Annotated in this window: 108 protein-coding genes and 1 riboswitch (1 of these 109 running past the window's edge); of the genes, 72 read left to right on the top strand and 36 right to left on the bottom strand. The window is 35.1% G+C overall.

Annotated features, from left to right (window positions below):
- The 3 genes from ACFPM4_RS09765 to ACFPM4_RS09755 form a co-directional block, all read left to right on the top strand.
- Nucleotides 1-340, top strand: the 3' portion of a protein-coding gene (locus tag ACFPM4_RS09765; RefSeq protein WP_144921888.1) for an AAA family ATPase. Its footprint begins 206 nt before the window's first position; 340 of the gene's 546 nt are visible here — the last part of the coding sequence; the start codon falls outside the window, past its left edge; the stop codon is at nt 338-340.
- 257 nt (nt 341-597) lie between these two features.
- The gene (locus ACFPM4_RS09760) at nt 598-975 is read left to right on the top strand and encodes a DoxX family protein (RefSeq protein WP_144921890.1); all 378 of its coding nucleotides are present in this window, start codon (nt 598-600) and stop codon (nt 973-975) included.
- Nucleotides 976-1,023: 48 nt separating this feature from the next.
- A complete protein-coding gene (locus tag ACFPM4_RS09755; protein ID WP_382350797.1) occupies nt 1,024-2,112 on the top strand; it encodes an LLM class flavin-dependent oxidoreductase in 1,089 nt (362 codons plus the stop codon).
- 191 nt (nt 2,113-2,303) lie between these two features.
- On the opposite strand, the gene ACFPM4_RS09750 is transcribed toward ACFPM4_RS09755, so the two are convergent.
- Nucleotides 2,304-2,618, bottom strand: coding sequence for a winged helix-turn-helix transcriptional regulator (locus ACFPM4_RS09750; RefSeq protein ID WP_144921894.1), 315 nt, complete (start codon nt 2,616-2,618; stop codon nt 2,304-2,306).
- A gap of 145 nt (nt 2,619-2,763) precedes the next feature.
- Here ACFPM4_RS09750 and ACFPM4_RS09745 point away from each other — a divergent pair, with 145 nt between their 5' ends.
- The 4 genes from ACFPM4_RS09745 (at nt 2,764) to ACFPM4_RS09730 (ending at nt 5,568) form a co-directional block, all read left to right on the top strand.
- The gene (locus tag ACFPM4_RS09745) at nt 2,764-3,363 is read left to right on the top strand and encodes an NADPH-dependent FMN reductase (protein ID WP_382350792.1); all 600 of its coding nucleotides are present in this window, start codon (nt 2,764-2,766) and stop codon (nt 3,361-3,363) included.
- A gap of 144 nt (nt 3,364-3,507) precedes the next feature.
- A complete protein-coding gene (locus ACFPM4_RS09740) occupies nt 3,508-3,855 on the top strand; it encodes a hypothetical protein (protein WP_382350789.1) in 348 nt (115 codons plus the stop codon).
- A 102-nt stretch (nt 3,856-3,957) separates the two neighbouring features.
- Nucleotides 3,958-4,833: an ABC transporter ATP-binding protein gene (locus ACFPM4_RS09735; RefSeq protein WP_382350786.1), complete on the top strand. Its 876-nt coding sequence runs from the start codon at nt 3,958-3,960 to the stop codon at nt 4,831-4,833.
- A gap of 27 nt (nt 4,834-4,860) precedes the next feature.
- Nucleotides 4,861-5,568, top strand: coding sequence for a hypothetical protein (locus ACFPM4_RS09730; RefSeq protein WP_382350783.1), 708 nt, complete (start codon nt 4,861-4,863; stop codon nt 5,566-5,568).
- 61 nt (nt 5,569-5,629) lie between these two features.
- Here ACFPM4_RS09730 and ACFPM4_RS09725 read toward each other — a convergent pair whose 3' ends face one another.
- Nucleotides 5,630-7,060 carry a hypothetical protein gene (locus ACFPM4_RS09725; RefSeq protein WP_382350780.1) on the bottom strand — a complete coding sequence of 477 codons (1,431 nt, stop codon included), beginning with the start codon at nt 7,058-7,060 and terminating at the stop codon, nt 5,630-5,632.
- Nucleotides 7,061-7,497: 437 nt separating this feature from the next.
- Between ACFPM4_RS09725 and ACFPM4_RS09720 the strand changes: the two genes are divergently transcribed.
- Entirely contained in the window at nt 7,498-7,770 is a 273-nt protein-coding gene (locus ACFPM4_RS09720; RefSeq protein WP_144921912.1) for a CD3324 family protein, read from the top strand.
- A 173-nt stretch (nt 7,771-7,943) separates the two neighbouring features.
- Here the strand turns inward: ACFPM4_RS09720 and ACFPM4_RS09715 are convergent, their stop codons facing one another.
- The 3 genes from ACFPM4_RS09715 to ACFPM4_RS09705 all read right to left on the bottom strand — a co-directional run bounded on the left by ACFPM4_RS09715 (nt 7,944) and on the right by ACFPM4_RS09705 (nt 11,536).
- Nucleotides 7,944-9,269, bottom strand: a complete 1,326-nt coding sequence (locus tag ACFPM4_RS09715) for a hemolysin family protein (protein WP_382350777.1) — start codon at nt 9,267-9,269, stop codon at nt 7,944-7,946.
- 99 nt (nt 9,270-9,368) lie between these two features.
- Nucleotides 9,369-10,133, bottom strand: coding sequence for a TerC family protein (locus tag ACFPM4_RS09710; RefSeq protein ID WP_382350774.1), 765 nt, complete (start codon nt 10,131-10,133; stop codon nt 9,369-9,371).
- A gap of 329 nt (nt 10,134-10,462) precedes the next feature.
- Nucleotides 10,463-11,536, bottom strand: a complete 1,074-nt coding sequence (locus ACFPM4_RS09705; protein ID WP_382350771.1) for an alpha/beta hydrolase family protein — start codon at nt 11,534-11,536, stop codon at nt 10,463-10,465.
- A gap of 222 nt (nt 11,537-11,758) precedes the next feature.
- On the opposite strand from ACFPM4_RS09705, the gene ACFPM4_RS09700 reads away from it, so the two are divergent.
- The 10 genes from ACFPM4_RS09700 (at nt 11,759) to ACFPM4_RS09655 (ending at nt 22,653) form a co-directional block, all read left to right on the top strand.
- Nucleotides 11,759-12,247 (top strand): small multi-drug export protein, encoded by a 489-nt coding sequence (locus ACFPM4_RS09700; RefSeq protein WP_382350768.1) that lies wholly within the window; start codon nt 11,759-11,761, stop codon nt 12,245-12,247.
- A 17-nt stretch (nt 12,248-12,264) separates the two neighbouring features.
- The gene (locus ACFPM4_RS09695; protein ID WP_382350765.1) at nt 12,265-13,011 is read left to right on the top strand and encodes a hypothetical protein; all 747 of its coding nucleotides are present in this window, start codon (nt 12,265-12,267) and stop codon (nt 13,009-13,011) included.
- A gap of 17 nt (nt 13,012-13,028) precedes the next feature.
- Complete coding sequence (locus ACFPM4_RS09690; protein WP_382350762.1) at nt 13,029-13,424, top strand: GntR family transcriptional regulator; 396 nt, start codon at nt 13,029-13,031, stop codon at nt 13,422-13,424.
- 2 nt (nt 13,425-13,426) lie between these two features.
- Nucleotides 13,427-14,293, top strand: coding sequence for an ABC transporter ATP-binding protein (locus ACFPM4_RS09685; protein WP_382350759.1), 867 nt, complete (start codon nt 13,427-13,429; stop codon nt 14,291-14,293).
- Between the two features lie 547 nt (nt 14,294-14,840).
- On the top strand, nt 14,841-15,710 hold the full coding sequence (locus tag ACFPM4_RS09680; protein ID WP_382350991.1) for an ABC transporter permease: 870 nt from the start codon (nt 14,841-14,843) through the stop codon (nt 15,708-15,710).
- Nucleotides 15,711-15,725: 15 nt separating this feature from the next.
- A complete protein-coding gene (locus ACFPM4_RS09675; RefSeq protein ID WP_382350756.1) occupies nt 15,726-16,628 on the top strand; it encodes a carbohydrate ABC transporter permease in 903 nt (300 codons plus the stop codon).
- 69 nt (nt 16,629-16,697) lie between these two features.
- Complete coding sequence (locus ACFPM4_RS09670) at nt 16,698-18,263, top strand: extracellular solute-binding protein (protein WP_382350753.1); 1,566 nt, start codon at nt 16,698-16,700, stop codon at nt 18,261-18,263.
- 1,006 nt (nt 18,264-19,269) lie between these two features.
- Nucleotides 19,270-20,760, top strand: a complete 1,491-nt coding sequence (locus ACFPM4_RS09665) for a DUF1538 domain-containing protein (RefSeq protein ID WP_382350750.1) — start codon at nt 19,270-19,272, stop codon at nt 20,758-20,760.
- Complete coding sequence (locus ACFPM4_RS09660; RefSeq protein ID WP_382350747.1) at nt 20,750-21,418, top strand: P-II family nitrogen regulator; 669 nt, start codon at nt 20,750-20,752, stop codon at nt 21,416-21,418. The genes ACFPM4_RS09665 and ACFPM4_RS09660 overlap by 11 nt, the downstream gene beginning before the upstream one ends.
- Nucleotides 21,419-21,909: 491 nt before the next feature.
- The gene (locus ACFPM4_RS09655) at nt 21,910-22,653 is read left to right on the top strand and encodes a hypothetical protein (RefSeq protein WP_382350744.1); all 744 of its coding nucleotides are present in this window, start codon (nt 21,910-21,912) and stop codon (nt 22,651-22,653) included.
- Between the two features lie 100 nt (nt 22,654-22,753).
- On the opposite strand, the gene ACFPM4_RS09650 is transcribed toward ACFPM4_RS09655, so the two are convergent.
- Entirely contained in the window at nt 22,754-23,146 is a 393-nt protein-coding gene (locus ACFPM4_RS09650) for a YuzC family spore coat inner layer protein (RefSeq protein ID WP_382350741.1), read from the bottom strand.
- Nucleotides 23,147-23,366: 220 nt separating this feature from the next.
- On the opposite strand from ACFPM4_RS09650, the gene ACFPM4_RS09645 reads away from it, so the two are divergent.
- Nucleotides 23,367-24,872 carry a glycoside hydrolase family 43 protein gene (locus ACFPM4_RS09645; protein ID WP_382350738.1) on the top strand — a complete coding sequence of 502 codons (1,506 nt, stop codon included), beginning with the start codon at nt 23,367-23,369 and terminating at the stop codon, nt 24,870-24,872.
- 71 nt (nt 24,873-24,943) lie between these two features.
- Here the strand turns inward: ACFPM4_RS09645 and ACFPM4_RS09640 are convergent, their stop codons facing one another.
- Complete coding sequence (locus tag ACFPM4_RS09640; RefSeq protein ID WP_382350735.1) at nt 24,944-25,159, bottom strand: hypothetical protein; 216 nt, start codon at nt 25,157-25,159, stop codon at nt 24,944-24,946.
- A 288-nt stretch (nt 25,160-25,447) separates the two neighbouring features.
- On the opposite strand from ACFPM4_RS09640, the gene ACFPM4_RS09635 reads away from it, so the two are divergent.
- Nucleotides 25,448-27,793, top strand: a complete 2,346-nt coding sequence (locus ACFPM4_RS09635; protein ID WP_382350732.1) for a polyprenyl synthetase family protein — start codon at nt 25,448-25,450, stop codon at nt 27,791-27,793.
- A 382-nt stretch (nt 27,794-28,175) separates the two neighbouring features.
- Here the strand turns inward: ACFPM4_RS09635 and ACFPM4_RS09630 are convergent, their stop codons facing one another.
- Complete coding sequence (locus ACFPM4_RS09630; RefSeq protein WP_382350729.1) at nt 28,176-28,829, bottom strand: VanZ family protein; 654 nt, start codon at nt 28,827-28,829, stop codon at nt 28,176-28,178.
- A 172-nt stretch (nt 28,830-29,001) separates the two neighbouring features.
- Here ACFPM4_RS09630 and ACFPM4_RS09625 point away from each other — a divergent pair, with 172 nt between their 5' ends.
- Nucleotides 29,002-29,409 carry a DUF3888 domain-containing protein gene (locus tag ACFPM4_RS09625; protein ID WP_382350726.1) on the top strand — a complete coding sequence of 136 codons (408 nt, stop codon included), beginning with the start codon at nt 29,002-29,004 and terminating at the stop codon, nt 29,407-29,409.
- Nucleotides 29,410-29,496: 87 nt separating this feature from the next.
- On the opposite strand, the gene ACFPM4_RS09620 is transcribed toward ACFPM4_RS09625, so the two are convergent.
- The 3 genes from ACFPM4_RS09620 to ACFPM4_RS09610 form a co-directional block, all read right to left on the bottom strand.
- Complete coding sequence (locus ACFPM4_RS09620; RefSeq protein WP_382350723.1) at nt 29,497-29,763, bottom strand: hypothetical protein; 267 nt, start codon at nt 29,761-29,763, stop codon at nt 29,497-29,499.
- A 75-nt stretch (nt 29,764-29,838) separates the two neighbouring features.
- Nucleotides 29,839-30,072 (bottom strand): hypothetical protein, encoded by a 234-nt coding sequence (locus tag ACFPM4_RS09615; RefSeq protein WP_382350720.1) that lies wholly within the window; start codon nt 30,070-30,072, stop codon nt 29,839-29,841.
- Nucleotides 30,073-30,193: 121 nt separating this feature from the next.
- Nucleotides 30,194-30,754 (bottom strand): tyrosine-type recombinase/integrase, encoded by a 561-nt coding sequence (locus ACFPM4_RS09610; protein ID WP_382350717.1) that lies wholly within the window; start codon nt 30,752-30,754, stop codon nt 30,194-30,196.
- A gap of 349 nt (nt 30,755-31,103) precedes the next feature.
- Between ACFPM4_RS09610 and ACFPM4_RS09605 the strand changes: the two genes are divergently transcribed.
- The gene (locus ACFPM4_RS09605; protein ID WP_382350714.1) at nt 31,104-31,982 is read left to right on the top strand and encodes a hypothetical protein; all 879 of its coding nucleotides are present in this window, start codon (nt 31,104-31,106) and stop codon (nt 31,980-31,982) included.
- A gap of 157 nt (nt 31,983-32,139) precedes the next feature.
- Nucleotides 32,140-32,565 (top strand): hypothetical protein, encoded by a 426-nt coding sequence (locus ACFPM4_RS09600; RefSeq protein WP_382350711.1) that lies wholly within the window; start codon nt 32,140-32,142, stop codon nt 32,563-32,565.
- Nucleotides 32,566-32,661: 96 nt separating this feature from the next.
- Here the strand turns inward: ACFPM4_RS09600 and ACFPM4_RS09595 are convergent, their stop codons facing one another.
- Complete coding sequence (locus tag ACFPM4_RS09595; RefSeq protein ID WP_382350708.1) at nt 32,662-33,180, bottom strand: hypothetical protein; 519 nt, start codon at nt 33,178-33,180, stop codon at nt 32,662-32,664.
- A gap of 592 nt (nt 33,181-33,772) precedes the next feature.
- Entirely contained in the window at nt 33,773-34,201 is a 429-nt protein-coding gene (locus ACFPM4_RS09590; protein ID WP_382350705.1) for a GNAT family N-acetyltransferase, read from the bottom strand.
- Nucleotides 34,202-34,527: 326 nt separating this feature from the next.
- Here ACFPM4_RS09590 and ACFPM4_RS09585 point away from each other — a divergent pair, with 326 nt between their 5' ends.
- From ACFPM4_RS09585 to ACFPM4_RS09575, 3 genes are all read left to right on the top strand, one after another.
- On the top strand, nt 34,528-35,040 hold the full coding sequence (locus tag ACFPM4_RS09585; protein ID WP_382350701.1) for an RNA polymerase sigma factor: 513 nt from the start codon (nt 34,528-34,530) through the stop codon (nt 35,038-35,040).
- Entirely contained in the window at nt 35,037-35,678 is a 642-nt protein-coding gene (locus ACFPM4_RS09580; protein ID WP_382350698.1) for a hypothetical protein, read from the top strand. The genes ACFPM4_RS09585 and ACFPM4_RS09580 overlap by 4 nt, the downstream gene beginning before the upstream one ends.
- Nucleotides 35,679-35,824: 146 nt before the next feature.
- Nucleotides 35,825-37,024, top strand: coding sequence for a S1 family peptidase (locus ACFPM4_RS09575; RefSeq protein WP_382350695.1), 1,200 nt, complete (start codon nt 35,825-35,827; stop codon nt 37,022-37,024).
- Nucleotides 37,025-37,057: 33 nt separating this feature from the next.
- Here ACFPM4_RS09575 and ACFPM4_RS09570 read toward each other — a convergent pair whose 3' ends face one another.
- The gene (locus ACFPM4_RS09570) at nt 37,058-38,002 is read right to left on the bottom strand and encodes a DUF3231 family protein (RefSeq protein WP_382350988.1); all 945 of its coding nucleotides are present in this window, start codon (nt 38,000-38,002) and stop codon (nt 37,058-37,060) included.
- Between the two features lie 231 nt (nt 38,003-38,233).
- Complete coding sequence (locus tag ACFPM4_RS09565; RefSeq protein WP_382350692.1) at nt 38,234-38,428, bottom strand: hypothetical protein; 195 nt, start codon at nt 38,426-38,428, stop codon at nt 38,234-38,236.
- A 137-nt stretch (nt 38,429-38,565) separates the two neighbouring features.
- Here ACFPM4_RS09565 and ACFPM4_RS09560 point away from each other — a divergent pair, with 137 nt between their 5' ends.
- From ACFPM4_RS09560 to ACFPM4_RS09525, 8 genes are all read left to right on the top strand, one after another.
- Nucleotides 38,566-39,270, top strand: a complete 705-nt coding sequence (locus tag ACFPM4_RS09560; RefSeq protein ID WP_382350689.1) for an MOSC domain-containing protein — start codon at nt 38,566-38,568, stop codon at nt 39,268-39,270.
- A 46-nt stretch (nt 39,271-39,316) separates the two neighbouring features.
- A complete protein-coding gene (locus ACFPM4_RS09555) occupies nt 39,317-40,531 on the top strand; it encodes an ABC transporter permease subunit (RefSeq protein WP_382350686.1) in 1,215 nt (404 codons plus the stop codon).
- Nucleotides 40,532-40,548: 17 nt separating this feature from the next.
- The gene (locus ACFPM4_RS09550) at nt 40,549-41,709 is read left to right on the top strand and encodes a hypothetical protein (RefSeq protein WP_382350683.1); all 1,161 of its coding nucleotides are present in this window, start codon (nt 40,549-40,551) and stop codon (nt 41,707-41,709) included.
- Between the two features lie 13 nt (nt 41,710-41,722).
- Nucleotides 41,723-42,613: an ABC transporter ATP-binding protein gene (locus tag ACFPM4_RS09545; protein WP_382350680.1), complete on the top strand. Its 891-nt coding sequence runs from the start codon at nt 41,723-41,725 to the stop codon at nt 42,611-42,613.
- Nucleotides 42,588-43,259, top strand: a complete 672-nt coding sequence (locus ACFPM4_RS09540) for a hypothetical protein (RefSeq protein ID WP_382350677.1) — start codon at nt 42,588-42,590, stop codon at nt 43,257-43,259. The genes ACFPM4_RS09545 and ACFPM4_RS09540 overlap by 26 nt, the downstream gene beginning before the upstream one ends.
- 216 nt (nt 43,260-43,475) lie before the next feature.
- On the top strand, nt 43,476-44,219 hold the full coding sequence (locus ACFPM4_RS09535) for a metal ABC transporter ATP-binding protein (protein WP_382350675.1): 744 nt from the start codon (nt 43,476-43,478) through the stop codon (nt 44,217-44,219).
- Nucleotides 44,219-45,082, top strand: a complete 864-nt coding sequence (locus ACFPM4_RS09530) for a metal ABC transporter permease (protein ID WP_382350672.1) — start codon at nt 44,219-44,221, stop codon at nt 45,080-45,082. Before ACFPM4_RS09535 ends, ACFPM4_RS09530 begins: the two co-directional genes overlap by 1 nt.
- Nucleotides 45,083-45,096: 14 nt before the next feature.
- A complete protein-coding gene (locus ACFPM4_RS09525; RefSeq protein WP_382350669.1) occupies nt 45,097-46,026 on the top strand; it encodes a metal ABC transporter solute-binding protein, Zn/Mn family in 930 nt (309 codons plus the stop codon).
- 298 nt (nt 46,027-46,324) lie between these two features.
- On the opposite strand, the gene ACFPM4_RS09520 is transcribed toward ACFPM4_RS09525, so the two are convergent.
- Both ACFPM4_RS09520 and ACFPM4_RS09515 read right to left on the bottom strand, forming a co-directional pair.
- The gene (locus ACFPM4_RS09520; RefSeq protein ID WP_144921982.1) at nt 46,325-46,516 is read right to left on the bottom strand and encodes a YbxH family protein; all 192 of its coding nucleotides are present in this window, start codon (nt 46,514-46,516) and stop codon (nt 46,325-46,327) included.
- Between the two features lie 122 nt (nt 46,517-46,638).
- Nucleotides 46,639-48,552, bottom strand: coding sequence for a putative nucleotide-diphospho-sugar transferase (locus ACFPM4_RS09515; protein WP_382350665.1), 1,914 nt, complete (start codon nt 48,550-48,552; stop codon nt 46,639-46,641).
- Between the two features lie 216 nt (nt 48,553-48,768).
- Between ACFPM4_RS09515 and rfbF the strand changes: the two genes are divergently transcribed.
- Genes rfbF through ACFPM4_RS09495 form a run of 4 tightly spaced genes read left to right on the top strand, consistent with a single transcriptional unit; the run spans nt 48,769 to nt 52,116 of the window.
- The gene (gene rfbF, locus ACFPM4_RS09510) at nt 48,769-49,548 is read left to right on the top strand and encodes a glucose-1-phosphate cytidylyltransferase (RefSeq protein ID WP_382350662.1); all 780 of its coding nucleotides are present in this window, start codon (nt 48,769-48,771) and stop codon (nt 49,546-49,548) included.
- A 1-nt stretch (nt 49,549) separates the two neighbouring features.
- The gene (rfbG, locus tag ACFPM4_RS09505) at nt 49,550-50,659 is read left to right on the top strand and encodes a CDP-glucose 4,6-dehydratase (RefSeq protein WP_382350659.1); all 1,110 of its coding nucleotides are present in this window, start codon (nt 49,550-49,552) and stop codon (nt 50,657-50,659) included.
- Nucleotides 50,652-51,566, top strand: a complete 915-nt coding sequence (locus ACFPM4_RS09500; RefSeq protein WP_382350655.1) for an NAD-dependent epimerase/dehydratase family protein — start codon at nt 50,652-50,654, stop codon at nt 51,564-51,566. Before rfbG ends, ACFPM4_RS09500 begins: the two co-directional genes overlap by 8 nt.
- 19 nt (nt 51,567-51,585) lie before the next feature.
- Nucleotides 51,586-52,116 (top strand): AAA family ATPase, encoded by a 531-nt coding sequence (locus ACFPM4_RS09495; RefSeq protein WP_382350652.1) that lies wholly within the window; start codon nt 51,586-51,588, stop codon nt 52,114-52,116.
- 120 nt (nt 52,117-52,236) lie between these two features.
- On the opposite strand, the gene ACFPM4_RS09490 is transcribed toward ACFPM4_RS09495, so the two are convergent.
- From ACFPM4_RS09490 to ACFPM4_RS09480, 3 genes are read right to left on the bottom strand one after another with little or no spacing between them, the layout of a single operon-like run.
- Nucleotides 52,237-53,874 (bottom strand): YndJ family protein, encoded by a 1,638-nt coding sequence (locus ACFPM4_RS09490; protein ID WP_382350649.1) that lies wholly within the window; start codon nt 53,872-53,874, stop codon nt 52,237-52,239.
- On the bottom strand, nt 53,858-54,463 hold the full coding sequence (locus tag ACFPM4_RS09485; protein WP_144921997.1) for a DUF4166 domain-containing protein: 606 nt from the start codon (nt 54,461-54,463) through the stop codon (nt 53,858-53,860). Before ACFPM4_RS09485 ends, ACFPM4_RS09490 begins: the two co-directional genes overlap by 17 nt.
- A 6-nt stretch (nt 54,464-54,469) precedes the next feature.
- Complete coding sequence (locus ACFPM4_RS09480) at nt 54,470-55,372, bottom strand: DoxX-like family protein (protein ID WP_382350647.1); 903 nt, start codon at nt 55,370-55,372, stop codon at nt 54,470-54,472.
- A gap of 216 nt (nt 55,373-55,588) precedes the next feature.
- On the opposite strand from ACFPM4_RS09480, the gene ACFPM4_RS09475 reads away from it, so the two are divergent.
- Nucleotides 55,589-58,084 (top strand): glycosyl hydrolase 115 family protein, encoded by a 2,496-nt coding sequence (locus tag ACFPM4_RS09475; RefSeq protein WP_382350645.1) that lies wholly within the window; start codon nt 55,589-55,591, stop codon nt 58,082-58,084.
- Nucleotides 58,085-58,676: 592 nt separating this feature from the next.
- On the opposite strand, the gene ACFPM4_RS09470 is transcribed toward ACFPM4_RS09475, so the two are convergent.
- Nucleotides 58,677-59,147: an SRPBCC family protein gene (locus ACFPM4_RS09470; RefSeq protein WP_382350643.1), complete on the bottom strand. Its 471-nt coding sequence runs from the start codon at nt 59,145-59,147 to the stop codon at nt 58,677-58,679.
- 325 nt (nt 59,148-59,472) lie between these two features.
- Between ACFPM4_RS09470 and ACFPM4_RS09465 the strand changes: the two genes are divergently transcribed.
- Complete coding sequence (locus ACFPM4_RS09465) at nt 59,473-60,108, top strand: hypothetical protein (protein ID WP_382350641.1); 636 nt, start codon at nt 59,473-59,475, stop codon at nt 60,106-60,108.
- A 17-nt stretch (nt 60,109-60,125) separates the two neighbouring features.
- On the opposite strand, the gene ACFPM4_RS09460 is transcribed toward ACFPM4_RS09465, so the two are convergent.
- Entirely contained in the window at nt 60,126-60,635 is a 510-nt protein-coding gene (locus ACFPM4_RS09460; RefSeq protein ID WP_382350638.1) for a phosphatase PAP2 family protein, read from the bottom strand.
- 51 nt (nt 60,636-60,686) lie between these two features.
- Nucleotides 60,687-62,027, bottom strand: a complete 1,341-nt coding sequence (locus ACFPM4_RS09455; RefSeq protein ID WP_382350985.1) for an MATE family efflux transporter — start codon at nt 62,025-62,027, stop codon at nt 60,687-60,689.
- Nucleotides 62,028-62,274: 247 nt separating this feature from the next.
- Between ACFPM4_RS09455 and glsA the strand changes: the two genes are divergently transcribed.
- From glsA to ACFPM4_RS09435, 4 genes are all read left to right on the top strand, one after another.
- The gene (glsA, locus tag ACFPM4_RS09450; RefSeq protein ID WP_144922009.1) at nt 62,275-63,204 is read left to right on the top strand and encodes a glutaminase A; all 930 of its coding nucleotides are present in this window, start codon (nt 62,275-62,277) and stop codon (nt 63,202-63,204) included.
- 121 nt (nt 63,205-63,325) lie between these two features.
- On the top strand, nt 63,326-64,327 hold the full coding sequence (locus ACFPM4_RS09445; protein WP_382350634.1) for an N-acetylmuramoyl-L-alanine amidase: 1,002 nt from the start codon (nt 63,326-63,328) through the stop codon (nt 64,325-64,327).
- Between the two features lie 151 nt (nt 64,328-64,478).
- Nucleotides 64,479-66,773, top strand: a complete 2,295-nt coding sequence (locus ACFPM4_RS09440; protein WP_382350631.1) for a bifunctional diguanylate cyclase/phosphodiesterase — start codon at nt 64,479-64,481, stop codon at nt 66,771-66,773.
- Between the two features lie 55 nt (nt 66,774-66,828).
- Nucleotides 66,829-66,990, top strand: coding sequence for a hypothetical protein (locus ACFPM4_RS09435; RefSeq protein WP_382350628.1), 162 nt, complete (start codon nt 66,829-66,831; stop codon nt 66,988-66,990).
- 452 nt (nt 66,991-67,442) lie between these two features.
- Here ACFPM4_RS09435 and nspC read toward each other — a convergent pair whose 3' ends face one another.
- Genes nspC through speD form a run of 6 tightly spaced genes read right to left on the bottom strand, consistent with a single transcriptional unit; the run spans nt 67,443 to nt 73,804 of the window.
- Nucleotides 67,443-68,576: a carboxynorspermidine decarboxylase gene (nspC, locus tag ACFPM4_RS09430; RefSeq protein ID WP_382350625.1), complete on the bottom strand. Its 1,134-nt coding sequence runs from the start codon at nt 68,574-68,576 to the stop codon at nt 67,443-67,445.
- 12 nt (nt 68,577-68,588) lie between these two features.
- Nucleotides 68,589-69,788, bottom strand: a complete 1,200-nt coding sequence (locus ACFPM4_RS09425) for a saccharopine dehydrogenase family protein (protein ID WP_382350623.1) — start codon at nt 69,786-69,788, stop codon at nt 68,589-68,591.
- Nucleotides 69,789-69,807: 19 nt separating this feature from the next.
- Nucleotides 69,808-70,659, bottom strand: a complete 852-nt coding sequence (gene speB / locus ACFPM4_RS09420) for an agmatinase (RefSeq protein WP_222125497.1) — start codon at nt 70,657-70,659, stop codon at nt 69,808-69,810.
- Nucleotides 70,649-71,500 carry a polyamine aminopropyltransferase gene (speE, locus tag ACFPM4_RS09415; RefSeq protein ID WP_382350619.1) on the bottom strand — a complete coding sequence of 284 codons (852 nt, stop codon included), beginning with the start codon at nt 71,498-71,500 and terminating at the stop codon, nt 70,649-70,651. Before speE ends, speB begins: the two co-directional genes overlap by 11 nt.
- Nucleotides 71,501-71,503: 3 nt before the next feature.
- The gene (locus ACFPM4_RS09410) at nt 71,504-72,958 is read right to left on the bottom strand and encodes an aminotransferase class I/II-fold pyridoxal phosphate-dependent enzyme (protein WP_144922021.1); all 1,455 of its coding nucleotides are present in this window, start codon (nt 72,956-72,958) and stop codon (nt 71,504-71,506) included.
- Between the two features lie 12 nt (nt 72,959-72,970).
- Nucleotides 72,971-73,804: an adenosylmethionine decarboxylase gene (gene speD, locus ACFPM4_RS09405; protein WP_382350615.1), complete on the bottom strand. Its 834-nt coding sequence runs from the start codon at nt 73,802-73,804 to the stop codon at nt 72,971-72,973.
- Nucleotides 73,805-74,127: 323 nt separating this feature from the next.
- Here speD and ACFPM4_RS09400 point away from each other — a divergent pair, with 323 nt between their 5' ends.
- Entirely contained in the window at nt 74,128-74,490 is a 363-nt protein-coding gene (locus ACFPM4_RS09400) for a hypothetical protein (protein WP_382350612.1), read from the top strand.
- A 211-nt stretch (nt 74,491-74,701) separates the two neighbouring features.
- Nucleotides 74,702-76,675 (top strand): LTA synthase family protein, encoded by a 1,974-nt coding sequence (locus ACFPM4_RS09395; RefSeq protein WP_382350609.1) that lies wholly within the window; start codon nt 74,702-74,704, stop codon nt 76,673-76,675.
- Nucleotides 76,676-76,698: 23 nt separating this feature from the next.
- Here ACFPM4_RS09395 and ACFPM4_RS09390 read toward each other — a convergent pair whose 3' ends face one another.
- Nucleotides 76,699-77,106 (bottom strand): hypothetical protein, encoded by a 408-nt coding sequence (locus tag ACFPM4_RS09390; RefSeq protein ID WP_382350606.1) that lies wholly within the window; start codon nt 77,104-77,106, stop codon nt 76,699-76,701.
- Between the two features lie 601 nt (nt 77,107-77,707).
- On the opposite strand from ACFPM4_RS09390, the gene ACFPM4_RS09385 reads away from it, so the two are divergent.
- The 13 genes from ACFPM4_RS09385 (at nt 77,708) to brnQ (ending at nt 93,107) form a co-directional block, all read left to right on the top strand.
- Nucleotides 77,708-78,472 carry a MerR family transcriptional regulator gene (locus ACFPM4_RS09385; protein ID WP_382350603.1) on the top strand — a complete coding sequence of 255 codons (765 nt, stop codon included), beginning with the start codon at nt 77,708-77,710 and terminating at the stop codon, nt 78,470-78,472.
- A 524-nt stretch (nt 78,473-78,996) separates the two neighbouring features.
- Nucleotides 78,997-80,157 (top strand): acyl-CoA dehydrogenase family protein, encoded by a 1,161-nt coding sequence (locus ACFPM4_RS09380; protein ID WP_382350600.1) that lies wholly within the window; start codon nt 78,997-78,999, stop codon nt 80,155-80,157.
- Between the two features lie 38 nt (nt 80,158-80,195).
- Complete coding sequence (locus ACFPM4_RS09375; RefSeq protein WP_382350597.1) at nt 80,196-81,038, top strand: transporter substrate-binding domain-containing protein; 843 nt, start codon at nt 80,196-80,198, stop codon at nt 81,036-81,038.
- A gap of 112 nt (nt 81,039-81,150) precedes the next feature.
- Nucleotides 81,151-81,858: an amino acid ABC transporter permease gene (locus tag ACFPM4_RS09370; RefSeq protein WP_144922039.1), complete on the top strand. Its 708-nt coding sequence runs from the start codon at nt 81,151-81,153 to the stop codon at nt 81,856-81,858.
- Nucleotides 81,859-81,870: 12 nt separating this feature from the next.
- Nucleotides 81,871-82,584 (top strand): amino acid ABC transporter permease, encoded by a 714-nt coding sequence (locus ACFPM4_RS09365; RefSeq protein WP_144922043.1) that lies wholly within the window; start codon nt 81,871-81,873, stop codon nt 82,582-82,584.
- 20 nt (nt 82,585-82,604) lie between these two features.
- Nucleotides 82,605-83,342: an amino acid ABC transporter ATP-binding protein gene (locus tag ACFPM4_RS09360; protein WP_382350592.1), complete on the top strand. Its 738-nt coding sequence runs from the start codon at nt 82,605-82,607 to the stop codon at nt 83,340-83,342.
- A 309-nt stretch (nt 83,343-83,651) separates the two neighbouring features.
- Complete coding sequence (locus ACFPM4_RS09355) at nt 83,652-84,686, top strand: acyl-CoA dehydrogenase family protein (RefSeq protein WP_382350589.1); 1,035 nt, start codon at nt 83,652-83,654, stop codon at nt 84,684-84,686.
- A gap of 63 nt (nt 84,687-84,749) precedes the next feature.
- Nucleotides 84,750-85,466, top strand: a complete 717-nt coding sequence (locus tag ACFPM4_RS09350) for a metallophosphoesterase family protein (RefSeq protein ID WP_382350586.1) — start codon at nt 84,750-84,752, stop codon at nt 85,464-85,466.
- An 11-nt stretch (nt 85,467-85,477) separates the two neighbouring features.
- On the top strand, nt 85,478-86,281 hold the full coding sequence (locus ACFPM4_RS09345) for an ABC transporter ATP-binding protein (protein ID WP_382350583.1): 804 nt from the start codon (nt 85,478-85,480) through the stop codon (nt 86,279-86,281).
- Nucleotides 86,282-86,403: 122 nt separating this feature from the next.
- Nucleotides 86,404-87,861 carry an N-acetylglucosamine-specific PTS transporter subunit IIBC gene (gene nagE, locus ACFPM4_RS09340; protein WP_382350982.1) on the top strand — a complete coding sequence of 486 codons (1,458 nt, stop codon included), beginning with the start codon at nt 86,404-86,406 and terminating at the stop codon, nt 87,859-87,861.
- A 124-nt stretch (nt 87,862-87,985) separates the two neighbouring features.
- Nucleotides 87,986-89,476 (top strand): glycoside hydrolase family 32 protein, encoded by a 1,491-nt coding sequence (locus tag ACFPM4_RS09335; protein ID WP_382350580.1) that lies wholly within the window; start codon nt 87,986-87,988, stop codon nt 89,474-89,476.
- Nucleotides 89,477-90,197: 721 nt separating this feature from the next.
- Complete coding sequence (locus tag ACFPM4_RS09330; RefSeq protein WP_382350577.1) at nt 90,198-91,703, top strand: amidase; 1,506 nt, start codon at nt 90,198-90,200, stop codon at nt 91,701-91,703.
- A 75-nt stretch (nt 91,704-91,778) separates the two neighbouring features.
- The gene (brnQ, locus tag ACFPM4_RS09325) at nt 91,779-93,107 is read left to right on the top strand and encodes a branched-chain amino acid transport system II carrier protein (protein WP_382350574.1); all 1,329 of its coding nucleotides are present in this window, start codon (nt 91,779-91,781) and stop codon (nt 93,105-93,107) included.
- A 12-nt stretch (nt 93,108-93,119) separates the two neighbouring features.
- Here the strand turns inward: brnQ and ACFPM4_RS09320 are convergent, their stop codons facing one another.
- Complete coding sequence (locus tag ACFPM4_RS09320) at nt 93,120-93,977, bottom strand: AraC family transcriptional regulator (RefSeq protein WP_382350571.1); 858 nt, start codon at nt 93,975-93,977, stop codon at nt 93,120-93,122.
- A 201-nt stretch (nt 93,978-94,178) separates the two neighbouring features.
- Between ACFPM4_RS09320 and ACFPM4_RS09315 the strand changes: the two genes are divergently transcribed.
- Nucleotides 94,179-95,354, top strand: coding sequence for a family 43 glycosylhydrolase (locus ACFPM4_RS09315; protein WP_382350568.1), 1,176 nt, complete (start codon nt 94,179-94,181; stop codon nt 95,352-95,354).
- A 27-nt stretch (nt 95,355-95,381) separates the two neighbouring features.
- The gene (locus ACFPM4_RS09310; protein ID WP_382350565.1) at nt 95,382-97,466 is read left to right on the top strand and encodes a glycoside hydrolase family 172 protein; all 2,085 of its coding nucleotides are present in this window, start codon (nt 95,382-95,384) and stop codon (nt 97,464-97,466) included.
- 44 nt (nt 97,467-97,510) lie between these two features.
- Here ACFPM4_RS09310 and ACFPM4_RS09305 read toward each other — a convergent pair whose 3' ends face one another.
- Complete coding sequence (locus ACFPM4_RS09305; RefSeq protein ID WP_144928970.1) at nt 97,511-98,128, bottom strand: YktB family protein; 618 nt, start codon at nt 98,126-98,128, stop codon at nt 97,511-97,513.
- A gap of 1,019 nt (nt 98,129-99,147) precedes the next feature.
- Here ACFPM4_RS09305 and ACFPM4_RS09300 point away from each other — a divergent pair.
- From ACFPM4_RS09300 to ACFPM4_RS09280, 5 genes are all read left to right on the top strand, one after another.
- Complete coding sequence (locus ACFPM4_RS09300) at nt 99,148-100,110, top strand: 2-hydroxyacid dehydrogenase (protein ID WP_382350561.1); 963 nt, start codon at nt 99,148-99,150, stop codon at nt 100,108-100,110.
- 20 nt (nt 100,111-100,130) lie between these two features.
- Entirely contained in the window at nt 100,131-101,102 is a 972-nt protein-coding gene (locus tag ACFPM4_RS09295; protein ID WP_382350979.1) for a Gfo/Idh/MocA family protein, read from the top strand.
- 1 nt (nt 101,103) lies between these two features.
- Entirely contained in the window at nt 101,104-102,096 is a 993-nt protein-coding gene (locus ACFPM4_RS09290; RefSeq protein ID WP_382350558.1) for a Gfo/Idh/MocA family protein, read from the top strand.
- Between the two features lie 13 nt (nt 102,097-102,109).
- Nucleotides 102,110-102,970, top strand: coding sequence for a sugar phosphate isomerase/epimerase family protein (locus ACFPM4_RS09285; protein WP_382350555.1), 861 nt, complete (start codon nt 102,110-102,112; stop codon nt 102,968-102,970).
- A 110-nt stretch (nt 102,971-103,080) separates the two neighbouring features.
- A complete protein-coding gene (locus ACFPM4_RS09280; RefSeq protein WP_144928262.1) occupies nt 103,081-103,461 on the top strand; it encodes a hypothetical protein in 381 nt (126 codons plus the stop codon).
- A 56-nt stretch (nt 103,462-103,517) separates the two neighbouring features.
- Here the strand turns inward: ACFPM4_RS09280 and ACFPM4_RS09275 are convergent, their stop codons facing one another.
- On the bottom strand, nt 103,518-104,003 hold the full coding sequence (locus tag ACFPM4_RS09275) for a QueT transporter family protein (protein ID WP_382350551.1): 486 nt from the start codon (nt 104,001-104,003) through the stop codon (nt 103,518-103,520).
- A gap of 6 nt (nt 104,004-104,009) precedes the next feature.
- A riboswitch (PreQ1 riboswitch) is annotated at nt 104,010-104,054 on the bottom strand.
- Between the two features lie 67 nt (nt 104,055-104,121).
- Here ACFPM4_RS09275 and ACFPM4_RS09270 point away from each other — a divergent pair.
- On the top strand, nt 104,122-104,352 hold the full coding sequence (locus ACFPM4_RS09270; protein WP_144928265.1) for an excisionase family DNA-binding protein: 231 nt from the start codon (nt 104,122-104,124) through the stop codon (nt 104,350-104,352).
- Between the two features lie 629 nt (nt 104,353-104,981).
- On the opposite strand, the gene ACFPM4_RS09265 is transcribed toward ACFPM4_RS09270, so the two are convergent.
- Both ACFPM4_RS09265 and ACFPM4_RS09260 read right to left on the bottom strand, forming a co-directional pair.
- A complete protein-coding gene (locus ACFPM4_RS09265) occupies nt 104,982-106,442 on the bottom strand; it encodes an IS1182 family transposase (protein ID WP_382350547.1) in 1,461 nt (486 codons plus the stop codon).
- A 437-nt stretch (nt 106,443-106,879) separates the two neighbouring features.
- Nucleotides 106,880-107,074: a hypothetical protein gene (locus ACFPM4_RS09260; protein ID WP_382350544.1), complete on the bottom strand. Its 195-nt coding sequence runs from the start codon at nt 107,072-107,074 to the stop codon at nt 106,880-106,882.
- A gap of 166 nt (nt 107,075-107,240) precedes the next feature.
- On the opposite strand from ACFPM4_RS09260, the gene ACFPM4_RS09255 reads away from it, so the two are divergent.
- Nucleotides 107,241-108,380, top strand: a complete 1,140-nt coding sequence (locus tag ACFPM4_RS09255; protein WP_382350541.1) for an HAD family hydrolase — start codon at nt 107,241-107,243, stop codon at nt 108,378-108,380.
- Between the two features lie 252 nt (nt 108,381-108,632).
- Nucleotides 108,633-108,956 carry a hypothetical protein gene (locus tag ACFPM4_RS09250; RefSeq protein WP_382350538.1) on the top strand — a complete coding sequence of 108 codons (324 nt, stop codon included), beginning with the start codon at nt 108,633-108,635 and terminating at the stop codon, nt 108,954-108,956.
- A gap of 42 nt (nt 108,957-108,998) precedes the next feature.
- Here the strand turns inward: ACFPM4_RS09250 and serA are convergent, their stop codons facing one another.
- A complete protein-coding gene (serA, locus tag ACFPM4_RS09245) occupies nt 108,999-110,609 on the bottom strand; it encodes a phosphoglycerate dehydrogenase (protein WP_144928273.1) in 1,611 nt (536 codons plus the stop codon).
- Between the two features lie 677 nt (nt 110,610-111,286).
- Between serA and ACFPM4_RS09240 the strand changes: the two genes are divergently transcribed.
- The 3 genes from ACFPM4_RS09240 to mgsA are packed head-to-tail and all read left to right on the top strand — an operon-like array spanning nt 111,287 to nt 114,749.
- A complete protein-coding gene (locus ACFPM4_RS09240; RefSeq protein WP_382350534.1) occupies nt 111,287-112,273 on the top strand; it encodes a Gfo/Idh/MocA family protein in 987 nt (328 codons plus the stop codon).
- A gap of 25 nt (nt 112,274-112,298) precedes the next feature.
- Nucleotides 112,299-114,344: a tetratricopeptide repeat protein gene (locus ACFPM4_RS09235; RefSeq protein WP_382350531.1), complete on the top strand. Its 2,046-nt coding sequence runs from the start codon at nt 112,299-112,301 to the stop codon at nt 114,342-114,344.
- A 12-nt stretch (nt 114,345-114,356) separates the two neighbouring features.
- Nucleotides 114,357-114,749 carry a methylglyoxal synthase gene (mgsA, locus tag ACFPM4_RS09230; protein WP_382350528.1) on the top strand — a complete coding sequence of 131 codons (393 nt, stop codon included), beginning with the start codon at nt 114,357-114,359 and terminating at the stop codon, nt 114,747-114,749.
- Nucleotides 114,750-115,343: the final 594 nt, after the last annotated feature.

Raw genomic sequence — 115,343 nt, 5'->3', positions numbered from 1 at the left:
AAATGTAGCAAAGCAATATTACGATAATGGGTTTACCGTTGTTGTGCAAGATAATTATCTAGGGGAAAAACTATTATATTTTATCGAGCTCTTAAAGGACTATTCTGTTTATGTAATTGTGTTGAACCCTAATATAAGAACGATTGAACAACGCGAAAAAAATAGGAATAAGAAAGGATATGTTGGCTTTACTGTTGAAAACCTGTATCGAGAATTTATGAGTAATACCCCTAAAATAGGTCTATGGATTGATTCGTCTACATTAACACCAGATGAAACAGTGGATGAAATAATAAAAAGAGTAGATAAAGAAGCGAAAATAAAGGTTGTTGGTAAATGAATAAAGAGGTATTAAATTAATGGTTTGTTCATGCGTATAATGAACAGACCTTTTTTAATGATTAATCATTAAAGAAAATGTTTTTTAAAAGATTTACTTCATTCATAACACCAAGTATTTCATAAGTAAATTGTAGCTTAATATTTGAATATGTGACTAGTTGTTGAATTGAATTCATAAAGGTTACTTGACAAAATAAAATAACGATTATAAACTAAGTTACATAAAGTAACTAACTGATAAAAGGAGAGTTAAAGATGAATAAAAATGAAATTGCAAAAGTTATTTTAAGGGTAGTAATAGGTTTTACATTCTTCCTTCATGGATTAGATAAATTCCAAAGTGGGATTTCCAATATAGCTGATTATTTTGCTAGTCTAGGTCTTCCTGGCTTTTTTGCTTATGGAGTTGCTACAATTGAATTAGTTGGTGGTATTGGTCTTATTCTTGGTCTAGGAACAAGAATTTTAGGCTTATTATTTACAGCCATTATGTTAGGTGCTATTTTTACAGCAAAGCTTTCACTAGGTTTTCTGAATGGATATGAACTCGATGTAGCATTACTAGCAATATCTGTATACTTTATTTTGGCTGACAAATCAGTTTTATCATTAGATCATAAACTATTTAATTAATCTATCAACTAATAACAAAGAAAATAATATAGATGAGGAGAAATAGGGATGTCTAAACAACAAGAATTCGAAGTTGGAATTTATACACTTGCCGATATAGGACCAGACCCCCTTACTGGGAAAACAATAAGTGCTAAACAGAGAATGGATGAGATACTGAAGGCCGCGAAGTTAGCGGACGAAGCAGGTCTTAATCTATTTGGGGTAGGGGAGCATCATCGTTTAGATTATGCCGTTTCTTCTCCTGCAGTAGTATTGTCAGCAATTGCACAAGCAACAGAACAAATAAGATTAACAAGTACTACAAGTGTAGTAAGTACACTTGACCCGGTTAGATTATTTGAAGATTTTGCTACATTAGATTTAATTTCAGGTGGCCGTGCAGAAATATTCGCAGGTCGCGGTGCTTTTATTGAATCCTTCCCACTTTTCGGATACAGTACTGATGATTATAATGAACTTTTTAATGAACATATGGAATTATTATTAAAACTGAATGAAAATGAAGTTGTTACTTGGAATGGAAAGTTTCGTTCTCCGTTAAGAAATGCAGAAATCGCTCCAAGACCAGTACAAAAACAACTCCCAATTTGGATTGGCGTTGGAGGGACTCCTTCGAGTGCAGAACGTGCAGGTAAATTAGGGGTTGGGATGGCTTTAGCAATATTGGGTGGTGATCCAAAGAGATTTAAACCACTCGTTGATATTTATCGTCAGGCTGGATTGGATGCTGGGCATAATCCAGAAATGTTAAAGGTTGGGGTAACGGGCCATACGTATATTGCAAGAACAACCGAAGCGGCGAAAGATGAATACTATCCTTATTACTCTAATTATTGGAATTATGTTAATAGTCAACGTGGAATGGGGACAAGAATGTCAAGAGCAGAGTTTGAGCGCTTAGCTAGTCCTGAAACAGCATTATTTGTAGGTAGTCCAGAACAAATTGTGGAGAAGATTTTAAAACAACATGAATTATTTGGACATACACGATTCTTAGCACAAATTGATATTGGTGGTCTTCCATATCATATGGTAGAAAAAAATATAGAATTACTAGCAACAGAGGTTGTACCAATGCTGAAAAAGGCATTAAAACAGAAGAAAAAGGAAGCAAAGACACCTGAGTTTGTTTGACTTCTTCAATTTCAAAGAAGTTAGGAAGGCACTAAATATTCCATATTTAAGTTAATGATTATAGCGAAATAACTTTTTTATATTGCAAAAAGACATTAACAAACGCTACTTAAAGATGCGATGTTAATGTCTTTTTATTTTTAATAGTTTCATTTATATTCTGCATTCCTTCTCATGTTTTAAGATACATCTTATTCGTCAGTAACCCATGTTTGTGACCAGTTTTCAATTGTTTTTAAAATGGGCTCCATGGAACGGCCTTTTTCAGTTAATGAGTATTCAATAATGACTGGCGTATTTGGTATTACTTCTCGTTTTACAAGACCTTGCTGCTCCAATTCCTTTAATCGTTCGGATAATACTTTTCCACTGATACCAATGGAAGATTGGATTTCGTTAAACCTCTGTGTTCCTTTTAATAATTGATAGATCACTAATGCGGTCCATCTTTGACTAAGTAGTGTGATAGCCCTTTCAAATTTTGGGCAAATTGCAGGCTGTTTCATCATAATTCCCCCTTATTCATAATTGTACCACAAAATATAAAACAAATAACAAATATTAATTTAATTACTTGACATAATCTGATGGTTTTATTATACTTACTTACGTAAAGTAACTTACTGATAAAAAGAATAGGTGGTGTCCCAATTGGGTTTCATAGATAAATTATTTGGAAGACAATCTAAGGAGGAAGAAACGATGACAACAGAAAAATTAAACATAGGGATTATTTTAGGAAGCACTCGTCAAGGTCGCGTAAGTCCACAAGTTGGAGAATGGGTAAAATCAATCGCGGATCAACGTGGAGATGCAAATTATGAAATCGTAGATATTGCTGAATTCGACCTTCCGTTTTTAGGAACTACAGAAGGAACTGAACCTGGAATTGCTGCTTGGAATGAAAAATTAGCAAGTCTAGATGGTTTTGTTTTCATTGTTCAAGAATATAATCACAGTATTTCTGGTGCGTTAAAGAATGCTATCGACTTTGCTCGTGAAGTTTGGTATGACAAAGCAGCTGGTATCGTAAGTTATGGTTCAACTGGTGGAGCACGTGCTGCAGAACATTTACGTGGTATTCTTGCAGAGCAAAAAGTAGCAGATGTTCGTACACATCCAACTTTGAGCTTGTTCACTGATTTTGTTAATGGATCAGAATTTAACCCTCAAGAGCTACACAACGAAAATGTAAATACTATGCTTAATGAAGTAGTTGCTTGGAGTGGAGCACTTAAAACATTACGCTAAACTAAATAAATTATTTATCTCTAAAAATATCAGACATCATCTATGTGTCTGATATTTTTTTGTGGATTGGCATCCTAATAGAAAAGGTTCAAAAGATTTGCTAAAGTATTTATAGAGATATATTAGGAACATTTGGAGGTCATCATGAATACTGTCATAAAACAAACTGAGCATCAAAATACCTTAAAAAGAAGAGAGAGAAAGGTATTTTGTAAGAAGTGTAAATCATCTCAAATTGTAGCGAACAAAAGAGGGTACAGTTTCAGTAATATGTTTATTACAATACTAATCACGTTTGCAATTTGTATCTTTTTAGCTATTCTATTTCCCTCACTTGATAATGTAGCTGTATCAGCAAATTTAAATATAATTGGATTAATTCTGTTTTATATAGGAATCCCAGTCTCAATAATTCGTGGTTTTTATGGACGAAATGATATTGTAAATGGATGTATGAATTGTGGAAATAAGTGGATCGCAGGAAAACGGTAAAATAGTAATGACAAGCTATACATAAGAGGAAAAATACTCAAATAAAAGCATCTGCAATCATCAAAAGCAGATGCTTTTTAAAAAAGGATAATGGGGAGTTTTATGAACAAACTTGTAGAACTTAAAAATATTAAAAAAGTATATGCAAGTAATTATGTATTACGTGACGTTTCTCTTTCGATTGAAAAAAATAAAAATATTGCAATTCTAGGCGGAAATGGAACCGGGAAGAGTACATTATTACGGATAATTGCAGGTATCGAAAGACCAAGTTCAGGAGAAATTTATCATCCTAGCAAAGAAATTAACATTGGTTATGTGCCTGAAAGGTTTCCGAAGAATATCCGTTTTACTCCAGGTGAATATTTACACTACATTGGAAAAATAAACGGTATCTCTACAGTGAATCTCCAAAAAAATATTCCTGATTACATTCAACGTTTTCAATTAGAGGAAGTAAGTAACAAATGGATAATGAACTTGTCAAAAGGAAATATCCAAAAAGTAGGTATCATCCAAGCAATTTTAGATAAACCAGATTTATTAATTTTAGATGAGCCAATTTCTGGACTAGATGCTCATGCACAGCAAGAATTACTAAAGTTATTAAAAGAAATGAACGAGGAAGGTACAACCGTTTTATTAACATATCATGAATCTAATATATTGGAAGGAATTGTAGATACTGCTTACCATTTATCTAATGGGAGTATTACGAAGATGAAACAAAAGAAGCTGCAAGAAATGAAATTAATAGAATTAGAGAAACTAGACGATGGTATAGTGATGAGTTGGGATGAGGTACTTTTTATGAAAAAAGTGGAGAGTAAATTAATTCTATATGTGCATGTAAGAGACAGTGATATGATTCTAACTAGAATTCTACAATTAAAAGGAAGTATCCGTCGTGTAGATAATGTAGTGGATTTTTACTTACATGATGAAAAGGGGCAGGGGGGAAATAACCTGTCAGAATAGAAAATCTTACTATTAGGGGAGATTCCTTTGTTAGAATTAATCAAATATAGTTTACATGACTATGTACGTTCCCATAAGTATTTTGCACCAATTTCAACATATATTATCTTAATTATTGTTTTCTATACTTATAAACCTAATCCTATTCTGGATAGCTATGCCGTTACTGCATCGATGCTATATGTTGTGTCGGCTTGGTTATGTATTAGTGTTCTCGCACTTGATACCCCTGTCCAGAGACAATTATTCATAAAACACATCGGGAGTATGAATCGATATTATGTTTCAAAACTTATATCAGTATTTTTCATTGCGATCATACTCACTATTTTTACCTTTATCTATCCAATTATTTTTCAAATGTTTAATGATACTGTAACGCCAATGATTGGTACAGTTGCAATTATAAATCATATTGTTTTATCGATATTAGGAATAAGTATTGCTAGCTTATTTAGTAATGCCATTACAGATAGTGCCGTCAATTCTTACGGAGGCTTAGCACTAGTTATTGTTATTTCTATCGCATCGCTTGGTATTTATAATATTTTACCAGCCTATGTTAAGTACATTGTTTGGATTATTCCACCGGCAATTCATACTCATAAAACATTAATCGATTGGAATGGTATCAGTATTTCGGAACTGTCATTGTTTCCGTTTATTTGGATCATTTTATACGCGCTATTACTCATATATTTATTTTTAACATTAGCGAAAAGATTAAATAAATAATTGATACGTTCGTAAAAAATGTAGGAGCCCGAAATCGTATAGAAATCGGGCTTTTGCATTTCTAGAAGATTAATAGTCCAATAAAGGTGGATATGATGAGTCCAACTGTGACAGGGATAAACGACTTTCTTACAATTTCCATTACTGGAACCTTTGCAAAACCAGCAACAGCTACGAGAGAAGACCAAGCGATTAGTGTTCCACCGCCTACCCAGATAGAACCCATTTGACCAATAGCAGATAAAGTTTCTGCATCAATGCCTACATTTTGACCAAGTGCTCCTGATAAAGAACCGACTAAAGGTAATCCGGAAAAACCAGAACCATCTAAGCCAGTAATTGCCCCAATTATTAAGATAGCAAACCCAACTATAAATGGATTTTCCGGTATCAATTGTTGTCCGGATACAACTAGATCAAATAAGAGAGAAGGTGCTTCTTCTGGATTAATACCGAATATTTTACTAGATAATTCACCACTTCCTAGAAAGAAAAAGCCTGCTATAGGAATGACAGGACCCATTGCCTTAAAAGCAAATACGAATCCCTTCACAAGGTTATCACTCACTATATTTAAGGATGAGCGAATATTAATAAATAATGATGCAGCGATAAGCAGAATGGCGGAGGTACCACCGATTAATGCTGCTCCAGTTCCACCTTCAACGGCAGGAATCACATCAGAAAATTTAGCGAGAAACATATAAATAATAATGATTAAAAATGTGACAGGTACAATAATAGCAAATAGTAGGCTGAATTTATTTTTAGTGGAGTCTTCTTGATTAGTGGCTTCATTTAATTGTGTTGAATGCAAATTAACTTTTTCCCAAGAAAGTAAATGTTGATTGGACGGAGATGAAATTTGTTTTCTAATGATGATATAGGCAATTACAATAGCGATCATTCCGGTTATTACGGACAATACAAATGCACGGTCTGCGACAATATTTACATCTGCTCCTGCAGCTGTAGCTGTTAAGGTTGGGGCAATTTGAATAATATAATCTGATGACAAGGCCATTCCTTGGCCAGCTAGTGATACAGCAATTGCGGTGCCTATGGGTGGAAGTCCAGAGCGGATTGCGACAGGAATAAGTAAGGCGCCAACGAGTGGTACAGCAGGTGTCGGCCAAAAGAAGAGTGAGATAATATATGTGACAAAAATGAGAATCCAAAAGGAGATGTGGCCATTCTTCATTACACCTTGAAATGGCTTAATCATTAGCTCATCTGTACCTAATGATTTCATTGAGTGCAATAATGCTGTCATAATTGCGATAATCAGGAAAATATTGAATAGTTCCCCAGCAGCGACTATGCTCGCATTGAATATAGTTTGTAACCCTGTTGTAAAGGAGTCAGTATAAATCCACCCCACCAAAAAAGTTAAAATAATGGAGGGGACCACAATATTTTGACGAAATAGCATCGTTAAAATAATGATACAAGTTCCTAGAAAATAAACCCAATGTGCAGCGACTAAATCCATCTATGAAAACCCCCTTTATAAGCATTAAAAGTCTAATATAATGTATGCTTTCATTTGGGCTTCGGTGATGGTTGGTGATAAAGTTGAACGACTATAAGGAAAGATTAATTATAACTATTTTATCCCTTGAGGATGGCCACTAAAATATGAGTTAATAAGGTTGTCGGGCCGATAGTTTTTTTGAAAGGAGGCTGATTATTTTGATCACGAACAACGAGGTGATTTCCGCTTAGGTGGAAATCACAAAATGAGAGGTCGCATGGATTGCGACCTCTTTTACTATTAATTTTCTAAGATTCAAGTATACTATTAATAACAAGGTGAGCTATATAATCTTTTGTAAAGGCTTTCCTAAAATATAGAACGAAAGGGGTTTTTCAAATGATTAAAGGAACGGACTGTTTATTTATACAAATAAATAAGGAGGATAAGAATTTTTGCAATATAAAAATGGAAAAGAGGTGCTTCCCCCTCATTTGCTAAAGGAGCTACAGAAGTATATTCAGGGAGAGTTAATTTATATCCCAAAGAAGAATAATGAGCGAGCGGGATGGGGAGAAGTGAATGGTTCACGTCGATTAATTGCTCAAAGAAACGCAGAAATTTTCCAATTGTATCGGGAAGGACGTTCTTTTGAAGAGTTGGAGCGACTGTACAATTTGTCCATCGATAGTATTCGTAAAATTATTTATAAAACCCGTAGATTGTAAAATTAAGTAAAAAGAAATTGTCTTAATAAGTAAATTTAATTACCTAATGCGGTTGACAATAATATTTTATAATGTCCTCGCAGCGGGAAATCAATATACATTGTATAAAGCTACTACAAAGAAAGAGGTCCATCAACATGTCTATTTTTGACAAGTTGTGGACCTGTTCGTTTTTACTCTTCGTTTTCTTCATTGTTTTTTTCTACTGTTACTAACACGTTTTCGATTCGATTATCTAGTACTTTTTTTACCTCAAAGGTTAAATTTTTGTAGGTAATGACAGGTTTCTCTTCAACAGATGGAATATAGCCAATTTTATTGATTAGAAACCCGTTAATGGTATCGAATTTATCAGTTGGAAGATCGATGTGTACTATATCTTCAAGCTCCCAAAGTCTGTATGTGCCTTTAACTAAGTATTGATTTTTCGCGATTTCTTTTATTTCCACATCAGATAATTCAGGATCATCACTTTCACTAGAAATATCACCAACAATCTCTTCAATCACATCTTCAATAGTAATAATTCCCTCTGTACCACCGAATTCATCCAGTACAATTGCAATATGGACATTATCCTTTCGCATTTTTGAAAATAAAACATCGATGGTTAGTGTCTCCAATACAAAGTATGGTTTTCTTATCACTTCTTTTAAATGAAAGTTCGTTTTGTCTCGACTTATATATTGAAATAAGTCCTTCACATGTAGAACACCAACAATATTATCAATATCTCCTTCATAGACAGGGAACCTTGTATACTTATACTTATTAATTTGCTCCAGTATTTCATCAAGGCTAGAATTAATTTCTATGACAGACATATCCGTGCGATGAGTGATAATATCTGAAGCTAGCTTATCATTAAATTCAAAAATATTATCAATCATTAACTTTTCCGATTGGTTGATTGTTCCTCTCTCTCTGCCAAGGTCTACCATCATACGGATATCTTCTTCTGTGGCTTCTTCATTCTGAGCATTGGGATCTACGCCAAATAAGCGAATGACAGTGTTAACAGAAAAAGTTAAGATCTTTACAATAGGTAAACAGATTTTTGCTAATATTGAAATAGGACCAACAGCAAAAGAGGAAATGGATTCAGCTTTTTGTAATGCTAGCTGTTTTGGAACAAGTTCTCCAAATACTAAAGTAAAATATGATAATACTATTGTTATCACGACGACTGAAATAGTCTTCAAGATATCCAATGAAATTGGAACACCTACATCATATAACAAGTTTGCTAATGGTTCTGCAAAGAAATCTGCTGCAAATGCACTGGATAAAAAACCAGCTAATGTAATACCTATTTGTATAGTACTTAGAAAGAGACTAGGTTTTGATATAAGACTATACAGTTTTCTAGCCTTTTTATCGCCATTGTCAGCTGCTCGCTTTACCTTTTTATCATTTAAGTTTACAAATGCAAGCTCTGAAGCTGCAAAAAAGGCATTTACAAAAATCAACACAATAAGTGTTATGAGTGCTATCGCCAAAATAGATTACCCTCCGTAATTGCTAATATATCATAGTGTACTCATTTTAATCATATCTATGAGCTGGAATTTTAAAGGCGCACAATTCATGTATGATCCCTATGCTTCTTGTACCTTTTTATCTTTTGTCATAAACCACCCTGTTACAGCAATTCCTACTAATACGACATAGAAGAATACTTTCCACTCAGTAGAGTGTGCAAAATCAGTGGATAAGATTCCTATATCAGGGTGTCCTAAAGTTAATACAGCAAGCTTAACTCCAACCCAACCAACAATTGCAAATGCTGCGATTTCGAGCCCAGGTCTTGAATGAAGTAATTTTACAAAAAGATTAGCTGCGAAACGCATAATGATTAATCCAATTAATCCTCCCGCGAAAATGACAAGGAATTTACCCCCATCCATTCCACCAATTTGTGGAAGATTCGTGTTCGGGAGAGTCATTGCCAATGCGACTGCAGCAAGGATAGAGTCGATTGCAAAAGCGATATCAGCTAGCTCAACTTTAATAACTGTCCCCCAGAAACCGGCTTTTTTCTTTGGCTTATCATTCGTACTCTCTTCTTTCTGCTTGAAGAAGAGTTTCCTAGCAATGTGATTAATAGCGATAAACAGAAGGTATAATGCACCAATTGCTTGTACCTGCCAAACGTCAACAAGAAATGAAATGATAAATAAGGATGCTAAGCGGAATACAAATGCACCAGCTAATCCATAGAATAGCGCCTTTTTCCTTTCTTTTTCATCTAAGTGTTTGACCATGATTGCTAATACGAGTGCATTATCAGCTGCTAGTAATCCTTCTAGTGCTATTAAAAGTAACAATACCCAGCCGTACTCCAATAAAATCGAGAAATCCAATTAATTTCCTCCTTAAAATTCATAGTGTTGAAAGTTCATAAAGGCGGATGAGGCTAATAAAAAAACCTTTACCAGAGTTGGTAAAGGTTTTAAAAAAATAAAAGACCTTTACCGTTTGGGTAAAGGTCTTGCTAACAACAATTCGTTGCCAACAAAGCCGGGGAGCATAAAACTCACCGAAATGACGACTTTGTTGTAAAAGCTACTCCCCTTTAGGAGAACATATTCAATGTATTTATTTTACTTTATACTACCTATATCTTGATGTCAAATAGTTTTTTAGTTTAATAGTTCATTAGATTTTAAAATACAAACCGTAGAGTGAAAATTTATTTACTATGTCGTTTTACATAGTCCGTGAACTGGTTCCAGTCATATCTACTAAGATAGTGAGTTCCTGCTCGTTTATGGTATCCTATATTTCCGTCGTGAAGTGATACTCCAGCTTCCGGTAATGAGCCATCATGTACAAGCCCATTATCGGCATAAATTTTTTCATAAACAGAAGAAGCGGCTACACATGATAAAAACTCCGATGTTGGATCTGCCCACATATCATCTTCTGCACTGGATACATAAATCTTTCTAGGAGCAATAAGTGCCATTAGAAAATGTTGATCAAAAGGCATTTCAAACTCCTTATTAGAAAATTGCTTATAAGATTTACAGAACCAGTATGGAAATGAAAGATTAATTTTTTCTATTGTTTCCCCGACTTTTCCTCGACTAATTGCTGCTCCACTACAACCTGAGTTATTAGCGAATACAAACGCGAATCTTTCATCAAAAGCTGCAGTGAGTAATGCTGTTTTTCCTAATCGTGAATGTCCTGCAATAGTGATATTAGAGAGATCGACTTTCTCATGTGTTTCCAAAAAGTCCATGATTCGCATCGCAGCCCAAGCCCAAATAGAAATTTTTCCAGCACTATCTTCTAAGCGCTTTCCATCAGGATATAGTAATCCTGAAAGTCCAATAGAAAAGTCATCATTATCGGAAGTTACATCTTCATAAAAAAAGGATGCTACTGCAAATCCATTATCCGCAAGTTCTTCTGACGGCATGAATTTATCCGGAACATGTGGACTGAAACTTATGTGAACGATTGTCTTGTATTTCCCATTTGCGCTCGGACAAGCAAAGTAAAATGGGAAGGAGTAATCACCATTATGAAGGGAGACTGTCAATTTAATTTTTTGTAATACAACATTGGAGGCACAGAAATGTGAATCAGTCTCGATAATCTCAAACTTCACTTCTTTTGGCTTTTCTGGGAAATATCCATATTCATATTTACACAACATATCCTTCAAGACTTCTCTTTGCTTTTCCCACTCCTCCAAACTTTCTATACCACTTAATACATTTGGCAGATTACGCTCAAGCAAAAGATTCCTTATCAAGAGAGCCCCTCCATTCATTATCTATACAACTTCATTCTAACACGGGACATGGGGTCAGGACGACTGTCCCGTTATTCAAACATTTTGAAAATGGTCCAAGGTTCCTGACCCCATGTCCCATTTAATTTTTAAAAAAAGGGTTTGCAAATTAAATGAACTGTGTTAAGGTGTGTATATAGATATATACACCTTAACACTTTGGTTTATAGGAGGAATTGGTTGATGAAGGCAATTTATGGATATGTTTTAGTTTTTATTCTTGCGGCAGTCCCACTATTTGAGGCGTATGGTGTGATTCCAATTGCGTCTCTTGCTGGTCTTTCCGTAATTCCAGTAATGATTATCGGGTTATTAGGAAACATTTTGACTGTTTTCCTTGTCATTTTATTTATTGATCACATTAAAAATTGGAGGAAAAAACGTAAAAAAGGGGAAGAGACAAAAGAGAGTAAACGCTCTGCACGTGCAGAAAAATTATGGAAAAAATATGGTTTGCCAGGTTTAGCAATGTTAGGGCCACTACTTGTGGGGAGTCATTTAACTGCTATTGCAAGCATGTCATTCGGTGGTAATAAAAAAAGAACATTTGCATGGGTTTCAGCTAGTATTACAATTTGGAGTATTGTTTTCACTGTTTTGTTACTATCTGGGGTCGATTTAATGGGATTAGAAGATCGAGGAATTATCAATTACTTTCAAACAAATGATTAATAAATGAGGTGAGTGAATTGCTAAATGATGCTATTTGGTTGGCAAAAAAAGAATTTAAACAACACTGGATAGCTGTGGTATTTACATTTCTATTTAGCATGATTATTGGATCTATGGTAGGTATCATTCTTTCAGGATCACAAGCTTTCATTATAGAATTTAATGATAAATCGATTAGTCATTACATGTTGGACTTTATCATTATTGGAGTAGCTCCAGGATTTGGAGCTATATACATGGCGAAACCGTATTTAAGCTATAAGGCAGCTGTGGAAGAGCCTTATGGAAAACGGATAGCTGTTCTACGATCATTGCCAATTTCCATCTCCGTTATAGCACTAAGTAGGACGCTTGTGATGCTTGTCATCTTAGCTCTTAATTTGATTGCTTTATTTGGTACAGCACTGGCTGTACTTATATATACGGATACATTTTCGGATTTTATGAGTGTAGGAGAGTATGTAGCCTTTGTTTTATTATGGTCTGGTTTCATGCTTGCACTTGGTGGAATGAGTCCATTTTTGGAAAATGGATTAAAAGGTCGTTACTTATTTATTGTCCCATTTATTTACATTGTTCTATTTATCATCGCAATTTTTAGCTACTATCCTTCTGTACAAAAAGGCATTATTGAATCGAGTATTGATTTTATTCAAGATGGCGGTTGGTATATTAGTCTACTTTCTTTAGTCATTGGTATTATATGTTTTTATGCCTGGCATCAATTATTAAAGAGACGCTTAACTAACCGAGATTATGTGTAGAAGGGAGTGGGGTACCTATGAAGATACCTATCCACATCTCTGAAGATAGTCGTGAACCTATTTATCATCAAGTGGAAATGCAAATTAAAACAATGATTGCTAGTGGTCAACTAAAGCCAGGATCTTCACTTCCTTCCATCAGGGCTTTAGCTAGTGAATTAGGATGTAGTGTTATAACGACAAGAAGGGCATATCAAAATTTAGAAGCGAGTGGCTTTATTAAAACAGCGCAAGGAAAAGGGACGTTTGTTCGAGAAATGGAAACGACGATGAAGGAAGAGACGAAACATAAAGTGGTGCAAGAAGGATTAGAAAAAGCTATTGAACAAGGAATGCAGGTGGGAATTTCAGAACAAGAATTGCATTCGATATTTAGAGATATTATGGTGAAAAAATTTAAAAATGGGGGATGAACATGCAAACCTCAATTTTACAAGTAAAAGGGTTATCGAAGAAATTAAAACGATTTACACTTGGTCCCATCGATTTACAGGTGGAACAAGGAATAATTGTAGGATTAGTAGGCGCAAATGGTTCAGGTAAAAGTACGTTATTTAGAATATGGATGAATTTATTAAAATCCGATACTGGACATGTGGAACTTTTTGGTCAGGATGTTAATAGTATTAAATCAGATTGGAAGACAAGAGTTGGTTATGCAGGAGAAATTCTAGATGGGTATGGATTCTTAACGGTATCAGAAATGAAAAAGTTCATTTCCCGCTGGTATTCTACATGGGATGAGGCACTGTATGAACAACTAATTATGCGCTATAAAATTGACGTGAAAGAAAAATTCAATAAATGTTCTAAGGGAACGAAGAAAAAAATTGAATTTATTTTTGCGCTCTGTCATCATCCAGATTTACTCATATTAGATGAACCGACAGCTGGGGTAGATATTGCATCACGGAGAAGAATAAAAGAAGATTTAATAAAGTTTATGGAAGATGGAGACAAAAGCATTGTTATGGCCACCCATACGATAGATGAAATCAATCAACTTTGTGATGAAATTATCGTTTTGGAGAGTGGAAAAATAATCCAATCCTTTAATAAGGACGACATATACCATGATTGGGCTAGAATTAGAATTTCGAATCTTTCGGAATTAGTGAAACAACATCCCAATGTACTGCATTATGAAATAGAGCCACCAGAAATTATTACAAATAATGTTCATATGTTAGAAACCGTTCTTCAAAGGGATAACATACAGATTCATCAGCAGGAACGATTAACACTAGAAGAGGTATTGCAATATTTAATTGATAAGGAATAATATGAAACAGTTATGATAGGAAAACTGGTTTCCACAGAGGAAATCAGTTTTTTTATAATATAAGCAGATAAAAGAGAAGGATTTGTAGAAAAATGTAGGAATATGCAGAAAATTCTTTCGAAAATTCTATTTACATTGATCTGTATGAGGAATATAATAAATTTAATAAAGTAACCGCTTTCAAATAGAGAACTATGGAACATTGATAGTCTATCGAAAAAGAGGAAGAGGTTATTTTTTTATTTCTTCAGAACATTGATTTCAATTTTTCGCATAATTCTATTTGTGTAAGGTTGAGGGAGTTAAGTTTTGCGAAAAATGCAACCGATTTCAATGGGGTTTCTTACGTATTGTATAGGCTGAAAATTTGATAGGAATCTATTAATGGCTGAAGTTCGAATAGTTGGTTGCTACTTTGAATGAAAAAACATACGTTGGGAGGATTTAAATGAAAAGTGTAACGGCACAGTCACAAGCAACAATTCTGGAAAAGAAAAGAAAGGATTCTATATTTATAAGATTAAAGAAAAACCGATCCCTTCTAATTATGTGTTTACCAGCAATTATCTTTTTTGCTGTGTTTGCATATCTACCGATGCCAGGCCTATACATAGCTTTCGTAGATTTTAACTATACTGCTGGGATTTTTAAAAGTGCTTTCATTGGTTTGGAAAATTTCCGCTTTTTAGTAATGACTGGAGACCTGTGGAAGCTAACGTTTAATACGATTGCTTATAATCTGGCATTTATTATCCTGGGGAATTGCCTACAAATTGGTGTAGCAATTTTGCTTAATGAACTCGCCAGTAAGTGGTTCAAAAAAGTATCTCAAACCATCATGTTTTTACCACATTTTATTTCCGCTGTATTAATTGGTCTTCTAGCATATAACATCCTTAGTTACGATTATGGTGTCCTAAACTCATTTTTAAAAGCGATTGGCTTAGATCCAGTCCAAACATATTCAAACCCAGAAATTTGGCCATTCATTATTGTCATTACTTTCTTATGGCAGTCAACAGGTTATGGATCGATTATTTATTTTGCTGCCATTATGGGACTTGATAAGCAAATTATAGAGGCGGCTGAAATTGATGGAGCAAATGCATTTCAACGTATTAGATATGTCATTATCCCATGGCTCAAGCCAACTTTTATCATACTATTACTATTCTCCTTAGGTGGAGTGTTAAAAGGGAATTTTGGTTTGTTCTTTAACCTTGTAGGTGCTAATAATGCCATGCTTTATTCAACGACAGATATTATTGAAACCTATGTGTTCCGTACATTAATGACAAATTTCAACTTCTCATTAGGAAGTGCTGTTAGCTTATATCAATCTGTATTTGGATTCATTATCGTAATAACAGCTAACTGGATAGTGAAGAAGGTTTCACCAGAAAATTCATTGTTTTAAAGGAGGACACATTTTATGGAAAGTACAGCTAGACGTAATATAGATTTTTCATCCGTAGTAGTTCGCTTTTTTGGATATGGATTCATCAGTCTTTTTGCATTATGTTGTCTCTTACCCTTTGTTCTGATAGTCTCTTCTTCCTTTACAACAGAAAAGGCTATCATGGATTATGGCTTTTCTTTATGGCCAAAAGAATTTTCTACTTTTGCATATGAACTTGTATTTCAAAATCCTCGACTCGTCATCGGCTCATATGTAGTAACCTTGATTCTTACAGTTGTTGGTACTGCATTAGGTTTATTTATTGTCGCAATGACAGGTTATGCATTACAACGCCAGGACTTTTTGTATCGCAACAAAATATCGTTTTATATTTACTTTACGACACTTTTCTCAGGTGGACTTGTACCGTTTTACCTTCTAGTAACGAAATATATGCAACTACAAGATAATTACTTAGCTGTATTATTGCCTGGATTATTAAGTCCGTTTCTAATCATAATGATGAAGTCATTTACTAGGTCGATTCCTCATGAGATTACGGAATCAGCAAAGATGGATGGTGCGGGAGATTTTACGATATTTATTAAATTAATCTTACCGATGTCTACTCCAGCTTTAGCTACAATCGGTCTTTTCATTGCCTTAGGATATTGGAATGAATGGTATCATGCAATGCTTTTCCTTTCCTCTAATATGGAATACAGACCTTTACAGTTGTTTCTCTATAACGTGATCAATAGTGCAGAATATGTTAGAAACTCTGCTGCAGCATCTAATGTGCCACCTCAAGATATACCATTGGAATCGATGAAGATGGCTACTGCAATAGTAGCTACTGGACCAGTTATTCTATTTTATCCGTTTGTACAACGATACTTTATTAAAGGGATAACGATTGGTGCAGTAAAGGGTTAATGTTGATATGATTGAGGACTTTCCTCATTTCATAGAGTTTTAAATTCATATAAAAAGGGAGGAAATAAGATGTTCAAGCCAAAAAAATTTATGGTAAGACTATTGATTTTGCTGTTGATTTTTATTCTTGTAGCATGTAGTGGATCCCAAGGCAATAAGCCAACTACAACCATTAATGAAGATGGTGAAATTGATACTTCTGAATTTGTTACCATTACGATGATGACATTAGGGGATAAGCCAACGAATGGTCAGTTGGAAAAGGTAATGGAAAAAGTAAATGAAAAATTAAAAGAAAAAGTAAATGCACATCTAGAAATTAAATGGATTGAATGGGCAGATTATATGACAAAATATAATCTAACGCTGGCTTCTGGTGAACCTATTGATTTAATTATCACAGCTACAGACTGGTTAGATGCTTGGGGAAATGCACAAAAGGGAGCATTCAAAGATATTTCTGATCTCCTCCCAAAATTTGCACCTGAAACTTGGAAAGAAGTTCCTGAAGAACATTGGGATCAAACAAAATACGATGGTAAGATTGTCATGATTCCAGAAGACGATTTTACGCAATGGGTAAACCATGGAATGTTCTATCGCACAGATTGGGCGAAAGAATTCGGAATTAATGAGCCGATTGAGGACTTCGAAACGTTAGAAAAATATTTTCAAGGCATTGTAGACAATAAACCAGGTGTAATTCCTTGGGATGTACAGGGAACGAATGTACAGACAGCATGGGGATATGTAACAGCCTATTCCGATGCAATTGAGCTTCCAATTACGACAGGAGTTTTTCCAGTTTATTGGGGTAAGTCGATTGATGATTTTACATCCGTTGTAAGTCCAATATTTGATGAAATGTTCGTAGATTACGCGAAACTAATGAAAAAATGGGCCGATAAAGGCTTTTGGCGCACAGACGTATTGAATTACAAAGGTGATACACGTGCGTTATTTGAGGCAGGAAAAACTGGTGCTGACGAACATCATACACAAACTTTCTCTGGCTTACGTACGCAAATGGACAAGAAACAACCAGGTTCCGAGATTGATATGTTTGCATGGGCAGATACGCGTGGTAACCTAGTTTCTATGACAATTACACATGGTGCGACAGCAGTAGGAGCCCATAGTAAACACCCTGAACGAGCGCTTATGGTGTATGATCTTCTACGAAATGATAAGGAAATATATCAATTGTTCAACTATGGAATCGAAGGAGTACAATATGAAATTGTAGATGGAAAAAGAGTTCGACCTGAAGGGTATGACGATACAGAGCATTCATTTGGCACTAACTTCTGGGGTGGACGTGTAGACAAATTCGAGATTCCTTCAGTTGATACTTGGGATGGAATGGAAGAAATATACGCTGAATATGATAAGATTAAGAAGCCTTACCCATATGGCAGATTCGTATTTGATGCTACACCTGTGAACTCTGAAATCGCAGCACTATCTCAAGTAACTTCACAAATGGTACCATCCATTGCCTTTGGTAAAGCTGGTGACCCAGAAAAAGCAGTTGAGGACTTCAGAAAGAGACTAGAAGCTGCAGGTTATGAAAAAGTGCTTAAGGAAATACAAAAACAAATGGATGAATATAAAAAGCTAGTCGAAGATAATTAATAGTAATATAAATGAAGAAAGAGCTATCAAGAAAAGATAGCTCTTTCTTTTTGTAATTTATTTAAGAAAATATCGCTTCGGAAATACACTTCGCTTTCCGCGGGCGGTTCGTAAGCCTCCTCGGCGCTGAACACGCCTGTCTAGCTTAGGCTTCTAGCGGCTGGCGAACGAGACAATCCTTCCCCTACGATAAGTCAACATCGGCTCATTCTTCGCCGTGTTTCCTTTATCTCAGGGCAGGATTGTCTCCCGTTCGTACGCCGCTGAACAGTCGCCTTCGCTTTTCTAACTGTGGGGTCTCCCGGCTACCGTACATCCCGCAGTCAACCATGTATCCAAAAATACACCACAGGGAATGGAAATGTGCTAGGGTAGGTCTATACGATGCATGTATAAGTTAGATTTAATTTTTAGGCTCTGTTAAAGTTCATTGTTGTTAACAACTTAGTTGATTGTAGCGGATGTACACGAGACTCCTGCGGGAACAGCACGAGCCGAAGATCCACTTGGCAAAGCGGTTTTCTTTGCCAAGTTAGCTGAGGCCGTGCCCGCGGAAAGCGAGTGTACAGAAGCGAAAATCAACAACAGAGTTTAACAGAGCTAACTTTTTAAAGCTTTATTTCCATGGTAGGAGTCTTCGTGTATTTCCTCCGCTTGTAACAATAAAATTTTTATAATTGATAAAGCTACCGAACCACCTTTTTTTGGAAATTGAGTTAAAGTTTAGTTTTTATTTGCAATCATATTCCTTTTGTCCCAATCTCTTATTTGTCATTGATATAACAGAAGTATATATCCAAAAATATGAATCTTTTTGAAAAAAATGAAAAGAAGAAATATTAATTATAAAAAACTAATGATATAATTTTTATAAAAGTAAATTTGTAGAAAAAAATAGATAAAAATGGATGGTTATCTATGAAGAAGTCTCTATTTATCTAATGAAGTTCTTGAATATCTATGAAACTTCTAAACATTACTCATTATAGAAAGGGTTGATCATTATTTGAGTGTATTAGTTTCCAAGCTGAAGGAAGTATTATATGCAGTTATCCCCATTACTGTAATCGTTTTATTGTTGAATTTTACTGTTATACATCTCGAATCCTCTCTAATTATCCGATTTATAATTGGCGCTATCCTCATCATTATTGGATTATCCATTTTCTTATTTGGAGTCGATATTGGCTTAACAATAATTGGCCAGAACATGGGGGCATCCATAGCAAAGTCAAATAAAATATGGGTAGTTATTATAGCTGGTTTACTGTTAGGCTTTTTTATTTCTATTGCGGAGCCCGATTTACATATACTTGGCGGACAAATCGAGCTTGTAACATCTGGGTTAATCACAAAATGGTTAATTGTCGTAATTGTATCGATTGGCATTGCAGCTTTACTCGCTTTTGGACTAGTAAGGATTGTATACAATATTCCACTTTACAAAGTACTTACTGTAATATATCTGCTTATTTTTGTAATAGCAATATTTACATCCCCAGAGTTTTTAGCTATATCCTTCGATGCTTCTGGAGCAACTACTGGTGCATTAACAGTTCCATTTATACTAGCACTTGCTTTAGGTGTATCATTATTGAAAAAGGATAGTAAAGCTTCTGAAAAGGATAGCTTTGGTTTAGTGGCTATTGCATCCACTGGAGCAATCATATCCGTTATGATTATGTCTATCGTTTCTAAGAGTGACAAAATAACAGGAAGTTTAGAACAAGTGAATATTTCTAATTCAATTATCGGACCTTTTATTAAAAAGCTTCCAATTATAGCGGGTGAAGTCTTACTTGCCTTGCTGCCTATTGTGATAATTTTTCTTATATTTCAAAAAATATCCTTTAAATTATCAAAGAAGACTGTTCGAAATATTTTAATTGGAATATTATTTACATTCATTGGTCTTATATTATTTTTAGTTGGTGTCAATGCTGGTTTTATGGATGTTGGTAGTGCGGTAGGCTATAGCATTGCTAATCTCGATAATAAAGCATATATTGTTATAGTCGCATTTGTACTTGGATTCGTAACAATATTAGCGGAACCTGCTGTTCATGTTCTAACTCATCAAATTGAGGATGTTACAAGTGGCTATGTTAAGCGATCTATCGTAATGATTGCACTATCGATTGGAGTCGGTTTTGCGGTTTTACTTTCTATGTTAAGAATTATTATTCCTGACTTACAATTATGGCATTTACTCCTACCTGGGTACGCAATTGCAATTGCTATGACGTACTTTGTACCCAAATTATTTGTAGGTATCGCCTTTGATTCAGGAGGAGTAGCATCAGGGCCTATGACAGCTACATTTATATTAGCGTTTGTTCAAGGGGCAGCAGAGGCAATTGAAGGCGCCAATGTACTTGTAGACGGTTTTGGGATGATTGCGATGGTTGCGTTAACACCATTAATTGCATTACAAGTTTTAGGTGTTATTTTTAAATTAAAATCAAAAAAGGGGGGACTAGAAAGGAATGTGGAATAGTTCTGAAATTGCCGATTATGAAATTGTTTGTGTTATTGTTAACTTCGGCCTTGGAAGTAAAGTACTGCAAACAGCTAAGAAATGCGGTATTTCAGGTGGGACAGTGCTTTTAGGAAAGGGCACAATCAATAATCGTCTGCTGAATTTTCTAGCCTTATCCGAAATGAGAAAAGAAATTGTAGTAATGGTTTCTAATAAAACGACAGCTGATCAGGCATTGGAAGAGCTTGATAATAAATATAAATTTAATAAACCAGGTCACGGGATAGCATATACCATTCCTGTGAAGAATGTTTTCGGTGCTAGTAAGTGTAGACCAGACGGTATGAAGGAAAGTGGGGGTGCAGAGAATACCATGTATGATGCCATTACGATTATCGTGGAAAAAGGTAATGCAGAGTATGTAATCGACGCTGCAACCGAAGCTGGATCAAAAGGTGGAACAATTATCAATGCGAGAGGTTCTGGCATCCATGAAACTAGTAAATTGTTTTCAATGGAAATTGAACCTGAGAAAGAAATTGTGATGATCTTATCCAAAAAAGAAACAACAGAAGCAATCGTTACTTCTATCAGAGATAAACTGAAAATTGATGAGCCAGGAAATGGTATCATCTTCATTCAAGAAGTTAGTAGCACATACGGAATATATGAATAAAAAAGTATTAAACGAACTATACAGTTGATGAAAAAATCAATATAGTTCGTTTTTTATTTTGCTTTCGAAGAGTTGTTTTTACAGGTGTGGACTTCCCACTCTACGAATATAAAGTTACAGACCAGTGCTTTAGCAAGAGCGATAGGAAGTCGCTGTCTGAGCCTATCAACAGAATGTTGTGTCTACAGTCTCCCTTCAATTACCAGCGCTCTCGCTTCACTAAGCCAGCTGAAAACGCAGGGTATTTCCTAAGCGGTCTACATGATCATATATTCTTAGAGTTTAATGAAATGAATATAGTTTGGACTATAATTTTAACTGAATAGGTATTACTACCTGTGAATCTCAGTTAATTTATGAAAAATACTCTAAATATAAGAATAAGGAAGGGTATTTCATTACTTTCCTTCAATTATTTATTGATAGAAGATTTGAAACATAGAATAATACAGTGAAATTAAGGGGCTATAGAAAGGGGGAGAACAGCAAACATGTTAAAAAAGAGGTTACTATTTATCTTGTGTTTGGCAGCAATTGTAATAATTACAGGTTGTAGTCAATCAAATTATAAACCTAGTGATCCAGATACCCCATTAAATTTAGATAATCTTAATGGAATGTATGCTGGATTTCGTGATGATTTTGGCGGTTCCGAATGTGGAGGTATGTGTTGGGATTTTTACACCTTCTTACCAAAAAATAATGTGTTCATTGGTTTACCCGACAATGGAGGACCTGAAACGATTGATTGTAAAGAGAATGAGTGTCTTACTTATAAGATAAGTGATGGTATGCTAAAGCTTAGTGATGGGGAATCAGTACCGATTGAAATAACGGATGAACAGCTAGTGATAAACAAGATCAAACTTAATCCTGTTATACCTGTACCAAAAGGAACCACATTGGATAATACGTACACTTATATTGGTTATTTTGGATTGATCGGAGTAAACGGAGCGGCAAGCTCTTGGACGTATAAACTAATATTAGAATCGAATGGTACATTTGAACTTTCTGGTGTTACCTTAGGGAGTCTAGGAGCAACTAGTGGTGGTCCTTCTACACACGGTAGTTCGTCAGATAGTAATACTATTGGTACTTATCAAATTCAAAATAATACAATTATGATGAAATCGGACGATGGGAAGGAAGAGAATGCATTATTTTTTATCCATAACGGGGATGAAGAAGATATTCAAATCGGGGACAAAAATTATTATGTAAAGAAGAATTGAATATTTTAATAAAATAAAAGAAAAAGGTGATGGGAGATTAATCACCTTTTTTTATGAAAAAAATAACAAAAATGTTCATAGAAAGGATGTTATGTTTAAATTATTTTCCCCATTTTAGGGTGATCTTTAATGTACAACAATTGGCGCCTTTACTCAACGCAGGAGACTCAAGGGTAAATATTACTCCAGAAGGTGTGTAGCTAACTTTAATTGGTACGGATATTCCAACTATTGTATGAATTAAGCGATCTACTTCGGCTTGATTTCCATGTTGAGCAGCTTCCATTAACTTCATTGAAAATGTCTTGTCACCTAATTTATCTAATAAACGTCTCCCTTGATCTAATAAGACACGATATGAATTTACAGATTCAATCAGCATTGTTGGATCCACAGGAGGATACTCACGGTAAGGGAGATATGGGGAGTAAATTACATTTTGTGGTACTGGAAAGTAGCTATATATTGGATACCGGTAAAATGAGTAGTACATAACAAGCCTCCTTTCCTTATTGGATCTAGATAAGACGTCATAGCATATTATGATGATATGCTTGCCATTTGTTACAGATTAATTTCGTTGTCCGATACGAACTCAAAAATGGCATGGGAAAGTATAGATGTTAAAGCTTTTAAGCCAATGTGACTAGACATGTTTCTTTCTATTAATCTAGAATAGTAAATAGGTAGAAAAAAGTATGGGGGAGTTAATGGTGATAAAAACAGTACTAAAAAATCCTATTTATTGGTCTGATATTCCAGATGTTGATGTAATTAGAGTTGGAAACGCTTATTATATGGTGAGTACTAGTATGCATTCAATGCCAGGCTGTCCAATTATGAAGTCTGAAAACTTAGCTGATTGGGAGATTATTGGCTATGTTTATGATCAACTAGAAGACAATGATGCTCACAATTTAATAGATGGGAAAGGCATCTATGGAAAAGGTTCATGGGCTGCGAGTTTACGTTATCATAAAGGTACATTTTATGTTTGTTTTTCTAGTAATGACTCTAGGAAGTTTTATATTTATCAAACAAACGACATTGAATCCGGAAATTGGAAGCGCTCTACTATTGATGGTATTTATCATGATCCTGCATTGCTATTTGATGAAGGGAGAGTTTTTGTAATTTATGGCTGTGGTCATATTCGTATTACTGAACTTACAGAAGATGTAACCGCTGTTAAAGAAGGTGGGATAAATCAACTATTACTAGAAACAGAAACGGAGGGAATTGGCCTCCGTTGTGAAGGCTGCCATGCATATAAAATAAATGGCCAATATTATTTAATATTTATTGAGTGGCCAACAGTTGGTAATAGACGCAGAAGGCAAATTTGTTATCGTTCCAACAACCTTCTTGGAGAATACGAACGTAAAATTATTTTTGATGATGATATGGGCTACCATAATAAAGGAATCGCTCAAGGTGCCATTTTTAATACACCGAATGAGGAATGGTATGCAATGTTATTCCAAGACCATGATGCAGTCGGCAGAATTCCATATATTCTTCCTGTTAAATGGGAGGATGGATGGCCGATGATTGGAATTAACGGAAAGGCACCGGAAGAAATAGAAATTAACTTGCCTCCTACACAATCTAAGCCATTGGTCATTAGTGATGACTTTGACTATATGGAAAATAAATTGCAGTTGAATTGGCAATGGAATCATAATCCAGACAATGATTTGTGGTCCGTAATCAAAAGACCAGGTTTTTTACGATTAGAAACAGGATATATTGCTGACAGTATTTTACGTGCTCGAAATACATTAACTCAAAGAACAGAGGGTCCATATTGTACAGGAATTACGTCCATGGATATGTCTAATATGAAAATAGGTGACCATGCAGGTCTCGTAGCTCTGCAAAATACCTTTGGTACGGTTGGGGTAGCGGTTGAAAATGATGGGAAATATGTAATAGCGACTGTAAATGACGGTAATGGTGGCGAAGAAGTAGTTGAAAAACATCTTATAGAAGATGATTTGCTTTTTGTAAAAATAAAATTTAACTTTGAAGATAGTAAAGACATAGCAACATTTTATTACTCGGGAAATGGACAAGACTGGATTGAAATAGGTTCCCCGTTAAAAATGAAATATACGTTAGATCATTTTATGGGCTATCGAATTGGACTTTTCAATTATGCTACGAAAGAAATTGGTGGTTACGTAGATTTCGACTATTTCCATTATGAGAAAGAATAAATATTAAATAGAGGCTAAGTAGTAAGGTTTTTCATTTTAAACCTTCTGCTTAGCCTCTACTGTTTTAATAGCTATCTTCTTTTCTTTTTTGAATCCAGCATGACATTCTTCTTCGTAATAGCTACCATGGTAACATAAACATGTACTACGTTATCCTTTATTTTTTTTATATCAACCACACTGCCATTACGACCCTTAATTCTTATATTTTCACCTGAAGTAGGCACCGTTTTTCGTAATTGTGTTAATATGACATTTCTATTTTCAATAAAATGAACAACAATCATCAGATTCTCACCTTTTCTTTTGGAATGAATTCAATACTCCAAATGAAATATATGAGTGAATGTATAATTTATTCCCGATAATAATAAAAAATATTATACGGTGTGTTACATCGTTATAAGAATTATTTCGTAACTTGAATCTTGTTGCTTTTCACCATGTAAGAATTAACTTTCAATATAAAAGGTTTTTCAAAAGTAACACGAAGTCATTACTGTTAAAATAAAACATAATACTATCTAATATGAATAACTAGCCATGAGAAAACGTGAAGTTGAGGTATTAATTATATGAATGAAGATTTTTTGCTAGCTGCTAATATGAAATATCCAAAAGCTGAAGAAAAGGCAATAGCTTACTTTAAAGCACTACATACGCAATTGCAGGAGAAAAATTATGTCTCAACGTTAACGAATGATATACATATATGGAAAAAACATCATATTCATTATCGTTGGAATGGGAGAAGAAAGTCTAAAACAAAGCATTATCGCCATTATATTGAATGGCTTAATTTTACAGGGAAATTAGATAATTATTTACAACGAAGTATTTCCTATTTGTATTTGCGTGATTTAGGAAAGCCTTTGGACAATGAGAAGACACAGACAAAGATACAAGAGGCAGTTGCTAGTGTGAAAAAAAGACTTTTATCTGATGACAAGTCAGAGTTTTTTAATATGGCTACTTTGTATCGATGGTCCCAAAAGTATGGGATTGAATCCACCATCATCTGGCTATTTGAAAAGCTAACAATTGTTTCCTCTAACATACCAGTGGGGATGGATAAAGAACATGCGAAAAGAAAACTAATTAAATTAATCGCAGGGGTTGTCATGCATGAATTTGAAGAAATCGATGATAATCTATCTGAACAAGACCGTCAACTTAGACTTGATAAAGCAATAAGGCTTGGATATTGTTACGGATTAACATATCCGTTTATTGATGATCTTCTTGATGCTAATGTCTTAACGGAAGCGGAGAAACAGCAATATACTAAAATCATTCGTATCTCCCTAATCACAGGTAATGTACCTCAACTCGGCGAATGGGTTGGTCCAAATAAACAGCTTATCGAATTTGTACATCAAGAACTTAAGGCTGCTTTTGAGTATATAAAAGCTAATTTGAGTAGTGAAACACATACACAATTTTTCGAGCAAGCGTATATATTTTTTCATTCGCAGGAAATTGATCGTGAAAAGGACTTAGATAATGAACAGTATACAAATGAGGATATATATGTCCCGATTATCTTAAAATCTGCGTATTCTAGATTAATTGCTAGAACGGTACTTAGCCCAGAAACGGATGAGGGCTTTAATAATCGAACTTTTTACTACGGGATATACAACCAGCTTGCAGATGACTTTGCTGATATGTTTGATGATATGGAGGAAGGTGCAGTTACTCCTTATACTTACTATTGGAAATATCATAAGAAGCGCAAAGACTTACTAAATCCGTTTGAATTATACTGGACAGTTATTTGCAATCTAATTCATCATATTTATCAATCTGATCCTAATACAAGGGAAGTTATTTTAGCTCGAGCAATAAATGGGATAAAACGTTTTAAAGAGAAATGTGGAAAAGAGCAATATAAAGAAGTAATGGGGATTTTTGCACCGTCAAATTCAAAATTTAACAATCTCATTCAAAAAGTGGTACGTCAAGCAGATGATGTGGACTTTTTTGATAAATTGCTGCGGGATGAAATGATTGCGAATTTGAGAAAAGAACAGAAAGAACAAGATGAATTTACAGCTAACATGGAAACGATTCGAATTCAATTGAATAATGTTTTACCTATCCCTAAAAATGAACAAACATTATTGTTAGAAGAACCACTTATGGATGCGGTAAATTACAGTTTGGAGGGGGATGGAAAACGAATCCGACCATTCGTTGCTTGGATGATGGCAAAGCAGTATGGTCTTAATGAATCAGCTGTATTACCGTTATTAAAATCATTAGAATATATGCATACTGCTTCATTAATTTTTGATGATTTACCTTCACAAGATAATGCTGAAATACGGAGAGGGCGACCAACGCTACATCATATATATAATAGTGCGATTGCAGAATTAACTGGTTTATTTTTAACGCAGAAAGCTATCGAAGAGCAGATATCCCTGAACGGTTTTGATGCTAAATTTGTTCTACGATTAATCCAATATTCTGCACAAAAAACAATGGAAATGTGTAAAGGTCAAGCTTTGGATTTAGAGTCTAAGGGAAAAAAGTTAACATTAGAGCAACTAAATTTGATGTGTTTTTATAAAACAGGAATTGCATTTGAAGCGTCTATTATTATGCCTCTAATACTTGTAAATGAGAAGCCATCACATATAGAGATGTTTAAGAAATTTGCTTATCATGCTGGCATTGCCTTTCAAATTAAAGATGATTTACTGGATGAGGAAGGGGATGTCGAAGTACTTGGAAAACCAATACAACAAGATCTTGATAATAATAGTTCCACCTTTGTAACCGTCCTTGGAGTGGATGGGGCAAAAAAGGAAATGTGGGACCATTATTGTCTTGCAATGGAAACTCTGCATCAAGTCCCACAACAATATGGATTTCTTAAATATTTGCTGGACTATATGGTTAATAGAAATCAATAAAAAAGAAATAGTCCCTGGTTTAAATAACGAAGTGTTAAACCAGGGACTATTTCGTATTGGAAGAATAATTATTGTTTGGAATTTTGGCGATTCGTGGGATGAATAGCTTTTTCTAAATCTTCTGCTGCAATTGTGCTTTTTATAGTATCACTGTTAGGTTTACCTTTTTGGCTGTATCCCATCGATCCTTCTTATTTTTCTAATGCTAATTTTAACGTATACAAACTAATTCCTAATGTAATACAAGAAATGATCAAAGCAGTTGCTATCATACGTCATCCCTCGCTTTCAGGTTTCCTATTTATTTCAATGGCTATCTTCCTATTATCCTGATATTTGTTCAAAAACTATGCCGTATATTTTATAAGAAAACATATTAAAATTAAATTGAAATATTTGAATTTCCTTTATTGAACCGAATTTCTATTTTGGACCAAAGATAGTAACATCCTATTCCTATACCGGCACCTATAGTATTTAAAATTATATCATCAATATCGGTGCTTCTTCTCAAACCTATTACAAATAAAGCGTAAAATAAACTTTGAAAAAACTGTATTAATTCTATTCCAGCTGTACAAATAAAGGAATACCAAATAGTTTGCTTATAACTTTTTGTCCATTTGAAGTAGAGCATAGCAAATGTGAATGGTGTAAGCATGAAAGTATTTCCGAAAATTTGATATAGCGCTGAAAGTACGGAAGGGTTAATTGTTATTTCGCTAATAATACCTTTTATTGGTATAAGATTAATTGTATAAAACAAGGATTTAAGGTTTTCTACTGAGTGATTATAACCTTCAAAAATGAATCCTCTAAGATAAATAGTTTGATAATACAATATACAAAAGTAAATCACAAAACAAATCCCAATAAACCAATCAAACATATTCCTAAAGGTTGTACGTTTTAAAAGAAAGATTAAGCAAATTAAAATAACGATTAAATTGATTAAACCTTCTAGATTATAATAAAAATATAAAATACTGTTTCTGTAAAAGAAGATTGGGATTCCTAATAATATGAATTTTTTCACTGATTACTCCTTTCAGTACTATATAAACGTTAAATCATTTTTTTAGAAGTTGTATCCACATTGTATGTTCATTGTTTCTTGAAGATCGAAATGATTAAAAATTAATTGTATATAGTAATATTATTTGGCAAAAATACCTTTAAAGCGTTGACCTTTTTAAAGGAGGAGAAAAATGAAAAAATTAATATGTCTAGTTGTTTTTTCTTTATTTTTAAGTACTAACATTGTCTCAGCTAATGCTAAAATTCCTAGTAAATTTGATAATCTTATACTAGGACTTATGGATGAGCCAATCAGTGATGCTGTTATAGATTATTACAAGGATGATACTGCAAGGTTTCAATATCATTGGTCAAAAAATCATGATGTAGTTGAGGTTGACCAAAGTGAAAAAGGGAATAATTTAAAAGCTATGTTTGTGGTGAAAATCCATATTCAAGCTGAAAATAATAATAATACTTTAGGTGTTGATACTTTAACATTTGGTGTTACACCAGGGGCAACGGGTAAAAATAATAAGGAAACAAAAATAAAACTTTTAAGTTATGACCATAGTAATCCTATAGGTAATAAAGAATAATTTATTGATTTCTGTATCCCAAAGTTGATATTTACCAAAAGATGCCCACCCACTTTATTTTGTGGATGGGCATCTTTTGGTAGAATATCAATCAAATCCTTCAGCATAAAAACTCGCTTGTCCTGGCGAGGCATTATATGTGGTAATATAAAATTCAGCTTCCTCATTCCCACCATCTACCCACTTATCAATAGGGCTCCAGGTTACAATAGAATCTTCAGTTATTCTCACCTTTTCACCCACAAATTCATCAGCATTACCTATTCCATCGTACTCTCTTAAATGCGCAGTAAAACTATTCGTCACATCAGTAAACACTATTCTAAAATCTCCACCACCAGAAATCCAATTCACATTGTCTTCTGCCGGTGTGTAATAAAATGTATCATCACCAGTATACGCATGTCCTCTATATTTCCCTCTAGATTGTCACCCTGCTGGATCTGAAATTAATGGGCTTACTATCTCAGATGTTATGGGTGTCACTGTAATTTTCACGTTGTTAGTAGTATCGATTATTGTTTGACTTTCATTTGAAATTGCAATTTCCCCTTTTTCTGGTACTGCTTTTCCTCCCTCTTCAGCATATGAAATCCCTGAAGCAAGAAGAAATGTAGCCACAGTTAATGAGGCAAATGGTAAAGTAAATCTTTTTTTAAACATGAGTTTCCCCCTTTATAAAATTTTTTAGATTCTTTAATAAATTTCTACACTTATAAAGGGAAATCCTTCCAATTTTTAAAAAATATAATTCATCGAGAGGTATAAAGTATGTTTTTCAATATTACAAGACAAAATTATTTAAATCATTCTCAATTTCTTCATCAGTAATTCCTATGTACCTTAAAGTGATTTCTGGATGGCTATGATTTAGAATTGTTTGGAGTTTCGCAACATCCTTCGTTTGCTTGTAAAACCAATACCCAAATGTTTTTCGCATGGTATGAGTTCCTATTCCATCAACAATATCTACCATTCTAGCTGCTTTATTTAGCTGTCTATAAGCCTGTGTAGGAGTAATAGGGTTCTCCCCTTTACGACTTGGAAAAAGCCACTGTGAATCAATGTGAACAATATACGATTGTATTTCATCATAAATGTTGGTGAGATTAATGGTCCGTGGCTTTTTGGTTTTCCCTTCTTGGATTAATACTTTCTTTTTTCGTTTTACATCAGATACTTTTAGCTGTAACAAGTCCCCTACACGTAAACCTGTATTAATCCCGATTAAAAAAAGAATGTAGTCCCGTTCTCCACACCATTTTTTTAAACTCCATTTCATATCTTCGATTTGCTGCTTACTTCGAAGTGGCTGCACATCTTTTATTTGATTTTGATTGGTCATTTTCCTTCATCCTTTTACACTCAATAAAATCAACGTTTTGAATGTACGATTTTTTTGCGTAAATCTAGTATATCAAGGATTTTCTACAAAGTTAACAGAATAGCGAAAATGAATGTATGAAATTAACTAATTTCATACATTCAGTAAAATCGAGTAGAGGGAAAATAAACCAATTTTTTCCCTCTACTCGATTAGATTTATCTATTAAAAGGAAATATCTTTATTATTTGAATTAATAGAAAGTATGCAGGAATTTGGTTTGTATTTGTAGAATAAGATAGGTGAGCAAATAAATAGAGGAGGGTCTATAATTAGTTCTTTAATAAAGATATTAGTATTCTTAGTTTTGGTGCTAAATCTTGTAGGTTGTACTAATGCAATTAATAAAGAGGATAACAGTACAACTAATCAAGATAATCAAAATAAAATCGTTGAAGAAACGTCTCCAGATATTAGTTATATGGGTATGCGTTTAAAAGATGAATCAGTTTCAATGAAATCTAGTTCTATATTCAATATTCAAACGGATGAACAGTTTGCCCCCTCCCTAGAAATAAAAAATGGCTTCGATAGTAATCAAAAATACAGAGTAATTTTCCTTATAGATTATAAACCTATTACATTTTTAGTTGATGGGAGAGAACATACATATTTTGATTTTAATATCGATGCAGATGCAATAGAAAAGATCGATATTATTTTTCCGAAGTTAGTTGATGGTCAACATGACTTAACTACCGTAATAATTCGGGAACCAGAACAGATATTTAAAGAACCAATTTTTGTACCAGGTTTTGAGCATATTTTAGCTCATAGATCAAACATTATTGTTTCAACAGATAAAATTAATCCACCTGAATTTATTCAGGTTGACGCCCACTCTACTATAGCTAATTATGGTGAGAAAGTTATCCTTAACCAAGGATCTTTAATAGATTTAGACAATCCAATTAGTCTCCTACATAAGAGCAACTTAAACAATATCTGGATAAGTTTTGAAAACGAAAGCGACAGTAGCAAATATGCTGTAATAATACTAGATATAATACAAATAAAATCGGATGTTGAGTTTGTATCTACAGATACAAAAGGAATTATTAAACGCTCTATGGATCTTCCAGATGAGTTTAAATCTACAACTAATTTGGTTGTACTTGCTGTCGAAAATCCATTTACAACAAATAACAAAAGACCTTATTTATCAAATAAGATTTCGTTAGTTAACTAAAAAACTATTTATTTTAAGGAATTAATCTTCCAATCTATATAAATAACCAATATCCAATCATTGGAAACTGGCAAAGAACGGAAGAATTAAAAGAAGGGAGGCTTATTAAAAGACTATCGATAAGTATTTTATTAAACCTAAAGGGAGGAAAAATTAAATGATTAAAAGGGGTATTTCTTTACTTCTTATTTCGATTTTTGTTTTAGGTTTCTCTGCAACAACTTTTGCAGCATACGAATCTCCACAATGGTCTTTAAGAAGCGATACGATTGGTGACTGGGGTTGGGCGACGGCATACCTAGGTACGGGTACATCTACACTTTATGTTACAGTTAATCAGTCTGGCATTCATGCAGGGGAAAAAGCGCATACTTTTTGGGAAATTTATCACCCTGGCACAGCTAAAACTGAACAAGTAATAGATATACCTGTGGATTTCTATGCTACATTGATATTTGATGGTTTAAACAACCCAGGTGGGCAATATGAAGTCTTCTGGGAATCTAAGACAAATAATGATACTCAGGGCTGGTACCAACTTCATACAACTTCTGGTTCGTCTGAATTTTATAGGAGAAAATAAATACGAAAGTTAATCCATAATCTAATTTAATATCCCCCAATAAGTTATTTAAAACGAACAGCTTATTGGGGACTTTTTATTTATATTACACTGTATTTATAATGAGTCTGCAATATCTACTAAAGTTGTCAAAGGCTTGCTTATTAGGTCTTCCTCGATACTTAATATATAAGTCCAATTATTTTTTTTAAACATAAAAATAATTAAATTTTTTTCATCCATTCTCGATAATGTATAATAAGCTTGTGTTCCGTCTTTCAATGAGATTTTAGTATCTGTACTTGAAAGTAATTTCTCTCCCTTTTTAGCAGGAATGACATTTATAATGTAATTAAAATGTTTTTCCTCATTTAAGTATTCAATCTCAAGACTCTCATTTTCCTTATTAAATCTTCCAAATGAGTGGGTAAAAGTCAATGGCGGTAATTTACTTGGTAAGTGTAAGTTTGTTTGATAATAAGATTCTGTTTCCTTTATTGCTTTTGAAACGGACTTATAACCCAAGTCATAATAGTCTTTTTCTACACTACTTTGTTTGGATGCTTTAACAGATTGCCATCCACCGAGAAAGAGGGAAAATCCAATAAATAAAATAATTAGTTTTTTTTTAGTCAAATGTATCACCTTTCCTAGTTTATTTCTTTATCATTCAAAATATGATTGCAAAGTAGTATTAAGTTATTAAAATCTGCATTTTGAATAGTAGCTTTTCCTTTATATCGAATTTCAATACTATAACTTTCATTTTTCTCTTCAAAACAAACTTTGTAGTTAACATAACATTAAAAGTAAAGAGGCAGAATTCAAAGAAGATAGGTACCAGCAACAACATGGATAGTTGATGCCAAAGAAAAATGAATTAATATATGAAAGTTCCGTTTATAACCCAAAATATAAGTACGTATTTACGTAATAACCAGAATAAACACCCTAGGGTCATGTGGGTACGACAGAGGAAATTGATTTAGCATATGCACTTATTTATTTTGGTATCATGCAGCATTTATAGATTCAGTCTGTAGCCCCATTTAAAAAGCCAACCCTTTATAGCGAATAAAGGGTTGGCTTTTTTCATACTTCCTAAAACGAGTGTTATGTGAAGGAGTAGACGATTATTCTACCGCATAGTTTAATAAATAGCATAACTTTCTGCAATGTAAGTTTCTAACCAAATTCATACATTCGTAAAGTGCAAAAGGTATATCAGCTATTTACTATTGAATTTACATAGAAAACGTTCAACACCTGGATACTTTTCACCCAGACTTGTTATTTTGAAACCATAATTTCGATAAAAACCCACTGCATCATTATCAGTTTCAGCAGAAATCAATGGATATTTATCATTAACATAATTAATCATTTTGCTACCAATCCCTTTTCCTCTTTGATCAGAAGAAACTGCAATATGTTTAATCTCGCACTCATTGACATTAATAATCTCAATACCTATACAACCAACAAGTACCCCTTCAACTTCAAAACTATATAATTTTCGATTTAATGATTTCAAATATCTTTCATATTCTTGATTCACTTTAAATTCTGATGTGGCAAAGGAGAGAAGTTTCTGTATAGCTGGATGAATGGTTTTCGAATTAACTTCTTTCATAAACATCACCTTTTGCATAGTCATATTCCTTATATAATTCTTTTCCTTATTAGTCATTTCCTTCTTCAACCAATCCGCCCCGTTAGTTCAATAACAGTTAGCAGCATAACTTCTTCGATGTAAGTTCTATCAAATTTCATACATTCATTTAAACAGGTCAATGATTTCTAATAAAAAAGCGAGAAACCCCATTGGAGCATCTCGCTTTTTCGTACTTCTCAAAACAGGTGTTATGTTAAGTGGAAATGTATGGATTATTCAAATCAATCATTATATTATTTGTGAATCTGCTGTCATAAATATCAATTTTATACGTCTATTAAGCGAGGAGAAAAACGGAGGAAAACTTCATGTCTAGAGCAAGTATTATTTCTGAATGGTTTTATTTATATGGCAATGATGTGTATCGATTTTTGGTTTATTATACAGGAAACGTAGATGTAGAAGATCTAGTTCAAGAAGTATTCATTAAAGCCTTAATTAATGTCAATACCTTTAAAGGTAATTCGAGTCCAAAAACGTGGCTTTTTACAATTGCAAGGAATTTAGCAATTGATGAAATGAGGAACAAGAAAAAAAGCAGATGGAACAAATTTCTGTCAATTGATGATATGGAAAAAGAATTAGCAACTAATGAGCTAAATCCTGAAAAAGTATTTTTTTATAATCACCAAGCAAAAGAACTATACGACCTTATTCAATTGTTAAATAAAAATTATAAGGAAATTATTGTATTGAGAGGAATTAATCAGTTGTCAGTAGATGAAGCAGCCACTGTTTTAAATTGGTCAAAAGAAAAGGTTAGAACCACTTACCATAGAGCATTAAAAACGTTACGCAATCAATGGAGGGAAATACCATGAACGAAAAGGATGAGTTAAAGTCCATAGAAAAGAAAATTGGTAGTTATTCAAATATAAAGATGAGAAAGAAAGAATTTGATCATATACACCATAATCTAATAAATAGGGCTAACAGTTACAATGAATATGAAAGAAAAAACTACTTTTTAAAAAAGCATGGCATTAATTTTATTACTTTATCTGCAGCTCTAATAACGTTAGTTTTAACTTTATCTTATGGTGATTTTATAGATACCAAAGAAAACGTAGGTCAAGTTAACTCGAAAGTAAGCACTATAAATAATATTAATGAAATGGACAACACACACATGGGATTTAATAATATTAAAGATTTAAAAGAAGCAGCTATAAAAGAGGTGTTGGAAAAATACCCGAATAAATTAAGAGAAGATTTGAGAGTAAGAATCGGTAAAATAATAGAAATTAATGAAAATAAAAACACAGTTCTATTCGAAGGGGAATTGTCTGAAGGTAGCAATGGTCGAATTTTATTTACCATAGAAGAAAAGGAATTAATAAATAAGACATTTGAAGGTAAAAAAGTATTAACCATTGGAAATGATTTGTTACTTTATTCTAATCCACCAATTGGAAATCTATATAAAGTTGTTATATTGGATGAATTTACAGCTAAATAAAAATTTAATTTAAGTAGCGGATTTAATAAATAGCTACTTTTTTTGTTGTATTCAATTAAATTATTAGAAAATACAGACTCATATGTTAAACTAGTAATATATGGGAAAGAGGGGATGTTATGTAAATCTGAATAGTTTTACCTATTGTGTCTAAATTAATTTATTTGGAAAAGGAGATTAGTATGGGTAACAAAAACAAAGTATTTCTACTATGTAGTGTAATCGTATTCGCAGTAATCTTAGGTGGATTCTCCTTTAGTGCTTATGCGCTAAAAAATGAACAATCCGAATCAGAGAAGATCCTAACAGAAAAATCTATCGGAGTTTCCTCAAAGGATGAGGCGAGAATCTTCCAAGAAAATTCTGCTGGAAAAATAGGAATGGAGGCTGCAGAAAGGGCACAATCTCTATTTCCAGATATTTATGCTGGTGTCGAATTAACTAATGATGGTTCTGCTGTAAAAATTTATTTAACGAAACTAAGCACAGAAATAACAAGTTCAATTAAAAATAATATAGCAGCAGACAAGATATTATTTCATAAATCACCTAATTCTTTAAAGCAAATGTTATCAATACAGGAAAAAGTGAAGGATGCCTTTTCAGATTTAAAAAATAATAAAGATATTAAAATTGTTACATTTGGTCCTCATATCAAAGCTGGTAAAGTAAAAATAGAAGTAGAAAATTTAACTGAATCTGAAAAAAAATATTTAATTGAAAAATTTGGCGAATCAAACATCATAATAGAGGATATAAATCCTGATGATGTTCCTAAGTTATGGGCAAGCCGTGTTAATGATTATGCTCCGTGGAATGGTGGAGATCTCATTAGAGATTATCGAGATGCCTTATGTACTTCTGGATTTCCTGTTCACGATAGCAATAATGAATATTTACTTACAGCAGGACATTGTTTTACTGAAGGGTTAGCAGTTTATAATTCTAGCACTTATATGGGATTCATATCTGATAGAGATTTTACAAACTACGGACTTGACACAGAGTTAATTGATGTAAATGGGGGTTCTAGCGATCTAATTTGGATAGGAAGTGCTACAAATCCTGTTATTGCTCAAGTTACAGGTGCTACAACATCACCAGTAGGTTATGAAGTTTGTCAAAGCGGTGCACTTAGTGGAGAAATTTGTGACTTAGTCATTAAGGACAATAACCTTTGTGTTGACTTTGGCGTGCTTTTATGTGACTTAGTTAAGACCCAACACCAATATGGTAATACTGCGGGTCAACCTGGAGACAGTGGCGGCACGTTTTTGACTCATTGTCTCCACTCCTTTCTACTATTAAGATGTTTCAAATGTCAAAAGCCTATTCAAAATTATTAAGATTGTTAGCTACAATCTAGTATCGCTTCTAGCTCATGTAGTAGATTTTGGTGGTTCTTCCATCCAGCCTTTTTCAATCATGATATTTGCCCCGTCTTCCACAAAGAGTGCAACATCCATTGACATCTTTGCGTACATTGCTCCAATATCTCTTCTTCCATCAAGTGATAAAGCATTTGCGTATGACCGAATCTTCATCGCAAACATATCAATCTTATGCCATAACATTAATTTATCTGAAAACGGTGAGAAAGTAGACGTAGTAACGAGCGAATCTAAAAGATGTGGTGTTGGTAAATCATCATTTTCCAGTTTTTCTGAACACTTTTGAATATGTTTATGTGTAATATCTTTTCCTCTAATGAAAAATTTCTGCACCTTTTCTGATTTCGCCACTTGACTAAATGCTTGTAGGAGCGCCTTACTCGCTACATTATTTTCAATATTATCATGAAGATGTGATATTTCTAATGCATGTAAAGGGCGAACATCACCCAAAAAACCTTTTAAAAAACTTTGCTTATTTATAAAATCTACTTTATTTGGAATAGGGATAACAGGCGGTTTCATTAACATACCTTTTTTCTCTAGCGTATTATTTATTTTGGTAATTAAGTGTAATGTAGAATGAAGCGTACTTAAATAAAAGTCCTTTATATCCTGTCTCGTAACTAGTGGAATGGCTATCGAATATATACTCATCCCTGCTTTACTCGTATATTTTAAATAGTGTAAGTAAAATTCATCCGCAAATAATCTTGGTGCACCTATATTTACATCTTCTTTAGAAAATCCAACTGGAATGGGGAAATTTTCCTTATCAAATATGATTTTTAATTGATCGACTAATTTATTACTAAGATTTAAGGCATACTCTACTACCTTTTTGATATCTTTATCATCTACATGCTGTAGGAAATATTGAAGGACACATTGTGCCATAGTATTACCATTATAAGTTGCCCACATTTTACCCATCTCAGCTGCAGTTAGTGGCTCCGACGTTTTTGATTTATGAAGATTCACTATACAAATTCCTCTCATCAGTCATATTTGTATATAGTGTTATCGGCTTATTGAAAAGTATTCATAACATGTCAAAAGTTAGTTTCAAGTTATTGGAAAATGATCTTTAATAATGGTAGGCAATTGTCCTCCGAATTTAAATATAAACGTAAAAAAATCCATCATGTATAGACGGATCTTCTCTTAAGTAATATCGAAAATATCATGAAACAACCTACCAAAACCTCTAACAATCCAAAATAATAAGCGAAACGGTAACAAAAGTATTTCAGGTATCCAAAATAAAATATCAGCAAGACCATCAAGGAAAGAATAGTGATCATTTCTTTTTTTATATTTACGTGTATTTGTTTTCTTTTTCTGCCACCAATCTCTCATTGCTCCTCTATTCCCCTTTCTTACAAATTCCTCATTGACATATATAGAAATCGAACTCTATGCTATTAAGTAATACTATATACGAATTGAATATTTTTTAGTTTCAGAAATGAAAGAAATGAGTGGAGAGAATAGAAATGTTATTGAAACAATTATTTATTGGTAAGCCAAAAACAGTTGGAAAAAAGGATGCTCCAAATCCAATGGATAGAGAATGGACAAGTGCTATTTTTAAAGAGCCTGTGCAAGGACCTATTTATGTAAGCAAAACGAATTTACATGGAGATGGGCAGGCAGATTTAAAGAATCATGGTGGTCCTGAAAAGGCAGTATTTGTTTATCCATCTGAGCATTATGATTATTGGAGAAAAGAGCTTAATGGAGTAGATATTTCAGCAGGAGGAATGGGAGAAAATTTCTTACTAGAAAATGCATCTGAAAGTACGGTGTGTATTGGTGATACGTATCAAGTTGGAGAAGCAATTGTTCAAGTATCGCAACCAAGACAACCATGCTGGAAACCGGCACGTAGATATAAAATTAAAAATTTAGCATTATTGATTCAACATACTGGAAGAACAGGCTGGTATTTACGAGTAATAGAAGAAGGATATGTAGAGGCTGGTCAATCACTCCGTTTACTAAACCGTCCTTTTCCTGATTGGACAATAGCAAGATGTAATGAAATTATGCATGTGGAAAAGGATGATCTAGAGCTAGCTCGCAACCTTGGAGATTGTGAGTTACTTGCAGAAAATTGGAGAACAACCTTAAGAAATCGAGTTGAAAAAGGAGTAATATCTAATATTCAAAATCGTGTGTATGGACCAAATAATGGATGATGTACATGTTTTATAGAAAAATGCTTTTTAAAGGAGAAGAATAAAGATGAAGTCTATGCTCATCCATGAATGGAAGATGATGGTGAAAAGTAAGAAAAATGTGTTATTTGTAATGGCGTTAGTCGTGCTAATCTTAAGCTATTGCTTTATTTTTCAACCAAATAAAGAAACGAATGACACATTTGATCCTGAAAAAGCGAAACAGCAAATTCAAAACTTGGAAGCTGTTCAGCAAGGGAAAAAGGCAAGAGGTGCCACTGGCTTTTCTACGATGTCAGGCAGAGCTGTTTACGCAGAAAATGAATATAGTATAAAACTCTTAAGTAAATTGGTAACTTCCTACGAGGATGGAGATTTCGTTCGATTTGCACATTTGAAATTACTTGATTTTTTAAAAAATGGTGTTCCAACAGATGAAAAGCTTCTAGAACAATCAATATTCCTCAGTAATGATTACCAATTTGCCTTTAACCAAACAACTCTCCGATATCAAGGATATTTGGAGGAAGAATTACCAGTTACATATGAAATGATTGAGCAAAAAACAGCATTGCAAACGATTCAAAATATCTTATTAGGAACTGCTGTATTGGGTATTATATTTGTTGCTATATATTTCAGTAGCGACATGTTAACAAGGGATCGCCAAAATAAAACAGTTTTACAAGGACTACCGATAGGATGGTATCGACTAATTAATATAAAATCATTTGTCTCCTTTTCTTATACGATTATTATCTTAGCAGCCCTACTAGTCATTGCTTCCATTGTACTAACAATTCTGAATGGATTTGGTTCGTTTGACATTCGAGTTCCTATTACATTACCGAGGGCAGAACCAGAATACGGATTCAGCTTTAATCAATATGACACCATTTCACTTGGAAAGTTCCTTATGAAGGGATTAGCGTTTTTCTTTATTCTTATCTATCTGTTTATAAGATTGAATGCTATGCTCGGTCTTCTATTTAAAAACGCTTGGCTTGTTCTTATGGTAAGTACAGTCCTATTATTTTCCGAGCTAATTTATTTTTCAAGAACGACCAATAAGTTGTTTGGGATTGATATCAGTAATTTTCCACAAACATACTTTGAATTTGGAAAAATAATAAGTGGGGAAAAAATGTTTCTAGTAAACGTAGAGTCTATTACTTATGGTAAAGGATTAATAGTTTTAGCTATCACATTATTAATAATTGAAATTGCGCTGTATGTTACTTCGCGTTTTATTACGAAAAGACGTTTTTATCATGGCGTTTAATAGAAAGGGTTAAAAACATGTTCTGGAGATATTCTCTTTATGAAACGAAATTATTGTTGCATAATCGCAAAAACTGGTTTATTGCTGCATTTTTATTATTATTTTTTCTCGTTTTCTTTATTTACTACAGTCAAGACGAACCAATGACACTACGTGAACAAAAAAGGATAGAATCAGAAGAGACCTTTGCTGCTTTTGAGTATATTGATGAACAACGCGAGGATGTACCTGAAATTGCAGAGGTTTATAACATTCTAACGAAGCAATCCGAATTGGTACAACTACAGGTGTATTACATCGGGATGGGGAATGATAGTGAGCAATACATTGAAAGTGGTTTGCAGTTAAATGAACTGAAATTAAAAATACATGAACTTGGGAATAAAGGGTTACCGGATCACTTTATCACACCAAAAGAAGAAATTCTAAAGGATACAGCACTATTAAACTATATAAAAGACAATGAGCTCCCACTGGAAGAAGATTCCTTTAAGACGAATTACTATGTCGAGAATGCATTAGAAGCGATGAGCGGTATATTATTTTTGGTTATTTTATTAATCAGTGGTAGTGAATTATTAGTTTATGAACAACGACATGCGTCTGTTGTAAAGGGGTTACCAATCTCCTTTTTGAAAAAGATTACAAGTAAAGTAGCAATCTATAGTATTCAATTAAATGTATTTTTACTCGGAGGCTTTGTGATTGGCATCCTTTACGCAGCAATGAAACTTTTAGCTGGAGACTTTTCCTTCCCAGTCCTAATTTATGAGAATGGTGAATACATTGCTGTTTCTACGACGAAATATTTGCTTTACATTTTCACGGGATTTGCAGTAGTTTCACTACTTATCATGTTTTTGTCGATATTATTAAATATGTTGTTTAAAAATGCCTATGCTAATATTCTAGTCGGGTTAGGTATTTTCGCTATTCCTCAAGTGATGATGGCAGCAGGGATTAAATCGATCATGATAGAACCTCTATTATTTATCGATATCGTGGGTGTCTTATCAGGTGATATAGCAATTACATTAGGAAATAATGCAGTTGACTTTAGCTATGCTGTTTTGATGTTACTACTCCTTATTGCAATTGTGATAGGCAGTATTTATATTATCCATATGTTGTCATATCGTAAAAAACCAAAAGATGAACCAATTGCGAAAGCATATTAAGGGGGGAGAGCTCGTGTTATCAATAAAGGATATTACAGTTTCATATAAAGATAAAAAAGTACTAGATAAATTATCTCTAACAGCTGAAAAAGGAGAGATTATTGGTTTAGTAGCTCCAAACGGAACAGGGAAGACAACATTATTTAATGTAATTGCAAATTATTTAAAACCAAATACGGGAAAAGTAACTTTTCATGGAAAGCTATCGTATAAACAAGAGAAAAGTGAATTATTAATACGGAAACAGATGGCTACTTTTCCAGACCAAGGAGACTTATTAGAAGAATTATCTGGTGTCGACCATATGAATTTATATGCCAATATGTGGAAAGGGACGAAGAAACACGTTCCTCAAATATTGGAACAGTTAAATATGACTAGTTATGCGAAAAAGAAGGTTAAAACGTATTCTTTAGGAATGAGGCAGAGACTTTGTTTTGCCATGATGGTTGCAGCAGATACTCCGATAATGTTGATGGATGAATTGATGAATGGACTTGATGTAGAAAATGTCGCCTTAATATCTAATTTATTATTGGATATGAAAAAACAAGATAAGTTAATTTTTGTGGCATCTCACTTACTTGAAAACTTAGACCTATATGCAGATAGAGTCATTTTCTTGAAAGACGGAGTAATTATTCACGAACATCGTCACGGTGAAGATAGTAATGACTATGTAAAACTTGAGTTAAGTCCGGAACAATATGAGAAGATTTTAAATCAACTTCCAAAGGATCATCTATATTTAGGGAATCATTTATGCTGTATTCCGCTAGCCGGTATGGAAATAACGGAACAATCAAGAATGTTAGAAAAACTGCTTGCATATAAACAAAAGGAATTAACGATTGGACCATTAGGGACGGTAGAATATTATGAAAAATATTATTTGGATAAGTAAGATATTAGTTTGTTTACTAATTGTAAGTGGGTGCCAGCAACAAACAGATAAAGTGCAACAATATCAAACAAACTATGAAATTATCGGTGATGAGCGTGATGACATTATTGGGGAAATAAGTAATACCATATATGATTCAATTGATCGTAATAACTCAGAAGCTACTGAAATGTTGATAGATGTCATTGATCAATATGGCGAAACTATTATCCTTCCTCGGGGGCGATACCATATCTCTGGTCATGCTGCTGGTACTGTGGAAATTACAGACAAGCAAGGAAAAGAATTAATGAATGAAGTGTACGGCGGGTCCGTTCATGGTATAACGGTTGATTTAAATGGAGAACATGCCGTTCATATTGATGGCTTTGATGAAGTTTTTATTACTCCAGTTGAAACTCAAATAACGAAGGAACTACATGCAGGAATATGGGAAGTTGGTAAAGATATTGCTCCAGGGAAATATATCGCATCTGGCTATGGCCTAGGGTATATTCAAATATTTGAACATGGATCTACTCCAAGAGTGTTTGAAATAATTGGCGGATTAAGTGAAACAAAAGTAGAATTGGACTTAAAAAAGAATCAAAAAATGAAGATAATCGGAGTTTCGCAAATTACGCTCGAGGAATACGATCAAAAATAACGAATACAATAAAAATATTTTATCTAGTGGGACATTTGATAATTCAAGTGTCCCACTATTTTTTGGAAAAAATAGTGTTGACATTTATGGAATACATTTTATAATTTGCATTAAGGCAACATTATTTACTTAGGGACAAAATTGTTCTTTAGGTAACAATTTGTGCGCTTGCTCATAAAATTAATAATCAATAATGAACAAAGGAGAAGAAGCGATATGGGGACAGCACTAGCTATAGAAGACCTGCATGTTTCTTATTATGGAACGGATGCAGTGAAAGGAGTGAGTCTTACTGTTGAAACTGGGAAGTTAGTAGGCATTATTGGACCCAATGGTGCAGGAAAATCTACATTTTTGAAGGCGGTCTTAAATCTTATCCCCAAAGATAAAGGAACCTTGTCTATTTTAGGTACATCCATCCAACAAGCAAGGAAGAAAATTGCATATGTACCGCAACGGAGCAATATTGATTGGGACTTTCCAATTACAGTATTAGACGCAGTGTTAATAGGGACGTATCCGCATCTAAATTGGTTTAGACGACCTAAGAAAGAACATAAAGAATGGGCAATTCAGTGTCTTGAAAGAGTAGGCATGCAAGAGTTTAGTAGACGGCAAATTGGAGAGCTTTCTGGAGGACAACAGCAACGAGTTTTTTTAGCAAGAGCATTAGCACAGAAAGCAGAGTTGTTTTTTTTAGATGAACCTTTTGTTGGTGTAGATATGACGAGTGAAGAGACAATCATTCAAATACTAAAAGAACTTTGCGAGCAAGGAAAAACAGTGATTGTCGTTCATCATGATCTGAGTAAGGCGAATGATTACTTCCAGGAATTAATTTTACTGAATAAAGAATTGGTCAGTTATGGAACCGTAGAAGAAGTGTTTCAGCCGGATATTATTTCAAAAGCCTATAGAGGCCAGTTTGCTTTTATTAATGAGATCGGAGTGTCTATGTAATGGAATTTATTGAGGCAGTCTTCCAGTACAGTTTTTTACAGAAAGCGTTAATTACATCTATTATCGTGGGGATAATTTGTGGGGTAATGGGCTGTTTTATCATACTTCGAGGAATGGCATTAATGGGAGATGCAATTTCACACGCAGTACTCCCGGGAGTAGCTTTCTCCTATATGTTAGGAATAAACTTCTTTTTTGGGGCAGTCATAAGTGGCGTTATTACTGCTATTGCAATTGGATTTGTATCGCAAAATAGTCGAATTAAGCATGATACATCCATTGGTATTATGTTCACCGCCGCATTTGCTGCAGGGATCATTATTATCACTATGTTAAAAAGCAGTACTGATTTATATCATATTTTATTTGGGAATGTTTTGGCAGTTAGAACTTCTGAAATGTGGATGACATTATTTATTGGAGTTTTTGTCATTCTAGCTGTCTATCTTTTCTATAAAGAATTGTTAGTGTCTTCGTTTGATCCGACGATGGCAGCTGCATATGGACTTCCAACTAAACTCATTCATTATTTTCTCATGACGTTATTAACGATGGTGACAGTAGCTTCCTTACAAACAGTAGGTATTGTATTGGTTGTAGCGATGCTAATTACACCTGCAGCTACAGCGTACTTACTTACAGAACGATTATGGATAATGATTCTTATCGCAGCAGGAATTGGGATAGTTTCAGCTACTATTGGTTTGTACTTTAGCTATACTCATAATCTTGCTTCAGGAGCAACCATTGTTATAACAGCAACAGTAATCTTTGGATTAGTATTTTTGTTTTCACCAAAACATGGAATTGTCTGGAAGGCATTTAAAACAAAAAGGAAAAGAGCCTCGTTGGCATTAAAATAAAAGGAGGGTAAAAGATGAAACATTATCTCAAATTTATAACCATTTTCATAGTAGGACTATTTCTACTAGGAGCATGTGGTAAGGGAAAGACAAGTGAAGAGGATAATGGAAAAGTAAAAGTAGTAACTACCTATTCGATCGTATATGACATTGTGAAGAATATCGGTGGTGACTTAGTAGAGATTCATAGTTTAGCGCCAATCGGATCGAATCCACATGAGTACGATCCACTTCCGGAAGACATAAAGAAAACAACCGATGCAGATGCTGTATTTTATAATGGACTTAATTTAGAAGCAGGAAACTCCTGGTTTGATAAGTTGATGGAAACTGCAAATAAGAATGGAAAAGATGCTCCGGTTTTCTTGATGAGTAAAGGAGTAGATGTGAAGTACCTTACAACGAAAGGGCAAGGTGAAGAAGATCCACATGCTTGGTTAGACATTAGAAATGGAATTAAATATGCAGAAAATGCAAGGGATGGCTTAATAAAAGTTGATCCAGATAATGCAGATATTTATAAGGAAAATGCAGAAAAGTATATTGCAAAACTACAAAAGCTTCATGATAACGCAGTGACACAATTTGAGGAAATTCCTGTAGAGGAACGTGTATTAGTTACGAGTGAAGGAGCTTTCAAGTATTTTAGTGATGCATATGGATTTACGGCAGAATATATTTGGGAAATAAATCAGGAAAATCAAGGAACTCCACAACAGATTACAAGAATAATAGATATTATTAAAAAGAAACAGATCAAAGGTTTATTCGTAGAAACTAGTATTGACCCAAGAAGTATGGAAGCAGTCTCATCAGAAACGAACGTTCCAATAATGGGGAAGGTTTTTACGGATTCTCTTGCAGAACCTGGTGAGGATGGAGATACGTACATCTCAATGATGGAATGGAATATAAAAACGATAAAAGAAGGGTTATTAAAATAACCGAAAAATAAACACTTATAAATTTGGGGAATTTTAATAGAAATACCTTGAGAAAGTGGTGAGACTGGGGAAAATAAACTATACGATGATAGTCCTTTTATTACGTTGGCTCTGTTAAAGTTCATTGTTGTGTTAACAACTTAGTTGATAGTAGCGGGTGTACATGAGACTCCCGCGGAAAGCGATTGTACAGGAGCGAAAATCAACAACAGAGTTTAACAGAGCTATTACGTTAACTTATTTTCACAGTCTCACCTTTTATATAAAGGCAGACGGATTACCTTTTTTCCCGTGAAATTCAAATCCCATGGGATTGGCAGTATGCATCGACAACCTGTTCAATTTGGCTAGGTTCAGGTGCTGCCCCTCTAAATTTAAATTTCAGTTCCTCTATAAACTCGCCATTTTGATAAACATGAATTGCTGCCTTTTGTTCAATGACACTATATTCCGGTTCGAATATATATCCACCACGTTCAATTGCACCCATGTAAACTCTCCTTTATTCCATTTTAACTGGTAATTTAATTTGTAGTTTATCCAATAATGAAAAAAACAACACTTTCTCCATTGAAAGTGTTGTTTTTTTAGAAATAAATTGTTAAAAACATCTTAAAATTTGTGTACGTTCATAGGAGTGTAATCAGGTGCTGTATGTGATAAATAATGAATTGTATTATCAATAGATAATAATTCCTCATATTTTTGCTGTAATGCTTTAATATAAGGGTTGTATAAGTTTTTTAATATACTTTTGGTGAAAGTGAGTTCCTCTAATTTCCATAAGTCATATTCATTTTCACTTAGCATTAGTAAACTACCAAAATGGAAACATACTATTTCCGTATTTTCAATAAGGATACGACTACCTTTACGTGTAACATCATTCCCATCAACCATTACAATATTCCATGGTGCAGCATCGATACCGATATTTTGGATGACTTTAATATTAATAAATTTATTCGGAATCTTATTTAGATACTTCTGATCTCCCCACTTATCGTCCTCATATTGGTCGTAGCACCATTCTAAACATTTTTCTTTCCACCATTTAAGGATTTTTAAACTATTTTCTTCACGTTTGAAACCTAGGAGACCAGCTTGATAGATACCATGTTTGTGTTCTATCATTCTGGTACTTCTTTGTTTACATAAGAAAATAGAATAAGTAGACCATTCGTCTAAAATTGGTTTAGGACTGGAAAAGAAATACATATCGGCATCACAATAAATAATATAATCAATCTCACTGTAATGTTTTAGAATATGCTCACATAAAGGAGCTTTCATAGTCCAACAACATTCTGTAAGACTTCTTTTCTCACTAAGTTTGGCGATCATATTGTTTTCAATTTCACTAACAGGAATTAGTGTTACATTCTTTAGATTTAACTTTGATAATATATTCAAGCTTTCCGAATCCATACAACAAATCCATAAATGGAATTCGTCCCCAAGATTTAGTAAAGATTGATGGAATGCCAAGCCCTTTACCAAGTATTCTTTACTAATAATCGTAGCCATACAATAAAATTCATCGGTTTGGTCCATTTTTCTCCGAAACGTTGTGTACTTATAATAACTTTTCACATTTGATTTTTTACTATAAAAATGGTTTACATCATATCCTCTGTTTTTTAAATCTTGAATTATTTCACGGATTTTCTCTATATAAGGAATGTAAATGTTATTTTTTATCGTACTTCTTATTTTCAGAGTATCTAAACTCCAAAGATCAAATTCATCTTCATTAAAGATGGAGAAGCAAGCAAAATGGTAGGCTACCAGCTTATTCTTTTCAATATATAATGAATCATTTTTCTTTTCTATACGATAGTTATTGTTGTAGATGCAGTTCCAAGGTGCTGCATCAATACCTAAATGTTCCGATATCCTAACATTTGAAAACATGTTTGGAATTTCATCTAAATACTTCTGATCACCGAAGCGTTCTTTATCAGGTAAAGCGAAACACCATTCTTCACATTTTTTCTGCCACCATTTTAAAGACTCAAGGCCAATAGTATCATGTCGAAATCCGATAACTCCTGCTTGGTATTTTCCGTATTTTTTTTCTACCCATTCTGCATCACGTTGTGGACACAAATAAATGGATGCATTACCCCATTCTTCGAAAATCTCATTTGGATCAGAAAAAAAGTAAATATCACCGTCACAATATAAGACAGACTCCAAATTATATCTTGTTAGCAAATAATGAATCAGTGGTGCTTTCAGTGTCCAACAGTATTCGTTCAATTTACGTTGTTGCTTAATTAACCGTAAGTTAATGTCTTCCACTTCTTTGACAGAGAATATCACCATATGCTGGAAATTCATTTCTTTGAGAAATGAAATTGTTTCTTGATCCATACAACAAACCCATAGTTTAAAATTTTTTGAATGTGTAACAAGAGAATAGTACATAGCTAATATTCGCAGTATATAATCCTTACTTGCTGTAACGCATATATGGTTGAGATTATCGTTATTCTTTGTATCTCCAATTACTGTGTTAAACATTTTTTTTTCTTCTAGAAATTTTTTTATAGAATTTAAAAAACTCTCCTTCGGCAATTTATATCATCCCTTCTCCTGTTTTATTTCTGGATAATATATGAACGCTTGTATAGTTTGTATAGTATATTAGCTTGTTTTTTTCCAAATATAGGTACTTGTACAACCAAAAGTTTAATAATGCACATATTATTGCTTAAATTGAAAAAAAGGAGGATATAAATGAAAGTCGTTATTTTAGCTGGAGGATTAGGTACAAGAATAAGTGAAGAAACAAAAATAAAGCCAAAACCAATGGTTGAAATAGGAGGGATGCCGATTTTATGGCATATCATGAAGATCTACTCCTCATATGGCTATAATGAGTTCATCATTTGCCTTGGATATAAAGGAAATGTAATTAAGGAGTTTTTCTCACAGTATATGTTGCAAAAATCGGATGTTACGTACAACTTCACAAAGGAAACAATTGAGTTTACTATCCACAGAAATGAAGTAGAAAATTGGAAAGTAACTTTAGTTGAAACAGGAGAGCATTCAATGACTGGTGGTAGAGTAGGAAGAGTGAAACCTTATATTAATGATGAAACGTTCATGTTGACATATGGTGATGGTTTGGCAGACATCGATATTAGAATGTTAGTTAATTCACATAAACAACATGGAAAATATGCCACTCTAACAGCAGTTCAACCAGAGGGTAGGTTTGGCTCACTAGATATATCAAGTACAAATGAAATAAATAAGTTTATCGAGAAGCCACAAGGTGACGGCCATTGGATTAATGGTGGATTCTTTGTATTAGAACCGGAAGTTTTTGAATATATCGAAGGTGATGATAGTGTATTTGAAACGGATGTATTACCAAAACTGGCAGAAGAAAATCAATTAATGTCTTTTAAACATCAAGGATTCTGGAAACCAATGGATACTTTACGTGACAGAAATCAATTAGACGAATTATGGAACACAGGTAATCCACCATGGAAGAAGTGGTCATAAGATGATAAATGCTTCTTTTTGGAAAAATAAAAGAGTTTTTTTAACCGGTCATACCGGTTTTAAAGGAGCTTGGTTAAGTTTATGGTTAACCAAGATGGGGGCAAAGGTAACTGGATATGCACTAGCACCTTCTACACATCCGAATCTGTATGAATTAGCTAGGTTAGATGATTTAGTAGACTCCTATATTGCTGATATTAATGATAGTGAGAAATTAAAAAATGCATTATACGATGCAAACCCAGAAATAGTTATTCATATGGCTGCTCAGCCGCTCGTAGGAATTTCGTACAAGGATCCAGTCATGACATTTCAAACTAATGTACAGGGCACAGTTAATCTTCTGGAAGCAGTAAGGTATGCGATTGAACGGGGACGTAAGATTCAAGCTGTCGTTAATGTTACAACAGATAAATGTTATGAAAACAAAGAGTGGTTATGGGGTTATCGAGAAATCGATCCACTAGGTGGAAAGGACCCATACTCTGCAAGTAAAGCATGCTCAGAGCTTGTGACAGCAGCGTATCGTCACTCTTTTTTCCATCCTAATCAAATAAATGATCATGGGGTTGTGCTTGCTTCAGCAAGAGCGGGAAATGTAATTGGAGGGGGAGATTGGTCACAAGATCGCTTAATCCCTCAATGCTTGGAAGCGATAGTAAATCAAAATGAGATTAAACTACGCCGTCCAAATGCGGTTCGACCATGGCAACATGTATTAGAGCCATTAAGTGGTTATTTGTTATTGATACAGAAAATCTATGAGGGCAAGGAAACATATGCCGATGCATGGAACTTTGGACCAGAATATAATGATTGTAGGTCAGTAGGTGAAGTGGTAAATCAATTAATAGAAATGTGTGGTACGGATATAAAAGTTGAAGCTTTTCCTGACATACCATATCAAGAATCTGATTTACTAATGTTGGATTGTTCAAAAGCAAAAAGTATCCTTGGCTGGCAACCACTTTGGAATTTAACAAATGCTTTGCAGTATATAGTTGAATGGCATATGGCGTACCAAAAAAACGAGAATATGCGAGATATCACAGTTGAGCAAATAAATCAGTATATGAGTGGATTAGCAGTAAGAGATGTTCAAAATGAGTAGCTTAAAAGATATTCCTGTTTTGATAACAGGAGCAACAGGATATATAGGTAGTTGTTTAGCAAAGAGGTTGGTGACCATCGGTTGCAAAGTTTCTGTATTAGTTCGATCATCATCTAAGCTAACATTAATCGAGCCTATATGTGAAAAAATAGACATATATCAATATGATGGAACCTACGAATCAGTAGAAAATTCAATTAAGCTAGCAAAGCCTCAAATTGTTTATCACCTAGCCTCTTTTGCTTCCATTCAATACAAATCTTCAGATATTAACAACATGGTTCATAGCAACGTACTATTTGGTACATTTCTTGCTGAAGCGATGGTTAATTGCAATGTGAAATATTTAATTAACACTAGCTCGTATTCACAGCATGTAAATCAGGAACAGTATAATCCAAATAGTCTATATGCAGCAACGAAGCAAGCTTATGAAGATATACTACGGTTTTATTCAACGAAGTTAAATATAATTAATCTTGTATTATTTGATAACTTTGGACCTAATGATCCGCGGCCGAAAATAATGAACCTTTTGTATCAATCATTTGTTGAAAAAAGTACTTTATTAATGTCACCAGGAGAACAGTATCTAGATCTTTTATATATAGAGAATGTGATTGATGCCTATATAGTAGCAGCAAAGCACTTAAGTACGGGGCGTATTAAGGGGTTTGAGAGATTTTCCGTAAGTAGTGAAAATCGTATTAAGCTTAAAGAACTAGTCCGCCTCTTTGAACAGATAGCAAAAAGTACCATCGATGTGAGATGGGACTTAGATTATCGACCAGGAGAGATTATGGTTCCATGGAATAAAGGTAGGTTGCTACCTGATTGGCAACCAAGAATACCTTTGGAGGATGGAATTCGATTACTAATAACTAAAAATCATGAAAAGAAAACATAAAAAAGTAGGTGATAAAATAATGAGGAAGACTGTTGTGTTAATAAGCGGACCGAGTGGTATTGGAAAAACAACTTTACGCTTACTATTAAGAAATGAATTAGGTAAGTATTATAATAATAAAATAGCAGGTATTGATATAGATAATATTTATGGATTCATTGATCCTAGCTTTGTTGCACCTGATTATTTGGAAATATGGAAAAAAGCTAGGCAAAACACAGGCACATTAGCGAATGGTTTTTTTAACAGTGATATTGATGTAGTATTTATTTTTGGGAATACAATTTTTAGAAAAGACCAAGTGGATGATGTATTAAGTAATATTAATAGAGATGTAGTTACTCACCATATAACACTATATGCGAATAAAAATACACTTGCAGAGCGCTTGAAAAAACGTCAATATGCTGTACCAAAATGGATAACGGAACATTTAGCAGAGAGGGAGCCATTTTTAAATGAGTCATGGACCACTCTTATAGATAATTCCACCTTTAGCCCCGAGCGCACATTACAAATCATACACCAAATTATTAAAAATAAAAGTTAATATGTCATTGTGGAGTGCAGTTCCCGATAGGGCTAAGGAATGTGTGTGAAAGAATTGATTTAAACAAAAATGCTTAAATTAAAATGCCAAACTAACTACATTCAGAAAGTTAGTTTGGCTTCAATTCATTACTGTTCTTTCGTTTATACCGTCATTATTAGCAAATGTTTTCTTCACAATATCATAATTAATTGTTAAAAAGTGGATCCCAAAAATCCACATGCAATGTGTTGCGATTAATTTTCCATTATCAACTTCTTCTATATGAAATTCCTCAGCGATAGGTAATTTAGGTAACAGTTTCCCTATTGCAAGATATATTCCAGCTTCATCGTCTTCTTTGCCTTTACTACTTAAAATAAGATGATGCTCATTTTGCTCTAACTTTAAAATACCAACCATAGTTGATGCTGGAAGGGGAAGTGCGATATTCATATATGTTCTATCCTTTGATACATGCTCAGAATAAAGTGCTACAAAGATTACGTTATCTTTGATCTTTCGCACCCAAGCTCTTGGTGCTTTCCTTCCATCTAATTCACGTTTAATAGAAAGGATGTCTCCTGTCATTTCTACCTTTTTCTTCGTAATGGGTAAGTTGATCTGTTGTACTCGTTGACTAATTAATCGATACATAAAAGCGAGTGGTATAAACCACCAATGCCATTTTACTTGTGCATATAATTTATAATTTTTAGTGTTTTCATAGAAGTCTTTAATAGTAGGCGCTAAAGTTGAAACATTTACTTGTGGCTCATATGAATCCATAGAATCTACAAGACCTTGTACAGGATGTTTACGATTTACAATGTTTTCTATTATTTTTTCACCAATTACACCTTTGCCACGAATGTTGCTTACAGGCAAGTTTGTCCGTTTCTTAGGTTCCGGAATGGATATGGACCAGCCTATTATCCCTACTAATGCAAATACAATGCAATTTAAAAACCCATGAAATAACAGCATAAAATCAATATCCACAATTATTAGACCTAATGCATTTCCAATAGCATAAAGAAAGGAGAAAAAGATGGTTACGCCTAAAGAACAAAAGGAAATGAAAATCATCCATTTCTGTTTAAGACTAGAAATTGGTGCTTTCATAGACAAATATATGAATCCGTAAATACCAGCAATGTATAAGACAACTGAAAAAAGTTCGACCCAATGGGAAAATGTAATCCCTAAAGCTACAATGATAGGTGAAATCAGGATGATGGTGCATATGTAATGATAAGAAATAGGTTTATATATTCTCCCTAAAAAGCCAGTGAAAACAGGGAGAAGGAAGGCGGAATAATGAAAATGTATACTTGTTAACCATGTTATTAATGGTGGAAACCCAGTTTCAATATTCAATTCAAAGGCGAAGAACCATATCCCTCCCATTACTAAATAAATGAGACCGAGGTTAATCGAGAACTCCTCTAGCTGAGTACAACCAATACGTAAAAAACGGACTACGCCATATATTGCCACACAGAAAGTAAATAATAAATAAATGGTCGCTAGTAACCAATCCAATGGAGTTTGATCTGTTATCTTTAACAAAGCTATAGAAATGTAAACTGGAATGGCAAAGAAGAAATACCATTTACGGAACCATGCATCATCTTTAAAAATGAAATGAAGTGCTGTTGGTATGTAAATTAATTGAGCAACAGTTAATAAACTGTATGGCCATTTATCTAAACTAAATATAGTTACGATTAAAAATAACAGAACATGAACAAAAGTATATTTATAAAATGTCTTCATCCTTAAATTCTCCCTCATAGGCAAAAACTGTTCCAATTAAAGGATTTTTAACATTCACCTTAATTTGGTATGCGTGTATTTTTTCATTATAATTTTCTGTCACAGTTGCAAGTCCTTGCAAAAATTTCGGCAGTGGAATTTCCAACTTACCTAGTACTAGTCTTTGTTTCTTTGATAGTATTTGTAAAGCTCCTCCGTCTGTCGTAAAAAACATAAGATCTGAATATACTAAACTCGGTTCCCCAAGATAGTCCTTAATTATATTTCGCTCCATATCCAAGCTCATAAGTGCATTGAAGAAGCGTTTTTTCTCTTTAAAATAAAATATTCTTTCCCAATGTATTTGTCGTTCTCCATTTGCCCCAATACGTGGAGTATTTGTAATTGTAAAATGTATATTTTTACCGTGTTCCGGAAATAGCAATTTTCGTTTAACTCCTAATCTAAGAAGGGGAGCAAGTAACTTAGGTGCTCCTTGAATTTTATACATTACTCCAGTAGCTCGAAATGATGTGGATTCATATCTTTGCTGAAGCTTAGGATGAAGTTTGAAAAATTCATTGCCCATTACTTGTTTGTAAATAGACATCAGTGATCACCTCTTTCTCTTACAAGTTCGTGCGGATGGGATATCTTTGTATAGTACATAGCCAATAATGGATAAAACGAATAAGGCTATATTAAACGTTAACGGATTAAATGGATGTAACAAATAATTAGAATTACCTATAATAGCTGCTCCGGCAAGAAAAGGAAATGCAAGCATTTGTAATAGGAAAAGTTTTCTCTTTTTCCGATAAAATAACAATATAATACCAAAAGTAATTTCTGCGAGACCTATTAATCTCGTAATTAGCTTTGCTGGATCATCATTAATAGAAATTAAGTTTTGTAACATGATTAATTCTTCTGCATGTGTATGTGTAATTTTAGGAACTAGTCCATGATATAACCAAACGAAAAAGAAAAGGAGGGTAATCATCCAACTGCAGAAGAATCGGATATATTGTGATTTTGGTAGCTCACCTTGTTCAAGCCACCTTTTTACCACATCAAAGCTAAGTGCGGTTGCCCAACCAATTAGCGGACGGAAAATGAAGTAATCAAACACCTTCCCAATTTTTCCAAAGTTCACATCATAGTCGTATTGAGTTGAAAAGTTGATTACATTGCCATTCGGCTTGTACTTCCAGTATCCTCTTCCTTCACGGATGATTGAAATTGCTTGATCAGTTCCGAAGTGGAGAGAGGAAGTGCGTGAACCATCTTCTCCATTAAAATTACCGACACTTTTTCCCCAACCAGCAATTTTTAAGCCGAAGCCAATCTTCGTTTCATATGTAAACAGTTGTGGTTCATTTTCCTGTTTATGCTTATAAGTAATCGAGGAAAAACGTAAATCCCATTGCTCATGCATATGTGGTTGCTGTGTGACTTCCCATAGCTCATTCATCTTACTCAGTATCGGTATTTCTACATAAATAGGTTTCGTTTTCATTCGTCTCACCTCAAAAAAAGCTTAACATATAATTCCTATTTAACAACATACCTTTATCTTGTATAAAACCGACTTACTTGTAATGAATGAATCCAGGAATGACAATGTGCTAGTAAAAGAAGTAAAGAGATGTTACAAATGTCATAAAACGAGATGTTGAAAGTGCTTACATACTAATGTATGTTTTCATTATAATGATATTTTAGGAGAGTTATAATGAATTTTAATGTAGCGAAACAGGATTATGTAGCTGATTTGTATTTGGAAGAAACAGCGTTATCAGGTGTCGTGAAAATTGCGGAAAAGGTTGCAGCAGATATTGAACTCGTAAGTGGAAAAAGACCACGTATCAAAAGAGAGTTATCTGATGCATCAAGAACGGTTATTGCTGTTCTTACAGTGGGGCATAGTGAGTTAGCAAAGTCATTACCTCAAGCAAAGGAAATAGAAGGTAAAAGGGAAGTTTTCTCTATTTTCTTTGCCAAAGACTTAGTTCCAGGCTCAGACAATACGCTTGTCATTTTAGGTAGCGACAAAAGAGGAACCATTTATGGTCTATTCACGCTTTCTGAAAAAATTGGCGTGTCACCACTATTATATTGGGGTGACAGCAAGCCTATAAAGAAAGAAGAAATCAGTTTAGGGCAGGATTTTGTACAAGTATCTAAAGAGCCATCCGTGAAATATAGAGGATTTTTCATCAATGATGAATGGCCAGCATTTGGAAATTGGACGATGAAATCTTTTGGCGGATTTAATGCAAATATGTATGATCACGTATTTGAACTCCTTCTAAGATTAAAAGGAAATTATCTATGGCCGGCAATGTGGTCCTCGAGCTTTTCACTTGATGGTCCTGGCTTGTTATCTGCAGAACTAGCGGATGAATATGGAGTGATTATTGGATCTTCTCACCATGAGCCATGCTGTAGAGCAGGAGAGGAATTTAAGCATTTTAAAGGGGAAGATTCGATTTATGGTAATGAATGGAGCTTTATTAACAACAAGGAAGGCATAACAAAGTTTTGGGAAGATGGGCTTAAAAGGAACGGTAAATTTGAAAACCTCATTACAATTGGTATGAGAGGTGAAGCTGATTCACTTTTACTTCGACATGACAGCTCTCTAGAAGAAAATATTAATGTGTTACGAGATATTATAACGACACAACACAATCTAATGCGAGAAATAATAAATCCTGATATAACGAAGATTCCTCGAGTATTTGTTATTTATAAGGAAGTCGAGAAGTTTTTCTATGGAAATGAACATACAGAAGGTTTAATTGATTGGGAGGAACTAGATGGAGTTACGCTCATGCTTGCTGACGATAACTTCCAAAATGTCCGTACATTGCCACGAGAAGACTTACGAGACCGTGATGGTGGATGGGGAATGTATTACCACTTTGATTATCATGGAGCACCAACTTCATATGAATGGGTGAATTCAACCCATCTCTCCAAGGTGTGGGAACAGATGACAATGGCCTGGGAGTTTGGAGTGAGAGAGGCTTGGATTGTGAACGTAGGAGATATAAAACCACAGGAGCTCCCTCTATCTTACTTCATGGCTTTAGCTTATGACTTTGAGAAGTGGGGGACTACTGCACCTAACAAATGTGATGAATTTCTTGAAGATTGGGTAGCGCAGCAATTCCCTGCACTCGGCAAATTGGAACAAAGTGAGATCTTTTACGTGCTAGATAAGTATACGTACTTAAATAGTATTCGCAGACCAGAAGTAGTGAAGCCTGAGGTTTATAGTATAGAACATTACCGTGAGGCAGAGAGAATTTTAGAACTGGTTGCAGAAATAGAAAGCAAGTGTGAAAAGCTAAGAGCCATAATGCCTTCAGAGAATTTGGATAGTTTTATTGGCTTAGTTTATTTTCCGGCGGTTGCTTCTGCAAATCTTATTAAGATGAGTATTTATGCAGCATATAGTCAGTACTTTGCAAAGCTTTCTCTACCGATTGCTAATACTTTTGCGGATAAAGTGGAAGCGGGAATAAAGCGAGATAATGAACTAACAGATGAATATCATACCATTGCTGATGGTAAATGGTATGGGATGGGGCTCTCTAAGCATTTCTGCTTTGAATCCTGGAATGATGAAGGTTGGCATTACCCAGAAGTAGCAAGAGTGGATATAGAAGTTCCTCGGAAAACATTTGTGGAGACAGAAGGGTATATTGCAATCAATGCTCATAATTTTGCAGAAAGCACTACGTTCAGTGATGATAAGTGGATTGTCCTAGAGAATTTTGGGAAAACAGGAACTGGGGTGAAGGCATATCCATTTACAAAATCATTTGCTGCAGAGGAAGATGCACCAACACTGACGTACAATATTTATGTTACGGAATCAGGGGAGTATGAAGTGGAATGCTATACTTCTCCTAGCAACCCTGTGTATGCAGGTGGAAAGTTAAGATATGCCATTTCTGCTAATGATAATCCGTTTCAAGTTGTTAACTCAGTATCAGAAGATTTTGTAGGTGGAGATTATTACAATCGCCCATGGTCTATCGGTGTAACGGACAATATTCATAAAAGTAAAAACAAGGTTAATTTAAATAAAGGCTTGAACAAGATAACGTACAAGGCAGTTGATCCGGCAGTTGTACTGGAAAGAATCATAATTTATAGAACAAATAATCCAGTGAAACCATCGTATCTAGGACCAGAAGAGAGCCTATATACTAACTAAAAAGAAGCATATAAAATCGTCCTTCTTAAAGGAGGACGATTTTCTTTGTATCACAACACAAATTTAATCACGAGCTAAACTGGTGATGGATTCTAATAGACATTTCGTTTTGTAATCTTGAGTGAAATGTCCAATAGGGTGTTTCTAATGGACAGTTAGCTATGTAATATTGTTTGAAATGTCCAATAGGATTTTTCTAATGGACACTTGGCTATGAATTCTTGGATGAAATGTCTAATAGAGCGGTATTAATCGACACTACATATTACAATCTAAGTCAAAATGTCTAATTGAAATTTTCAAATCGCAATTTCACATTAATACTCCATAAAATATAACAAGAAAAAAGGTATCCGACGAGTCATGTATGATGACTTATTGGATACCTTTTTCAATTAGCTCTGTTAAACTCTGTTGTTGATTTTCGCTCCTGTACACTCGCTTTCCGCGGGCACGGCCCAGCTAACTTGGCAAAGAAAACACGCTTTGCCAAGTGGATCTTCGGCTCGTACTGTTCCCGCAGGAGTCTCGTGCCCATCCGCTACAATCAACTAAGTTGTTAACAACAATGAACTTTAGCAGAGCCATTCAATTAGTAGTCTGCTACTTCATTTTCAATATAGTTTACTAAGTTTTCATATTGTTCGATGTACATAGCTTTAACTGCCCAACCAAACAGTTTGATTGTTAACTTATAGAAGAAATTGCTGGGAATTACACTTGATTCAACCACTATTCGTGTCCCAGTTCCCTCTCTTGTTAAGAAGTATTTGGATATACTTAAACCTTCTTTAGATGTCGAATGCATGATGATTTTATAAGGTGGATCATATTCAATCATTTCCGAGTCCACTGTTACGGTTTTTTTCTCCACTCTTTGCACGGTCTTAAACTTCATTCCGGGTTTGTAGTCGTATTTATCTTCATCATTCTCATAAATATTTTCGACTAAAAGAGTATTCCATAATTTGATTTTCTCATCATCATTTACTAACTCAAATACGACATCAATTGGTGCATCGACATACTCATCGAAACGGAATACCATCATTTCTTTATTCATATTTTTTCCTCTATCTTTCTATCATATAATTAGAAAATAGCTGAAATTATCATACATTTCAAGTTTTATTGAATTATATTTCTTAAAAAAATGAATTGACAGTAGACCTAAATTAACCTATTCTAAACAAGCGTCACTTCGCTATGCAGAGAACAATAAATATATCCCTTCAAATATCTACATCTGAGGTCCTAGTAAAAATTACAACTGCAGTTTGTTTTCAGCAAACTAGATTCATAGGAAAATAAATGATGTAAGAAATGATGTGTACTTCCTTAGTAGAGTTGCTGGCATTGAATTCCATTTCTTGATAAGGAGAGTATCTATGCATAACGGGGGAAACAAATTGGAAGTTTATATACTGCTAACTGATACAGGAACATTATTTACTAAAATGATTAAAATGTTTACGAGAGATCAACTAAATCATGCTTCAATTTCCTTCTCGCAAACTTTAGATAAAACATATAGTTTTGGAAGAAAGAAACCTGCAAATCCATTTATTGGTGGGTTTGTTGAGGAAAATTTAAATTGTAAATTATTTAATCGCGCAACTTGCGCTGTTTATAAATGCCAAATATCATCTGATGACTATGAAAAAATGATCGAATTTGTCCAACAAATTGAAGAGGAACAGCAACAATATAAATATAACTTTTTAGGGCTTTTCTCTGTTCTACTGAAAAAGGAATGGAATAGAGGTAATGCTTACTTTTGTTCTGAATTTGTTGCTACAACATTAAAACAAGGCGGCATCTCCATCAAAAGTAAACCAGCCAATCTTGTGAAACCAAAAGATATTATATATAGTGGCCAATTTCAATGTATATACGAAGGACAACTTCGGAATTATCCTTCCCTTAATAACATAAAAACATTTGTTACAAAAACAAAAAGAGAAAGTAAATTTTTTCATATCGATACACTTTGCATTAAATTAGCAAAATCGATTGTGAGTTAATATATAGAAAAAAAGCACTATTCTATAGTGCTTTTTTTTAATGGATTTATTTTGTAAATAATGGTGGAAAATACGATTCCAATAATAAGACCTGATAATACATCACTCGGATAATGGTGACCTACAAAGATACGAGATATTGCTACTAGTAATCCTAATATTAATGTGAGCCAGCGCCATTTCGGAGATAGCATCCAAAAGCAGGCGATGAACACACCACAAATAGTTGCTTGATCACTTGGAAACGATGGTGAAGCTGATTTTTCAAAGAGTAGATTTACATCTTCTACTACAAAAGGTCGATCCCGATCGATCAAATATTTTAGTGCGCGGCTAGTTAGTAATGCAAAAACGATGGAGAATATACCATAACTGGCAATGGATCTTTTATTTTTGATAAATAAAAAAATGATAATACTAAGGATAAATGCAAAAATTCCAAACCTCGAGAAAAGGATCATGATATTATCCAGGATAGTACTTTTTCCAGCGATATCGTTTACAAAATGAAACAGTGTTGAATCCATACTCTACACCTCCTTAACTAAGGAAAAAGGGCGGTACTTGGCACCACCCTTTTAGTTTTGAACAATTGCATATTTTTCCCATTTGCGACTTTTCCATCTTAGGAACATAATTACGGCTCGAGTCCATTCATCGGCTGCTATTGCTAGCCAAACACCGATTAGGCCTAAATCGAGATAGAAGACAAGGAAGTATCCAAGTGGTAAGCTCATTGCAACCATCGAAAAAGCTCCAATTAATACTGGGAATTTTGCATCTCCAGCTGCACGCAATGAATTAATGAAAACAATATTTATTGTTCTACCTGTCTCTAATAAAAAGCTAAAAACAAGTACACTTGCGCCAATTTTGATGACTTCTGGATTATCAGTAAATAATCCAATTAATGGTTCTCGGAAAATTGTCACTAGGATAACCATAATGAAGGTCACCGCAATTGCATATTGAGAACTTTTCCACACCTTGTTATAAGCTTCTAGACTGCGCCTTCCTCCTACTAATCTACCAACTATAATCGCAGTTCCAGCTCCAATCGCCATTGCAAAAAGGTAGATAAACATCGAAATATTTACTGCATATTGACGAGCAGCCATAGAGCTGTCTCCTAAGAACGTAACATAATACAAAAATACAATCTGGCATGATTGATACATCACTTGTTCAAATGCAGATGGAATTCCGATTTGGAGAATTTTTTTAATATATTCTTTAGATAATGTAAAGTAATATTTAACTTTAGCTTTTACATGTGAAATTTGATAAAAAAGCCAAAAGAAAACAATTAAAGCAAGTAATCGACTCAATACAGAAGAAATTGCTGCTCCTTCTACTCCAAGTTTAGGAAAACCAAAATGTCCAAAGATTAGCAGGTAATTTCCAACAATATGGATGATATTCATTCCAAGTGAAACAAACATCGTTCCTTTTGTATGTCCGTGTACACGAATGATTGCAGCTAGAGCGTTAATCATTGCCTGAAGGAATATCGCCCCACCAACAATGTTTAAATAGCTTTTAGCATGAATTAATATGTCACCATGCAAATTTAATGTTTGAAGCATGACGTGACCAAATAATAAAAATATGACACTTATCACAATACCTACAATAAGATTAAGCATGACTGCTACTGCTGAAATTTTAGCTACTTCTTTAAAACGACGAGCCCCTATATACTGTGCAACAACAATTGATGCTCCGTTTCCAATAACCCCCATAATTAAAATGGAGATTTGTAAAAATTGATTGGAGGCACCAACACCTGCGACGGCATTATCAGATATCTCACTTAACATGAATGTATCTGCAATACCCATCAACATGAAAAGAAAAAGCTCTAAAAAGATTGGCCAAGTTAAGAAAAAAAGATTTAAATCTTTTGCTTCTTTGTTCATCTTTGGCTTTTCTACAAGCTTTCCTGCACTAATTGATGTCAACTTTTCACCTTCTCTGTATAATACCAATCTTAATCAGATAGTATCTTACCACCTTTTAAAGCCCCTGACTATACAAATAAGTTCAATTTCTATAAAAATAATTTAGATATTTTTTGCAAGCGCAAACATTAGAGAAGAGAATAAAAATGAACTAAATGTAGAGTGAAAAGTAAAATATAGAAAATACTAATCAATGGTGATGCAGATGCCTTGTAAATCAAATGAAGAATTATATCAATTAGTAACAGAGGCAAGAAAGTATGCTAAAGATGGAAAGGTTGCAGATTATATTCCTGCACTTGGCAAGGAAAATCAAGAAGCTTTGTCAATTGCAATACATTATCCTGATGGACGTTGTATATCTGCAGGAGATATCGAAAAAAAGTTTACTCTACAAAGTATTTCTAAAGTAATTAGCCTAGCTTATGTGTTAATGGAGCTAGGTAAAGAAGAAGTGTTTCAGTACGTAGGAATGGAGCCGACAGGAGATCCGTTTAATTCCATAATAAAATTAGAAACATTGTCTCCAGGAAAACCACTTAATCCGATGATTAATGCAGGTGCACTTGTCGTTACACATTTAATCAAAGGAGACACCGTTGAAAATCGTTTTCAGCGATTATTAGATTTTGTAAAAGAAATAACTGGTGATATATCTTTAACGTATAATCATGAAATTGCTCAGTCTGAGTTTGAAACGTCTGATTTAAATCGTGCATTATGTTATTTTTTAAAACAACATCATTTTATTGATGAAGACATTGAACAATTAATTGATTTATATTCGAAACAGTGTGCAATTGAAATGAATTGCTTAGTTCTAGCCAATATAGGAATGATGTTTGCGATGGATGGATATGATCCACAACGGGAGCGACAAATCATTCCAAAAGAGGTTGCTAGGATTTGTAAAACATTCATGGTGACATGTGGAATGTATAATGCATCAGGAGAATTTGCAATAAAAATTGGTATACCGGCAAAAAGTGGTGTCTCAGGAGGGATAATGGGTGCTGTTCCAGGAAAATTTGGAATTGGCATTTTTGGTCCATCACTAGATGAAAAAGGAAATAGCATCGCAGGTATTAAATTATTAGAAATGTTATCTAAAAAACTCGATTTAAGTATGTTTTGAAGAGCACGATGTTATCGTGGCTCTTTTTATTACGTTTTCATTACAAATGAGAATAGTATGATTTCCATGAGAACACTTCTTACATATATTGCATTATATATTTTGTAGGGAGTTGAAAATTATGAAAATCATGATTGATGCAGGTCACGGTCCTAATACGGCTGGAAAACGCTCTCCAGATGGATCGTTGCGAGAATTTCAGTTTACTAGTGCTGTTGCAGAGTATCTGGAAGAAGAATTGAACAACTACCAAGGTGTACAAACTTCCTTTTCACATGATGCCTCCCGAAGAATTGATGTGCCTTTAATTGAAAGAACAAATCGGGCTAATGCTTGGAAAGCAGATTTATTTATATCCATTCATGCAAATGCATATACGGGAAGATGGCATACAGGTGGTGGAATTGAAACATATGTATACACCACAAGACCTAAAGAAGCACTTGAGTTAGCAAATAAAGTTCAAAATGAATTAATTAAAGCGACTGGATTACGAAATCGTGGAGTTAAAAGTGCTGATTTCCATGTATTACGAGAATCAAACATGACAGCAATCCTAACGGAATGTGGGTTTTATGATAATAAGGAAGAATTGGCTTTACTAAAAAAAGATTCATACAGAAGAAAATGTGCAGATGCAATTTGTAAAGGCATCGTTGATATGTATAACTTGAAAAGGAAACAGATGGTAAAGTCTGCGAATACTTCTACTCCGAGTAAAACAGGAGAATATAAAGTTCAAAAAACGATTGGTGGGTATATTACTGCTGCAGATGCCAAAGCAAAAAGAAATAAAAAAACCAATGTGACAAAAGGATCTTATTATGTATATAAAAGAGCCTCTGGAATGATAAATGTGACAAAGAAGAAAGGGGTACCTGGAAGCTGGATAAATCCAGCAGATAATAAGCAACAATCTACCACCAAGACATTTAAAGTTCGAGTAAAATCATACGAACTTTGGTATTATAATAAGCCAGATTGGAATGCGAAGAAAGATACATTTAAGCGTGGTCAAGAGTTTACAGTTGTTGAAACATTAACTGTAAATGGTTCAAAGATGTATAAACTTAGCAATGGTAATTATATAACAGCGAATCCACAGTATGTGCAAAAATTATAAAAAGTCTGGGAAACCAGACTTTTTTGCTTGAATCTATCAAATTGTGGTAATAGTACCAATTTTTATCCTAGTTTAATATGAAATTAATATGATAAAATTAGTTGCTAATAGAGTGATTACAATTAGTAAATGTGAATGAGAAAGGCAGAGAATGATCATCAGTATACGTGAGAGATTGATATCGAAACGATTAGTATACTTATTCGTCGTCATAAGTATTCTATTATTTTATAGTTGGATCTATTTCGTTAAAGATGATGACTGGTTAAGGATGGTAGGAGCTTCGATTTTTACAATTGTTGGGGGAACGGTTGGGTTTATATTACTATATAGAACATACCGATACATACAAAGCAGAGAAAAATATTTTTGGTTGCTATTATGTTGCGGAGTCTTCTTTTACATTAGTTCCAATTTTGTCTGGTTCTGTTTCCTAGTAGCAACTGGTAAGCCACTATATCCAAATGTTTCTAGTTATTTGTGGTTAGTTTCCTACCTCTTTTTTCTAGGTGCATTAATATATATGAGTCAAATTATAAGTATGTATGTGACGAACAGTCATTATGTTTTTAATATAGTAGTGTTCATAACGATTGCTAATGCGGTAAGCGTTCAGTATTTCATTGACTCCATATTAGAATTTGGTGGAAATGTTCTATCAATATCATTTAAAACGTTAGCATATCCAATGTTAAGTCTAAGTATTATGTTTGTCACGACCACTTTATATTTTCTTTCTAAACGGAGCCGAATTCGTAAGCAACTAAAATTTATCATTATCGTATTTTATTTACAAATACTTGCAGATGCGATTTTTGTTTACAATAATATTCAAGGAAGTTACGATTTAGGTGGTTATATAGATCCATTGTGGTTACTAGCGATTCTTTTTAAGGGCAGTGCTAGTTTAGATATTCAACCAAATCAACCAATTCCTGAAGTGAAAGAGATTACGTATGAAAAAACGAAGGGAACAATATTCCCATACCTAGGCATTATCTTTCTATTGATTTTAGTTATTCTCAATAATGAATGGGAAGTGAATGCTCTAAATATAGGTATATGTATTCTCTTTCTATTAGTTATTGTTCGTCAGTTTACTATTATGAAACAGAATGACCATTTAATGAGTGAGTATCGATTTTTAGCATATCATGATCCACTCACACTATTAAAAAACAGAGCCAGCTTCAAACTAGAACTTGCACAAATGATGGAAAGTGCGGAAAAGAAACATCATACACTTGCACTTTTATTAATTGATTTGGACCGCTTCAAAATGATAAATGATACACTTGGTCATCATATTGGAGATAATCTTCTTGTTTTAAGTGCGAAGAGATTAAAAGATACTTTGCCATCGTCCAATGAAATCTATCGTTTGGGTGGCGATGAGTTTACCATTATCATTCCTAATACAAATCCAAATAATTGTATAATTACAGCAGAAAAGATTTTGGAAGAGTTTTCGAAACCTTTTGTTATTGATGAATATGAAATCTCAATTACACCGAGTATTGGAATTAGTACATATCCTAATAATGGAACAAATGCAGATGAGCTCATGAAGAATGCAGATGCAGCAATGTATTTGGCCAAAGCTAATGGTAAGAATAATTTTCAGTTTTTTAATTCAGAATTAAATAGACAACTAGAAAGAAAAGTAGCTATCGAACATGGATTGCGTAAAGCATTAGAAGAGAATGAATTGTCACTTTACTATCAACCGAAAGTTGATTTGCATTCCGGGAGAATAATAGGCTCGGAGGCATTATTGCGATGGAATCACCCAGAATTTGGGCTTATTTCACCTAATGAGTTTATACCAATAGCAGAAGAAACAGGTGATATTGCAGCGATCGGAGATTGGGTTCTTCAAACTGCATGTAAACAAAATAGAAAATGGCAAAAAATGGGCTTCCCGTTCTTAACGATCGCAGTGAATGTTTCGGCACGTCAATTTCAACAACAAGACTTTTTGAAAAAAATTCATACGGGCTTACAGGAAATAGGATATAGCCCTAAATTACTTGAACTCGAAATTACCGAAAGTATTATGCAAAATATTAAGGAATCGACGGAAATGCTCAAAAGCTTGAAAGCAACTGGAATTAAAACAGCAATAGATGATTTTGGAACAGGCTATTCATCTTTATTTATTTTAAAGGAATTGCCTATAGATACAATTAAAATCGATAAAGCGTTTATTGATGATATAAAAGAAGCTGGCGATTATTCAATGGTAAGAACGATTATTAATATGGGGCTAAATTTAAATCTGGAAGTTGTCGCAGAGGGTATTGAAGATGAATTCCAAGCAGAAGTTCTCGCAAAAAACCAATGCAATTACGGCCAAGGTTACCTATACTCCAAACCAGTACAAGCACATGAATTTGAACAACTATTGATTGAGGGATTGAAGAAAGATAGTTATCATACAGTTTAAAATATGATAAATGCATAGAGTATTTGCTTTGAATAACTGTGTACAAGAACAATAATTGGATTGGAGGAAAAGAGTGGTTATCTTTATTCTAATTGCAATATTTATCGTTATCTTTATATCTACAAGCATCATTGAAAAAACTTTAAAATCCATAAACAAACAAAATGATCGTATAATTGAATTATTAGTAGAAATAAAAGAACAAAAAAGAAATTAATAATTTATTAAAAACAGGAAGCGATCTACTGTGATTGCAGAGAATGATGATGGTCAAATTAAAGGTTTTGCAGATGTCTGGAAGTAAAACACTTTAGTTATATGAATATTATGGCGAAATTAATAAGAACGGTTCAAATAAAAATTGGCGGAAAATATTGAATGAACTAATTTGTAAATTGAATAATGTATACAAGGTTATTGAGGAAATATAAACAAAAGAGCGTATTCACTTTTAGAGGGTTGATTGTAGCGGAAGGCGTGAGACTCCTGCGGGATGAACGGTATCCGGGAGACCTCGGAGGCGTTATAAGCGCCGAGGAGGCTTCCGAACCGCCCGCGGAAAGCGAACGCCTGCAGCGGAAATCAACAGACGCTGTATAAAAGTATCAAAAGGGCCGATAACAAGCGAATGAAACTTGTTGTCGACCCTTTTTAAAATGGATATAAAATCTACAATCGTATTTTAAAATCCTCATAACCAAATCGCTTTAAAACTTTTAAACCATCATCAATCGTATTTAAAACAATCGAAGGGAGGTTTATCCCATTAAAAGTATTATTTTTGACCATCGTGTAGTGCGCCATATCAGTAAATACAAGCTTATCACCAGGTTTTAATGGATGATCAAAAGAATAATCACCAATAACATCACCAGCAAGACAAGTAGGTCCACCGAATCGATAGGTGTATTGCTTTTCATTCGGCATACCAGAACCTATGATATGAGGACGGTATGGCATTTCAAGGACATCTGGCATATGGCATGCAGCTGAAGTGTCTAATATGCCTATTTGCATGCCATTTTCCATAACATCTAAAACCGTTGTAACTAGATATCCAGTATGAAGAGCGATTGCTTCTCCTGGTTCCAAATATACATCGATATCATATTTATCTTTCATGTACATAATGGATCTAACTAGAGTATCCAAATCATAGTCGGGGCGAGTAATATGATGACCACCACCGAAATTGATCCATTTCATTTGCTTTATATATTCACCGAATTTCTCGTCGACTACTTTTACAGTACGTTCGAGAGTATCTGAGTTTTGTTCACACATGGTATGGAAATGCAAACCATCTATACCATCTAGTTGACTCGCATCAAAATTTTCAAGTGTAATACCAAAACGTGAGTAAGCAAAGCAAGGATTATACATATCCACTTCAATTTCAGAGTACTCAGGATTAATACGTAATCCGACTTCAATTTTCCTTGAATGGTTTTGAACCTTTTCTTTGTATTTATTCCATTGATGGAAAGAGTTAAATACAATGTGATCAGAAAGATTTAGAATTTCATCTATTTCAGCGTCTGAAAAGGCTGGGGCATACGTATGGACTTCTTTGCCCATTTCTTCACGTCCTAGCCGAGCTTCATTTAAGGAACTAGATGTAACACCATCCAAATATTCACCGATTAACGGATATACAGAGTACATTGAAAAACCTTTTTGAGCAAGTAAGATTTTACAGCCTGTCCGATCGATGACGGACTTCAATATTTCTAGATTTTTTCTTAGCAATGATTCTTCGACCACATAACTAGGAGAAGGCACAGCATTTACATCAAAATTCATGGTGATTCCTCCTTAATCAATTAGTTTTGGATCGAAGCTCTCTTGCCATGGTAGTCCATATTGATTAAGAGCATCCATAAATGGATCTGGATCAAACTCTTCAATATTATATACGCCAGCTTTTTTCCATTTTCCTGTTAATATCATCATTGCACCAATCATTGCAGGCACACCTGTTGTATAGGAGATAGCTTGAGAACCAACTTCACGGTAACATTCTTGATGATCACATACGTTGTATACATAGTAAGTTTTTGGTTTTCCATCTTTTGTACCTTGGAAGATACACCCGATATTTGTTTTTCCTTTTGTTCTCGGTCCGAGAGAAGCAGGATCAGGGAGCACTGCTTTTAAGAATTGAAGAGGAACTATTTCCTTTCCTTCAAAGTTAATTGGCTCAATGGATGTCATCCCAACATTTTCAAGGACTTTTAGATGTGTTAAGTAATTTTCTGAGAAAGTCATCCAGAAACGGATTCTTTTCACACCTGGAATATTAATAGCTAATGATTCAAGCTCTTCATGGTGTAATAAGTAAATATCCTTTGGTCCAATTTCAGGTAAGTCATAGACACGTTTAATAGACATTGGTTCTGTTTCAATAAACTTACCATTCTCATAATAACTACCATTCGCAGTTACTTCACGAATATTAATTTCTGGGTTAAAGTTTGTTGCGAAAGGATAACCATGGTCACCAGCATTGGCATCTACAATATCAATTGAGTCAATTTGATCGAAGTGGTGTTTTAGTGCATAAGCAGAGAAGACACCTGTAACGCCAGGGTCAAACCCACTACCAAGTAGGGCAGTAATTCCAGCTTCTTCAAATTTTTCGCGATATGCCCATTGCCATTTATATTCAAATTTTGCAGTATCTAGTGGTTCGTAGTTTGCTGTATCTAAATAATCTACCTTAGTAGCAAGACATGCATCCATAATCGTTAAATCTTGATATGGAAGTGCCACATTGATGACAATATCTGGTTTGAAATCATTTATTAATGCGATTAATTCCTCAACATTATCCGCATCTACTTGAGCAGTTTGGATTTTCGTTTTACCGCCATCTAGTTTTTCTTTTAAAGCATCACATTTCGATTTTGTACGACTTGCGATACAAATCTCCTCGAACACATCAGGAACTTGACAACATTTGTGAACAACTACGCTAGCAACTCCGCCAGCACCAATAATTAAAGCTTTTCCCAATTTTTCCACCACCTATAAATTATTTTGATATTGCTAGTAATAATTCCCTTAATACTTTACAAGCGACTGCGGTTGAAACACCACTATGATCAAACATTGGAGATAATTCATTTACATCACAGCCTACAATATTCAGATTACTAATTTGTAGAATTGCCTCTAATAATTCTACAAAGCTAACTCCACCTGCTTCAGGGGTACCTGTACCTGGAAAAACAGAAGGATCGAGTACATCCAAATCAATTGTTAAATAAACAGGTTTCCCAGCTAATTTAGCAACTACTTCTTCTAATCCATTAAAGTTAAACTTATTAGTAAATACACGATCTTGTCCCCATTGAAATTCGCTTCGGTCCCCGGAGCGGATTCCAAACTGGTATATGCGGTCATCTCCGAGAATATCCCATACTCGATGTATGACAGTTGCATGTGACAAAGTTTCACCTAAATAATCATCCCGTAAGTCTGCATGGGCGTCTAATTGGATTACATGTAGATCAGGATACTTCTTAGCTGCAGCTTTAATTGCAGCTAGTGTTACTAAATGTTCGCCACCAATCATACAAGGTATCTTTTCATCATCAAGAACCTTATCTGCAAACTCTTCAATTTGTCCAAGTGCTTTTCGTGTATTTCCAAAGCTTAATTCCAAATCACCGCCATCAAAGACAGCAATATCTTCTAAATCTTTATCTTGGTACGGACTGTATGTTTCTATTCCAAAAGATTCACTACGCATTGCTTTGCTGGCAAAGCGAGTTCCTGGACGAAAGGAGGTTGTCGAATCAAATGGAGCTCCAAAGATAACGATTTTAGATTCTTGATATTCATTGTCACAACCAATAAACGTTTCAATATTTTTATTCAACATCTTTTAACTGCTCCTTTACGTAATTTGGAAGAGCAAAGGAACCTACATGGATATCGGTATTGTAATATTTTGTTTGTATACCAAGCTTGTTCCATGAATCCGCATCTAAATCATTAATTGGATGGTATTTCTTTGAGGCGAATCCAAATAACCAGTGTCCAGAAGGATAGGTTGGAATATGTACTTGATACACATGACAAATTGGAAAATATCCTATGATTCGTTGGTGCGCCTTTTTCATTCCTGCAGCATCTTCTTCATAAAATGGACTTTCATGTTGATTCACAAGAATACCATCGTCCGTTAATGCCTTATAACAGTTGCCATAGAACTCTTTCGTAAATAAACCTTCACCTGGTCCAAAAGGATCCGTAGAATCTACGATGATAAGATCATACTCGTTTTCTTTGCTGCGAACGTAGCGAAGACCATCTTCAAAGAATAGATTCACTCTTGGGTCATCGAGCTTGGATGCAGTTTGGGGTAAATACTCTTTACAAACATCTACCACTAATTCATCAATCTCAACCATATCAATCTGCTCAATGGAATCATATCTTGTAAGTTCTCGAATCGTGCCGCCATCTCCTGCTCCAATAACTAGTACTTTCTTAATATTCGGATTTGTTGCCATTGGAACATGAGTTATCATGTCATGATAAATAAATTCATCTTTTTCTGTCACCATGATAAGACCATCTAGCGCTAAGATTTTTCCAAATTCCTCTGTTTGAAAAACTTCAATCTTTTGAAAGTCACTACTGCCTGAGAATAGTTGTTTTTCTAGTTTTACTGAGAAACGAACAGTTGGTGAGTGGTTCTCTGTAAACCATAAGACCATGTTCTACTCCTCCTTTAACACATTAATATGTTCGATTTTGCTATCTTCTGTACCTGTTAAGAAGCATCCTTTTTCCTTGGAATAGGCAATGTAATCCAAGATTTCCTTCGTAATGCGTTCTCCAGGTGCAAGAATAGGGATACCAGGAGGATAAGCCATCACAAACTCACTACAAATATAGCCAGCACTCTCTGAAATAGGTAGCTTTTGTTTTGGTGCATAAAATGCTTCCTGAGGAGTATAGATGATCTGTGGTGTAATATATTCATGCTCAAAAATACTACTACGATCTTTTGCATAACGACGTTTAATTTCACCTAATGCAGCAACTAAACGCTCAATGTCTAATTGCCTATCACCAACAGAAATATAAGCTAAAATATTCCCGATATCTCCAAATTCAATTTGGATGTCATATTCATCACGAAGAATATCATATATTTCGATTCCCGCTAAACCGACATCAAGTGTATGAACGGATAGCTTTGTAATATCAAAGTCGTACACGGTGTCCGCATTGATTAATTCTTTTGAAAAAGCATAATATCCGCCGATGCGATTAATTTCGTCACGCATATATTGTGCCATTTTTGCTACTTTTTCAAAAACTTCTTTGCCGTGTAGAGCTAAGTTTTTCCTTGAAATATCAAGGGAGGAAAGAAGCAAATATGAACCACTTGTTGTTTGAGTTAGATTAATTATTTGCCGTGTATATCCTTCACTAATGTCATTATTTATTAATAGGAAGGAACTTTGTGTTAATGAACCACCAGATTTGTGCATACTAACAGCAGCCATATCAGCACCAACAGACATGGCTGAAGCAGGAAGGTCTTCTCCAAAATAAAAATGCGTACCGTGTGCTTCGTCTACAAGCACAAGCATTTGATGGCGGTGCGCCAATTCAGTGATTGCTTCAAGATTGGAACATATCCCGTAATAAGTAGGGTTATTAATTAATATTGCTTTTGCATCCGGATTCTCTAAAATTGCCTTCTCTACTTCAGCAACCGACATACCTAATGGAATCCCGAGTTCATGATTTACTCCAGGGTTTACATATACGGGAATGGCCCCACTAATAATCAAGGCATTTATTGCACTGCGGTGTACATTTCGTGGCAAGATGATTTTTTCTCCTGCCTTACATGCAGTCATTACCATTGCTTGAACAGCAGAAGTTGTTCCATTTACCATTAGGAAGGCATGTTTAGCACCAAATGCATCAGCTGCTAATTCTTCTGCCTCTCTAATAATGGAAACAGGGTGACTAAGATTATCTAATGGTTTCATCGAATTTACATCGACAGAAAGACATTGCTCTCCTAAAAAGTTTGCTAATTCTTTGTTTCCTCTTCCACGTTTATGCCCTGGAACATCGAAAGGAACAACCCGCATGGAACGGTATTTATTTAATGCTTCCATGATTGGGGCTCTGTCCTGTGAAAGATGTACCATATGAATCACCCCTTACCCGCCATAAATATTAGAAGCGCTAAAGATTTCGATCATTTCTCTGCGCAAATTATTAATAATATGAAGCCTCTCTTTAGGAGGGAGTTCATATACGTCTGTATTAAATAAATAATTTTGTAAATCAATATCTTTAATTAACATCTTTGTATGAAAAATATTTGATTGATAAACATTTACATCAATCGCATCATATTTCTGTAATGTATTACTGTCAATAAAGTCTTGAATGGATGCCATCTTATGATCCATAAATAGTTTTTTTCCATTTAGGTCACGAGTAAATCCACGAACTCTGTAATCGATGGAGATAATATCCGAATCAAAACTTCCGATAAGATAATCCAACGTATTAAGTGGTGAAATTTCTCCACAAGTGGAAACATCTATGTCAACACGAAATGTAGCAATCGAATTATCTGGGTGATATTCCGGATAAGTATGGACGGTTACATGACTTTTATCTAAATGTCCTAGAATTGTATCTCTACTTTTCGCAAGATTAGGTTCACCTAAATTACATGATTCATCAATCTGACTTATCGGAAAGGCTTCCTCTGAAATGAGGATGGTAACACTAGCTCCTTGGGGATCGTAATCCTGTTTACTTACATTTAGTACTTGTGCTCCAATAATTTCTGTCACATTGTACAAGATTTTTGTTAATCTTTCTGAATTATACTGTTCATCAATGTAAGCAATATAATCCTTTTGCTCCCGCCCACTTTTTGCATAGCAAACATCATAGATGTTGAAGCTAAGTGCTTTTGTGAGGTTGTTAAAGCCGTACAGTTTCAGCTTATTTTCCAACCCTAACATCACGCCTTTCATTAGAAAATCAGTATAATTATATAGTATTGCAATCGCAAGTCAATAGAATTTTTTTAATATATTTAAAACAGAAATTTCCGATGAAAAAACTCGCTATTAAAGTTGTTAATTCAGCTTGATGATACGTGACATTTACCTCTTACTGAAATAAATAAACATTGGAGCTATATGTTTTAACATGACCAAGCTGCCCACGAATTATTAGGGGGCATTTTTGTATAGATAGTTTATTCTTCCATAATTAAGGTATATTGCCCACTCTTAAGACATCTATCCTGCATAAACTAAAAGAAGCTTCATTAATGGAAGGGAGTGGAAACTAAATGAATTATAGAAATATGCAAAGTGGACATCATGGCGGACATCATGGCGGACATCATGGCGGACATCATGGCGGACATCATGGCGGACATCACGGCGGACATCACGGCGGACATCACGGTGGACATCACGGCGGACATCATGGGGGGCACCATGGCGGACATCATGGCGGACATCACGGGGGAAATAAAGGCCCAAATTATGGAGTTCCTTTTGTTGGAGGATTATTAGGAGGACTAGCGCTTGGGGCAGTAACATCACCAGGCAACTACGGACCATATCCATACCCACCTCCAGCTCCTTACCCATACCCTTATCCAAATCCATACCAGTATCCGTACCAACCACCATATTATCCATATTAAAATAATAGAGGAAAAGGACAGTCAAAAAAGCTGTCCTTTTTTGTTGAAAAAAAATACTTATTGAAACTTTTATTTATAAACTGCGTCTAATTTAATAATAAAGGCATGTTGGAGTTACTATTTTCGAAATATTATTACTGTATGGACATTTGTTCTTTTGGCAACATTATTTGTATGGGTAAAAAGAGGGCAGATTAAGGGGGACGCTGTAATGGGAAAAGTGATTAAGGTGAATTCCTTATTCATTTACTTTATTATTTCCGTATTCTTTATGGAAATTATATTTCGTATTCATACTATTGAGGATTTTGAACTTATTGATTTGATAAGATCGGGTATGTTTTTAATCGTTTTTGCAATCATATTTTATCTTATTTCAACACTTTTTAAAGGGATGTCTAAGTTTTTATTATCTGTGCTCTTTCTAACAATAGTTGCTTTTATTTATTCATCACAATTAATTTACTTTAAATTCTTTCGTACCTATTATAGTGCCTATTCTGTTGGAAACGGAGCACAAGTATTAGAGTTTTGGAAAGATATTGCAACTTTATTAAAAGAAAATATTGTTTTGATTTTATTATTGTTCTTGCCTGTACTTGTCTTAATTGTTTTTGGAAGGAAACTAGCTTCGTTTGAAAAAATAGGATGGGGAAAAAGATTAGTATTAATTTGCTGCATTGTCTTAGTACAGTTAATTGGTATTGGGGCAGTGAATGTCAGTGGCAAAGAACAAAATTCTGCCTACGACCTTTATTATAATAGTAGCCTACCACTTCTTTCAGTCGAGAGATTAGGATTGTTAACTACTATGCGTCTTGACCTTCAACGCCTGTTAACACATTGGTCACCAAAGTTAGAGCCACCTCAGCCATTACCCAATAATTCTTCGCAAGTAAGTGGGGGTAAGAAAGATCAGGAAAAACAAGAAGAAGATGTCGTGGAAATTATTGAATATAATGTCATGGACATTGATTTTTCTAAATTAATAGGGAATGAAAAAAGTGAAGAAGTAAAAGCAATGCACAAATTCTTTCAAAGTATGGAGCCTACAGCAAAAAATGATATGACAGGTAAGTATAAAGGGTATAACTTAATCCTTTTAACTGCAGAAGGTTTCTCTCCATATGCAGTTCATAAAGAAGTAACCCCAACCTTATATAAATTAGTTCATGAAGGTTATAACTTTTCGAACTTTTATACGCCAATATGGGGTGTTAGTACTTCAGATGGGGAATATGTTGCACTGCAAAGCTTGATTCCGAAGAGTGGAGTATGGAGTTTTCAACGATCTGGTAGTAACCATCTTCCATTTGTACTTGGAAATCAATTAAAGAAGTTGAATTATAAAACAAACGCATATCATAACCACACATACACTTATTACGGTCGAAATATTTCACATCCAAACATGGGATATGATTATAAAGGATTAGGTAATGGCTTAGATGTGAAAGAAACTTGGCCAGAATCTGATTTAGAGATGTTAGAGAAAACAGTAGACGACTATATAAATAATGAGCCGTTTCATGCTTATTACATGACGGTAAGTGGTCATATGCAATACTCTTTTACTGGGAATTATATTGCTTGGAAGAATAAAAAGCATGTAGAGCATCTTCCATATTCTGAGCAAGCAAAAGCATATTTAGCAACACAAATTGAGCTAGATCGTGCTTTGGAACATTTACTTAATAAGCTTGAAGAAGCTGGAGTAGCTGACCGCACTTTAATCGCTTTAAGTGCTGATCACTATCCTTATGGATTAGATGACGAAACAATCGATGAACTAGCAGGTCATAACGTCGAAAAGAACTTTGAACTATACAAAAGTACATTTATTCTCTATAACAAAGGTATGGAACCAACAACAATTACGAAACCTGCATCAAGTCTTGATATATTGCCTACATTATCGAATTTAATGGGAATTGAATATGACTCGAGATTGTTAATGGGTCGAGATATTTTCTCAGACTCTATGCCACTTGTTACTTTCTTAAACAAAAGTTTTATAACCGATAAGGGAAAATACAATGCTGTAACAGGAAAATTCATTGCGAATGACGGTGTAGAAGTCGATGCTGAATACGTAGAATATGTAAAATCGCTTGTTCAAGCAAAATTTTATTATTCAACAAAAATCTTAGATCATAATTATTACAAAAAAATATTACCAAACTAAATGTGAAAAATCGGGAGGTATTGTCACCTCCCGATTTTTTTTACTGTAATTGCCTTTGTATTTTTTGTTTGTCTACATTGCTGGAAGGCACTTTCTTCAGCGATACCAAGCTTAAATGCTGCCTCTAATTTTTCAATATCTGGTTTTTTCTCAAGAATGATGCAATCTTCTAACCTCAATTCTTCTAGTAATTGGACAGTTGATGCTTCGTCATATAAAATGGCCGAACGGATTTGCCGTTGTAATTTAAAATTACCACGTTCTAATTCTCCTTTTTCTAACTCTCCAATCTCCGAATCCAAGAACTGATGAAAAAAAGATTTTAATTGATTCATTTCTTTCTCAATTTCCTTTTTTTGCATATTCAATTCAAAATATCGTTGTAGATCTCTTTCATTGACAGTTACTGAATCCTGATATGCTTCCTTCACATTCATACCTCCAGACTTATATGGATAATAATGTGTATGAAGCTGCAACTTAAATATGACTGTTTTTCTTAGAAACAATGTTAGAAAAAGTATGGTAATTAAAACCATTCGATATAAACGGAGAGTTAGAAATAATCAAAGTCAGTCAAGGCGGTTTTGTATGGTGAATTGTTGCAAAAAGGTTGAGAGCAGTAGTATGAAGACGTTTTTGGTAAGTGCATAGCATTAAAATGGTTGAGAGCAGCACTATCAAGACGGTTTTGGTAAGTGTATAGCATTAAAATGGTTGAGAGCAGCACTATCAAGACCGTTTTGACAAGTGTGATGCTTTAAAATGGTTGAGAGCAGCACTATCAAGACGGTTTTGACAAGAGTAATGCTTTAAAATGGACTAGAGAGGGTTTATCACAACCAATTGACCTAAACGGAAGGTCAGAAATGATCTTGATAGAAGCGGTCAAGACCATAATATACCGACAGTCGATTCAATATGGTTGTGAGAATAGATGGAAACCAAATAGCGATTTGAAAAATTATATAAATTAATTATTGACCTTCACGCAACGTCAAGGTGTATCGTTATTGTTGAGGAGGTGATCAAATGGAATATACAGTACAAAAGTTAGCAAAGTTGGCGGGGATTAGCACGAGAACATTAAGGTATTATGATGAGATTGACCTTCTTAAGCCGGCAAGAATCAATTCATCAGGATACAGAATTTACGGGCAAACTGAAGTTGATCGCCTACAACAAATTCTTTTTTACAGAGAATTAGGTGTGAACTTAGATGCAATTAAAGATATTATTTCATCACCTCACTTTCATGAAGTAAAGGCACTAAAAGAGCATCATGAAAAACTTATGGAAAAAAGAGCACAATTGGATGCGTTAATTTTAAATGTTGAAAAGACAATTGCTGCAAATGAAGGGAGAATTACAATGTCTGATAAAGAAAAATTTGAAGGATTTAAGAAAAAGTTAGTTGATGATAACGAAAAGAAATATGGGAAAGAGATTCGTGAAAAGTATGGGGATGAAACGGTTAATAAATCAAATGAAAAAGTGTTAAATATGACCGAAGCGGAGCATGAAGAGTTAACTAAACTTTCTGAGGAGCTTCATAAAACCTTGGCACAAGCATTTGCAACAGGAGATCCTGCTAGTGATATAGCACAAAAAGCTGCTGATTTGCATAAACAATGGCTTTGTTATTATTGGCCGAATTATACGAAAGAGGCACATGCTGGTGTTGCTCAAATGTATGTAGATGACGAGAGGTTTACGGCCTATTATGATAAAGAGCAACCAGGTACTGCAGAATTTCTACGAGATGCTGTACACATATATACTGGGGTTAAACAGTAGTATATAGGTGACTAGTACTAAACTGTAAGACTATGCCGCTACGGAAATACACTCCGCTTTCCGCGGGCGGTTCGGAAGCCTCCTCGGCACTATACGCGCCTGTGGGGTCTTCCGGCTACCGTACATCCCGCAGGAGTCTGCGTGTATTTCCTCCGCTGGTTATATTCAGCCCTTGAAGGAAAATATAAATTAATAACCTACTGTATTGCATACAGTCTTTTACCGAGAATAGCACTTTGCACATGATGTGATTATTGCAAAGGTTGCTTCTTAGTACAAGCCAAACTATCTTGATATAATCATATAGTTTGGCTTTTTATGCTTAAAAGTTCATAAACTGCTCATAATTAAACTTTATGTTGCATATACCCGCTTTTTCCGATAAATATAGTCGAATTTACCTGTTGACAATTGGTAATATTTACAATACCATTAATTTTACATTTTTTATAAGTGAATTTTTTTGCAATAAAATCACACTAATCCAATAAGAATTATATAAATAGAGTGAGGGGGAAACTTAAATGGATTTGTTTATTAAAAATGAAACACAAAAGAAATGGTTGGAAGTTTTAAAAGAGAAAGAGGATACGTTTAAGAGTCGTTCAGCTTATATAGATGAAAATTCTATTTTTCCAGTAGAGAATTTTCAAGAATTAGTTGAAATAGGTTATCCGAGTATTACTTTACCTAAGTCATATGGTGGGCATGGTTTAAAGGTATATGACATGGTATTACTGCAAGAAACACTTGCAAGCTATGATGCAAGTACTGCACTCTCGATTGGTTGGAGCTTAGGAACAATTGGGGATCTTTATGAAAATAAATCGTGGACAGATGAAAATTTGGAACTATTAGCAAATGAAATAGTTAATGGTGCCATCATTAATCGTTCAGTTAGTGAGGCGCAAACAGGAAGCCCAACAAGAGGTGGACGTCCAGGTACAAATGCAATCAAAAAGAATGGAAATTGGATTATTAATGGACGTAAAACATTTACTACAGCTTCACCTGTATTAACTTATTTCCTTACATCTGCATGGATTGAAGAAAAACAGAAGGTAGGATTCTTCCTCCTACATAAGGATCTTGAAGGTCTGTCCATTGATGAAACATGGAACGTAATTGCCATGCGAGGAACAGGTAGTCATGATCTCGTACTTGAAAATGTGGAAGTAGATGAAACGAAATTGGTGGAACTACCTGATCGCTCCAGTGCGAAGAAATTTAATGGTTGGATGTTACATATTCCAGCTACTTATCTTGGTGTTGCACAGGCAGCAAGAGATTATGCTGTTTACTTCGCAAATCGTCATCAACCAAATAGTCTGAAAACACCTATTGCAGAATTACCAAACGTACAACAAACACTTGGTGAAATAGAATTAGAGCTTACGAGAGCGAGGCATTTAATTTATAGTGTGGCAGATGCGTATGATGATGAATCACGGCGCCAACATTTAACAAATGAACTAGGAGTAGTAAAACATACAGTTACAAATTCGGCAATCACGATCGTAGATAAAGCAATGCGAGTGGTAGGAGCAAAAAGTTTACAACTAAGTAATCCATTGCAGCGTTATTACCGTGATGTAAGAGCGGGTCTCCATAATCCTCCTATGGATGATATGACGATAAAAATGCTAGCAGTTGCAGCACTTGAAGCAGATAAAAACAATTCGTAATGAACAACTAAGAAAAAGAGAAAAGGAGCTGAAGAATGATGAAAAAAATAATAAGTGGAATTGTATTAGCGTTTGGATTACTCGCACTATTAACAGGTTGTGGAGCAGATGAGGCATCAAGTGATTCTGGTGTAAGAAAAATAAAAGTAGCATATGATCAAGCATCCAAACCAATCTCATGGTTGGATGAAAACGGAAATGCAACTGGCTATGACGTTGAAGTGATGAAATTAGTCGACGAATTACTTCCTGATTATGAATTTGAATATGTAGGAACGACAAATGAAGATCTACTAATTGGTGTAACACAAGGGAAATACCATGTTGGTGTCAAAAATGCGTTTTGGACAGAAGAAAGAACGAAAAAATTTATCTATCCAGAAGAATTCCTTGGCTTGAGTAGTACGGGGCTTGTGTTGAAAAAAGAGAATGAACATATTAAAACGCTCGAGCAGTTTGCCTCTGAAAATATGACACTAGCACCAATAGCAGCTAATAATGCACAATACACAGTTATTGACGAATATAACAAAGCAAATCCTGATAATCCAGTGAAGCTACAAGCTGGTGATGCATTTTCTGTTGATGTCATCCAGTGGGTAAATGAAGGACGGGTAGACGGTGGAGTTTCTATTGAAGGACCGTTTGAAAAACAAGTACTTGCAGAGGATGGACCATATCATAATCTTGTTGATGAAGTGGTTTATAACGAATTCGCCGTTATTAAAACATGGCCACTATTTAATAAAGAAGAACAAAAATTCGCGGATGCTTATGACGAAGCAATAAAGAAATTGAAAGAAGATAAGAAACTAAATGAATTAATGAAGCAGTTTTATGGCAGAGATTTATTTGAAGTGTTGGAGAAGGTAGAAAGATAATTGTAGTGCATGGAGTTGGATGACAAAATATGTATGTGTCATTAACTCCATGCATTCAACGAAAATATGTAGATGATTATTCCGTCAATATCACATAAAAGCTGGTGGAAATATGGAAAAGTATTTTGATGCTTCCTATCTATGGGGCGCATTCCCGATGTTAATACCCTATTTAAAAGTAACATTTTGGGTTGTCATCCTAACTGTGCTGTTTGGGACATTATTAGGATTCATGTTGGCAGCTATGAAAGTTGGAAATAGTAAAATTGCTAGAAAAATAGCAAATGGCTATACAACTGTTTTGAGATGTACACCATCCATTGTCCTCTTATTTTTAGTGTATTATGGTGTACCTGCATTAATAAGCAATATTGGAATTGATATTAATGATTGGGATAAGATCTTCTTTGTTGTGCTAACTTTTACACTACAATTTGGGGCAATAATGTCGGAGGTTATTCGCTCTGCTTATGAATCAATAGATAAAGGTCAATTCGAAGCAGCAGTTAGTGTAGGATTAAGTAATAAGCAAGCATATTGGCGTATTGTCGTACCGCAAGCATTTGTTGTAGCACTACCTAATTTTGGGAATGCTTTATTGGAATTAATGAAAGAAGGATCTTTAGCTTACACGATTGGACTTATCGATGTGATGGGGAAAGCTAATTTAATCATCGCAGGCAATTATAATTCGCATGCTCTGGAAATTTATATCGCTATTTCTATCATTTATTGGATTTTATCAATCGCAATAGAGCAGTTCTTTTCCTTGTTAGAGAAGCTATTTAGTAAAGGTAAACAAGTCATTAAGAGTGTGTAAGTAGGTGAGAATATGTCCAGTCAACTTGATTTTGAGTTTTTAATAGATACATTTTTTGTAGCTTTATCTGGTGTGCCGATTGCGTTATTGATTACTGTTGTAGCAATGACGATTGCACTACCATTAGGTTTTTTACTCGCCTTAACGAGAATAAATAGATTACCGATATTGAGTCAGTTTTCAAGTGTGTATGTTTCTTTTGTCCGTGGTACACCAGTCATTGTTCAAATTTTTATTATCTATAATAGTGTGCCAATCTTGTTAGAGGAGATTTTCCAAAAATACGATGTTGGAATGAAGGTGTATGATGTAAATCCAATTTGGTATGCATTTATCGTGTTTTCCTTAAATACGACTGCAATTCTCATTGAAGTATTTCGATCTGCGATTAGTACTGTTAGTAAAGGGCAGTTAGAAGCAGCGATGGCAGTGGGATTAACAACTCTGCAAGCATTTAGAAGAATCATTATTCCACAAACATTAGTTGTTGCACTACCAAATATATGTACAGCAACTGTAAATTTAATTAAGGCGACTTCCCTTGGTTACGCGATGTCACTACATGAGATTACGTTAAGAGCACAAGTAGCGGCCAACCCGGGTTACAATTATGTAGAAGCATATATAGATATATTTTTAGTATATTTGATTATTTGTAGTCTAGTTGAATTCTTATTTAAGTTATATGAAAAACGCTTGTCTAAATATAAATTAGTCATTGCCTGATAAGATAGGGGGCAGTAATGATGTTACAAATAAAAAATATCCACAAATCCTTTGGAAAAAATCAAATCTTAAAGGGAGTAGACGTTCAAATTGAAAAAGGTGACGTAACCGTAATTTTAGGTCCAAGTGGTTCAGGAAAAACAACTTTTCTACGTTGCATTAATTTTTTAGAACGTGCTGATGAAGGGGAAATAAAGGTAGATAATATAGAAACGAGTTTTAATAAAGCTCGTAAGAAAGATATTTTAGCCATTCGCAAAAAAACAGCTTTTGTTTTTCAAAATTACAGTTTATTTAATAACAAAACGGCACTTGGTAATGTAACAGAGGGTTTAGTTGTTGGAAGGAAAATTCCAAAAGCGAAAGCAATAGAAATTGGTAAGCAAGCACTTGATAAAGTAGGGCTATCTGACAAATATGATGCCTATCCCTCTCAACTTTCTGGTGGCCAGCAACAAAGGGTAGGTATTGCTCGAGCAATAGCAGTCAACCCAGATATTATACTTTTCGATGAACCAACATCTGCACTTGACCCAGAACTAGTCGGAGAAGTATTAGAAGTGATGAGAACTTTAGCGAATGAGGGGAAAACAATGCTCGTAGTCACCCACGAAATGTCCTTTGCGAGGGATGTAGCTAATAAAGTAATCTTTATGGATGATGGCGTGATTGTGGAAGAAGGAACACCTGACGAAATATTTGCCGCACCAAAAGAAGTAAGAACACAACAATTTTTAAAACGAATATTAAGAGATTAAAGCGTTTCTACATGAGTAGGAGTGCTTTTTTTGTACTTAAGGGTTGAAAGGTGTGGGATATTAGAGATATCGGGGGTAATACTTGCGGTAAAGAGAGTGATATTCGCACTATCTGAAAAATACTCACAGAGTCGCTAAAAATACTTACGTTAGAAATGCAATTTGCGGACACTTGGTAAATTGGCTAGGCAGGGAATTATACTCTCGTGTAGAAACGGACTTCTCATAAATGAGGCTATCATTCAATTAGCTTTTCATCTAAAACTATTTTAATATTAAAATTATGATGCAATTTCTTAGGAGGTTAACATGTTTACAAACGAAACTATTAATAAGTTAAGAAGTCATTCCAAACATATGGATAAAACAAGAGAAGTACCAGCAGAAGTTCTAGACTGGATGTATGCGGAGAAATTATTTAAGTTATTTGTTCCAGAAACATTAGGTGGAAGAATGCTTACACTACCAGAAGCAGTTCAAGTTTTTCAAAAAACAGCGGCTATTGATGGCAATATTGGCTGGCTAACGACGATTGGATCAGGTGGAGGTATGTTTGTTGCTAACTTCACAGAAGAATGGGCAGATAAACTTTTTACACCTGAAAATGCTGTTCTTGCTGGGAGCGGGCATCCAACTGGAAAAGCAGTCAAAACGGATGATGGATATATCGTAAATGGTACATGGAGATATTGCAGTGGTTCTCAATTTGCATCGTTTTTTACCGCTAATTGTATGACAGACGATGATGAGATTGTTAGTTTTATATTAATGAAAGAGCAAGTTCAAGTAGTAGAGGATTGGGATGCATTTGGATTAAAGGCTACTGGGAGCCACACGATAAAAGTGGAGAATGCCCTAGTACCTGAGGATCGCACTTTTAGTATTTTTGAAATAAAAAACAATTTTAAAGGACTTGTACATAGTTTCCCATTCGTTCAATTTTCGCAAGCATCCTTTGCAGCAGTTTGCCTTGGAATAGGGGAACACTTTTTTGAAGAAGCAACAGCAATTGCTGAAAAGAATAAGGATAGGTGGTCAGAATTACGATTCAGTAATGTAACTGATAAAATAAAAGAGCAAGAAAGTGTATATAAGGCTGCCGTAGACAATTTTTATAGTGGAATCACCTCATTATGGAATAATCATGAAGTCGGCATCTCTTTATTAGATGAAGAATTAGAGGCTTTTAGTTCTACATGTAAGCAGTCAGCTCAAGCAACCTTCGATGGTGTTCAATCATTAATCCGAATGTTAGGAATGGAAGCTGTTATGGAATCATCCACATTAAATCACATTTGGCGTGATTTATACACAGCTGGGCAACACAGTTTTTTAACACAATAAATAATTGAAGTTTTTTCAAATATTAGCTATGCTCTTAAAAAATAAAGATAAGAGGTGCTGAAAATGAGACTCGCATTTATTTCCGATATTCATGGTAATGCCGTTGCGCTTGATGCAGTTTTAAAGGATATCGAAACTCGAAATGTCGATAAGGTTTTTGTTCTGGGAGACATTTGCTATCGTGGACCGGAACCGAAGCGCGCGTTGCAACTTGTTCAATCATTGAACTGCGAAGTAATTAAAGGAAATGCAGATGAGTGGGTTGTACGTGGCGTGAAAGCAGGAGAAGTTCCGGACCAAGCTTTTGATATGATGACACAGGAGCGAGAATGGATTTATGCGCAGCTAGATAGTGAAGACATTGAGTATTTACAACAGCTACCAACTAATATCAACTTTTCTCATAATGGGATGAACATTCATGCTTTCCATGCAACACCAAGTAGCTTATTTGATATTGTTCTACCTTCAGAAACTGATGCGACTATCGAGGAAAAATTACTTGTCGAAGGAACTGACATCTCGATATATGCCCATATTCATAAACCATATATTCGCTATATAAAAGGAAAATGTGTGATGAATATTGGTAGTGTTGGACTTCCATTTGATGGAACACGAAAGTCATCCTATGCCATAGTTGATGTGGAGGAAAGTAGCTTCCAAACCTCGATTGTCCGAGTTGATTATGATGTAGAACGAGTGATACAACAATATCAAGAAGTGAACTATCCCAATGCACAATTAATGGCAAAGGTATTAGAAAACGCTAGTTTATAAGGATGGATTAGATGAGTAAAGTAATAACATTGCATGATGTTTCACTTAGGAAAAATGGAAATGAAATATTAAAGAATGTAAATTGGGAAGTGAATGAGGGGGAGCACTGGGCCATACTTGGGTTGAATGGCTCTGGTAAAACATCGCTTCTTAATATAATTACAGGCTATCATTTTGCTACAACTGGTGAGGTTTCTGTATTAGGAAATCTCTTTGGAAGCACAAACCTACCAGAGCTACGTAAGGAAATAGGGTATGTGAGTAGTTCCCTTGAACGTTTTTCACAAGTGATGGACTATGAAACGGTAGAAGAGATTGTCGTAAGTGGTAAGTTTGCTAGTTTTGGGATATATGAACAAGTTTCTGATGCTGATTGGCAAAAAGCAGAACGAATATTGACAAAACTGAGGTTAGATTATTTATTAAGAAAACCATATCAATATCTGTCACAAGGGGAAAAAAGAAGGGTGCTAATAGCAAGAGCATTAATGAACGATCCGAAAATACTCATTTTTGATGAACCATGCTCCGGGCTTGATGTACTCTCTCGCGAAGAAGTGTTGTTACTCGTACAAGAAGTAGTCAAGGAACAATGCCATGTACTATATGTTACACATCATATCGAAGAAATAACGAAGGAAATCACACATGTTCTCCTACTTAATAAAGGACAAGTAGTAGCCGCAGGACCAAAAGAGGAAGTAGTTACTAATCAATTACTTTCAGAAGCTTTCCATATCCCAGTCAACATTCACTGGGAAAATAGTAGGCCCTGGTTAACTGTATTGAATGAAGACATCGTGAAAAAGGGGTAAAACTTTTTTTCACGATGTCTTTTTGTTTGGAATAGTGAATAAAGTGTATTCATACTAATATTTGGGAAAACATAACGGGAAAGACTGCAATTATATTTTTGAAAAGATGGGAGGAAATCTCTATTATGAAGTATCTTCAAAATATTGGTCGTTCGCTTATGTTACCTGTTGCGGTTCTACCAGCTGCGGCTATTCTAATGGGTATTGGTTATTGGATTGATCCAGAGGGATGGGGAGCAGGGAGTCCAATAGCCGCTTTCTTAATTAAATCAGGCCAATCGATTATCGATAATATGTCGATACTATTTGCTGTCGGTGTCGCATTGGGGATGTCAAAAGATAAGGATGGTTCTGCTGCTTTAAGTGGTCTTGTTGCCTATTTAGTTACAACAACACTTCTATCAACTGAGTCTGTTGCTATGTTACAAGGAATTGAGGAAGCAGATGTAAATGCTGCATTTGGAAAAATAGAGAATCAATTTATCGGAATTATTTCAGGTATTGTAGCCTCGATTATGTACAACCGTTTCAGTCATGTAAAATTACCAGACGCATTAGCTTTCTTCAGTGGTAAGCGTTTGGTTCCAATAATGTCAGCGGTTTCTATGTTGCTTGTTTCGTTAGTGCTATTTTTTGCATGGCCAGTCATCTATTCAGCACTCGTTTCCTTTGGTAATGCAATTAGTAATTTAGAATATATTGGTGCTGGGTTATATGGTTTCTTTAACCGTTTATTAATTCCAACAGGCCTTCACCATGCATTAAACTCTGTATTCTGGTTTGATGTTGCAGGAATAAATGATATTGCAAACTTCTGGGCTGGTAAAGGGGAAAAAGGTGTAACAGGTATGTACCAAGCTGGATTCTTCCCGGTTATGATGTTTGGTTTGCCAGCTGCAGCTCTTGCTATGTACCATTCAGCAAAGAAGGAAAAAAAGAAAGATACTGCATCTTTGATGTTAGCAGCTGGGTTTGCTTCTTTCTTTACAGGTGTTACAGAGCCGCTAGAGTTCGCGTTTATGTTTGTAGCGCCTGCTTTATATGTCACTCATGCAGTGTTAACAGGGCTATCGCTAGGAATTGCAGCATTTTTCCATTGGACCGCCGGATTTGGTTTTAGTGCCGGTTTCGTAGACTTTTTCCTAAGCTCTAGGTTACCACTCGCAAATAGTCCTTATATGTTACTAGTTCAAGGTTTAGTGTTTGCAGTAATTTATTATTTGTTATTCCGCTTCTTAATCGCTAAGTTCAACTTAACAACTCCTGGAAGAGAAGATGATTCAGAAGAAATCATCGAGGATGCTGTTGAAGAAGATACAAATGCAGAAGGGGATAAATATGCAATAATGGCCAGGAAAATATACGAAGGACTAGGATCCGATGCTAACGTTACTGCGGTGGATCATTGTGCCACTCGCCTACGTGTCGATGTAAAAGATATGGATACAGTGGACCAAAAGAAGATAAAGAGTACTGGTGTCCCTGGTATCAATATTGTTGGACAAAATAGTATCCAAGTCATTGTAGGTCCACAAGTGCAATTTGTGTATGATGAGGTAAAGAAAATGAGAAATAAATAATAATGTTAGTAGGAATATAGTGTGTTGTTCCAGCTATATTCCTTTTTTGATGTTTACTTTTATAAGGAAATAATTAACAATAGAAGCATATAGATGAAGATATTGTGATAAAGGAGTGGAGATAATGAGGAACAAAGAAATCCAGTCAGAGCAAGCATCACATATACAATTAATTGAACGTGCAAATAATACACTTCATAAGGAAGTAAAATCTATTAATACTAAGTATCGATTGAACTACCACTTTATGCCTCCCGTCCATTGGATGAATGACCCAAATGGATTAATTTTTTATAAGGGAGAATACCATCTATTTTATCAACACTATCCGTATGCACCAAAATGGGGGCCGATGCATTGGGGACATGCAAAAAGTAAGGACTTATTCCATTGGGAGCATCTGCCAGTAGCCTTAGCTCCATCTGAATGGTATGACAAAGGGGAGTTAGAATCTCATGGATGTTGGTCAGGTAGCGCGGTAGATGATGATGGTGTATTAACACTGATCTATACTGGACATGTTGAGGAAAATCATCCACAGGAAACACAGTGTGTTGCTAGAAGTAAAGATGGCATCCACTTTGAAAAATATGAAAATAACCCAGTCATTAAAGCGGCACCAGAAGAAAATTGTTTCGGATTTAGAGACCCTAAAGTATGGAAACATGAAGATAAATGGTACATGATTGTAGGTTCAGGTAAAGATGAAATTGGAAAAATACATCTCTATCAATCAAAAGATTTAAATACATGGGATTATATGGGCGTCGCTGTAGAAAGTGATGGGACGATGGGGAATATGTGGGAATGCCCTGATTTATTTCCACTTCAGGATAAACATGTATTAGTTATTTCACCAATGAATATAAAAGAAAGGAATTTATATGCAATTGGTGATATGGATTATGATGCAGGAAAATTTACTTTTGATCATTTTCAAGTTCTTGATTTTGGAAGCGATTTCTACGCATCGCAAACATTATTAGATGATAAGAATAGAAGAATACTAATCGCTTGGATGGAAATATGGGGATCTAAGTCTATTGAAGAAGCGAAAGATTATGGTTGGCTTGGAGCAATGACGATACCTAGAGAACTAATTGTGGCTGAGAATGGAACATTACTCATGCGTCCTGTTGAAGAACATAAACAATTAAGAAATCGCCATTTTTCATTTAAAAACATCACATTAGAAAATGAAACGACGATAATAGATAAATTCAGTGAAGTGAGTTATGAACTGAATGCATTAATTGAAATTAATGAGAATGTGCAAGAAGTAGGTTTTTCTCTTCGTTGCTCAGAGGATGATACAGAAAAAACGGTTGTAACATATAAAGTGGTAGAAGGTTTATTAGAAGTTAATAAAAACCTTTCCGGAAATGGAGTGCAAGGTATTAGTGTTGCTCAATTGAATCATAAAGATGGCCGTATTCACTTACAAATATTTGTTGATGTATCCTCAATCGAAGTATTTGCGAATCAGGGTGAAAAAGTTATTACCAATAGAATATATCCTTCTGAAACTAGTAAACAAGTAAAAGTATTTACTAGAGGAGGAAAAGCAACCATTAACATGGATGTGTGGACAATTGATAGTGTATGGGATGAGTAGTTGAATAGTATTCTTGCTTTATTAAAAATGATGGTTTGAGTTTTAGGGTGGATTGTTAATTAGGAAGGTACTATTGAAGGTTTTGATCTGGATTTCTGTTAGGAATGATGATTAGAGCGGTTCTATTACGCAATTTGATTGGGATATCGTAGTGAAATGTCTTATAGGAGCTTCTATAAGACATTTTGCTTTGAGTTCAGGGATGAAATGTCCAATAGAGCGGTTCTATGGGACATTATGCTATGGAATCAGCAATGAGATGTCCATTAGAGTGGTTCTATTTGACATTATGCTATGGAATCAGCAATGAAATGTCCAATAGAGTGTTTCTATCGGACATTTTTCTATGGATTCTGTGATGAAATGTCCAATAGAGTGTTTCTATCGGACATTTTGCTATGGATTCCGTGATGAAATGTCCAATAGAGTGTTTCTATCAGACATTTTGCTATGGATTCCGTGATGAAATGTCCAATAGAGTGTTTCTATCGGACATTTTGCATTGAATTCAACATTATAACGTCCATTAGAACGCATCTATCATCCATTTTATCCATAATTCCATACTGAAATGTCAACCTTACCAATCACATAGTGCTTACCCCAAAAAGAAGTCATCAAGAATACACTTTTCCCATAACGAGTAGCTTGAAGGCAGTTAAATTAAGTGTGCTAATCAAACATGATACAATAGCTTTAAAATGCCATAGAGGTGTTATACATGAATCTTCATACATACACAAAACTAGATGCTACGGATATAGCAGAGTTAATCAAGAAAAAGGAAGTAACTCCCAGGGAGATACTTAAACTAAGTTTTGCTCAAATGGAAAAAGTAAATCCAGACTTGAATGCTGTTGTCCATCATAGAATGGATAAGGTATTGGAGGAAGCAGAGAACTTCTCAAATAATGGCCCTTTTGCGGGGGTACCAATCTTATTAAAAAATATTTCTCAATCATTAAAAGGGGAGCCGATTACCTCTGGATCGAGTTTATTCCAATCATCGATAGCAAATCGTAATTCCTATTTCGTCGATAAAATATTAAAAACTGGATTTCTTGTGACTGGGCATACAAATACACCAGAATTTGGTCTGAAAAATATAACTGAGCCACGAATTTATGGGCCGTCGAGAAATCCTTGGAATACGGACTATTCTCCTGGAGGCTCCAGTGGTGGAGCGGCGGCAGCAATTGCATCTGGGATTGTTCCGCTAGCAGGAGCAAGTGATGGAGGAGGCTCAATCCGTATACCAGCATCATTCACAAGCTTAGTTGGTCTTAAGCCAACGAGAGGAAGGACGCCAGTTGGACCTGGAGCTGGACGTCAATGGCAAGGTGCTTCGATTGATTTTGTGTTAAGTAAAACGGTAAGAGATAGTGCAGCAATGCTCGATGCGCTTCAAGTTATACAACAATCAGCTGCATTCCACACTCCTTTGCTTCCTGGTAGTTCACTCGACATTTTAGGTAAACCATTTACAAAACCATTAAAAGTTGCCTTCTCAACAGCATCTCCAGTAGGAACTCCCGTTTCGGATGATGCTAAGCAAGCTGTCTTAAAAATTGTTAAATGGTTAGAATCTGAAGGTCATGTAGTAGAAGAACGTGATAATGGAGTAGATGGCGTCCAATTAATGCGTAATTACTATCTTATGAATAGTGGAGAAATATCCGGATTGGTCGAACAAGTGGAACAAGCGATTGGACGACCGGTCTCAGAAAAAGATTTGGAAATTGAATCTTGGTTATTAAATGAAGCAGGTAAATGTGTTACCGCTGCACAATATTCTGCAAGTCTTGCATCATGGGACAATGCTGCAGCGCAAATGGCGGACTTACATGAAGAATTCGATCTTTATATTACACCTACAAATGCTAATATTGCTCCAAAAATAGGGGAACTAACCCATACCGCTGAAAACGAAGAGAACTTAAGAGAGCAGATGAAAAAAGCAGTTACTAGTGCGGAAAAACAAGAAATTATATATGAAATGTTTTTACCAAGCTTAACCTATACACCTTTTACCCAATTGGCTAATTTAACTGGTCAACCTGCTATATCGGTTCCAGTGCATCTTTCGGAGGCAGGATTACCACTTGGCGTACAATTTATGGCTGCAAAAGGACAAGAAAGATTACTGCTCCAGTTAGCCTCTCAAATAGAACAGACTAGTTTATGGGTAGGGTTGGAAAAATTACCATATTACAAAATATTTAAATAAAGGTTTATTTCGGGACAAATGAAACTTTTTCTATATAATAGATAAGGTGTTGAATTAATTTATAGGAGTTTTATCATGAATCAGTCTCGAAAATTACCTTTTAAAAAGAATATAACAGTCGGTTTAATGTTGTTTGCTTTGTTTCTAGGAGCTGGTAATATTATTTTTCCGCCAGAACTTGGGCAACAAGCAGGTGACAATTTTATATTGTCGATGATTGGATTTTTAATTACAGGAGTGGGCTTACCTTTAATTGCAGTTATTGCGATTGCAAATTCAGGTAGTAATTTTGAAACGATAGCAAGTAGAGTGCACCCTATTTTTGGTGTCTGCTTAACTATTGCTATTTATTTATCGATAGGGCCATTTTTTGGAATTCCTCGTACTGCAACAGTTTCTTATGAAATCGGAGTTATCCCGTTTTTACCGAAATCATTGCAGCATGAGCCTTGGACACTCGCAATATTTACAATCGCATTCTTTCTCATTACAATATTCTTCGCGTTAAATCCAACGAAGATAGTAGATAGGGTTGGAAAAATTCTTACTCCAATTCTACTAATTGTAATTGGGTTACTTGCTCTAAAAAGCTTCTTAACACCAATGGGTACATTTGAAGATCCAAAAGGAGATTTTAGCAACAATGCATTTTTCGAAAGTTTTGTACAAGGTTATTTAACGATGGATGTTATAGCAGCACTTGCTTTTGGTATTGTCGTCATAAATTCCTTAAAGAATGAAGGACTAGAAGCTGGAAAGCCAATGATGAAAGCAACAATATTTGCAGGAATTATTGCATCCATTGGGCTAGCTCTTGTATATATTTCCTTAGGTTATATTGGAGCAACAAGTGTTGGAGCTATTGGAATACAAGAAAATGGTGGTGCCATATTAACGCTCGCATCTAATGTGTTGTATGGATCATCAGGTACTATCATTCTTGCGCTGACCATCATTTTTGCGTGCTTAACGACCTCTATCGGGCTTGTTACTGCATGTGCGCAATACTTCCAAAAGTTGCTACCAAAGCTGTCTTACAAAATTCTCGTTCTCATTTTTGCGGGCTTTAGTGCTTTTGTTGCTAATGTTGGACTGACAAAGCTAATTGAAATATCTGTACCCGTTTTATTAATGATTTACCCACTCGCAATCGTATTAATGTTGATGTCCTTTATTGATAAGACATTCGACCGCAGACCTATCGTTTACACATTACCTTTGGTTGCTACAGCAGTAGTAAGTATTACAGATGGTTTCAAAGCTGCAGGTTTTACATCGTCATCAATCGAAAGCATACTAATCAATCTTCCATTGTATGAGCAAGGAATTGGTTGGTTATTACCTGCAGTCATTGCGGGAATCATTGGATTTTTGATTAGTAAAATTAATGTGAAAAGAGCTTAGTTCCAATTGGAATTAGCTCTTTTTTCGATAATAGGACGGAGATACACCTTCAAATTTTCGAAATGCTCGACTAAATGCATGGATACTGCTGAAGCCAAGTTTTTCAGAAATGATGGTGATGGGAAATGTGGTAAATTGGAGTAATTGTTTTGCTTTCTCTAACCTCATGGCTAAATGAAAATGTATTGGGGTTACTCCATATGTTTTCTTAAAAAGTCTTCCTAAGTAAAATTTATTAAGATTAGCAATCTCTGCTAGTTCATCTAGCGTAACTTCGCGATCTGTATTACGACTAATATAAGCCTTTACTAGCTCCAGTTGTTTAAAGTTGGAAACTAGATGTTTATTTTGCATCCAATGATATTCACGTAACAGTTCCGTCCACAGCTGAATAAATAAGCCTTTGGCGGATATTTCATAATAAGGAAGCTTTCTCTCCATTTCGTTAATAATATCAAAAATAAGTTTTTCAATAATTCCAGGGTTATGTAGTCGTATATGGTTTGGCATATCTGGAATAATATTTGTTCGAAACCACTTATTTTCCTCATCTGACATCATATGTAATGGTTTATATGATACTTTTACCTCCTGGCTATCCTCTTGATAAAAGAAATCAAAATGGATATGAGGTTGATGTAATCTTGAATTACTAATTAATTTAATAGAGTGATGTTCCTTCGGTTTAAAAATAAAAATATCCCCTGGAATCCCATAATAAACTGTATCATTAATAGTAACCTCGAGCTCACCTTCTTTTACATATAATATCTCATAATCAAAGATTACTCGTGTATGTATGTGAAAAGGATCATCAATGATGCTGTCCCATGCAACCCTTATATAGGGAGATAAATAATTTAAGTCCATATGAATCCCTCTCTTTCATACTAGTATATAAAAAATAATACTAAAAAAACGCAATATTAGTTAAGTTTTTCTTTAATAATGCCAAATATTTTAAAGGTAAAATCGGATATAATAGCTATAAGCAACAGGAAAACGTTTACACATATATTAATAGAAAAAAACAATATAAGCAACAAATTTACGATAGGGAGGTAGATGTGGTTGAAGAAGAAACTTTGGTTACCCATTTTGGCTGCAATTGCTGTAGTAATTATCGTAGTAGCAATTGCCATCAACACAGGAAATAAAACAACGACGAACAAGCAAGAAGGTCCAACCGATAAAACTGAAACGAACGCGGATGTTGAAAAGGATAAGGAAAGTGACGAGAAAGAACCCGAAGACACAGGTATCGTTAATCCGGAGGACGTTCCAGAGGGAATGTATCAAAACCCAGTGTTCGAACCAGTATTCGCGGACCCGTCCATTGTTAAAGGGGATGATGGATACTTCTACGCATATGCAACAGAGGATGATTGGGGAGATGGTGCTGGATTGAAAGTAGCACCTATTATACGCTCTAAAAACTTGGTAGATTGGGAGTATATTGGGAAGGCTTTTGAAACAAAACCGAATTGGAAAGATGGTTGGGTTTGGGCCCCTGATGTTCAGAAGTTTAACGGTAAATATTATATGTACTATACAAAATCGACATGGGGGGATCAAAACCCAGGAATTGGTGTCGCGGTAGCAGATGATCCTGCTGGCCCATTTGAAGATCATGGAAAATTAACAGATACAGCAGAAATGGGTGTATATGCAATTGATCCAATGCTCTATGTCGAGGATGGAACACCGTACTTATTTTTCGGAGGAATTACTTCTGGTACCTTTGCGGTTGAATTAGCTCCTGACGGTTTATCCGTTGCTGGTGAACGAATTGATGTTGCAGGACCTAACTACGAAGCCCCATATGTGATAAAACGGGATGACTATTATTACTTATTTGGCTCTAACGGATCCTGTTGTGCAGGGAAAAATAGTTCTTATAATGTAGGGGTTGGTCGTTCTGAGTCATTATTCGGCCCTTATGTAAACAAAAATGGTGATGATATGATACACCACCGTGGAGAACTTCTGTTATTTGGCTATATCCCACCTGAAGAGGGAAAAGGTCATATTGTAGGACCGGGACATAACGCGGTAATTACGGATGATGCTGGGAATGACTGGTTGGTGTATCACGGTATTCCAGCTGATAATCCAACATTAAGTAGTGGAGCAACGAGACGACCATTATTCATCGATAAAATAGAATGGGTGGACGGCTGGCCTACGATTAAAGACTTTAACCCAAGTATCACACCACAAGATGCTCCCATTATAGAGGAACAATAATGCAAGGGTTATACGAGGAGTAATAAAATGAGAAAAAAGCAAATTAGTATTTTAATAGCGATTTTAATAGTTGTTATCGTTACCGCAATATTCATTGCACAAAAATTTGATTCTAATACTACTTCCAACCCAAAAACGGATGAAGTGGAAGATACAACACAAAAAGAGGATAAAGAGAAAGAAGACCTCCCTGATTCCACAACCTATATCAATAAAGTGTTGGATTCCTATGATCAATTACCATTGTTACGATTAGATACATTTGCGGGTGGTGCGTCTAGTTATGACCGCAGTGGTGGAAACTATGATGGTTTTGATAAAGGAAACTTTTTGTACGAGGATGAACACGGTGACAAAGTAATGCTTGATGTAAAAGGACCAGGAACAGTACATCGTATGTGGTTCACTGCCTTTAATGAGTTCAATTCTTATATCAAGATTTATTTTGATGGGGAAGAAGAACCGAGTATTAATATGCGACTAAAAGATGTTTTTACAGGGGACACAGCCCCTTTCCTTGCACCATTAGTACATCATAACTTCCTATCCAGCGGTGGTTTCGTATCAAATGTTCCGTTGAATTTCAACAAATCGATTAAGATTACTACTAATGGAGTTGGAGTCCATAATTTCTACAATATTGGTTATCACCTATATGCCCCTGGTACAGAAGTGAAAACATGGGATGGAACTGAAGATGTAGAAAAAATGAATGATATATGGAATAAGATTTGGAACGGGCAACCAGTGAATGTCCATCAAGACCAAGAAATGGTCGAGGAAACGATAACATTAGAAGCACAGTCAAAACTAGAGGTGGCATTATTAGAAGGTTCTCGAATGATTGATTGGTTATCTTTGAAAATTCCTGGTATTGAACCTTCGCAAATTGCCGGAAAAAAATCGGAAGTAAATGTAGAACATTTATTGCAAGGTATTCGTCTTCAAGCTTATTGGGATGGAGAAGAAGAACCAAGTGTAGATGCACCAATTGGTCCGCTATTTGCAATGGGAATGTTTGAAGTGTATGAAACTCGGTCGATTTATGCTGGAATGGGTTCCGATGGAGAAATGTACTTGAATATACCGATGCCATTTGAGAAAAGTGGAAAAATCGTGTTAGTTAATGATTCAGAAGAAAAGATTGATGGAGTAAGTTTTAAACTAGCTCATCGTGAATTTGCAGAATCCTTTTCAGATGTTGGATATTTTAAAACACAAATGAATCATCAGTTTGCGAAAGCTGGTGATGGAGAAGATTTGCTCATACTAGAAGAAGAAGGTGCAGGACACTTTATTGGTGTTGTTCAATCTGTACGAGTGGAGCTGGGGCAATCATCGATTGAAGATCGTTGGCATTTAGAAGGAGACGAGCGAATTTATATTGACCATAGTGAAACACCGGTAATTCAGGGAACTGGAACAGAAGATTTCTACAATGGAGCATGGTATTTCGGATATGGGGAATTTTCTACTCAACTTGCTGGATACACCTCAGTAAAAGTAGAAAACAATGTGGAATCATCGAGTTACTACCGTTTCTTCATGGCAGAGGCGATACCATTCAGAAGTCATATTAAAGCGTCCATCGAGCATGGCGCAGCAAATGATATTAGTTCTGAAAACTGGTTACTAGCTTTATATTATCATCAGCCTGAACCGAGAATGACGATGACGGATGAATTGGATATAGGTGATACGGCAAGTGAAGAAGAACATAGCTACACAATATCAGGTGAAACTTGGACTGGAAAATTAACACACACGTATGAAGGTAATTTTGCAGAAGGAGTAGAAGATGAAGGTCGTTCACATAACGGTTTTAGCGAATTTTCTATGAAGATAGCGCAAGAAAACAAGGGAGTTGTACTGAGAAGACGTTTTGATCAAATCCTCCCTAATCAATTGGCAGAGGTTTATGTTGATGGTGAACAGGTGGGACCGTGGTATCATGCAGGTTCTAATATAACACATGCATGGCGAGATGCGGACTTCTTCATACCAGAAGAGTTCACTTCAGGTAAAGAAGAAATTACAATCAAAGTCGAATATGTGAAAACAGAAGCAGATGATTGGTCCGAATTCCGATACCAAGCATTTACGCTGAATTAAATAACAAGAGCAGGTTTCCATCCAGGAATACCTGCTCTTTGTCATTATGAATAGGATAATTTGTATATTGGAATAAGTGTTTCAAATGTTTCTTTAACTAATGCAATAAAACGTTCTCCGTCTTGTAGAATGGGATCATTTGCATCAATGTGACGGCCGATAAGAAATTCTGCCTTCTTCACATCACGGAATCGAACGAGTGCTTCTTTTAAATTGATTTCTTCCATCGAGATGGAATCTTTTTTCATATGATCAAGTGATATCACATAGTCATTAGGGATTGTTTCTTCGATAATATCGATATCATTTAAAAACTTCTTAGCTATGTCTGATTTCCCAGGTAATTCATAAATAAATGCTAACCAAATAAACACGTGATCATCAAACAGTCCTACTTGAAAATGAGGATGTTGTTTGTATCCACGCTTATTATTGGCAATTGCCAGCCATGTATCCTTTGGTGGATTAACCGTTCGTCGAGCATGTCTTGCAATATGGAGAAACATCTCATTACCAAGCACTGCTGCTAAATCATCTGTCAGTACTTCACCAATAGCTTGAAACTTCGGCTGAATTCTGTCCTGGATTGCTTCCATTCTTCCTGCAAGACTTTCTATATGAAAAGTATCGAAATCGCGTTTTTCAAAACCAGTAAATTTCATCTTACATCTTACCTCCTGCTGAATCACTACTACGTGTTAACAGTGTACCATTTGTCGTCTAAATCTCGGAATAAATTGCTCATTTCGTTGAACATTTCTTTCAGATGATTTTTAAGAAAATAATCTGTATTTAAAGTAGGAGTATGAAGAAAAAAATAAGTGGAATTCACATAAACTGTCTTCAAAGCGCTCGTATGAAGACAAAAAAATAGAATAAAAGATAAAACGAGGTTGAGACATAACCATTTGACTTGAATGTAAATCCGAACAATGTAAGTGTAGCTATAACGCTTCGGAAATACACTTCGCTTTCCGCGGGCGGCTAATGAGCCTCCTCGGCGCTAAACGCCTGCGGGGTCTCATCGAGGCCTTTATTCCCGCAGGAGTCTTCGTGTATTTCCTCCGCTGGTAACTATAAATTTTTTGTAATTGAATAGGTGACCAAACTATCTTGTTTTAAAATCAAGTTATAGTTCGGTTTTTATTTGCATATATATTCCTCTTTCCCAGCCCCCAAAAATTAGTTAAGTAGTTATATTTGTCTTCATAGTAGGAGTATGAGGACATATGAACAGCAAAAGAGTAAAAGTTGTCTTCATAACCGTTGTATGAAGACAAAAAAATAGAATAAAAGATAAAACTGTCCTCATACCGGTAGTATGAGGACAAAAAATCGATTATGTAGTTATATTTGTCTTCATAGTAGGAGTATAAGGACAAATAAACAGCAAAAGAGTAAAAGTTGTCTTCATAACCGGTGTATGAAGACAAAACTAAAGGAAACTAGCATAAACTGTCCTCAAAGCACTCGTATGAAGACAAAAATCAGAATAATTGTAGAACCTGTCTTCATAGCGATACAGAGATCTAATTCTCCACCTCACGAACCATTATAAAAGCTATTAATCTTTGATATTTGATACTATATCCCTAATTCCATCTATTGCCAGCGGCTTTAATAAAGCATACAATTATAATGACAGAATAATTAGAATTACCTTAAGAGGAGGAATTCAAAAATGAAACCTAAAGTGTATGTAACCATACCACTTCCAGATCACGTACGTGAATATATCGATCAACATTGTGAAATAAAAGAATGGACAGAAGAGCGCCCAATAACAAAGGACGAGCTGTTAAAAGAAATTGAAGATGTAGAAGGTTTATATACAACTTGGGTGAAAATTGATGATGAATTATTAAATCGTGCCCCTAATCTAAAAGTTGTTAGCAATGTTTCAGTTGGCTTTAATAATTTTGATATTGAAGCGATGAAAAAGCATGGTGTAATTGGGACGAATACACCGTATGTATTAGATGATACCGTTGCTGATTTAGCATTCGCGTTGATTTTAGCAAGTGCTAGGAGAATTACCGAGCTTGATAGTCTTGTAAAAGCAGGGAACTGGCAGAAAACAAAATTCGAACAAGAATACTTTGGGATTGATGTACATCACACAACAATCGGAATTATAGGAATGGGTAGAATAGGTGAGGCAATTGCGAAGAGGGCAAAATTTGGTTTCGATATGGATGTGCTCTATTATAATCGCAATCGAAAACCGGAAGCAGAAGAAAAGTTTGGCGCAAAGTACGCAGACATGGAGACTCTATTAAAACAGTCTGATTTTATTGTGCTTATGACGCCACTTACTCCTGAAACGGAACATTTAATCGGTGAAAAAGAATTTGCCATGATGAAGGAGTCTGCGATTTTCATTAATGTTTCCCGTGGTAAAACAGTGGACGAGCAAGCATTAATTAAAGCATTACTAGAAAAACAAATATATGGTGCTGGATTAGATGTCTTCCAACAGGAGCCAATCGAAACAGACAATCCACTTTTACAGCTGAAAAACGTAGTAACAATCCCGCATATCGGCTCTGCAACTGCAAGAACACGAGAAGCAATGGCGATGCGTGCAGCTGAGAATGTTGTAGCGGTGTTAACAGGTAAGGATGCAATTGATCCAGTATATTAATAGATTGGAGTGTGAATAAAATGAAAGTTGCTGTCATTGGATCTGGGAAGTTAGGGCAAAGACACTTAAACACATGGTCGCAAATGGATGGTGTTGAGATTGTTGGAGTAATTGCCAGAAATCAAGTGAAACTACAAGAAGTAGCTGCAAAATATGAAACTACTCCATATGAGAGTCTTCAAGACTTGATAGCAAAAACAGATGTGGACATCATTGATATTTGTACTCCTACATATTCACATGGAGAATTTATAAAAGAAGCTGCGCAAGCACAGAAACACATTATTTGTGAAAAGCCACTCGCTATAAATAGTGAAGAAGCAGAGAAGCTCATATCAATTTGTGAGGATAACGGAGTTCAATTGCTTGTTGGTCATACATTGAGATTTTTCCCTGAGTATGCAAATGCACGTAACCAAATTCACAATGGAGCAATAGGTACACCTGGAGTTATACGGATGTCACGTGGAGTACCTTACCCACAAGTGAACTCATGGTACACAGATGACTCGAAAAGTGGTGGGCTGTTTCTTGATCTAGGAGTTCATGAGTTTGATTGGCTAATATGGACGTTCGGTGATGTGAAAAGGGTAATGGCAAAACGAGTTCAAAGAGAGGACATGGAATATGGTCTCATTACAGTAAGAATGGAGGATGGGACTATTGCTCATATCGAGCTATCATGGGCAGAAACACAATTCCGCGCCTCCTATGAATTAGCAGGGGATAAAGGGATGATTACCTATAATTATGATGATAGTACTCCAATAGCATTCCAATCTCGTCATAATCGTGAATACCAATTACCAAGAACAGCACTTAAAAAAGACCCGTATTATCGCCAGTTAGAACATTTTATTCAAATTCTCTCCAATCAAACCGAACCGATTGTTACGGCACATGATGCATTAAAGGCAATTCAACTTGCGGAAGCTGCACGAAAGTCTGCTGAAACAGGACAGCCAGTATCGTTTTTAGAAGGAGTGAAATGAGATGAAAGTAGGAATCATTAGTTTCGCCCATATGCACGCTCATAGTTACGCGACTCATATTAAGAACCGTCCCGATGCGGAGTTAGCGGCAATTTGGGATGGTAACGAAGAACGCGGACAGCAAATGGCTCAACATTTTCAATGCACATACTTTAATCATCTCGATGAATTATTATCTACCGACATCGATGCCGTCATTGTCTGTTCTGAAAATGCCAACCATAAAGACCATGTCGTAAAAGCTGCTAAAGCAAAGAAACATATTTTATGTGAAAAACCGATTGCTACGACGATCGAAGATGCAGAAACGATGATCAACACATGTAAGGAAGAAGATGTTATTTTACAAATCGCCTTTCCTGTACGTTTTTCCGAAGCTGTTCGTAATGCGAAAGCCGCGATTGATAGTGGGGCAATAGGTGAAGTGGTTGCCATCAATAGTACAAACCATGGGAAAATGCCAGGTGGCTGGTTCATTGATGAAAAGCTATCTGGTGGTGGAGCGGCAACAGACCACATTGTTCACGTGATGGATTTGATTAGGTGGATTGTAAAAGATGAGGTAAAAAGTGTGTATGCCGAGTTAGATACAAGATTTTATGATATTGATGTCGAGGACTGTGGAATTATTACATTGGAGCTGGAATCTGGTGCGATTGCGACGATTGATCCGAGTTGGTCACGACCACAAACATTCCCGACTTGGGGCGATGTGTATTTGAACTTCATCGGAACGAAAGGTAACTTACAAGTAGATGCCTTTAAGCAGCATACTGTCCATTATAATGATAACGCTGACAATATCCAACAACTTTCGTTTGCCGATGATATGGATGCGGGCCTAGTAGATGACTTCATTACTACGGTAAAAAATAAAGATAATCCATCAATTACAGGAGAAGATGGTTTAAGAACTTTAGAAGTAGTAAAGGCTGCCTATGAATCTTTTGAGAAAAAACAATCTGTATCCTTAGTAAGAAAAGTATTGTCATAGAGGGGGGATAGTAGTGAAGATTGGGATTAGTTCTTATAGCTTAAATCAAGCATTACAATCCGGAGAAATGGACATATTGGATGTTATCCAGTGGGCAAGTGACAATGGAGCAGATCATCTCGAAATTGTTCCAATCGGTTTCAGTATGGATGACAAACTAATAGATTATATTCGTGATAAGGCTGATAAAGTCGGAATAGAAATATCCCATTATTTAGTAGGAGCTAATTTTATTCAAAATAGCGAAGTGGGAGTAGAAGCAGAGGTTAAGCGAGTCAAAGAACAAGTAGATATCGCACATAAACTTGGTGTAAAAATGATGCGCCACGATGTCGCATCTCGTCCACTGGAGGAAACATCTATCATTCAATTTGAGCACGATCTCCCAACACTAGTGAAAGCATGTCGAGAAATTGCAGACTATGCTACTCAATTCGGTATTATCACAAGTGTCGAAAACCATGGCTACTATGTACAAGCAAGTGATAGAATTCAACGACTAGTCCATGAAGTGAACCGAGCGAATTTTAAAACAACAGTAGATATCGGTAACTTTTTATGTGTAGATGAAAACCCAGTTTCAGCTGTACAGAAAAATATTCCTTACGCATCCATGATTCATTTCAAGGACTTTTATCTTCGCCCTGCAAGTGAAAATCCAGGAGATGGTTTCTTCCGAACAACTGCCGGAAACTATTTACGTGGTTCCATATTCGGTCAAGGCGATATCGATGTAAGGGAGATTATTAGAATCATTAAGAATTCTAATTATGATGGCTATATTTCGCTGGAATTTGAAGGGATGGAAGAATGTAAGCTAGGGACGAAAGTTGGGTTAGAGAATATGAAGAGATTGCTTGCTGAATTAGTATAAAGATTTATAGACCTAAATATTCGTGACCATGGACATACTGCTTCTAAAAGTCATATAATATATATAATAGTACATATTGTTGTCACTTGTGTGAAAAGGAGGGGAAAAGCATGTCAGTTGCCAGAGTATTAACGGGATTATGGAGAACTAGTACAGAAACTAGTGACCGTGCTAAAGATCCAAAGTTAAAGAGTCGTTATTACAAAATAAAAAGACCAGCATTAATGGAGAAAATTAAGTTTATCATCAATAACAAGCTAAAAGGGTGGAAAATCCTTCATGTTGATGAAGAGCGTGGAGAAATCCTCGTTGAAAAAAGAGGGATGAGACGTAACCAAATCACGATTACAGTCTACCAAGTGGAGCCACTAAGATGTAGTGTTGATGTTTTATCCGCATTTGAAGGTTTCGGAGACTTAGGTATGAGTTACTTTACTGTGCTTAATTTCTTCGAGTTATTAAATAAAGAAGTTCCACCTGAGAGAAAGTAAAAAAGAGAGTGTCTACGGTTTAAACCGTATAAGACACTCTCTTTTAACTTTCTTCTTTAAATCATATCTTTAAAGTTAATTCGTTTATTTAAAGCAATCATAACTGGTATACCAATACCCATCACGACTAACTCACTAATCGCAGTTGTTAACCATGTGAAGAAAAATGGCCATCCCAGTGCAAGGTTAAGCTCGAATGCAATGATAAACATCAAAAACGAAAAGATAATCGTATTAAATAGCATTCGCTGCCAGATTCCTTTAATATATTTAGCAGAGAAAATCGTTAAAGATAATGCTATAATCGAATGTGCGACTCCAAATATTAAATCATATGGGAGTAGTATGGAAAAAAGTAAGTTGGAAATGAAGACACCAATTACTATACCGAAAATATATTTTTTGTTAAAAACCACTAAATGATTAAACATTTCCGATACCCTGAATTGGATATGCGTAAAGCCGAATGGTGCAATAATACCTGTAACTGCAATATAAAGTGCAGCCAAAATACTATTTACTACTAATGTTTTAATTTTCAATTCAATCTCTCCCTAGTTTTTTTACGTGGGATGGTTACGAACCACGTAGGCTATAGCCCAAAGTGTTATTCTATTATAATATGTAACTTTTAGTCAATATATTTCGAGGTGGGAAATAATGTATTTAACAATTGAGGAAACAGCTGAGTATTTAGAACTTCCTGTAGCAACTGTAAAAAGTTTGGTTTTACAGAAGAAAATTAGAGCTATCTTTGATGGGGAGAATTACTTAATTTATAAAGAACAGTTTAATACGCATTTTGAGCAATTGGAAAAATATAAAAAACAAGTGGAGGAGTATTTATCAGAACCTATTCCTGAAGACTGGGATGCGAAGGATGAGGATTAGTTGTTAATAAAAAATGCTTGTCCAATAAAATGAAACTGTAATTCCTTGTAACCCGATTTCTAAAAATTAATTATCAATCTAAATCTGTTGATTTCCGTTTCAGGAGCTCGCTTTCCGCGGGATTCGAAAAGCGAAAGGCGCTTGGGACTTGAAGGAAGGCTAATTTCGCAACATCCTGTTGCAACGCCTTCCTGACCCGCATCGTGCGGGCCCGCGACAAGCAAATGTTCTGAGACAAAGAAAGGCGTTCTTTGCCTTTCATGTCTCAGTTATTTGACCTCGAGCCGATAGCGCCTACAGCTAGACAAGGTTCGGAAGCCTCCTCGGTGCTGATCGCACCTGTCTAGCTCAGGCTCCTAGCGGCTAGCGAACGAGACATTCCTTCCCCTACGATAAGTCAACATCGGCTCGTTCCTTGCCGTGTTTCCTTTATCTCAGTGCAGGACTGTCTCCCGTTCGTACACCGCTAAACAGTCGCCTTCGCTTTTCTATATGTGGGGGCTCCAGGCTACCGCACATGAGGGCACTGAAAATCTTTCATATTTTTGTTTATTATAGTAGTTGATGGCAAAAAAAGGGCAATTTCCCACTGTTTTAAGAGGGAAATTGCCCTACTATGTTGCTATTTTTTACTCTTTTTCACTGAGCAATTTTATAATTCGCTTTAGATTGACAGCGAATATCGTCGTTGCTCCTTGGACTTGCAAACCAAATAGACCCGCAGATGATGCTATATCATACCCGTGTCTGTGTTTTAACTCACTATTTTTGGCTTCAATTTTATACCGAGACTTCGCTAAGTTCTTAAACTCCTCTGTGTTTTGAAAAGCTTCCTGCTCGGTATGTTCTTTGGATTTAATTGTTACATAGTAGGACTTCGTTTTCGCTCCCTCTTTATAACATCCATCACGAAGTGGACAGACTTTACACTTTTCTACATCAAATGTGTATCTAATTCTTGGACTTTTCTTTTCTCCATTTCCTCTGTCGTATTTTTTACCAGTTGCTAAGTGACCTGCCTTACATACGTACAATCCAGCATCTTTATTAAATTCAAACTCATTTTCTTTTGTTCGTGTTCCATGTGTTATGATTGGATGTAATTTAGAAACGAGAGTTAGTTTATTTTCTTGGGCATAGCTAATATTACCCTTCTCAGAATACGCAGTATCTCCAATAACTGTATCAATTTCCATTCCTGTTGCTTGACTCTTCTGAACTAATTCCTGCAGGAATTTCCCATCACTTTTTTCACCTGTTGTCACAACTGCTGAAGTAATAATTCTTTCATCACTCATCGCAAGGTGCGTTTTAAAACCAAAAAAAGAAGAGTCTGCAGATTTATGTCCTGTCCTGGCATCAGGATCATTAGAATAGCTAAGGTTTTCTTTGAAATCCTCCGTGACTTCTCTTAAAACATTTAACTTCTCTTTAACAGAAGGCACCTCTGCGATTTGTGGCTCTCTTTCAATAATTGAAATGATTTGATTACAATAATCCAATTCATCTGAAATTTCATTAGAAGTTGGTTTTGCGGGGAATTTTTCTTTTACAGAGTCATCAATTTGATACACTGCTTTTCTAACATTTTTTGATTTCTCTTGTAAAAACTCTTTTGGTGATTTTTGATTATAACGAGATTTTGTATGTGTAGAGTCCACGATTATCGTTTTACTATTAATAATTTCGTGTTCCAACGCGATTTCAACCGATTTCCCTATAAGCATATCTAATAAACCCTCATCTGTAAGACGGAGTTTGCGGAATTTAGTCAGCGAGCTTGGATTGATGACTTTATCCTCGGGTGCCATATCGAGGAAATATTTAAATGACATATCATATTTTGATCGTTCTACTACATCGACATCAGATAAATCAAAAAATGATTTTAACAGTAGATATTTAAACATACGAATTGGAGGAACTGCGTTCCTCCCGTTATCAAGGCAATATTTTGTCTTCAATTCTTCAAATATAAATGTAAAATCTACAAGTTCATTGATCTTACGTAACATATTGTCTTTCGGTACAACTATGTCGTATATTGCCATGAATGGGCTTAGATTTAGAGACTCTTGGTTTGATAGCATTTGGAAGATCACCTACATATAATTAGTATCTTTATTATAAAGTAAAAAAGCAGTAGAAAGTTCGATGTATTTGAACTTTCTACTGCAAAATTAGAGACTTTTTCAGTGCCCTCACTAGCGGGACAGGTGAGACCCCGCAGGAGCATTTGCGATGAGGAGGCTCACCGCACGCCCCGTGGAAAGCAAAGCCGCCTGGAACGGAAATCAACAGCTCTGTTTTACCATATCGCTAAATTCAAGGGACTTTTTCAGTGGCCTCCCGCACATCCCGTAGGAGTCTCCGTGTATTTCCTGCGCTTGTATTATTCGATTCTTATTGGATCACTCCTAATATTCTAAAGTAAGAAAAAACCAAACTATTTTGTAGACTCACGTTATAGTTTGGTTTTCATTCATTTCTATTTATTTTTGTCCCAGCTTATGCCGGTAGTTTTTTATTATCTGTGATCACTTGATTCGTTATCGTTATCTTCTTGATTACCAAATGGTCCTCTTCCCCAGAAGGAGTCCCAAGGGTTTCTTCTCGGACGGTCATGTTTTCTATCTCTATCATCTTCTATAATCTCTACATTTTTAGCGTGAATAATTAAGTTTTCCACATGAATTTCTTTACCCTTTCTATTGCTAGACATATTATCCCTCCCTGGCTATATAATTAGTTCGCAGTTATTTTATTCAAATAAAAAAATTGTGTATAGGCGAATTATTATAATGTGATTAGTTAACAGATTTTTAAGGAAATTCAACAATTAGTCTGCTAAACTATAAAGAAGCATAATTGGAAGTGAGGGCATTAGAATGATTAAGACAGTTTTGTTTGATGTGGATGGTGTTTTATTAAGTGAGGAACGCTATTTCGATTCATCAGCACTTACGGTTTGGGAAATATTAAATAGTGGTAAATACATAGGGCTAGCGCCTAATAAAAATAAAGTGGAATATAGTGATGAGGAAATTGCTGAGATTCGTTCCAATGTTTTTGTGGATGATCAAGTCTTAAAATTATTAAAATCTGCAGGTTTAAATGCAAACTGGGATATGATTTACGTAACAGTGTGTAATCAATTAATCCACTTACTAGAACAGGTGAAAGGCACGGAAAAAGCAAATATTGAAAAGTGGGTTACAAATCCCATTGATCGGAAAGTTCTTCAAGAAATTGGGGAAGTATTAGCAACTAAGAATGTTCAATTGGATTTTCTTGGTTTGCTTGATAATTTTGCGGATGCTGAAAAGACAAAGGATGGTTTATTTACTCATATAGACAAATTGGTAAAAGAAAAGCTTGATGTTTCTGGTTCTCAATTTGCACAATCTGGGGCTTTATGGGATACATGTGAACACATTTGTCAGGAATGGTATGTTGGAGACGATAATGTATTAGAATCGACAGGGAGGCCATCCGTCCAAACCGGTAAACAAGGTTTCTTGTCACAGGAAAAGGTACTTGCTCCGGCAGAAGAGATTGCTCGTATGTTTGCTGAACTGAAAGATGCAGGTATTATGATTGGAATTGGGACAGGCCGTCCAGAGTTAGAAACGATTGAACCTTTCAAACATCTCAATTGGTTACAGTATTTCAATGTGAATAATATTGTAACGGCGGATGATGTGCTTGCAGCCGAACGTGAATATCCAAATCTGCAATTATCTAAACCGAATCCATACACATATGTCATGGCATTGTCTAGTAAACAGAAGACAGCTTTGGAGTGTATCGAAACGCAACTTCCACTTGAAAACGGAGAAGAGGTTTTAATTGTTGGCGATTCATTAGCAGATCTACTTGCAGCACGAAAAATGGGCAGTACATTTGCAGCAGTATTAACAGGCTTATCAGGCAAGAATGCTCGTGCTGAATTTGAAAATTATAATGTGAAATATATATTTGATAATGTAATGGATGTAAGGGATTTTGTACTTGCTTCCGTAAAATAATCGTTGTGATAGCAATCTGAATGGATTTTTCAGATTGCTATTTTTATTTATCATCTCATTAAAATTACTGCTGTACAAAAATCAATCAATTCATGAGTAAAAATAAATAATAAATGTAAGACAATTTGCATTTTTCCGATTGACTTATTTTCAATAGTTTCATAAAATAAGATAAACATATTGAAATACTCGGGATTAAAAATTGAGAATTAATATCTTACTTGAAATTTGTGAATGAAAAGGGGGAGTCAGTTGCGGAAATATCTATTTTATATATTACTAGGACTAATGATCTTATCGTGGGGGTTAGGCATTTATTACGTTACAGTCTATGACATACCGATATCTGTCGTACCATTATTAGATAATAAATTCTATTGGGCATCTAGTTTTAAAGCAATGTTAGGCTTAACCATTATTATCACAATCATTTCACTTGTTGCTTTTATGTTTAGAAAATACTACAACAGATTTTCCAAATGGTATATCATACATGGAGTTGGAATTTTCCTTTGGGGTTTTACTCTATTTTCACAAGCGAGGATTGCAGCATTTAATTTAGGAATTTGCCATTAATTATACAGAAAGGACCGCATACTGAATGCGGTCCTCATTTTATTAATTATGAACTGGTATTTTTTCATCTGTTAATTCAAGAAATTGAGCATACTCTAAGCCTTTAATCGCTGTTAGAGCGTTAATTACTTCTGGTTCAACTGCTTTATCAAGCGTTAATACCATGACAGCTTCTCCACCAATAACAGAACGTCCAACCTGCATTGTACCAATATTTACATCGTAATCACCAAGCATGGAGCCAACGCGACCAACCATACCAGGGATATCATGATGTTTAATGTAAAGTAAGAATGGTTCTGGACGAACATCTACACGGTAGTCGTTCATTTTCACAATACGAGCACCATAACCATTAAGTAGTGTTGCACCAATATTTGCTTTTGCTTCGCCTCTGTAAAGAGTTAATTCAATGTAGCTAGCAAATCCTTTGCTCTTTGGATTTTTAGAAACATTTGAAGTAACTCCTTGGTCTTTCAACAAATGTTGCGCATTGATAAGATTTACTGCATCACCTAAATGCTGAGCAAGTATTGACTTCACAATCGTACGAGTAATTAACTCTGTATTTTCCTTGGAAAGCTGACCATAATATGTGATTTCCACTTTATCTGGTGCTTCTTTCAATAATTGAATCGCAAGTGCACCCATTTGATCACCGAGATCAATATATGGTTGTAACTTCTTATGTGTTTCACCAGATACATGTGGCATATTAACTGCAGAACGGATTGTTTGCGTTTCAAAAATTTCAATAATTTCTTCGCTAACTTCGTGAGCTACTTTTTCTTGCGCCTCAACAGTTGATGCTCCTAGATGTGGAGTTACAACTACATTCGGATGGCTAAGTAATTCTGTGTTAGTAGATGGTTCTGTTTCATACACATCAAGTGCAGCACCAGCAACTTGACCAGAATTTAACGCACGTACAAGCGCAGCTTCATCAATAATTCCACCACGTGCACAGTTAATGATTCGAACACCTTTTTTCGTTTTAGCTAAATAGTCATCATTTACAAGTCCTCTTGTTTCTTTGATTAGAGGAGTGTGAATAGTAATAAAATCAGCTTCTGCAGCAATTTCATCTAATGACGCTTTCGTAATTCCCATTTCTCCAGCACGGTCTTCCGTTAAATAAGGATCATAGCCAAGAATATTCATACCGAAGCTTTTTGCACGTTTTGCAACCTCGGAACCAATTTTCCCCATCCCAATAACTCCAAGTGTTTTTTCGTATAGCTCAACACCTTTAAAGTTATTGCGTTCCCATTTACCAGCTGATGTAGATGCATGAGCGTGTGGGATATTTCTTGCTAGAGATAGCATCATTGCCATTGTAAGTTCTGCAGCAGAAATAGTATTTGCTCCAGGAGCGTTAATTACGATAATACCTTTTTTTGTAGCGGCATTAACGTCAATATTGTCTACTCCAACACCAGCACGAGCGATGACTCGTAAGTTGCTTGCATGTTCTAAAATATCAGCTGTTACTTGTGTTTGACTGCGAACAATCAAAGCGTCGTATTCTTTGATAATTTCTTTTAAAGCATCAGGTGCTAAACCTGGATTTTTATCCACAACATAGTTTGGATGATCATATAATGCTTTTAACCCAGTATCACTAATTGCATCGGCTACTAGAACTTTGTACATGACAATTTCAACCTCCAGAATAATGTTTTTTTGAATTAATACTGTTGATTTTCGCTTCGCCGCACAGGTTGTGCAGGTGCAGGTGTTGCCACAGGAAGTGGCGAACTGCCAGGTACTCGCTTTCCACGGGTGGTTAGGGATCGCTATGCTATCTGTAGGGATTCACCCTGACCCGCTTTTTCCGCAGAATCTCGCACCTTTTACAATCAACTTGTTGCTATATTACAGAAGAACAATTGCCTTTGTAATAAAATGAAAACGCCCCCATAACACAGACAGGTTTGCCTAGTTATGAGGGACGTAAAATCGTGGTGCCACCCTCGTTCACCATATTTATGAGCAGTATTCATTCATATAGCCTCGAGTAATTAACGACTTGCGCCGGGCATATTGCCAGTTTAGAAGTGCTGAGCTTTTGAAGCTAATTCGCCGATTTTCACCAACCATCGACTCTCTTTGGAATTCTCTTCAATGCCTTCTTCATCATCACTTTTTTCATTATAAAAATTGTTTGAATAATATAGGAATTATTCTACCACAACATCTTCGGGATGCAAAGACTAATTTTGCTATGAAAAAACTTTATTTGCTATTTTTCGTCAAGATGAATGCAAGAAAGTGATAAATACAATATAGTATAAATAAATATGTTTTCATGAACTTAGGAGGTAATGAAAATGATTCGATTCGGAGTAATAGGAACTAATTGGATTACAGATCGCTTGCTCGAAGCGGCTTCACAAAATAATGACTTTCAGTTGACGGCTGTTTATTCTCGTACAGAAACGAAGGGCCGTGAATTTGCTCAGAAATATGGAGTGGAAAATGTATTTACGAATCTGGAGGAAATGGCAAAGAGTGATAAAATCGATGCCGTTTATATAGCAAGTCCTAATTCTCTTCATTTAGAACAAACAATTACTATGTTGAAAAATGGGAAGCATGTTCTTTGTGAAAAACCTCTAGCTTCTAATTCAAAAGAAATTGAGATAATGATTAATACAGCAAGGGAAAATAACGTTGTTTTAATGGAAGCGATGAAAACAACATTATTACCGAATTTTATTGCTTTAAAAGACAACTTACATAAAATCGGAAAAGTAAGAAGATACCATGCTAGTTATTGTAAATACTCATCCCGTTATGATGCCTATCGTCAGGGAACGATTTTAAATGCATTTAATCCACAATTTTCAAATGGTTCATTAATGGATTTAGGTGTTTATTGTATTTTTCCACTAGTTGTTTTATTTGGTGCTCCAAAGAAAATAAAAGCAAATGCCGTTATGCTAGAATCTGGAGTGGATGGTGGCGGAAGTTTATTATTGGAATATGACGGTTTTGAAGCTGTCATTACTCATTCTAAAATTGTAAATTCTTACGTTCCATCTGAGATACAAGGCGAAGAAGGAAGTTTCCTGATAGAAGAAATATCAGATTTAGAAAGAATTGAACTACGCTATCGAGATGGAAAGATGGAAGAAATTGGAGCGGAAACAATTCATCCTTCCATGTATTATGAAGTAGAGGAGTTTATTCATTTAATAAAATCTGGAAAATTAGAATCAGACATGAATTCTCATGAGAATTCACTTATTGTAGCTAATATTGTGGAGGAAGCAAGAAAGCAATTTGGCCTTAAGTATCCTGCAGATCTAAACTAAAATGCTAAGGGAGATGGTGAGTAACATGGTAGAGATTGAATCAGTATTAATCGATAAAACATACTATGAAAAAACTTTCATGGAAAATGAAAACCAGCACCCTGTTGAGGTTATGGGGAAATTGTATTTTGAGGAACAAAAACAAAGCTTTTCAGATTTATCCGATATTCGCTTTGCTCAAGGGGAAATCTATTATCATTGTAAAGACTATGAAGCTGCCATTTATAAATGGGAGAATGTTCATAACAACTTAGAACCTTGGGCAAGAAAAAATATGGCTGATGCCTATGTTGAGTCTGATATTTTAGATACAGCTGAAAACATATATAAATCAATTACAACAGATTCGCTTATCCTTAATACAGAAATTAATTTGCGCTTGTTTCATTTGTATGTACAGCAAAACAAATTTAATGAAGCGAATCAAATGATCAAAAATGCGGTTGTACTAGATCCCGATTACCGTAATGTTTCGAAGATTGCTTATTCGTTCTTTGTAGAACAACAAGATTGGGAAAATGCACTCGAGATAGCTGTAAATGAATCGATTCGTACAAAATCAACTGAATGGTTTGATATTTTACTTTCGATTTTTGAAAATGATCAATTGCACAAGAAAAATCCTACATACTATCTTCCTGTACTTCAGGTCATTGGAGAAGAAAGTAAACTACATTTTGAACAAATAGTAGACAAATTATGGAATCATTATAAAAATGAATCAATTTATTTTGAATGGCTACAGGTAATAAATCAATTGGTGAAAGAGGAATCAGAAGTCATATCTCCATATTATATGCAAGAATATATCGATATGATTGGTGGCAAATACTCTCTAGCAGTGATGAAACCTGTTGTACCGAATTTGTTAACTGCATGGATAAAAGTAGCAGGTCCAAATGATCGTGTTTTTGCTGCGTCAGCAGTGTTAGCATGGAATCATCAATTCCCTGAACTTTTTACAGAGGAAATTATTAATGCTGGACGTACAATTCTAGCAGAAGAACACTTGGAAATTGATATTCTTACAGAATGTCACGATCTACTTCAAGCAATTAAACGCTGGGAGAAAGATAATAAATTGGGGACAGAAACGGTCATCCCTTCTTTTAATAGCTCGTTAGATCTATTAGCTTTTACTAGACAAAGACTTGCTAGTTTAGTAGATAAACAACAGGAATTGAAAGCATCATTATCTGAGTCGATAGAAATCAATGATGATATCGTTGGACGCCTGAATGGCTCTGTCCATCAATTAGAGGATATGCAAGAAGAAAAGATTCGTGTTTTACAAAAAGCGTATAAGTCTATGAAAGATAAATTAACTGCTAAAATGAAGGAAGAGATTCCTTTATTCTTGAAATCAACAACGGAAATTATGAAGGAAGATACGGATTATCGGACCATTCATTTAGATTTAAATATTGAAATGAATAATCGCATCAGAAATTATATGAATGAGACGATACTTCCACTATTTAAGCAATTGCTTCAAGACTGGATAGCGCAATCCCAAGCTGAACTTAATGAAAGTCAAGAACGGATGGATGAATGGAGTACTGGATTTAATGAATTACTTGGTGTGGATTCGCTAGATCTTTTATGTGATTTCTCTATATTAGAAGATTGGAAAAGGGATGCAGAACGCCTCTCTGACAATGTTTCAATTGATAAAGAGAACATTTTACTACGAAGAACGCCTTCCCAAGTTTTACTAAAAAGCGCTGGGAAATTATTTGGAAGTCTACCGAAAAATAATACCGTTCTTGCAAACACGTATAAGAACTTCGTTGAGAAAGAAGACTATGTAGAAGCAGCTGAGTCGGTAATCAATAAATTTTTCCGTCAATTCGAATTGATCGAGAAAGCAATTGCGCGGGATATCCAAATCTTCTTTAAAGAACCTTATCAAACATTAAAAGATACAGTCATATTAAAAAATAACGAACTAGAGAAAAATAGGGTTGATTACACGGAAATAAAGGAAAACCCAGAGAAGTTCCTTGATCCAATTACACTGTTTGAAATTAGACTAGATCAATACGAAATCATCGCTAAAAAAGACAATTAAGGGGGAGTACAAATGAAAATAGCTTTAATTGCACATGATAAAAAGAAAGATGATATGATCCAATTTGCGACAGCATATAAATTAATTCTGGAAAAACATGAATTATTTGCGACTGGAACAACGGGCTTAAGAATCATGGAAGCAACAGGCTTAGAAATTAATAGATTTCAATCTGGACCACTTGGTGGCGACCAACAAATTGGTGCTTATATCGCTCAAAATGAAATGGATATGGTAATTTTCTTCCGTGATCCATTAACTGCGCAACCACACGAACCAGACGTATCCGCCCTTATGCGTTTATGTGATGTGTACGGAGTGCCACTAGCAACGAACATGGGGACAGGAGAACTACTCATCCGCGGTTTAGAAAAAGGACATCTTGACTGGAGAAGAAATCAATAATATAAGGAGACTTTCAAAGTGAAATACATGACTTTTGAAAGTCTTTTTTTATTGCTGAAAGTTGGATTGGTTTAAGGGATATGAGTTTATGATGGGGTGGGCCGCGTGCCCTGTTGAGAGGGAAATGGGTGGGAGCGGTCAGGTTGGAGCTTGCCGGGTGCCCGGTAGAAGAGAAAAATTGAGGAGGCGGTCACGCAAGAACTTGTAGCGTTCCCACTCTAAGGAGAAATTGAAGGAAGTGGTCACGATGGAGTTTGCATCGTGCCCGGTTGAGAGGAAAATGGGCGGAAGCGGTCACGATGGAGGTTGTATCGTGCCCGGTTGAAGGGAAAAGTTGCGGAGGTGGTCACGCAGGAGGTTGCATCGTGCCCAGGTGAGAGGAAAATGGACGGAGGTGGTCACGATGGAGGTCGTATCGTGCCCGGTTGAAGGGAAAAGTTGCGGAGGTGGTCACGCTAGAGGTTGCTGCGTGCCCAGGTGAGAGGAAAATGAGTCAAGTCCATAATATTGTGTAAAAGTTATTACAACATTTTCAACCAACTTTATATAGTAAAATGGACGGCCACAGCGTAGCTGCTTGCCATTGACTTCAGC

Origin of the sequence: Lederbergia graminis (assembly GCF_042655485.1) — a bacterium.
GTDB lineage: Bacteria > Bacillota > Bacilli > Bacillales > Bacillaceae_C > Lederbergia > Lederbergia graminis.
Note: the sequence above shows the minus strand (reverse complement) of the source record. Positions and strands in the feature narration are given on the sequence as shown.

Excerpts from the sequence above, each read along its gene's own strand:
- ACFPM4_RS09760 (WP_144921890.1), top strand. The coding sequence starts at position 598 with ATGAATAAAAATGAAATTGCAAAAGTTATTTTAAGGGTAGTAATAGGT.
- ACFPM4_RS09755 (WP_382350797.1), top strand. The coding sequence starts at position 1,024 with ATGTCTAAACAACAAGAATTCGAAGTTGGAATTTATACACTTGCCGAT.
- ACFPM4_RS09750 (WP_144921894.1), bottom strand. The coding sequence starts at position 2,618 with ATGAAACAGCCTGCAATTTGCCCAAAATTTGAAAGGGCTATCACACTA.
- ACFPM4_RS09740 (WP_382350789.1), top strand. The coding sequence starts at position 3,508 with ATGAATACTGTCATAAAACAAACTGAGCATCAAAATACCTTAAAAAGA.
- ACFPM4_RS09735 (WP_382350786.1), top strand. The coding sequence starts at position 3,958 with ATGAACAAACTTGTAGAACTTAAAAATATTAAAAAAGTATATGCAAGT.
- ACFPM4_RS09725 (WP_382350780.1), bottom strand. The coding sequence starts at position 7,060 with ATGGATTTAGTCGCTGCACATTGGGTTTATTTTCTAGGAACTTGTATC.
- ACFPM4_RS09700 (WP_382350768.1), top strand. The coding sequence starts at position 11,759 with ATGAAGGCAATTTATGGATATGTTTTAGTTTTTATTCTTGCGGCAGTC.
- ACFPM4_RS09690 (WP_382350762.1), top strand. The coding sequence starts at position 13,029 with ATGAAGATACCTATCCACATCTCTGAAGATAGTCGTGAACCTATTTAT.
- ACFPM4_RS09685 (WP_382350759.1), top strand. The coding sequence starts at position 13,427 with ATGCAAACCTCAATTTTACAAGTAAAAGGGTTATCGAAGAAATTAAAA.
- ACFPM4_RS09680 (WP_382350991.1), top strand. The coding sequence starts at position 14,841 with ATGTGTTTACCAGCAATTATCTTTTTTGCTGTGTTTGCATATCTACCG.
- ACFPM4_RS09675 (WP_382350756.1), top strand. The coding sequence starts at position 15,726 with ATGGAAAGTACAGCTAGACGTAATATAGATTTTTCATCCGTAGTAGTT.
- ACFPM4_RS09670 (WP_382350753.1), top strand. The coding sequence starts at position 16,698 with ATGTTCAAGCCAAAAAAATTTATGGTAAGACTATTGATTTTGCTGTTG.
- ACFPM4_RS09660 (WP_382350747.1), top strand. The coding sequence starts at position 20,750 with ATGTGGAATAGTTCTGAAATTGCCGATTATGAAATTGTTTGTGTTATT.
- ACFPM4_RS09655 (WP_382350744.1), top strand. The coding sequence starts at position 21,910 with ATGTTAAAAAAGAGGTTACTATTTATCTTGTGTTTGGCAGCAATTGTA.
- ACFPM4_RS09650 (WP_382350741.1), bottom strand. The coding sequence starts at position 23,146 with ATGTACTACTCATTTTACCGGTATCCAATATATAGCTACTTTCCAGTA.
- ACFPM4_RS09640 (WP_382350735.1), bottom strand. The coding sequence starts at position 25,159 with ATGATTGTTGTTCATTTTATTGAAAATAGAAATGTCATATTAACACAA.
- ACFPM4_RS09635 (WP_382350732.1), top strand. The coding sequence starts at position 25,448 with ATGAATGAAGATTTTTTGCTAGCTGCTAATATGAAATATCCAAAAGCT.
- ACFPM4_RS09625 (WP_382350726.1), top strand. The coding sequence starts at position 29,002 with ATGAAAAAATTAATATGTCTAGTTGTTTTTTCTTTATTTTTAAGTACT.
- ACFPM4_RS09615 (WP_382350720.1), bottom strand. The coding sequence starts at position 30,072 with ATGTTTAAAAAAAGATTTACTTTACCATTTGCCTCATTAACTGTGGCT.
- ACFPM4_RS09610 (WP_382350717.1), bottom strand. The coding sequence starts at position 30,754 with ATGACCAATCAAAATCAAATAAAAGATGTGCAGCCACTTCGAAGTAAG.
- ACFPM4_RS09600 (WP_382350711.1), top strand. The coding sequence starts at position 32,140 with ATGATTAAAAGGGGTATTTCTTTACTTCTTATTTCGATTTTTGTTTTA.
- ACFPM4_RS09590 (WP_382350705.1), bottom strand. The coding sequence starts at position 34,201 with ATGACTATGCAAAAGGTGATGTTTATGAAAGAAGTTAATTCGAAAACC.
- ACFPM4_RS09585 (WP_382350701.1), top strand. The coding sequence starts at position 34,528 with ATGTCTAGAGCAAGTATTATTTCTGAATGGTTTTATTTATATGGCAAT.
- ACFPM4_RS09580 (WP_382350698.1), top strand. The coding sequence starts at position 35,037 with ATGAACGAAAAGGATGAGTTAAAGTCCATAGAAAAGAAAATTGGTAGT.
- ACFPM4_RS09570 (WP_382350988.1), bottom strand. The coding sequence starts at position 38,002 with ATGGGTAAAATGTGGGCAACTTATAATGGTAATACTATGGCACAATGT.
- ACFPM4_RS09565 (WP_382350692.1), bottom strand. The coding sequence starts at position 38,428 with ATGAGAGATTGGTGGCAGAAAAAGAAAACAAATACACGTAAATATAAA.
- ACFPM4_RS09560 (WP_382350689.1), top strand. The coding sequence starts at position 38,566 with ATGTTATTGAAACAATTATTTATTGGTAAGCCAAAAACAGTTGGAAAA.
- ACFPM4_RS09555 (WP_382350686.1), top strand. The coding sequence starts at position 39,317 with ATGAAGTCTATGCTCATCCATGAATGGAAGATGATGGTGAAAAGTAAG.
- ACFPM4_RS09550 (WP_382350683.1), top strand. The coding sequence starts at position 40,549 with ATGTTCTGGAGATATTCTCTTTATGAAACGAAATTATTGTTGCATAAT.
- ACFPM4_RS09540 (WP_382350677.1), top strand. The coding sequence starts at position 42,588 with ATGAAAAATATTATTTGGATAAGTAAGATATTAGTTTGTTTACTAATT.
- ACFPM4_RS09535 (WP_382350675.1), top strand. The coding sequence starts at position 43,476 with ATGGGGACAGCACTAGCTATAGAAGACCTGCATGTTTCTTATTATGGA.
- ACFPM4_RS09530 (WP_382350672.1), top strand. The coding sequence starts at position 44,219 with ATGGAATTTATTGAGGCAGTCTTCCAGTACAGTTTTTTACAGAAAGCG.
- ACFPM4_RS09525 (WP_382350669.1), top strand. The coding sequence starts at position 45,097 with ATGAAACATTATCTCAAATTTATAACCATTTTCATAGTAGGACTATTT.
- ACFPM4_RS09520 (WP_144921982.1), bottom strand. The coding sequence starts at position 46,516 with ATGGGTGCAATTGAACGTGGTGGATATATATTCGAACCGGAATATAGT.
- ACFPM4_RS09515 (WP_382350665.1), bottom strand. The coding sequence starts at position 48,552 with ATGTTTAACACAGTAATTGGAGATACAAAGAATAACGATAATCTCAAC.
- rfbF (WP_382350662.1), top strand. The coding sequence starts at position 48,769 with ATGAAAGTCGTTATTTTAGCTGGAGGATTAGGTACAAGAATAAGTGAA.
- rfbG (WP_382350659.1), top strand. The coding sequence starts at position 49,550 with ATGATAAATGCTTCTTTTTGGAAAAATAAAAGAGTTTTTTTAACCGGT.
- ACFPM4_RS09500 (WP_382350655.1), top strand. The coding sequence starts at position 50,652 with ATGAGTAGCTTAAAAGATATTCCTGTTTTGATAACAGGAGCAACAGGA.
- ACFPM4_RS09495 (WP_382350652.1), top strand. The coding sequence starts at position 51,586 with ATGAGGAAGACTGTTGTGTTAATAAGCGGACCGAGTGGTATTGGAAAA.
- ACFPM4_RS09490 (WP_382350649.1), bottom strand. The coding sequence starts at position 53,874 with ATGAAGACATTTTATAAATATACTTTTGTTCATGTTCTGTTATTTTTA.
- ACFPM4_RS09485 (WP_144921997.1), bottom strand. The coding sequence starts at position 54,463 with ATGTCTATTTACAAACAAGTAATGGGCAATGAATTTTTCAAACTTCAT.
- ACFPM4_RS09480 (WP_382350647.1), bottom strand. The coding sequence starts at position 55,372 with ATGAAAACGAAACCTATTTATGTAGAAATACCGATACTGAGTAAGATG.
- ACFPM4_RS09475 (WP_382350645.1), top strand. The coding sequence starts at position 55,589 with ATGAATTTTAATGTAGCGAAACAGGATTATGTAGCTGATTTGTATTTG.
- ACFPM4_RS09470 (WP_382350643.1), bottom strand. The coding sequence starts at position 59,147 with ATGAATAAAGAAATGATGGTATTCCGTTTCGATGAGTATGTCGATGCA.
- ACFPM4_RS09465 (WP_382350641.1), top strand. The coding sequence starts at position 59,473 with ATGCATAACGGGGGAAACAAATTGGAAGTTTATATACTGCTAACTGAT.
- ACFPM4_RS09460 (WP_382350638.1), bottom strand. The coding sequence starts at position 60,635 with ATGGATTCAACACTGTTTCATTTTGTAAACGATATCGCTGGAAAAAGT.
- ACFPM4_RS09455 (WP_382350985.1), bottom strand. The coding sequence starts at position 62,027 with ATGAACAAAGAAGCAAAAGATTTAAATCTTTTTTTCTTAACTTGGCCA.
- glsA (WP_144922009.1), top strand. The coding sequence starts at position 62,275 with ATGCCTTGTAAATCAAATGAAGAATTATATCAATTAGTAACAGAGGCA.
- ACFPM4_RS09445 (WP_382350634.1), top strand. The coding sequence starts at position 63,326 with ATGAAAATCATGATTGATGCAGGTCACGGTCCTAATACGGCTGGAAAA.
- ACFPM4_RS09440 (WP_382350631.1), top strand. The coding sequence starts at position 64,479 with ATGATCATCAGTATACGTGAGAGATTGATATCGAAACGATTAGTATAC.
- nspC (WP_382350625.1), bottom strand. The coding sequence starts at position 68,576 with ATGAATTTTGATGTAAATGCTGTGCCTTCTCCTAGTTATGTGGTCGAA.
- speB (WP_222125497.1), bottom strand. The coding sequence starts at position 70,659 with ATGTTGAATAAAAATATTGAAACGTTTATTGGTTGTGACAATGAATAT.
- speE (WP_382350619.1), bottom strand. The coding sequence starts at position 71,500 with ATGGTCTTATGGTTTACAGAGAACCACTCACCAACTGTTCGTTTCTCA.
- ACFPM4_RS09410 (WP_144922021.1), bottom strand. The coding sequence starts at position 72,958 with ATGGTACATCTTTCACAGGACAGAGCCCCAATCATGGAAGCATTAAAT.
- speD (WP_382350615.1), bottom strand. The coding sequence starts at position 73,804 with ATGAAAGGCGTGATGTTAGGGTTGGAAAATAAGCTGAAACTGTACGGC.
- ACFPM4_RS09400 (WP_382350612.1), top strand. The coding sequence starts at position 74,128 with ATGAATTATAGAAATATGCAAAGTGGACATCATGGCGGACATCATGGC.
- ACFPM4_RS09395 (WP_382350609.1), top strand. The coding sequence starts at position 74,702 with ATGGGAAAAGTGATTAAGGTGAATTCCTTATTCATTTACTTTATTATT.
- ACFPM4_RS09385 (WP_382350603.1), top strand. The coding sequence starts at position 77,708 with ATGGAATATACAGTACAAAAGTTAGCAAAGTTGGCGGGGATTAGCACG.
- ACFPM4_RS09380 (WP_382350600.1), top strand. The coding sequence starts at position 78,997 with ATGGATTTGTTTATTAAAAATGAAACACAAAAGAAATGGTTGGAAGTT.
- ACFPM4_RS09375 (WP_382350597.1), top strand. The coding sequence starts at position 80,196 with ATGAAAAAAATAATAAGTGGAATTGTATTAGCGTTTGGATTACTCGCA.
- ACFPM4_RS09370 (WP_144922039.1), top strand. The coding sequence starts at position 81,151 with ATGGAAAAGTATTTTGATGCTTCCTATCTATGGGGCGCATTCCCGATG.
- ACFPM4_RS09365 (WP_144922043.1), top strand. The coding sequence starts at position 81,871 with ATGTCCAGTCAACTTGATTTTGAGTTTTTAATAGATACATTTTTTGTA.
- ACFPM4_RS09360 (WP_382350592.1), top strand. The coding sequence starts at position 82,605 with ATGTTACAAATAAAAAATATCCACAAATCCTTTGGAAAAAATCAAATC.
- ACFPM4_RS09355 (WP_382350589.1), top strand. The coding sequence starts at position 83,652 with ATGTTTACAAACGAAACTATTAATAAGTTAAGAAGTCATTCCAAACAT.
- ACFPM4_RS09350 (WP_382350586.1), top strand. The coding sequence starts at position 84,750 with ATGAGACTCGCATTTATTTCCGATATTCATGGTAATGCCGTTGCGCTT.
- ACFPM4_RS09345 (WP_382350583.1), top strand. The coding sequence starts at position 85,478 with ATGAGTAAAGTAATAACATTGCATGATGTTTCACTTAGGAAAAATGGA.
- ACFPM4_RS09335 (WP_382350580.1), top strand. The coding sequence starts at position 87,986 with ATGAGGAACAAAGAAATCCAGTCAGAGCAAGCATCACATATACAATTA.
- ACFPM4_RS09330 (WP_382350577.1), top strand. The coding sequence starts at position 90,198 with ATGAATCTTCATACATACACAAAACTAGATGCTACGGATATAGCAGAG.
- brnQ (WP_382350574.1), top strand. The coding sequence starts at position 91,779 with ATGAATCAGTCTCGAAAATTACCTTTTAAAAAGAATATAACAGTCGGT.
- ACFPM4_RS09320 (WP_382350571.1), bottom strand. The coding sequence starts at position 93,977 with ATGGACTTAAATTATTTATCTCCCTATATAAGGGTTGCATGGGACAGC.
- ACFPM4_RS09310 (WP_382350565.1), top strand. The coding sequence starts at position 95,382 with ATGAGAAAAAAGCAAATTAGTATTTTAATAGCGATTTTAATAGTTGTT.
- ACFPM4_RS09305 (WP_144928970.1), bottom strand. The coding sequence starts at position 98,128 with ATGAAATTTACTGGTTTTGAAAAACGCGATTTCGATACTTTTCATATA.
- ACFPM4_RS09300 (WP_382350561.1), top strand. The coding sequence starts at position 99,148 with ATGAAACCTAAAGTGTATGTAACCATACCACTTCCAGATCACGTACGT.
- ACFPM4_RS09295 (WP_382350979.1), top strand. The coding sequence starts at position 100,131 with ATGAAAGTTGCTGTCATTGGATCTGGGAAGTTAGGGCAAAGACACTTA.
- ACFPM4_RS09290 (WP_382350558.1), top strand. The coding sequence starts at position 101,104 with ATGAAAGTAGGAATCATTAGTTTCGCCCATATGCACGCTCATAGTTAC.
- ACFPM4_RS09280 (WP_144928262.1), top strand. The coding sequence starts at position 103,081 with ATGTCAGTTGCCAGAGTATTAACGGGATTATGGAGAACTAGTACAGAA.
- ACFPM4_RS09270 (WP_144928265.1), top strand. The coding sequence starts at position 104,122 with ATGTATTTAACAATTGAGGAAACAGCTGAGTATTTAGAACTTCCTGTA.
- ACFPM4_RS09265 (WP_382350547.1), bottom strand. The coding sequence starts at position 106,442 with ATGCTATCAAACCAAGAGTCTCTAAATCTAAGCCCATTCATGGCAATA.
- ACFPM4_RS09260 (WP_382350544.1), bottom strand. The coding sequence starts at position 107,074 with ATGTCTAGCAATAGAAAGGGTAAAGAAATTCATGTGGAAAACTTAATT.
- ACFPM4_RS09255 (WP_382350541.1), top strand. The coding sequence starts at position 107,241 with ATGATTAAGACAGTTTTGTTTGATGTGGATGGTGTTTTATTAAGTGAG.
- serA (WP_144928273.1), bottom strand. The coding sequence starts at position 110,609 with ATGTACAAAGTTCTAGTAGCCGATGCAATTAGTGATACTGGGTTAAAA.
- ACFPM4_RS09240 (WP_382350534.1), top strand. The coding sequence starts at position 111,287 with ATGATTCGATTCGGAGTAATAGGAACTAATTGGATTACAGATCGCTTG.
- ACFPM4_RS09235 (WP_382350531.1), top strand. The coding sequence starts at position 112,299 with ATGGTAGAGATTGAATCAGTATTAATCGATAAAACATACTATGAAAAA.
- mgsA (WP_382350528.1), top strand. The coding sequence starts at position 114,357 with ATGAAAATAGCTTTAATTGCACATGATAAAAAGAAAGATGATATGATC.